This window comes from Roseiconus lacunae, from assembly GCF_008312935.1.
GTDB classification, from domain to species: Bacteria; Planctomycetota; Planctomycetia; order Pirellulales; family Pirellulaceae; genus Stieleria; species Stieleria lacunae.
On the sequence record NZ_VSZO01000010.1, the window covers coordinates 461,371 to 559,878 of the forward strand.

A 98,508-nucleotide genomic window follows, 5' to 3' on the forward strand; every position below is an offset into this window, starting at 1 on the left:
ACGGTTTGCCCAATCGGATTGATGGTACGAAACAATTTGGGAATCAAGGTCTGGCCGATCACACACACCTTGGCATTCGATTCAATGTCAGCATCGCCGAAGAACGACCCCGCTTCCAAAGGCCATGCGCGAACCTGTAGGAAATCAGGCCCGACGCCCAACATCTCTTTCGGACTCCAGTTTTCATTGCCGAAGATCACCTGGCCTCCGGTAAAAATCATCGGCGAGGCTGCCCGAACCGACGGGCACTGCGATGCGATCGAATCCACGTCCGCCGCGGTCAATGTCGGCGCATCGTTTTGCTGAACGCCGCCTTCGTTGGTTTGCCCCGGCGTGACAAAAATCACATTAGTGCCCAAGCTTTGCAGTTCGCCCTGAACCAACCGGTTCGCGCCCTGCCCGATCGAAACAATCGTGGTCACAGCGGCAATCCCGATGACAACGCCAATGATCGTCAAGATCGCCCGCATCTTGTTTTTTCGCAACGCTCGCAGCGCGGTTCGAACGGTATCGAAGAACGACATGGCGATTAGTTTTTTTGCCCGGTGACTAACAGATCGCCCTTCGACAGCTCACCGGATCGGAGCTCGGTGTATCCGCTCTCACCCAGCCCAGTCTGGATTTCGATCGCCCTAAGTAATTCACCGTCGACGGCCCATACATGACGACGGTGACGTTGCTTCCGCCGGTCTGCTTTCTCGCCGGCCGACAGGTCCGCCGATTCGTTATCGTCAGCAGTCGGATCATTCTTCCAGGTTGACCCGTCGATCAAATGACGATCTTTCTCGCGCACCCACTCGGCTTTTTCAGGATAGAAACGCAGCGCCGTATTGGGAATCTTGGGTACGTCAACCGTCGAGTCGACTTCGAAGGAAATGCTGGCGGTCATGCCAGGAAGCAGCTTCAGATCCGGATTTTCGGTCGCGATCACGACCGGATAGGTCACCACGTTTTGATTCGTCACGCTACTAACACGGATCTGTTCGATCGTTCCGTGAAAGACGATCTCCGGATGCGCATCGACAGTGAACGTCACCGGTCGATCCTGTTCTTTCGCTTGCTGCACCAACCCGATATCCGCCTCGTCAACGGATGCGAATACATGAACCTTGCGGCGTAGATCCGGCGCGACAATGAATAACTCGGGGGTCTGAAACTGGGCAGCCAACGTTTGCCCCGGATCGATTTTGCGATCGATGACGATGCCGTCGACGGGGGCGACAATTTCACAGTAATTCAAATTCGCAAGTGCGTTGTCCAGCGATGCACGGGCTTGCAAGATGGTTGCTTCGGCAACCTTTCGTTGTGCCCGCAAGGACTTCACCTCGAACGTCAACGAATCCATTTCACTTTCCGACAGAAAGCCTTCGCGTTTCTGCCGCAGTTTCACGCCCCGATCAAAATTGTTGATCGCTTGCTGCAGTTCTGCCTCGATCCGTTCCAACTCGGCTTGCCGTGTTGCCAGCGCCGCCTCCGAGCGCGCCACTTCGGCTTTGAACAACCGCGGGTCGACCCTTGCCAACACATCGCCCTCTTTGACTTCATCGTTAAAGTCAACATTCAGTTCGACGATCGGACCGGAGACAAACGATCCGACCAAGACAGAACGCACCGGTCGAATTTCACCAGTCGAATTGACATAGCGGGTCACATCGCCGCGGGTCACTTTTGATGTTTCCCAAACAATCCGGTTGCGTGCTTTCCAGTAACGCATCGCTGGCCCATAGGCAGCCGCAATCACTCCTCCCAAGACGGCGATTGGGATCAGCCATTTGAGAAGTGTCTTCATGTCGGTGGAGTGAATAGCAAAAGAAAAGTAAACGAGCGGGCCGAACGAGCAGGCTGCCGATTTGCTGGGCAAACACGATTCGCCGAGGAGGCGCCGATCTTGGTGACGGAGCATCAATTTACGACAAATTCGACCGCCGGACCAAACGTGTCATCCGACGTGCGATCTATCTCATGTCGCCGAAACGAAGTGTTGCTGAAGCGTCGATCGCGTCCTGAAAAAGCGGTCGACGTGCCCCATCAGGCACTACTTCCTTTCGCTTGCTTGAGTTTCACACGTGGGTAGGTTCTTACAAGGAGATTCAGTTATGGCCAAATACTTTGTGCAATCCGGAACGCTTCGCACGACCGTTGACGCCGAGAACGGACAAAAGGCTGCGCTCTGGGCAGTTCATCAAGCCATGCAACAGGTCCTGCCAGTTGATGACGAACAGCACACATCACAGTGTAAAGCAACATCGATGTCAGAGTCTGGACCGAGCGTGATGGATCATCTGGTGTTTGTCAGCGAAGTCGGCTTTGACGACGAGCACCCGACTCGGTATCCAACGATGGACGTCGTACGACAATGGAACGAGATGCTCGGTGCCCTGCAACGACTCGAACAATTGCTCGGTGATCGTGGCTTGGCTGCCTGATCAGTTCGCCCCCGTTGCCGTCACGTGAATGATTCGTTGGTCTCCGTCAACTGAATCAACCGTTCCGAAATCGATCGCTTTGACAACTTCATCGATCGAGCCGAAATGACGAACGATTAAATCCGTGTGGGTCGGATTCGATCGTCGCCGATGGTTAGGACGCTGAAGCTGGGTCAGCAACGCGTCGACGGCGCCGGGGGCATTAAAACGTGGTGTGTGGGTCACACTGATATGAATTTCGTTGGGTCGAAGCGTCGTAAAACTCCCGCCTCTCGGGCCCCCGAACGATGGCGGTCGCGGGAAACCAGCCCCCGCAAACGTTGATCCTGGAACGTTTGATGGGGACATTCCCGCCTGAGCATGAAACCGCTCTGCCTCCGCCCGCATCTCTGCCATCTGCGCTTCACCACGGGCCCGGCGGCTAGCCTCGGTCCATGCCCCAAGCATCGTCATCAACAAAATAAATGCGAACTGAGCCAAGTAACCCGAGGCGAGAACTCGAAAGACACCGAAGCGTTTCCATAAAAAGACAAACCCAATCACGACGCCCCAGAACACCACAAAGGCCGTGACGATTCCCATCACCATGGACGGGTTGAACTCGCCGCCGCTTCGTCGCATCCCCTTTAGCGATGCCTTCGCCACCACCGCAACGACCACCAATGCGATACCGCCGGCTCCCATCGCTGCGACTCGCTGCTGATAGTAACCCGTCAATCGATCCATCAAATGTTTGCGAGGCAGAAAAAGGCACCCCGCAATGATTGCTCCGATCGGAAACTGAATCGCCAAGACTAACAAAAAGGGAGGGAAGAACGCACAGAAGATCAGTCCGACCAGGTTGGCAATCACAATCGTGGTGATCAAGCGATGTGACGACACCCAACTCCCAAACCGGTTTCCCCCGACCTTTCCTTTCGATGAAGGCTGCCCCGTGAACGCAGAGGTTGCGTCTGCCCCCATCGCCGACATTCCCGAATGCGAAGTTGGCAAATTCCCAAACGGGTCATCCAGTACCGGACTCGGTGCGGCGGGCACGCTCGCTGACGAAGCAGGCATGCTTGCCGGCGGCATCGAAACTGCCGGTATCGATGCTGGGCTCGATGTCGATGTCGGTACTGCGGGTTGCTGAGTGAGCGGCTTGCCGTCGGCACCGAGTGGGATCGCCGGCAGAACCGTGTCGCGTCGATTGACAGCTGGTGCTGAAGACGCGGCGGGCTTGCCAACCGGACGCGAGACTGGCGTTGGCTTTACAACCGGTTGCCTGGACGCCCCGTCGTTTTTTTGTGCCGGAAGCTTTAATTGCATCGAGCACTTGGGACACTTCACCGTCGATGGCTGATCCAACAGTTTGACGGCAAGTTTGCTTTGGCAGTGCCCGCACTTAATCGACACCTTCTCGCCGGCGGCTGCCTTCGCTGGCTGGCTCACTCCAACATTCGAGGCTGGTGCGTCATTCGAGGCCGGTACTTCACCCAAGTTTTTACACTTGGGACAACGGACTTTCTTGCCGGCCGCTGATGCTGGGACAGCGAGTGTTTGCGAACAGGAGCCGCACTGAAAGCGAACCGTAGAAGACATGGCGAGCAGTGGTGATCTGGGAGATAAGGTCCCGCATTCTACCCCAGCGATTCCACCCGAGCGACACTTTTTTCCCAACCACGAAAACAGGAGGTGGCGTGAATTCACCGCCGGTGGCATGCCTGTCCCCGAACGGAACGTTCGATCGGTTAGCTGCCCGTTAGCCAACATGCGCTCGCAGCGGCTGCGTGCGTTAGCCACGCGATAGTCAGCTATCTTTGCAGCAAGGCAAGCCCTCGTCCTGGCTGCGAAGTCCTACCTTATTCGTCACCACTGGGGGCGCTATCACCTGCCTTCCATCGCAAAAACGCATCCAGAAATCCTTGCAGCTCACTGCCATCGAGGACGCTATTAAAGTTGCCGACGTAGTGTCCGGTTCGGGCGTCCTTAACCCGTTGGTCTGGATGGAGGAAGTAGTTGCGGATTTGGCTACCGAACCCGGTTTTCGCTTGGGTGTTGTACTTTTTCGCGTCTTCTGCTTCGCGCCGCTCCTCTTCCAATCGGGCGAGTTTTGCGCGGAGCATCTTCCAGGCGGTCGCCCGGTTTTGGTGCTGGCTACGTTCGTTCTGGCACTGGACCACCACCCCACTCGGGGCGTGGGTCAGGCGGATCGCACTGTCGGTCTTATTGACGTGCTGGCCGCCGGCACCACCGGCGCGGAAACGATCTTCTCGAACGTCTTTCTCATGAATTTCGATGTCCACCGAATCATCAATTTCGGGGGAGACGCTGACCGCCGCGAAACTGGTTTGACGCTTGCCTTCGCTATTAAACGGGCTGATTCGAACGAGTCGATGGATGCCTTCCTCACCTTTAAGATAGCCGTAAGCCATCGGACCGCGAATGGCGACCGAGGCGTTGTTGATACCGGCTTCTTCGTTATCCTGGCGGTCGAGCAATTCGATTTTGTACTCCTGACCGACAGCCCAGGCGGAGTACATCCGTAGCATCATATCGGCCCAGTCGTTCGCGTCGGTCCCTCCGTCGCGGGCATTAATGGTCAAGATCGCGCCCGCGTTGTCGTTCGGACCGCTCAGCAGAGCTTTTAACTCCAGATCATCGAGGATAGCTTCGAGTCGGTCGAGTTCCCCGTTGACCTCGTCAACGATCGATTCGTCCTCGTCGGCCATCTCCATCAACGCGGCTAAATCTTCGACGGCGGTGGACAATTCATTCATCGGACCGACAATACTTTTCAGGCCCTTGAGCTGGGAGACGGTCTTTTGCGCGGACTCGTTGTCATCCCAGAAGTTGGGTTCGCCCATTTTGGCTTCGATCTTTTTGATCTGGGCTGCTTTGCCAGCATGGTCCAGCGATTCGGAAAGTTGAGCCAATCGTTTTTTGATGTTGGAACCGCGTCCAACGAGTTCGGCATCCATTGATAATCCGTTGTTCCCGATCGCGAAGTCGATCTCGGACGTCGCGAAGCTGATTCGTGTGGTCGGAAAAGCTAATCTGCGATGATAAACGACCTGCCGGCGGCGAGGTGGTTCACCCGTTTGCGTCGCGTTTAATTTGTACGGCGATTTAATTCGTGAAAAGGTAAAGAACTATACATGGCACGCGTTGTTCTGGCGATGAGTGGGGGTGTCGATTCGAGTGTCGCGGCGCACCTTTTGAAGGAAGCCGGGCATGAGGTCATCGGCATTTTCATGCGGCATGGTGAGGAATCGAGCGAAGTTTGCAAAGTCGACTCGTCGACCGACACGGCATTGCCTGTGTTGGGAGGGTTGGCGTCGGGGCGAGCCGATCATAAACAGGGCTGCTGCACCGCCAGCGACGCCGCCGACGCGCGGCGTGTCGCGGCGGCGATGGAGATCCCGTTTTACGCCCTCGACCTGCAAGCCGACTTTCGCCGGATCGTCGATTACTTTGTTGATGATTATCTGGTCGGTCGAACCCCGAACCCCTGCATTAAATGCAATCACTGGATCAAGTTCGGACGGCTGTTCGATTATGCCGACGGGGTCGACGCAGACTATGTCGCCACCGGTCACTATGCGCGGATGATCGACGGTCAACTGCATCGGGGACTCGACGGCAACAAGGATCAATCCTACGCACTATTTGGGATTCGCGGTGACCGACTCGGCCGAATGATGCTGCCGGTCGGTGACTTCGAGAAACCCGAGATTCGCCGGATCGCCGAAAGCTTGGACCTGGGTGTTGCCAGGAAAAAAGACAGCCAAGAAATCTGTTTCGTCACCCAAGGTCACCACAGCGATTTCGTCAAAGCACGACGTCCGGAGCTGGCCGGAACCACCGCCGGCGAGATGGTCACACTCGACGGTACCGTCGTCGGAACCCACCAAGGTTACGAAGCGTTCACGATCGGTCAACGAAAGAAACTTGGCGTCGCCCTGGGCGTTCCACATTTTGTCGTCCGCATCGAACCGGACACCCGCCGCGTCGTCTTGGCGACGAAAGAACACCTGGGAAGCCAGACGTTGCTTGCCAAGGAAGCAAATTGGCTGACCGATGACCTGTCTGGCGAACTGTCCGTTCAAATTCGCTACAACGGATCACCGCACCCGGCCATCGTGCATCTCGATCCAAGCGAACGAGATAGCTTTCGGGTTCAATTCGAATCACCGGTGGACGCCGTCGCGCCGGGCCAAGCGGCCGTCGTTTACCGCGGCACCCAGGTGATCGGCGGCGGTTGGATCGAGCACAGCGGCGAAGATCTGCAGTGCTTCGCCGGCGGTGACGTGTGACGACATTGCCGCACGACTGACGAGAGGCGAGCCGCCCGGACGCGCCGCTGATCTAAATTGTCAGCCGACCGGTGCTGTCGCCGATCGATTCGGCAGGTGTCCCCATAATATCTAGCATCGACAAGAACAGGTTGGCCATCGGGCACTCTTCGCCGGCATCGATGTAACGACCGGTTTCGATTTGCCCTGACGCGCCACCCGCCATGATAATCGGTAGGTCTTCGTGGCGGTGCCGGTTCCCGTCGCTGATACCGCTACCGTAAAGGACCATCGATTGATCGAGCAAGCTACCGCCTGCGTCACTGGTGCTATCGAGCTTCTGCAAAAAGTAAGCGAATTGTTCGACCAGATAACGATCGATCTTCGCCAGCTTCCCAACCAAGTCTTCTTTGTTGCGGTGGTGGCTCATCCCGTGGTGGCTATCGCTGATGCCGATCTCGGTATAACGACGGTTGCCGCCGGCGTTGTCCAACATCATCGTCGCGACGCGAGTTGAATCCGTCTGGAACGCAATCACCATCAGGTCAAACATCAAGCGGGCGTGTTCCCGGAACGCTTCAACCCGGCCGAATGGAACTTCGATGTCCGGAAGTGCCGCCGCATCGTCACGTTCGCTCTGTTCGATCCGTTGTTCGATTTCACGAATACCCGAGAAGTACTCGTCCATCTTCCGTGTGTCAGTTTTGCCAAGGCCTTTCATGAGGTTCTTGGCATCGCCCCGAACGACATCCAAAATACTACGGCGAACACGATTTTTTTCACGACGCTCATGGGCGTCGCCGCTGCCGAACAATCGCTCGAAAGCCAATCGCGGGATCGTTTCCTTGGGCATCGGTTGCGATTCGCTGCGCCAAGAGATGTTACTGCTGTAGGCACAACTGTAACCCGAGTCACAACTGCCGGCGTTACGACTGCCTTCGAGTCCGAGCTCGATCGAAGGCAGGCGAGTTTGCCCGGCCAAATGAGACGCGGCGACTTGGTCCACCGAAACGCCCAAGCGAACGATCCCACTGGTTTTCAACGGACGCGCGGCGGTCAAGAACGTTGCCCCACAGCGAGCGTGATCACCGGCACCGTCCTTGTACCCACGCCCATTGTCGAGCGTTAGATTGCGGAACACGTTGATCTTGTCCTTCATCGGGCTCAGCGGTTCCAGCGTCGGCGAGCACTTCCAGTCACGCGGGTCACCGCTTTCACCGACGATCGGCGTCCACTCGGGAACGATCACGCCATTGGGAAAAAAGACGCACGCCATCCGGACGGGACGTTTGACCGAGTCAGCCGACGCATAGGCGCTGCGGGCCATCGGAGTCATCGCTTCGAGCAACGGCAGTCCCAGCACGGCGCCGGTGCCGCGCAGGAGAGTCCGTCGATCGAGACGCTTCGGTTGGATCGGATTCTTTAAAAGGCTCATAGCGTTTCCGTTTGGTAGGACGTCGTTGGCGGGTGATCGCGACGCGGTGCGTCGCACAGGCTGGTCGTAAAGGCGGGAAAGAAACTGGTAGGAAGGGGTGAACTATCGGGTGGGCGTTTGGAAGCGGAATTGTCGGCTATCGATGATCGCCGACGCAATGTCAGCGAGCCGGAAGCCATTCGGGCGAGTTTTCTCGACCACGTCGTCGATTGTACAACGATCGTCAGGCGTCAGTTCACGACCGATCGCGAAAGTCAGCATCCGTTCGGTCATTGTCCGGGCCAAAGCCTCAATTTCGGTGTCACCAAGCATTTTGCTTAACTCGGCGCCACCGTTAAAAGATCGCCCATCGGGCATCGCGCCGCTGGCATCGATCGGGTGACCGGAATCTTCGGTTCGGAAACGGCCGATCGCGTCAAAATCGTCTAATCCGAATCCCAGTTGGTCCATCACTCGGTGGCAGGACGCACATCCAGAACTCGCGCGATGCAATTCCAGTTGCTCTCTCAACGACGCGGTCGCCGCGGCGGTTTCTGACTCTTCAAGTTCAGGAACCCCGGCCGGCGGATCCGGTGCCTTGATGCCTAAGATATTCTCGAGAATCCATTTCCCACGGAGCACCGGACTGGTTCGTGTCGGCATGCTGGTCAGAGTTAGAACGCTTGCGTGCGAGAGCAGTCCACGTCGCGGCGTGCCTTCTAACGACACCCTTTGAAACTCGTTTCCCTTCGGGGACTCGATCCCATAGAGCTTCGCCAACGGTTCGTTGATGAAAGAATAATCGGCGGTCAGAAATTCGCTGACGGGCAGGTTGTTTCGAATGACGTGCATGAACAGCATTTCGGTCTCACGACTCATCGCCAACTTGAGCTGATCATCGAACATCGGAAAGCGTTTTTCATCCGCTTCATGTCCGTCCAAGTTTCTCAGGCCAAGCCACTGGGCGGCGAAGTCTTTCGCCAGCGCGGTCGCCCGCCCGTCTTCAAGCATCCGCTTGACTTGCTTGTCGACTTCTTCACCGGCCAGTTTGCCTTTGTCGGCCAATTCCAACAGCGTTTCGTCAGGCGTGCTACTCCACAGGAAGAACGACAAACGCGTCGCCAACTGGTGTTGAGTGAGGGCGTAGTCACCGAACTCATTCGGCTCTGCATCCGCGTTAGGCAGCTCGGCTCGGAACAGAAAGCGCGGGCTAACCAGCAGCGCCGTTAACGCACGCCGCATCCCGACGTAAAACGATTCACGTTCGCCGGTGGCTTGCTCGACCAACTGTGCGTAGGGCTTGATTTCTTCATCGGTCACCGGACCGCGAAACACTAACGGCATGAACTCACGAAGGTTCTTCATCGCCGTCTGGCGAACGTCTTTGTACCGCCCACGATTTTGTGGTGCGACATGGCGGACGAGATCAAAGTGCTTCGGGGGAAACGCGTCTTTAGGATGCCGGGAGGGACCATTGACCTCGAACGAGCGAAACATAAACGGATGCTCGGCAAAATCGATTCGGCGGTTGGGTGGAATCGGATCGGCCAAACCCTCAATCACTTCATTGACAACCGCTTCATCCATCGTCGTCATTTGGTCGAAACGAGTTTCGCCAACCTTCAACTCTTGTTCCTCAAGGATGGGGATGAAGCCTAAACGACGTTTACCTCGTTTCAGTTCAACCGTTTCGCGTTCTGAGTCGGCGCTTCCGCCGCCACCGAAATACTTCAACTCGACCGTTTTCAGCAGCAGTCCTTCACCATCGACAATCGCGACCGTCACCGGATCGGCTTTGGAAGTCGTCACTCCACCGCGAATACCAATCCGATACTCACCGTCAAACGGAACGTCGAGATCGATCCAGGCAAAACTCTCTTTGTCGACGAAGCGTCCGTTGAAACTACCGACTTCAAAACTTCCGTAGACAGGGATCTGGTCTGGCGCGACATCCTTATCGATCGAAGGCAATTCTTTGGGATCGCCGATGACCGCGTCGGCAACCGACTCGGCGGCCTCGAAATACTTTTCGATCAACATTGGGCTCAACGAAAGCACGTCACCGTTGTTGTCAAACCCGGCGCCGACTTCATCGGAGGGAAACTTGTCGGCCGGCTTCAAGTCGATTCCAAAAAGGTCACGAATCGCGTTGTTGTACTCGCTTCGGTTCAGCCGACGTACGGTGACCTTCCCGGCTTTGGGGCGCAAGTCACATGTCGATGAAAAAGCGGCGTCTTCGAGCGCATGCACCAACTGCTTGCGTTCTTCGATTTCCGGTGTGTCGTAATCTTCCGGCGGCATCGCCCCGAAACGTACCATCTCAAGCACCCGTTGAAATTCCGGCGGGCTGACGTCCTTGAGCGAGAGGAACGGGGTCAGATCTAGTCCGGCTTCCTTGTAGTCCTCGTTGTGGCAATCAATGCAGTACGCTTCCAAAAGTGGTACACCGTTTTCTTCCCAAGCCGCCAGTTGTTCCGGATCAGGTTTGTTGGTGTCTTCGCTGTCTTCGCCTGGAGCTTCCTTTGACGGTGCACTTGCTGACGGAGACGTCCCTGAATCGTCTTGCGGGGCCTCAGCACGCGCAGGGTATCCGCCCCATCCGGCAAGAACGAAAGCCGTGGTCAACATCAGCGCAAGCGGCGAGAGGAAAGGCTGGCGGAGCTGCGAAACTCGCAAGTCAACCGCGGCCCTTTCGATCATTGGATCGGGCACAAACGTTTGGGGGTAATCGTGGTGGCGGGACCGGGTCAGCTCGGTAGATCGAAACAATTCAGATCCATGCGGCGAACTGAAATTGCAACCACCAGGTGATTGCCCAGTCCGTCGCGACAAGCGATCCGGCGTGAGGTGGGACACCCTTATTGTAGGAATATGGCGACCTATTTCCAGCCAAATCGGCCAATGCAAGCGTCTTCGGCAAGCGAACCTCTCCTAGATCGAACAAATCGGCGCATTTTCGCCACCACATTCAGCCACTCTTCCCACCCGAACGTGTGGAACCATGGCCCGTGTACCACTGTCGCGCCGCCAAGCCAAAACCGGATCGAGAACGAAAATCCGCTCGTATTGCTGGCATTCCGCTCGACTCGCGGCGATGAATCAGGGGGGTCACAAACCGAGCCCCTCGCTAGAATTCCGATAATGCCACCACGAGGTGCACGACCAGCACGAACAGGGTTGTCCACAACACCGTCGATGTGATCGATCGGCTAACGTCACCGGCTGAACGTTTAGGGGCCAAACCTTGGTAGTACGCGATCGTCGCCGTCCCCAGTCCACAAACGACGTTTTTCAGCAGCACCCACTTCCAGCCGATCGAAAACCAAGTGCCATCGGTGATCAAATTACGATCGAAATGAAGCTGCCAAAAGTGCGGCCCGATATCAGGAAACGACATCGCAAAGGAAACCATGCTGACCGACCTCGCACATTGAAAGGCCAACCATTCCAGTATCGGTGTACCGATCACGAACGCGACGACGATTGGTAACAGAAGGTAACTCCGTGGCGAAACGCCGAGCGTCTTCATCGCGTCGACTTGGCCGCCGTATTGCTTGACCCCAACATCGGCGGCGACTGCAGCACCGCAGCGGGCGGCGACAAGAATGGTCGCTAAAATTGGAACTAGAACTCGATAAAGTGCGAAGCCGATCGACGCCAATAACTCATCAATCAACAGCGGCTGCGTGTAGACTCGAAACGGCAAGAAGCGAAACGTGAAGTACGTGGCCGTGAAGCCGATGATCAGTCCCGCGATCATCAAATAGACCCAAGCCGAAAAACCGGCAACCAATCGTGCGTAGTGCAAGGTGAAGCGTGCCGCCCAGCGATGGCGGGGAACAATCGGAACGAGGTCTAACGGCAACCGCAGTGCGGCGACGATCGCCCCGCCGGTGGCTTCCAACATCGGCGCCACTGCCCGCTCAACCCAAGAAGGCTGAACCGCTGCACCGGCCGAACCGTCAGAATCCTGCGCGGGCACCATCAACTGCGGGATTTCCGCCCAACGCTGTTTTTCGATCTCCACCAAACGTTCCGCTTGGGGATCGAGAAGATAAACCTTATCGGCGATCGGGATCAAAGTTTCGTAGTCGTGCGTGACGACAACGCTGGTCCGATGATGTTCCTCTTGAGTCTCGCGAATCAACTGCGCGACCAATCGTCCGCTAGCTGCATCAAGCCCGCTTGTCGGCTCGTCGTATAAGACGACTTCGGGGGAAGCCGCCAAGGTACGGGCAATGGCCAACCTCTGTTTTTGGCCACCACTAAGGTGCGTCACCGAAGTTCGTTGGGGGACTCCGAGGTGTTCAAGCCATTGTTTGGCCGTCCACGATGGCTTGCGCCCCGATTGTCCCTTCCCAGAACCAATACGATGACGGTGATCGATCGCAAACTGTACGTTCTCACGGGCGGTCAACTCATCAAACAAAGCGAACTGTTGAAAGACGATACCGACCGAAGGTTTCACTGGTGTGACCGAATCGTCGGCCGGTTTATCCACCGATGAATTTCCGCCCAATTTGATTTCACCGGACCATCCGATCGAATCACCATGTTGCGGGATTAACCCGGCCAGCAATCGCAACAGCACGCTTTTACCGGCGCCACTTCCGCCGACGATGACCGTGATTTTTGCGGCAGGAAAGACCGCATCGACGTCCCGCAGCAAACAACGATCACCGGCAACGACATTCAGCTTTTCCAGGCACAGCGAATGAGCTTCTGGGAGCGACGCGGGGGCTACACTCAAGTCAGCGGGACCACCATCCCCAACACCATCAGACGCGGTGGATTCGGGGCCTTCGGTGCGTTGGGGATCGGAGTCGTGCACTGAATTTTAAGTTTGAACCGATGGATGGTTGCAGGTACCGCGAGCGATGAATGACCGCGACAATGTTCTTGGGTGACAGCGTTTAAGGACGACGGATTCCGGCACGATCGACGCCCCCCGCTTGATCGAGTGGAGTCTCGGCGGCATAAACAACCGGATAAGGCAAATGCTTGTCCGCCTTGTCAATCATCCCATTGTTCGCACCGGTATGCCACGCAACGACCCACTGCCGGTCTTTGCGCAAGATCTGACTGCGTAGCACGCGAGCGAAGTTGGGATCGATGCCTTGTTCTTCGTTGCCAAACAGATCATCACCGATCTCGCGGAGGATCGGTTCCAGACGTTCGCTGGCGATCTCGAGTGCGGCGGTGGCTTCGTCACTCGTCCAGATTTCTTGCCACAGTTGTTTCAGTTCTTCGTTGTCGACGAACGTCTCTTTCAAGATTGCTTGAACCAGCTTTCTTGTTTCCGGGTCGGCCGCAAAATCGTTGGCCGCTTGCGCGACCTCGCGACGAACCGCCGGGTCTGAAGCAACATCGTTCACGGTACGTTGGATCGCGACAACGATCTCGTCCATATGTGCCTCCAGAATCGGGACTGCGTCATCGTCAACAAAACGCTGCCATTCCTGACGCAGAAGATCCTTGCGAGGCAACGGCGACTTGTCGTACAACGCCCGCCAACCGAAACGAAATAGTGAAGCGCGATCCCAGATTTCACGACCGATCTTTTCAGCGGGAGGGCGCCCATGTTTTTGTACGATCGGCAAGATTTCCTTTCTTGCCATCGGGATCAAACGTTGTTGCACGATGTTTCGGTTCCAACGTTCCCCCAATCGATCGATCTGATCGCGATGTCGCGCGACGGATGCCTGAAAGCTGGATTCGATGATCGGTAGTGAACGCCGAAAGCTCTCTTCGACGATTGGCGTTAGCGATCGACTGAGCGTTTCACCATGCTGCCGCATCGCTTGCTTGAGCCGAGCTTCAATACGATCACGTTTGTCCGCCGGCAACATCGTTTGCACGACTTCTGACAACCGCCCCGTACTTTCGTAACGCAACAATTGAAAAGCGTCGAAATCGAAATTCGATTCGGCGAACCGGCCATACCAAACCAGACGCACATTTCCGCCCGGTTCGTTCGCCGATTCGATCACATGCCCGATTTGCCGAAAGGTCACGTGATTGGTTTCGTCATCGGTTACGTCGGCAAGAAAAACGGGGCTGCCTTTCGCCAACCGTCCGGAGGGATCGATGCGAATGAATGTCGACTCATTTCCCAGAGCGAATGCAGCCAGGGAAGCGACGCGTTGAGACATCGGGCTCGTTACTTTCCCTTCCCGAGACCGGGTCCCCAGATAAACGCCGAATAGGACCGCAATGAAGAGCACCGTCCAAAACGCCAGTCCGACGATTCGTTTCGCATAGCCAGTCAAGACGTTGGTTCCCTAGACATACGGTTCTTTAGACATACGATGGTTCCACGGACACTACCTTGGATCCTTTTGCGACCCATCCTTGAAGAAACGCCTCCTAGAAGAAACGTCCGTCGCGGCCGCTAAACCGCCCCAATTCATTGCCGCAATGTGGTCGACCGATCTTGACCTGTAGGCCCGAAAAAAACAGCGCCAAGGGCGCGAATTACGATGTTTCTTGCGGCAGACGACATTCTACGCCGAACCGAGTAGACTAGGGGGCTCCCAAACTCGGATGGCAAAACTGCCCCGACGAGGCTAACCGCTGACGACGAGCCGAGCATTCGGCGAATGTCGAGTCCAATTCCCAGCGGCTGCGGCTGTCATGACGGTACGTTTTTGCCATCCCACTTCCACGCTCTCTCCACGTTTCCCACCGACTAACGAAAGCGACTTGTTTGCTATGCACCGACTTGCCAACGTCCCATTCGGAATTTTTTTGTTGATGCTCGCCGCCACCACCTGTCTGGTTTCGCCACCGGCAATGGCGGATGAACCGGCTAAAGACAGCGAGAAGAAAGAGGAGCCTAAACCTGTCGAGTCGATCTTCAAAGACAAGGCCCTCGAAGACGCCGTTCGCAAACAGGTGTTCGCCAAAAAGTACAACAACGAACCGATTGTCGCCGCTGACGTGGAAAAGATCTCTCGCGTCGAAGGTGTCGGAAAGCAAATCAAGAGCTTGGACGGCCTCGAACATTGCCATGCGTTGATGCTGATCGACTTGCGTGACAATCAAATCGAAAATCTGAAACCGATCGCCCAGCTGAAACGTCTTCAATCGGTTTCACTTTCGGGAAACCGGATCAAAGACCTATCGCCGATCAAAGAACTAACGGCGATGCAATTGCTAGATGTTTCGCGAAACCAGATCGCCGATCTTCAGCCGCTCGCCGAAATGAGCAACCTGCGCACACTGTATGTTGCCGAGAACGATATCAAGTCCCTTGATCCGATCGCACCGCTGTCAAAGATCTGGTCACTCGATGCCTCTGGCAATAACCTTTCGTCGGTCGAACCGGTCGCCGGATTGAAATGGATCACCATGCTCGACCTCCGCAATAATTCCATCTCGGACATCTCGCCGATTGCCAAACTCCCGGCGATAAACATCCTGCGTTTGGACAACAACGAAATTAAAGACCTCGCGCCACTAGTCCAAGCATGCCAAAAGGATGCCGAAGGCGACAACCGTTTTGCTCCGTACCTCCGTCTGTTTCTGGACGGAAACCCGATCGACGACAAAGCGAAGGCAGACGCGATCGAGAAACTGAAGACGGCCGGCGTGAAGGTAAAGTGACCTGAATCCTGTCCATCAACCGGCTTGTTCAATGCCGCAAGATCGCGGTCGCTGTTTCTAAGCAGCTACCGTGATAGGAACGGCCGAACAGATTCAGGTGGTTAAGCTGGTGATACAGCATGTAAACTTGGGCACGTCGCTGCCAACCGTCCGGTAGCGGCCACCGCCGCTCATAGCCTTGCTGAAAAGCAGGCGGGCACTGACCTAACCAGCGGATCATGCCCCACTCGGCTTCGCGGCAACCTCGATAGACGGCGGGATCGATCAGTGCCGGTCGACCGTCGGTACCGAACAAGTAATTTCCGCTCCAAAGATCGCCATGCAACAGCGACAGAGCCTTCTCGCGGCCGCGCAGCAGCTCGTCCAGTCGTGCGACGATCGAATCACACGCATCGACCAACGCACGATCCGCTAAACCTTGCCGGACCGCCCAGCGAATCTGATAACGCAACCGTCGCTCTGCAAAGAAACTGACCCAATCATCGGTCGGCTGATTGACCTGCGGTGCGGCCCCGAGAAAGTTGTCACGTTCCCACCCTAGACGATCACTTTGAGATGCCAGGTGCATGTCGGCGAGTTGCTCTCCGAAACGCTCGAAATCGGCAGCCGACGGACGTACGGGTGACGCATCGATCCACTCGAGGGCCAACAGTGCGTGCTGGTCAAACGCCCCCAATGCGATGGGCCGTGGGACCCGAATCGTTTCGGTGGCGGAGAGTGCGAGCAACCCTTCGGATTCGGACTGGAAATTGGACAACATCGATTCCGAATGTTGCTTGACGACGATTCGGATCGCCTCGCCGCCTTCGCCAATTCGCAATACTCCTCCGTCGATCGTTCGCAACTCCCCCGTCGCGACCTGTCGCTTGAGTGTGACCAATTGCACATCGCTGACGCAGCCGCCTCCCAACGGCCTGCTTTCGATCACTTCGACCGGTTCCCGGATCAATTTGGAGAGGGTGCTTGATCGCATGACAAAGTTTTAGTGGGAAATGAAACTTTCGAACTGTTCGGCGAGTACTGTAACTTGATGTGAGATCACAAGGCAAAACGCCGCACTTCTGAAAGCCTCATTTGAGATAGGTCATGGCAGGAATCCATATGTCGCGCCCACGAGTCACGACTGCATGTTTCGCCGCGATATCGTTTTGCTGGTTGATCGGCAGCCCGCTGCCGGGAGTTTTATCGACGACCACGATCGTCAGTGCCGCCGACAATCAGCAGGACCACACCGCCGCCGCGACGATCACACCGACACTGTCTCGCATCGATCTGGACGATTTTCGCGGCCGACGCTGGAAACTGGACGATTTCGATTCCGACCAGTTCTTGGTCGTCGCCTTCCTAGGGACCGAATGCCCGCTGGCGAAGCTCTATGCCGCTCGACTGCAGACGATGCAGGATCAACTTGCCACCAAAGGCGTTCGTGTGATCGGTGTCATGAGCAACCGACACGATTCACTGCTGGATATCACGGCATTCGCAAACCGCCAAGAGATTAAGTTCCCGCTGCTCAAAGATGCCGGTGCAAGACTTGCCGACGAACTGGATGCCCGGCGCACTCCCGAAATCTATGTCTTCGACCGAGACCGCAAATTGCGTTATCGAGGACGCGTCGACGACCAGTACGGAATTGGATACGTCCGTGATCAGCCGCGACGCAAAGATTTGCAGGCCGCACTCGAAGAATTGATTGCCGGTCAAACGGTTTCGATTGAGAGAACCGATGCGGTCGGTTGCATTATCGGCCGCAAGAAAACGGTGTCCGACTCCAGTGAAGTGACCTACGGCGGCCAAATCGCCAAGCTACTGCATCGCCACTGCGTCGAGTGCCACCGCGAAGGCGAGATCGCCCCCTTCGCCCTTACCGACTATGAAGAGGTCGCCGGTTGGGCCGACATGATTGCCGAAGTCGTCCGCGATCAACGTATGCCTCCGTGGCACGCCGACCCAAAACACGGCAGCTTTGAAAACGAACGCCGACTCACCGATGACGAGAAACAATTGCTTTACGACTGGGCCGAAGCCGGTGCACCGGCCGGTGACTTAACTGACTTGCCGACTCTGCCGGAAAAGGTCACCGGATGGCAACTGCCGCGTGAACCGGACCTTGTCTTCCATGTCAGCCCGGAACCATTCACCGTTCAAGCCGAGGGTGCGGTGAAGTACCAGTACTTTCGCATCGCCCCCAACCTGGAAAAGGATGTTTGGATCCATGCCGCCGAACTAAAACCAGGAAACCGAAGCGTCGTCCACCACATCTTGGCGTTTGCCGTCCCAAGAGGGTCAAGAGAACTTAATGGGGCGCGCGGCTTCTTGGTCGGCTACGTTCCCGGCATGCGTGTCGCCCCTTGGCCCGATGGACATGCCAAGCGAATCCCCGCCGGCAGCGAGTTAGTCTTTCAGGTTCACTACACTCCGATCGGCGTCGAAGTGCAAGACCATAGCCAACTCGGGATCTGTTTGCTTGACGAAAGCGAAGTGACTCGCGAGATCGTGACTACTAGCGCGGTCGAAACCAATCTTCGAATTCCACCTCACGAGCCAGACTATCGAGCAGACGCGGCAGGGCCACGCTTTCCCGACGATGCGAAGTTACTGGCGATGAGTCCGCACATGCACGTCCGTGGAAAGTCGTTCCGCTACGCACTCGAAAGCAACCAAGAAGTGTTGCTTTCCGTTCCCGAATATGACTTCAACTGGCAAACCACCTACGTGCTCGACCCGCCACTGGAACTCAAAGCGAACGATCGCATCATCTGTAACGCGGTGTTTGACAACAGCAAGAAAAACCTGAACAACCCCGCCCCCGAAGCGACCGTCCGCTGGGGTGACCAAACCGAAGACGAAATGATGATCGGTTATTATCACCTTTCCGTGCCCCGCGGCGACACCCCCGCAGGAAAAACCGGTGCAGAACGTCGTCGACAAATGGTCGAAAGGGCCATTCGCTTGGCAACGTTCGATCGCATTGACCAAGACGGCGACGGGTCGATCACCAAAGCGGAAACACCACGGCGTCTGCATAAGATCTTTGCCGAGCTAGACACCAATCGCGATGACATTTTGACCCGCCGCGAGGTGGAAGCGAAATAACTCGTTTCCGCCAGCCGCATTGATCTGGTGAGTTATCGTTCTCCGCCGATGATCGCGCTGGCTTGAAAGGCAATCAGGATCGATTGATCCTGGGTGACAACCCAGTAAGAACCGCCATGAAACGGCACCGCTTCTAATGACACATCAAAAACAAGAATCTCACACTCGTGAAGATTCTTTGGTGTATCCACGCTATAGTCGGCAATGACTTCGCAGTACAAATCGAAATCCGAATGACCGATCGCAATGATGTCATCGGCGAACGCACGGAGCTCGGCGAATGAGACAAGAGCAGGATCGGATCTGATTTTTCGAAACAGGCAAAACTCAATCGCGTCTTGCCTCGATTCAATTTCATGCGACCGGTGCCTGATTTCATCAAGCTCGGTCTTCAGGTTCTGGCGATCGAATCGCCAGCCAACGGAAATAAGCAGCAGCGCAATGACAAGAAGTCCACAGAGATACCTCATCTGAGTCGCAACATTTAGTGCCCCCGACTTCGCCGAGATTGAATGACATCAACCGTCAGTGCTTTGTTCGAATTCGATTCTAAGGTTAGACGCAGGGTGTTGGCAACGCTATCCCGAAACAACGTTCACCATCGGTCCACCGCGTCAAAACGGATGTCAGGATTGCATCATCGAGGCAGCTCGTCCCAGTCGATCGCCGGTTTGTGAGAGCTTGATGACTGCCGCTGGAAGGTTTGGTCAAGCTCGACGGTCTCGGAAAAAAAACCACAGTTCTTCAGGAAGAAGTGCTGCTCGTGACTGCCGCCGGCATAGTCAAGACGATGGCGGCCCCGGGCGGTGTTATCGCCGGTGAACTTGGCTTGCCTGATTTCATGCCATTGGCTGGTCACGTCGCATACCCATTGATTCGCGTAATGGGCGGAACGCTGTAGATGTCCGGTTGCCGGTGAGAAGTTTTCCAAAAACGAGTGGAACCCGGTGAGATGCTTATCGGTCTTGGGACGTTGAAAGCTGGCAACCAACAACCACTCGCCTTTCTCCTTATCACCAAACCAAGAGGTGTATTGCGTCTGTCCCTTGCCGTTCGGTTTAACCTCAGTGAGGAACCGATAGGTTCGTCCCGCTTTCCACGGATACCGAAAAAAACTCTGGCCGCCGGAACCTTCGTTCCCAAAGTCTTTGGCAACCACATTTTTGCCTTTCGCGAGTGTCAACACGCGGTCTTCCTCGGGAATCTCGTTGGGATTATCTGTTCGGAAGGGACTCCAGATCGAAAACAGGACGCGTCGTTCGGTCTCGCTATTGACTTGCATGCCGAAATAGCCTTCGCCGAATCCGTTCGCCATAAAGTAAGTCCCGATCGTATCTTGTCCCGATGGCACAGTGATTTCACTGTAGGCATACGTGAGGTCTACTTCACGAGGAATTCGATACGCTAGGTGAACCGACGGCCCTCGTCGTCCCCAGTAAAACATGTTGCCGTCGTTGGTTTTGACGTAATCAAGTTGCACCTCCTGATCGGCCGAGTTGACGAGTAGGTGTTCGACTTTGACGCCGTTTGAGCCACTCCCGAGACTCAGGTCAACTTGAACATAACCGGCTTTCACTTCGATCGATGGAGTTTGCCCCGATTCCCTATCGGCCGCAGAAAGCTCGACCGTGTGCGTCGCCTGGTCGAGACGGAGATTGATCGTCCCAGTTTCGCCTACCGCACGGCCTTGGACCGCGAGCTTGATGGTGGCGGCTTGGTCGACATGAAAAAAGACAGAGAACGTTTCGGATTCATCACGAAGCGATAAGTTCCCATCACGCCCGATTGACCGTCCGCCCGGTTCGGGTGCGGATCGAAACGCATTGCCCGCAAGAGGGACGCTCCAACTTTGGGCAGCCCCACCGGTAGTACACCACATGGCGGTGGCGACAAAGGCAATCATCACTGGACGGGGCAATTGAACATACATGCTGCGTATCATCATTGATGTGGCGACCGAGGTTACAAATCGGGGGTGTCGGGCGGACGGGGGGCCTCTTACGTTCCTAACGCAGCAATTCGATGCGGCGCCGTGCCGTTAAAGGCTGCCTTCCTTCGCTAGCCATTAAACGTGGTCCCAGGGCTAATGGCTAGCGACACATTGACCGGGAATGACCGTTTTTAAAGTTAACCCACCGAAAAGCGAAGTTGGACAACGCGACGTCACGAAAAGACGTGGTTCAGAGGAAGCTGTCACCGGTGGTCCGCCGCAAACCTCAAGCACGGGAACAGTTTTCGAACCGGAAGAATCAGTCGTGTTGTTTCGCTCTCAACTTGGAAAGTTGAGCGGCATTGTCACTCGATTCTCCGAATCGTGAGCGTGCCGGAGAACCACTCGTGCTATTTCGCTCTCAACTTGGAAAGTTGAGCGACATTGTCGCTCGATTCTCCGAATCGTAAGCGTGCCGGAGAACCACTCGTGCTTTCGCTCTCAACTTGGAAAGTTGAGCGGCATTGTCGCTCGATTCTCCGAATCGTAAGCGTACCGGAGAACCACTCGTGCTATTTCGCTCTCAATTTGGAAAGTTGAGCGACATTGTCGCTCGATTCTCCGAATCGTAAGCGTACCGGAGAGCCACTCGTGTTGTTTCGCTCTCAACTTGGAAAGTTGAGCGACATTGTCACTCGATTCTCCGAATCGTGAGCGTACCGGAGAACCACTCGTGTTATTTCGCTCTCAACTTGGAAAGTTGAGCGACATTGTCGCTCGATTCTCCGAATCGTAAGCGTGCCGCTTCCTTCACCCACGGACGGTCCTGGAATATTGAATGGTTTGATTCCCGGTTGCCCCATTCAGAAGAGGGGACCGAGGCTAGCGTCGAATGGCGAAAGCGCAAGATGAAGTTTCGCGATCGCGCTGGCTAAACGGCTATCGACTGGCAACGATGATTTGGCCGACGAAGAGCCAGACAAGAGTAAAGAGAATGCCGAAAGCGGTGTGCAACAATTCGATAGACACGACGACCACGCGGTGTGGGAAGAAAACTGAGACTCACATGGGAAATGGCGGGACGTCCTTGTTGCGCTGGTGGCACGAGTTTCACGCGTGCCGTTTTCGATCGCCCTTCGTGGGCGACAGCCTTCATCGGGCTGACGTGCAATTCTTACCGCGGGACTTCGCGCGGGCGAATCATTTTTGATTGATCGCACAAGATCGTTGCCGGACGTTGTCGTTCGGAACCGCCTGGGAAAGCTTTCCTGGACAACGAGACACTTCCATCTCGGAAGAGTTTAAGGCTTTTGTCGTCTCGGTCGCTTGACGTGATCTACCAGCCCAGCGAAGTGGGTTTCAGATCTATGCGGTGAAACATCCGATAGCGACAATGACCGATTCTCATTTGCCCCGCCTCACGTCATTGGAAGCTGCATGTCGGCTGATCTGATCAACGAATCGAATGCCGAGCCTGACTTCGCGCGCGACGTCGCCTCGATCTGTTTGATTGCGCTGACGGTTCTGCTAGCGATCTCACTGGTCACACGGAATCCAGCCGACCCGGTCGATACTCCGTTCTGGCCGATCAGCGAAGTTCATGTTCCTGACGTCTTGGTCTATCCGCCGGCGGAATCAATCTCCAACGCGTGCGGTTACTGGGGTGCCTTGGTCGCTTCGGCGATGATGCACTACCTGGGGTTGGCATCGGCGTTCGTCGTCGCAGGACTCGGAGGCGTATCGGTCGCAATGTTGCGTCGTGGTCATGTCAAGGCGCCCGTGCTTCGATCGCTTGGTGCAACCGTCGTGATCGCAGCGATCGCGACCGGCGCATCGCTACTTCCGCTGGAAGGCGACGGGATGTCGATTTATGGCAACGGCGGCGTTTTGGGTGCGATGACGTCAAGTTGGCTGCTCGATCATTTCCGCTTCGTCGGTGCGTGGATCTTGACGCTAACGATGCTAGCCGTCGGGGTGCTGTTAACAACAGACTACGCGATTTTGTACGCGACGCGAAAAATCTTTGCCGGTGGGGCGCGTGTTTCACGCTCGGGAATGAAGCGGGCTGCCGACGCGATGCCGCCGATGTTGCGACCGAAACGAAAGCCGTTCGAAGAACAAACGTCACCGTTCAGTGAACCTGTCGACGCCGAATCAGAAGCCACCGTCGAAACAGCGGTCGTCGAAGAAACAAGCGCGGAGTCTGATTCCGAAATCGTCGACGCGGCTGAACAACAGAAGCCCGAACCGCGAATCAAATTGCGTTCCAATTCGAAACGAAACCCCAAGTCGACGTCCAGCGACGAAGTCGTCGAATCCGAGCCTGCCGGCGGGTACGAGGAGGAATATGAAGCGGGCGACGAAGAGTCCGAATACGATGAATCGGAGTACCGAGACGTCGAGGTTGATGGAGAAGTAAAGGAATTGCGGCAAGATCCCGAACATCCGGTGCCGGGACCAAAAATCCGTATGCCCAAACGCAACAAGGACGAAAGCGAACTCGACAAGGTGTCTCGGGCGATGATTGAGCAATCGCCCGCGGTGGCGGAAGAATACCAGTTGCCCCGCATCGATTTGCTCGAATCAAGCGACGACATTGATTACGAGGAACAACTCAACGAGGTGCGCCGCAAGGCGAAGATTCTCGAAGCAACCTTCGCAGATTTTGGATTCAATATCCGTGTCGTCGAAATCGAAACGGGCCCCGTCATTGCCCAATACGAAATCGAACTCGAAGCCGGATTACGTCTGAGCAAGATTACCGGATTGGCCGAAGACCTAGCGATCGCTTTGCGCGTCCCGAGTGTTCGGATCGTCGCTCCCATCCCGGGCAAGAACACCGTTGGGATCGAAGTGCCGAACGAAAAACGCCAAGCGGTACGGTTGCGTGATGTGATGGAAGAGGCGGACACCAATGCGCTCAAGATGAACATCCCCGTGTTCCTGGGCAAAGATGTCTCGGGCAACCCGATGGTGGTCGACCTCGCCAAGATGCCCCACTTGTTGATCGCCGGCCGAACGGGAACGGGTAAAAGTGTTTGTTTGAACTCGATCATCACATCGATGTTGATGACCCGTGGACCGGACGAAGTTCGGATGCTGATGATCGACCCCAAAATGGTCGAGCTAAGCGGGTACGGAAAGCTGCCGCACTTGATGCACCCCGTGATCACGGACATGCGAAAAGCGGAAGCGATTCTAGCGTGGGCGGTCGAAAAGATGGAGGAGCGTTATTCGTTGCTTGCCAACGTCGGCGTCCGCCACATCAACAGCTTTAACGATCTTGGCAGGGACGAGATTTTACGTCGACTGGAAGTCGCCCCCGAAGATGACGACGGCAGCGTGCCCGACAAACTGCCGTTCATCGTGATCGTCGCAGACGAAATGGCTGACTTGATGATGACGGCAGGGAAAGACGTCGAACAGCATATCATCCGGTTGGCTCAAAAAAGTCGTGCCGTCGGAATCCACCTGATCCTTGCGACGCAGAAACCGACGGTGGACGTCATCACCGGTCTGATCAAAAGCAACTTGCCAGCTCGCTTGAGTTTCCAAGTCGCCAGCAAGACCGACAGTCGCGTCGTGTTGGACGAAAACGGTGCGGACAAGTTGCTCGGCAATGGTGACATGCTGTTCTTGTGGCCGGGAACGAGCACCCTGATTCGTGGTCAAGGCACGTATCTTTCCGATGAAGAAATCGATTCGATCTGCGCCCATTGCAGTTTGCGAGAACAAAACTTTGTCGGGGAATTGATGAATTTGAAGGTCAACGAAGATGAGGATGGCGATGGACCATCGATCAGCTCCGATCGGCCGGACATCTATGACAGTGCCGTCGAAGTCATCATCCGCGAAGGTCGTGGTTCGTGCTCGTTACTGCAGCGACATCTGGGGATCGGATATGGACGGGCCGCGAAGCTGATCGATTTTATGGCAGAAGATGGCATCGTCGGTGATTACAACGGCAGTAAAGCACGTGAAGTCTTGCTGTCGCTCGAACAGTGGCACGAGATGCAAGGATTGGAACCGCCCGACTCCGAAGGCTCGGATGAATCCAGCGACACCGGTCCGGCGACAAAGACGCAAGCGGTCGCTAGCCAGATCACCAGCCAGGGAACCGACGACGACGACGAGTACGAAGAATACGACGAGTACGAGGACGTCGAAGATGACGACGAATCAGAGTGGCAATAAAGCCTCCGCCGCAAAAGACTGTCCTCTTCACCTCCCCTGTGGGGAGGTCGGACGCTTGAGCGGCCGGGTGGGGCCAAGGTAATTAGGGTCCTGCTTACCAAGCATTCCACCAAGGTCCCCGCTTCTTGATCGATGGCTGAAAGGAATGCCCAGGTGGGCTGAGATCGCGACCAACACGGAATCGATCCCGTTCAGCACGTCATCATTTGCAAAACGAATGACGTCCCATCCCTGGTCGGCAAGTTCTTGCTGACGTGCTAGATCTCGCTCTTGTTGTTGGTCATGGTATTCGCCATCTAGTTCTATAATCAGGTGTTCTGAAACACAGGCGAAATCAGCGAAGTAGCGTCCGATTGGATGTTGGCGTCGGAACTTCAGTTCGCATAGTTGCTTGCCTCTTAGGACACTCCAAAGAAGGCCCTCGGCGGATGTTTGGTTTTGACGCAGTTCCTTGGCTCGTTGCGTTTGTTTGGATGTTCTGCGTTTCATTTTTCAGTCCCTCTTGTTCCATACTGACCTCCCCACCCGGCCGCTTAAGCGTCCGACCTCCCCTGTGGGAAGGTGAAAAATCGAACAAGACGCACTGTTGCTTTAGACCTCTTGGGGTACGGCGTAGCCTTCGCGTTCGGGACGCGTTAGCAGCGCGGCCGCTTGATCATCCCCCAGGATCTGCTCCTTGTGCGGATCGAACTGAACAGTCCTGTCGACTCGGTAGGCGATGTTGGCAAGGTGGCAGAGGGCGGAAGACTTGTGCCCCTGCTCAATCTCGGCGGTCAAATCTTCGCGACGTCTCGACCGGACCGCCATCGCCCAATTTCGGAAGTGTGGCAGGTTGGAAATCGGACTTCCTTCCTCAAACGCGCTCGGTCCCGGTTCACGCTTCCGGCCCAAAAACGTGTAGAAGCTCGAATAATCGGGAATGATCATCGTTCCTTCCGATCCCAGAAAGATAGCTCCGACGGGGAAGTCTTTTTGGACAAACGGGTAGGTGTCACGAAAGCCCGCTTCGGCGTTGGTGTACCAATCGCGGACTTCGAATTCGACCATTTGGCCATTCGCCCATTTCAGCGAAGTGGACAACACGCCGGGCGTCTCCGCGCTACTTTGATGGACTTTCTCTTGCATGTAGTTCGTCCCAACCGAAGAGACTTGCACCGGATGGTCATCCAGTTTCAACCCCCAACGCAAGATGTCCATTTGATGGACGCCTTGATTGCCGATTTCGCCGTTCCCGTAATCCCAGATCCAGTGCCAACGCCGATGTTGAAAGTTACTGAATTCGTGCACCGGTGCGGGGCCACACCAAGCGTCCCAGTCCAGCCCATCGGGAACCGGACGCGGGGCATGTTGACCGAGGTTGCCACGGATTTTATAGGCGATACCGCGGGCGAAGTAGACTTCGCCGATCACGCCTTCGTGTAGCTTTGTGATCCCTTCGATGATGTTCGGTGACGAACGACACTGAGTTCCGTGTTGGACGATGCGGTCATACTTGCGCGCCGCTTCGACCATTTTCCGGCCTTCAAAGATATTGTGTGAACCCGGTTTCTCCACATACACATCTTTGCCGGCTTGGCATCCCCAGATCGCGTTGAGCGAGTGCCAATGGTTGGGAGTCGCGAAGGTGACCGCGTCGATATTCTTATCGTCCAAAACGCGTCGCATGTCATCATAAGTCTTGATCGCATGACCGCTCTTTTGACTCCAAACCAGTTCGGCGCTCTTGCGTTTTGCTTCGTCGCAATCACAGACACCGGCGAATTCAACGCCGACATCGGACTCGTTTTCCAGTTCGACCAAGCTTTCGGCGTGCGCGCGGGCTCGACCGCCCATTCCGACAATGGCGACGCGAATTTTGTCATTCAAATTGCGTCCACGAACGATCGCCGGGGCGGCAAAGGTGGCTGCGGTGGCGACGGCGGTGGACTTGAGCACGTCGCGTCGATTTTTCTCGGTCATGATCCGGGCGTCCATTGGGGGAATGATGGTGGGAGTGCGAATCCGAACGCTGGATTGTAATCGATCCCGTTCCACGGGATGCGAAAGGCGTGTTAGCATACGCGGTAACCTACCTTTGATTCCCTCTAGACCAAACGTTTGGGTTCAGCTACTCAGCCGGCAGGCGTTGACTCCGCTGATTGCACGGAAACCGTGTCTAACGCTATTTGGCGAATCCACATTCCGGATGTTGACGCAACACTGATGTTCGTCCCCAGGTCGTAAACCTAATTACGTCACCATTCCTTCCGCGAAAACAGCGCCCCTCCAATCTGACACTTCGGATAGTGATTGATCCTCGCAACCTGAGTCGTCAAACCAGCGAGTGTCGACGCGACCGCTCAATCTCGTTACCAGCCTTTCAACCATTCCTACCAAGATGAAACCGATTGTTCAGATCTCGCTCGACTTGACCAACATCGACGAAGCACTCGAAACCGCGGCAATCGCGATGCGTGCGGGTGTAGATTGGTTGGAAGCCGGTACCCCATTGATCCTTGCCGAAGGCTTGCATGGCGTCCGTGAGTTACGCAAAGCCTTTCCCGAAACACCGATCGTTGCCGATTTGAAAACGATGGATGGTGGCTACCTGGAAGCGGAGATGATGGCGAAAGCAGGCGCGACACATGTCGTCGTAATGGCGAGGGCGCATGCCGAGACGGTAAAGTGTGTCGTCAAGGCCGGCGCCGACTTTGGTGTTCAAGTCATGGGCGATAACATGGTCAGCGAAAGCATGGTCGATGGGGCGCGATGGCTGGAAGACCTGGGGTGTGACTTCATCATCCATCACATTGGTTATGACGAGCGACGTGGAATCGCGGCGGCCGGACAACGGATGCCGAGCCCACTTGATCAACTTCGTGAGGTCGTCGAGGCGGTCAAGGTGCCGGTCCAAGCGGTCGGCGGATTGTCGCTCGAACAAGCGATCGAATGCCCACGTTACGGTGCACCCCTGGTAGTGCTGGGCGCGCCACTGACGATCGATGCCGATGCTTTCAAGACGGCCGATGGGGATTTGGAATCAAGTTTGCGTCTGATTTGCGATGCCGTTCATTCCCAAGAAGTCGACCGCGACTAACAACGACAGCACCGCTTTCGTTTCTCCCCTCCCCCACCGAAGTGCCTCCCATGAAGTCTCCCGCCGTTGTCAATTATGCTCCCGAGAAAGGTTCGGTCGAAGTCCGCGATGTCGAAACGCCCGAGTTCGGAGCGCACGATGTCTTGCTCGAAGTGGCCAACGTCGGTGTCTGTGGAAGCGACCTTCATCAATGGACTGCCGATCACTCATGGCCGGTCAATTATCCGGTGATTCTTGGTCATGAGTTCGGTGGAACGATTGTCAGTGTCGGCCGCGAAGTGGTCGGATGGGACGAAGGTCAACGCGTCGTTTCGGAAACCGCCGCGATCATTTCTGCCGACAATCCGATGACGCGGCGCGGGTTATACAACTTGGATTCGACACGGAAAGGATTCGGCTATGGAGTCGACGGAGCGATGACACGTTACGTGCGTGTGCCCTCGAGGATTTTGCATCGTGTCCCCGAGAATGTACCGTTCGAGCAAGCTTGTTTGACCGAACCGTGTTGTGTTGCCTACAACGCCGTCGTCAAGAATGCTCGGATCGAGCCCGGTGATCGCGTCATGGTTCTGGGGCCTGGAACGATCGGGATCCTTTGTGCCGCGATCGCTCGGCTGTGTGGTGCCGAAGTCGCCTTGGTGGGACTGCCCCAAGATGCGAACCGATTGAAAATTGCCAGCGAAGCGTATGGTTGTGAAACGATCGTTGGGGACGCAAGCGACTGGGCTAGGCAACGCGATGGCCTAGGTTGTGACGGTGTGATTGATGCCGCCGGTGCCAGTGCAACGCTCAAGATCGCAATCGACTTGGTCCGGCCGGCCGGTTGGATCAGTAAGGTCGGTTGGGGGCCGCAGCCTTTGGGATTTAATCTGGATCCGCTTGTTCAGAAGAACGTCACACTGCAGGGCAGCTTTAGCCACAATTGGCCAATCTGGGAACGCGTGCTGGCATTGCTCAGCAGCGGTACACTGGACGTCCGGCCGATCATCGGCGGTGTCTGGGCCATCGATCAATGGCATGATGCGTTCGAACAGATGCACTCCGGCGCCGTCGTCAAAAGCGTATTGAAGCCAGTCTAAGACTGAAGCTCGACCAAAGCGTTGGGTACGCCAACCACCAACGTCGAATACCCGATTGTTGAAAGGCAACGTCGGCAAAGACATCGAACGCATATTCCCTCTCAAGATTGATCTAGATTCAAAAACTCCAATGCCGAAACTCGCTGCCTTTCCCAAAGCTTTTATGACCGCGCTGTGCAAAGACGGCAGCATGACGGTCGCCGAATGGATTCAACTCGCCGCCGACCTACAAGTGGACGGTTTGGAATGGTATGCGGGATTTTTAGAAATGGAGGATGAATCCAATTGGCCTACCTTTCGCTCGATGGTCGAAGACACGGGCAAAGTCATCCCGATGATGTGCTGCTCCCCCGACTTCACGCATCCCGATTCAGACTTTCGCAAAACCGAGATCGAAAAACAGAAACGTTGGATCGACATGACCAGTGTCCTCGGCGGTGGTTACTGCCGTGTACTCAGCGGTCAGCGGCGTCCGGAATTGTCGGTCGACGAAGGTATTAATCTCGCTGCCGATTGCATCGAAGCGTGCTTGCCCTACGCGACCGAACGCGGCATCACTCTGATTCTGGAGAATCATTACAAAGACGACTTTTGGTTGTACCCCGAATTCGCCCAAAAGATGGATGTGTTTTGCCAGTTGGTCGAACGCATCGACCACCCCAACTTCGGTGTCAATTACGACCCTTCAAATACCTATCTCGCCGGAGAGGATCCGCTAGAGCTATTAAGGCGTGTCTCGGATCGCGTCGTGACAATGCATGCGAGTGATCGCTACTTGGCCGAAGGAACGATCGAAGACCTGCGAACCGAGGAAGATGGCGCCGAAGGCTACGCGAAACGACTCCGACATGGCGAAATCGGCAAAGGCCTGAATGATTACGATGCGATCTTTCGGGAGCTAAGGTCGAAAGGTTTCGACAACTGGATCAGCATCGAAGACGGCGTCGACGGGATGGATCAATTGCGCCGCAGTGTCGATTTTCTGAAGGGAAAAATCGCCCAGCACTTCGATGCTTGATCCGAATTAATGATCTGGTCGCAAATTAGTTCACGATTGCCCCAACCGGCAGCCATTAAAATCGATGTTCCCGCCGGAGATCACGGCGACGACTCGCTGGCCTTGGAATCGATCACGATTGGAACGCAGGCCAGCAAAAGCGACGGCGCCAGAAGGCTCGGCGACCAAGTGGACACGCTCGGAAAGTTCACGCGTTGCGGCGCGGATATCGTCTTCACCAACCAAGAGGATGTCGTCCAAGAAGTGTCGAATGACTGGGAATGTTAGCTCGCCAAGTGACGTCCGGAGTCCATCGGCGATCGTGTCATAGCGTGTTGGCATTTGACGCTCGCCACTTTGCAGTGACCGAGCTGCGTCATCCGCCAGAGCCGGTTCGACCGCGATGACTTTGATGTTAGGACGCAGCGATTTGATCGCGACCAACATTCCCGACAGTAAGCCGCCGCCGCCGACGGGCACTAAGACCACGCCGGCATCGCGAACTTGATCAATGATCTCCAAGGCCACGGTGCCTTGACCGGCCATGACGTTGGCATTGTCGTAGGGGTGCACCATCGTCGCACCGGTCTGCGACTGGACTTCGAGCGCTTTTGCCTCGCGGCTCGCCGAATCGGGTTCGGAATAGATCGGCTCGATTCCAAAGCTTTGCACCGATGCGATCTTTGTCGGTGACGAGTTACGCGGCATGACGATGTGGGCTTTGATCCCACGAATTTTGGCTGCCCGGGCGAGTGCGGCGGCGTGATTGCCTGAAGAATGGGTGACAACGCCACGAGCGGCATCGGCATCGTTGAGTTGCAGCACGGCATTGATCGCGCCACGAGCTTTAAAGGCGCCAATGTGTTGCAAGTTTTCGGCTTTGAAGAATAGTTCGCAGCCGAGTTCGCTTGAGAGCCGTTCGGAAAACAGGCTGGGTGTGCGAAGCACATGAGGTGCGATGCGTTGGTGGGCATCTCGGACGTCATCGATTGAAATGGCGAATTCATCCTTGGACATGCTGTACCACCGGTGCTGGTTTAGGCTTATGTGTGACGTTGTCGCGGCGTGCCACGAACGGGGAGGCGGTAGAACATCAAACTTGTTCGGTCAGAGCGATCGCACACGTTCGAGCTCGGTTTTAAGACGTCGCTCCACTTCGGAGCTGACGTCGATTCGAAACCGTTTCTTGCGTGACGTCGCACCACCGATCAATTCGATTGCTGAGGGTGCGATCGAAAGGGTTTTGGCAAGCAGCTTTTGAATCGCCTTATTCGCTTTGCCTTTATCGGGCGCGGCGGTCACGCTGACTCGCAATCGCCCGTCATGTTCGCCGCCAACATGGTTTTTGGCAGCGTTGGGGCGGGCGTGGATTTCGATTTCGATCACGAAGGCTTAGTCGATTCGATAGAGATGTTCAGCCGTTCGCAGGAGAAGGCCACCGTTGACCGGGACCATCGATGCCAACGTCCGTTCGTCAACTTTATTTTTGGCGACTTCTTCAAACGTCTCGGAAGCTTTGATGATCGTGCAGTCACCGTCTTCGGAGAGAAAGTAAAGTTTGCCGTCGGCAAGAAAAGGTGACGCAGAATAATTTCCGCCCAATCGCTCTTTCCAAATGATCTCCCCGTCAGAGAGGCTTCGACAGCTTGCGATCCCGTCGTCGCTAACGGTGAAGATCATCTTGCCGGCAACGACCGGGGACGGATTGTAGGGTACGAACTTGGCATTCCGCCAAGCGACATGTGTCTCGGTGACATCGCCAGATCCTCCGGGACGTATCGCCAGCAATTCTGCTTTGCCTTCGTATCCGGTGCAGACCAAGATCAATCCGTCGGCATATACCGGACGAGGAACGATCGACCACTTTTCGGGATAACGCACCTGCCATTTTTCTTCGCCGGTTTTTGGATCATAGGCATAAACCGCGTCACTTGCCGGGCTAATCAGCCGGTCGCCGGATTCCGTTTCAATCACGAGTGGGGTTGAGAATGAAAACGATCGCTCGGCGGCGACAGAACGTTCGGTTTGCCAACGGGTTTCTCCGGTGGCTTTGTCGAGCGCGATCACAAACGCCTGATCGCCACCATCGCAGTGAAAGATCAACAGGTCTTGATAAAGCACCGGCGAACCGCCGCAGCCATGTACGGGCTTAAACTTGACGTCACGCTGCCAAACGATGTTTCCGTCGAGGTCCAACGCAGCGGTCGCATAGATTCCAAAGTGAACATAAAGCCGATCCTTCGTTACGATCGGGGTGGCGCTGGCATGAGAATTCTTGGGGTGGATAGAGACTTTAGCGGGAACTTCGGCGATCGGTGTCGACCAAATCACAGAGCCGGTTTTTTCGTCCAAGCAAAACACTTCGAGCGAAAACGGGTTGTTCACCCGACGCGAAAATTTGCCTTCGCTGGCGACCGTTTCTTCGCCAACAGGAACGGCCGTGGTCAGATAAATGCGATCGTTAAGGACGACCGGAGACGACCAACCTTTGCCGGGATCGTCGAATGTCCAGGCTGTTTCCTTCGTCACGTCCCACTGGGTGGGCATGCCGATCAGTGAAGTGGTTCCCTGGCCGGTCGGACCACGGAATTGTTGCCAGTCTTCGGCGTGAAGTTGCTGAATGGCTAAAAAGCCAACACAAAGCAGCGCGATGGACTTCGACGCAATCGGGAGTGGGTGCATATTGAGATCAAAAGCGAAAGGTTGAACTTAACCGAACGCCTCCAATCATAAACGAAAGTGGGCGGGTGCGCGAAATGCCTTCTATTTCAAATGGTTGACGATTTCGATCGCCTTTACCGCCAATTCCGTCAGGCGACGTGAAGACTTCGCCGGGCCACTCGACTCACGAGAGTGACAGCAGGCCGGTACTGTCGCCAAACGCTTTCGCGTCAGCCCCCATTTGATGCATCATCCAGAGGTACAAATTGCACAGCGGCGTACCGTTTTTGTAGGCCACATGGCGTCCGGTCTTGATACGTCCGCCGCCGGATCCGGCCAACAAGATTGGCAAGTCGTCGTGGTTGTGTCGGTCGCCATCACTGATACCACTTCCGTAAACGATCAAGCTGTTGTCGAGTAGATTCGATCGGCCTTCGGGGACACTTCGCAGGCGTCCGAGCAAGTAGGCAAACCGATCGAGATGAAAGCAGTTGATCTTGGCAATTTGAGCTTGCTTGTGTTCGCTTTTGCCATGATGGGAAAGCTCGTGATGGCCTTCACTAACGTCGATTTGCTTGTAGCTTCGGTTGCTTCCTGCGTTGGTAAACATGAACGACAGGATCCGAGTGCTATCGGTTTGAAACGCCAGTGTGACCATGTCCATCATCAGGTCGCTGTGCTGTTCGAGTTCTTTGGGAACGCCGCTCGGACGGGGATAATCGGGGACGCCATCTTCGGTGAGTCGCAAACGCTCGGCGCCACCGAGTCGCTTTTCGACGTCACGGACGGCGTACAGGTATTCGTCAAGTTTACGTTGGTCGACCGTCGGCAACACGCGGTGCAGTCGTTTGGCATCTTCGAGGGCAAAATCCAAGATGCTTTTGCGGTACTTCTCTCGGATCGAAAGTGCGGTCTTCGTCTCCTTGACGGTCTGGCCGGCAAACAAGCGATCGAACAATGCGCCGGGATCGATCTCTTTGGCCATCGGGCTGGTGGGGCCGCGCCACGACAAATTCGATGCATACGCACAGCTGTATCCGCTGTCGCAATTGCCCGCTTGCGCGCTTGCTTCGAGTCCGAGTTCGAGTGACGCAAAGGGCGTGCGATCGCCGACGTACTGGGCAGTGGCTTGGTCGACCGAGATGCCGTTTTGGATGTCCGCACCGTTGGTCTTTCGGGGATGGGCTCCGGTCAGAAACGCGGCGACGCTACGGGCATGGTCACCACCTCCGTCGCCGTGTGCGCGCGCCCCGTCGAGGGTCAAGCCGCTAAGCACGTTGAACTGATCACGGTAATCGGCGACTCGTTCGAGTGTCGGCGTCAGTTGATACTTGAACCCTTCCTGGGTTGGCTTCCAATCGGGCATGTGCATCCCGTTGGGTACATAAAAGAACGCCATTCGCAATGGCGGTTGACTGGATTTACCGGCCGCCGATAGCAGGCGATTCGGTGACATCGATTCTAGTAGCGGCAGGCCGATCGAAACACCGGCACCTCGCAACAACGTTCGTCTTGATAGGGTTTTTGGCATCGCTATTCTCGCTGACGTTATTCTCGGTAACCTTGTTTTTGAAACGGATCGCTTTCGATGATCGCGACGATCAAGTATGCGAAGCGATCGCCACCGGCATGGCAGTCACTGACGATCTGATCGATGGCACATTTGTCGTAGTATTCGGTTCCGCGGCCGATCGCATAAATCAACAACTTTTCGGCGAGCGCGCGGATAAAGTCATCTTTGCGATGCGTACTTAGAAGTCGCCGAAGGTCGTCGATTCCGTTGAATGCTGTGCCGTCTGGGAAGACGCCCGACGCGTTGATCTCGTCGACCCCATCGGTGCTTCGCCAGCGTCCGACGGCGTCGAAGTTTTCCAATGCAAACCCGAGCGGATCCATCATGTTGTGACAAGTCGCACAGGCGGGGTTCGCGCGATGCTGCTCCAATCGTTCACGCAATGTTCCGGCCAGTTTGCCACGGGGCAATTCGGGGACGTCGGCCGGTGCCGGGGGTGGCGGCGTGTTCAGCAGATTCTCCAGCACCCATTTGCCTCGCTTGACCGGGCTGGTCCGTGTCGGGTTGCTGGTCACGGTCAAGACGCTTCCGTGGGTCAGTAAACCACCGCGGGGTGTCCCGGCGAGAGAGACCTTGCGGAAGTCCTGGCCTTCGACCCCGGGAATGCCGTAGAACTTGGCCAAGGGTTCGTTCAAATAGGTGAAGTCGGCATCGAGCAAAGTCGTCACCGGCATATTTTCACGCATCACTCCGGCAAAGAAGGTCAACGTTTCTCGCCACAGAAGCGTGCGAATTTCGTTATCGAATCCACGATACAGCCGAGTGTCCGGATCGACGGTTTCGAGGTTTCGCAGCTGAAGCCACTGCGACGCAAAATTGTCGACGAACTGGTTTGAGCGGCGGTCGCGGATCATCGAAGCGATCTTTTGTAGCAACCGCGATCGGTCGCGGATCGTGCCTTGGTGTGCCATCGACAACAGCTCATCATCCGGCATGCTACTCCACAGAAAGTACGAAATCCGCGTAGCCAGTTCATAGTTGTTGATCGATGGCATCTCGCCGTCGTCATTCGGCGTGCGTGGTCGCTCGATCTTGAATAGAAAGTGTGGCGAGACAAGGACGCTAGCGATCGCAACTTGCATCGCGTCTTCGTAGAGACCACCGGCCTGGCGGACGTCGCTCACCAACCGGACCAATCGTTCGACTTCACTTTTGCTTACCGGCCGACGAAAGGCACGGCTGGCGAAACGGGCCAGCACCGCGCGAGCTGCTTGCAACTCACTCACGTCGCGTGACGGTGAGACGTACAAGATCCTTCGATGACTCGCGGGGAGCTTTTCCGGATCGACGTACGTCTTTCGTCGCTGGGCCCCAGAGAGTTTGACGTGGTAAAGATGGAAGTTTCGATCGACAACCCCCTCCTGGTAAAAGTCGTTGATGAAACTGAGTTCAATCTTACGCTGGCCACGCCCTAAACGAAGCGGAATCGTGATGTCTTCGGCGTCTTCACTGGTGACATCAATGACCTTAGGTTTTCCTCCCCAATTGACTTCGATCTTGACCGGTTCGTCGCCGCCTTGATCGCCGCCGGCAGTGAGAGTCAGTTCGAACTCGCCGCCAAAAGGAAGGTCGACTTGCAGGGCAACGGTACCGGCCGAAGCCATCACCAGTGGCGCGGTGCCTCGGTATTTTTCCGCGCCGATCAACGCGGACGCCGTCCGTTGGATGTCAAAGATTTCCGGCGGCGGTGGTGCATAGATCGCTTCGCCGGAAATCTCCATCGCGGCATCGACATATTTTTCCATCAAGATCGGGGGCAACGAAAGCACATCACCGATGTTGTCGAAACCATAGCCGACATCGTCGCCGGAAAAGTCGTCGGCGGGCTTGTAATCCACGCCGGTCAGGTCACGAATCGTATTGCGATACTCGGTGCGGTTTAATCGACGAAGTGCGACACGACCTGCGTTTGGGTTTTGCACGCAGTTCACGGCGTTGGCCAACGAGTCAATCGTTTGGACCATCCGCGCCCGCGTCTCGGCATCCATCTCGGGGCCGTCTTCGGGCGGCATTGAGCCCAGTCGCAGGTGCGCGATCGCTTGGTTCCAGCGCGAACGGTTGGCACTTAAACTGGCCGCAGTAGAATCGACCGCGAGATCGATTTCACTGCCATGATCATGACAATCCAAACAATACGTACGGACCAGCGGCAGCAGCGTATTACGGAAGACGGTTTCGTTATCCGGATCTTCGCCCCAGACACTTGGTACGCCAATGATCGCGAAAGCCAGTGCGACCAACACACAGGTCATCAAGCGACCGCCGTTTGGGTTCGTCGAGGATGCAGCGAAATCGTTCTGGTGCATTCGATTCGATTGCCGGAGTCGGATCAGAGAAAAGACAAAGCAGACGAGCAGACAGCAGCGACCTTGGCAAATCTGCTCGTGCCATGTTCCAGTTTAATTTTAGAATCAGCCCAATGGCGTTTGCCAGCTTTGTGCCGCAATAACCGGGGCGAACACTTGTCGGCCGATCGGTCACAACCGAGTTTTTAGTTGTAAGGGTGACGCTCGCCTAATCTTAGAACGCCACCGAACGCCGGTTGAGCTCAAGAATGTCGCGTTCAAGGTCCGGAGCCGTACTCCCCGGAGTCATCCGAATCACCTTCGAGCATTCGCGAGACCCCTCGGATGTGGGCCGGTCCGGTGCCGCAACATCCGCCGAGAATGGTTGCCCCGGCATCGCACCATTGCTGAGCTAGCTGAACGTATTGCTTGACGCTTTCGGAATCTTCCTGATTTGCGTTGTCGCTCTCTTCCCAGCCGATTCCTTCGTCGCGATTTCCCGCATTGGCGTAGGCGCCGATCGGGACCGAAAGGTTTGCGTTTGCGAGGGCGGCGACAAACCGAAGTGTTTGCGTTGCCGGTGTGCAATTGACGAGGATCGCGTCAACGCCGAATTGCTCGACGCGTTTGGCGATCTCGGACATTTCGCCAGGCGTCATCAAGCTTCCGTCGTATCCGGCGGTCAATGCCAACCAGGTTGGGACACTGGTCCCGACCGCAGCCTTGACTGCAATGATCGCTTCGCCACCATGAGAAAAGGTTTCACAGAGAATTAGATCGCAGCCGAATTCCGCCAGGCAGTCGGCCATGGCTCGATGCTCGCTCAGGCAAGAAGAACGGGAGTGAGACACGTTCGCCGGTGAAAGATCCGGACGGTAGCAGTCTTCCAAGGGTGCCAAGCTCCCTGCGACGCGATGGTGCGACGGAACGGACCGCCGTGTGATTGCGATGGCTTGCCGGGTGAGTCGCTGCCAATCTGCGCCGCTCGATCGGGACTGCGTCCGAAAAGTCGCAGCGGTGTGAACGCTCGCGCCGGCGCTTGCGTAATCGCGGTGGATCGACTCGATCGCTTGCGGCGCCGATGCGATGGCCGACGCACTCCAAAGCGGCGGAGGCAGGTCGATCCCGCGGCGATCGAGTTCCGTTCCCATTGGCCCGTCTAAAATCGTGATCGAAGGCTGCTCAATCATTTACTTGCCGAGGCCTTTGCGGACAACGAATCCTTAGTGTCCGGTTTTGAACAAACAACGAAGTAGCCGCCGCTGTTCCAACGCGATTGTGTCAAACCGCTTCCGTCAAGCTTAATGCGATCTAAACGATCAATCCGAAAGCCGCTGGCTCGGACAAGGTAGCGAAGTTCATGTTGATCAAAGCGGTGCATGAACATGTTTGGCAGTCCCCGGTAGGCGTACGTCCAATCACCAAAGTCGGCATCGCGTTGACGGTGGCTTCGAAGCCAGCTTTGCGTCAGCTGTTTAAAGCCACCGGGTTCTCGCAAGGCGGCCCAGCGGCGATGGACATGAAACAGGAACTTACCGCCAGGACGGAGAATTCGATGAATGTGTCGCAGGCAATCGACACGGTTTTGCCTTCCGGCGATCATCCCGAGCGTGCTGAACATACAAACGGCGTGATCGGCGATCTCGTCTCGGATCCCGCCGAGTTCAACAAGGCTGGCGCGTAGGGGATAAACCGAACTGTCCGTCGCAGTCGATGCAATCGTGCCTTGTACAGTTGCGGTTCGCTCGGCGAGCTGCATCAGCATGTGCTGACTGAGGTCGATCGCGAGCACATCGAACCCTAGTCCGCATGCGGGAAAGGCAAGCCGACCGGTCCCGCACCCCAGGTCGAGCAGCAGGGGCGAGTTTGTTTCACATTTCTTTTCTGATCCGGGGGCCGCCGCCGCTTTGCCAAGGTGGGTGATCACGTAGTCATGGTCAAGCTTGCAGAGCGGTGTATCTTCCACAAAGTCGTCGTAGTGGCGGGCGATCGTCCGCTGATGAATATATCGCCAAGTTCCCGGGGCGACGCCGTTGGGCCGCAACCGATCCGGCGGCATCGAATCTTGGGTCATGGTGCAAATGGGGGTGTGTTTCTATAATCGCGGCGTCTGAAGCAGACCCGAGGACGATCGATAACAAGCTGAGTGTCGGAGACATCGGGACAAATGTGATGAGAGCTATCGCATGACGTCCCATCACCGTTGTCATCGTGGTCGGGAATCATATCAACCATTGCTTAACAACAAAAAATTTCCCGTCCCCTCCAACGGGCATCGGTCATTTCGCTTGAACTGGTCACTCGGCTAGCGAGCGTCAGCGCCCGGGCCCGCAACGCCAGGAGTCATCAACAAAGTGGCTATTCGAGTTGCAATCAACGGCTTCGGCCGAATCGGTCGACTAACTTTCCGCAACCTCATGGAACGCAGCGATGAGTTCGAAGTGGTTGCAGTGAACGACCTGACTGACAACAAGACCCTCGCAACGTTGCTGAAGTACGACAGCATTCACGGCCGATTCGACGGCGACGTTGACTACGACGACACGTCGTTGACCGTCAATGGTAAGAAGATCCTTGCCTTGGCCGAGCGTGACCCACGCAAACTGCCTTGGGGCGACAACAAGATCGACATCGTGATCGAGTCGACCGGCTTTTTCACCGCCCGCGCTGATGGCGATAAACCCGGCTACGACAGCCACCTCGAAGCGGGCTGCAAACGCGTCATCCTAAGCGCCCCCGCCAAAGACGGCGCTGACTTGACCTGCGTTTTGGGTGTCAACGACGACCAACTGACCGCCGACCAAAAGTGCGTCAGCAATGCGTCATGCACGACCAACTGCTTGGCCCCCGTTGCCAAAGTCCTGCACGAACAATTCGGCATCGAGTCTGGCTTGATGACCACCGTTCACGCATACACGAACGACCAAAACGTCCAGGATCAACCTCACAAGGACCTGTACCGCGCTCGTGCGGCAGCGTTGAACATCATCCCCACCTCGACCGGTGCCGCGAAGGCTGTCGGATTGGTGATTCCGGAGCTACAAGGCAAGCTGACCGGGATCGCGATGCGAGTTCCCGTCCCGACCGGAAGCGTCGTCGACTTGACCGTCAACCTTGGCAAGTCGGCTTCCGCTGAAGACATCAACGCCGCAGTGAAAGCCGCCGCCGAAGGCCCGCTAAAGGGAATTCTGTTCTACGCAACGGACCCATTGGTCAGCAGCGACATTGTCCACGATCCACACAGCAGCATCTTCGCGGCGGACTTCACTCAAGTCCTGGGCGACAAGATGGCAAAGGTGGTTAGCTGGTATGACAACGAATGGGGCTACAGCAGCCGAACCGCTGACCTCGTCGCTCGCATCGGCAAGTTCCTGTAAGCCACCGAGAACCAACGGGTCGGGTCGCCCGCGACGCGGCCTCCCCTGCAAGCAAAAGCATCAAGCCGAACTCGCCAGCGATGGCGGGTTCGGTTTTTTGTTGCGCTGCGAGTGATCGTGCGTTGCAAGAACGATTCGCCAGACAAAACGCGATCGTCGCCTTTCACGCCGTGATCGCTGCATGAATGGAACCAAAGCGTCCCCCGGGAGCCGACGGCGCCAGCCGCGGGCCTGCGCCCCAATAGCGGCTTGGGAACCGACACTAGCGGCCTTCGCGGAGGCGGTAACCCAGGAAGTTATCGAGCTCTGCCTCAGATTCGATTTGCGACACCGTCTTTTCGATATCGTACTCGATGCGATGGTACGTGATCGACTCTTCGTCCATAACGACGTAACAACTGCGAGGGTCAAGGTCACGGGGCTGGCCAACACTGCCAACGTTGATCATCAAACGTTGTGCCGGATCGCTGATGTCATACGATCCGTCAATTTCATCGGGCCGCACGAATCTTGAGTCGGTGGTAAAGACACCGGGGACGTGCGTGTGGCCCTGGAAGCAGATTCCGGGGACGAGCGAAAACAGCTTTTCCATTTTCTTGCTGTTCTGAATATCCTCGGGCATCACGTATTCGTTGGTTGGTCCGCGCGGCGAACCGTGAACAAACAAGGTGTTGCTTTCGCGGACCGTACGTGGCAGACCGCAGAGAAAATTCATTCTGCGTCGCGACGGGGTAATGCCGTCCTCATCCGCCAGTTCGTCACCGCCGGCGTTTTCAAGCTGGGTTCGCGTCCAAAAGATCGCTTGCTCGGCGGCAGCATTAAAGCCCTCGGGGTCAAACATCGCGCTGCTGTCGTGGTTACCGAGAACACAAAAGTCGAACTTCATGACTCGGTCAAGGCATTCGCATGGCTTGGGGCCATAGCCGACGACGTCTCCCAGACAGACGATGCGGTCCACATTTTGGGTCTCAATGTGTTCCATCACTGCCAAAAGCGCGGTCAGGTTGCCGTGAATGTCACTGAGGATTGCGGTGCGTGTCACTGAGTCTTAACGGCCGTATTTGATTCGGTCACCGAGTTGGTTGGACAAGTCCGGCTCGGCATAGATCTTGTTCGCTGTGGTGTCGATGTCGTACTCGACCCGGCGGAAGGTGACCAGGGGCCCACCGGCGGCGTCCTTGTCAAGGATCACATAGCAGGCACGCGGGTCTTCGTCGCGTGGTTGGCCGACGCTACCAACGTTGATCATCGCTTTTTCACCGCCGAGCTGGTACTCATAGTCACACTCGTCGGGCTGGATGAACTCGCAGTCCGTCGTAAAGACGCCAGGCAAGTGCGTGTGCCCCATGAAGCAATACTGACCAACCTTGCCGAACAAGATTTCCATCTTCCGTTGATCGTAAATGTATTCCGGGAAGACGTATTCGTTGGTCGGATCCCGGGGCGAACCGTGGACGAACTTAAATTGATCGTCATCGTGATAACGCGGCAGTTCCCCCAGAAAGTCCCATCGACCATTGATTTGGGCGGCGGAGCCTGGGCCGTTGTCCAGTTGATCGCGGGTCCAATAAATCGCTTGCAACGCCATCGGGTTGAACCCGTCGGGATCGAACAAGGCCGCCTGGTCGTGATTACCCAAGATCGTGACGCGGGCGCGTCGCATCACCTGATCGAGGCACTCGCAAGGATTGGGGCCATAGCCGATGATGTCGCCAAGGCAAAAGATTTCGTCAACGGAATTGTTGCCAATGTCCTCAAGAACCGCGAGCAGCGCTTCAAGATTTCCGTGAATATCGCTGATCAGAGCTCGCTTCACTGTGTTTACTATCCGAACGAGGTGGAGTTACCGAACGAGAACGGGCAAATTTTCGGGGACTGTGAAAATGTATCGGGATCGAAGATTGTAAAGGTAATCAAAAATTCACGGCAATCCCACGCCGGTCGCACTTCAGCATGACGAATCCTTCAAACTTTCAGAATTCCACCGTGTCTTCGACCTGCCATCTCGCCCTCGAAACGATCGGCAAGGGCGGTTCGATCGCCGTGCTGTGCGGTGAACAGTCGCTTTGGGAACGCCCCGTCGGCGGTGATCGCCGGGCCGCGGCTGATTTGGCGGTCCAGCTCGAAGATGCGTTGAAGTTTACCCGCCAGAAGATGATTCGTCTGGAAATGATTTCGGTCGCCATCGGCCCGGGCTCTTTTACCGGATTACGGATCGCGGTGACGACCGTCAAAACGCTGGCCTATGCCCTGGACCTGCCCATCATCCCGGTCGGATCCTTATCCGCCATCGCAATCACCGGCCTGTTGAGCCAGGACGCCTCGCGTGCACTAGTCGGTTTGAATGCTTATCGCGGCCAGGTCTTCGCGGCGGAATTTGATCGCGACGAGCTCGGGTTCGCCGAACCAGCGTCTTCCCCAACGACCGTCCCGGCCCCGGAAAACGTCGGCATCGCGGCCCACGGTTCCGGCAACGTAGACTTTGACGGACAGGCTGAACTGATCGATCGAACGGATTGGTCGGCGAAGGTCAACCAGGCGGCCGATCGTGGGGCACTCGTGATCGCCGAGCCATCGATTTCCTGTGATCGCGTGAGCCTGACTCTTGACAAAAATTTTCTTGTCGCGAGGGGCGTTGGCATCGCCGCTTGGAGACGCCGCATTGCGGAAGGTCATCGCACGGACAAACCACCGTTCGTTTCCGCGTTCGAATTAACGCCGCGTTATTTGAAGCTTAGTGCTGCCGAAGAGAAGGCAGCCGAACGTTGATCGGCTCGTTGGTGTGACGAACGCCGTCGGTGCCGTAATAGATGGTGATTTTCTTTTGATGATCGTAGACGGCGGTTAATTTCACACTCCGCGGCCCATGAACACAAAAGTACATTCCGCAGGATTGACCACCGCGAGAGACGTTGCGGCGCGTCATCGGAAACTGCCCTGGCTCCAAGCCACCGATGTGACAGAGGGTCTTTTCGACGTGACAACAAAATTGGTCGAACGGAACGGCTTGTGTGGAAAACCCAATCATGCGGTTGTTGAAAAGAGGGAGCGATCCTTCGCTGCGATTCGGCCGTTGCGCGGTGCGTTGACGGCGATGCAGTTGCCTCCTGCGGGCAGCGTAGGTATCGGCGCGAGGGAGGCCGAAGATTAGTTTCCAAGAAAAGCTATAGGTGTGAACGTCGACCGTCTTTTTCCGTCACCCTTTGGAAAATATCCCTCAAAATCCTCTGTTCCAATGAAGTGTCGCGACCGAGGGAAATCCACCCGAGGGTCTGGGGGACATTGCCCGCCCCGCCAACGACTGTCTCGGGTTGTCGAACAATCGTCCCGTCGTGACGTCTTGATGCCGTAGTCTCGGTCGCAAACTGAGTCGCGTTGGTGTCCTCAAGATCCTTGAGCACAATGACTTCGACGGTGTAGCCGGCGCCGCGCGGACGTACGGTGATGGTGGCTTGGCGGCGAATCGATTGAAGCGAACTGTGCAGTGCTTCAAAGCCCGCGGTGCTGTCTTTGCGCCAAAATTCGCCCATTGAGGCCCCGACCTGGTAGGACGTTTCGACTCGTCCATCGAGTACCATCGCGGGCGAGTTCTGCACCGGTTGCTCACTCTTGATACGGAAATAGTCGTCGACCGTATCGATCACTTGCGACCAAACAAACGCGTCGCTTGCCGGCGGCAATTCCAGCGGGTTGGGAATGTACTGCGTTGGAGCTCGCCGATCCAAACGGTACGCCAACTGACCACACCCGCCGATCAATAACATGACGAACAGCGCAGCTAGACCGACAACCCAAAACGGTCGCGGGACGAAAGTGCCGGTGAGACGATTGGCGAGACGCATCGAAGCCTGCGGTGCTATCGTTGGGTCGTGGTTTGTGGGGCAGCCGAAATTCGCAGCGGTTTTGCGCCAGGAAAATCGTCGGGGTAGATCGACCAGACCGGCACACGGCTCTGCATTTGCTCGACCATCTTCTCTTGGGCGGCCATGATCTTTTCCTTCTTGATCGCCTTACGAATATCGTCTTGAACATCCGCCAGCGATGTAACGCCGGCCGGTGTGCGATCTTTCACGCGGATGATATGCAAGCCATTGGAATCTTCGATGATCTCGCTCATCTTATTGATCGGCATGCTGAAAATCTGCTGATCAAGTTCTTTCGAAGCGAGCGAACCCTGTGTGGTCCAGTCGTGCTGTCCGCCATCGGCTGAATAGGACTCCTCGCTTCCGGCGCGTGCCGTTTGCTCCCAGCTCTTGTTGAAGTTAATGCCACCGACCGCCGTCAATCGATCGGTCATCGTTTTCCGTGAAGGATCGTTTTCGGGAAGCAAATTAAGCTGCTCCCAGTAGTAAACGTCCCGCCCCATCGCGGTTAGCTTGTCGAGCGCCGCTTGGCGTGTCGGATGGTTCTTAAACAACACGGACAATTGCTCCCACTTCGCTTTCGCACCGTGCCGATAGTCGTCGATGTGTTTTTCGTAGTACCGTTTGATTTCCGCGATCGTGACATTCGGGTCTTGGTCGATGTTTTCTTTCATAAACATGTGACCGAGCATCTGGTCGGCAAATTCGCGTTGACGCGATTGCAGCGATGTCCCCGATTCGCGAAGCTTGGCGTCGATTTCGTTCAGGCTTTCGGTCGCGTACTTTTCTTTCAGTTGTTTCAGCTCGCTCTCAAAGAACAACTGCCGCGCCCGTTGCGACATCATGTTGCTCACTTCTTCACGCTTGTCGGCTGATTGCGTTCCGACTTGCTCAAGCAAGAAGCATTCGCTCATGACCTTGTTTTGAATCGCCGATCGCAAGGCCGCCCGTGAGAGCTGGGTCCTGACCATCGTCAGTTGAGCTTCGGGGATTTGCTGGCCGGCTTTCGCGATCCCCTCCTTGATCCGCGTTTCAACTTTGGGGTGAATGTCGCCCCAAAGAATCGCCGACTGACCGACCACGGCAACGACCGTCGCGGGGTCGGCCGGCAACGGCGGGGCATCATCTGGCAGTTGAGCCTTGACCGGGGCCGACAAGACGACCAGCAGGGCCATCGCGACCGGCAGGGCCATCGCGACCGGCGACGCTACCGCAAGCACGGTGAGCGGGGCGAAGTATTGAAATCGATGTCGTCGCATCTTCCGTTCTGCGAGATAAGTGGGGTGGTCGGCAATCAATAAGCGAGAACTCGGTTCGTGGCTTGTAATCCGATTCGGAAGACCAGGACAAGAGCAGTCCGACGACGAATATCGGTGATCGAGAATGGACCGGTCTCCCGAGACTGACTTCACAGCGTTTGGGGAACACCTTTCTGGGAATGCACTTGACACCCGATCCGCGTCCCAGCTATTGAAGCTCCCAAGTTCATCACGGTCGGTCCCGAGCACGCCACTTGCCGGCCTGGAACCCTCGGCTGCATCCCGCCACGTGGCCGGAGATGTCAATCCGAACCTGGACCCTCCCTGCCGATTCGAACATTAGCACAGAGGTGAATTCAGGCGTAAGCAAACGTTTTGCGGGAATCGTTTGCTGCCCGTTCGATCATTCATTTGTATCGGGCGGCCGGAGCAATACGGCATGAACGACGGTTTCTGGGTCAACCGTCTTTCAAACGCCGCTCCACGCCGAATTCGCCAGCACCGGAGTGTTGCCGATGGTAGCACTCCGGTGCACGATCCACCCTCAATTGAGATCGATCTTGATCTCGCACCGCTAGCTCCGCCTAGACGAAATGCTTGGGTCCGGCTCATCAGCCGACGCGTGTTCGCGTGGTTGTTGCACAAAATGGTGGCCAGCGACATTCGTTTGGTCGTGATTTCAAGTGTTGACGAAACACTGGTACCAGTTCGCCAGCTTTCGGGGCCGCCCACCTCATCGGCGATGTGAGCGTCATGGCCTTCGATTCTTCGCCTCGTGATCGCGGCGGGCTGGGCTGCGGGCTGGGCTGGGCCGGGCCGCCGCGGGCGCCGCGGGCGCCGCGGGCGCCGGCGCGGGAAATCGCCGCTTCGCCACAATTTTGCCAGCAACTTTTCTGGATTTTGGGCGTCAAAGGGAGACCCGGCGAGCTAACCTCGTGTCCCTCCGCGTGGTTTACCGCATCGCCCGAACCCTCGCCGTCCGACCGCGCGTTTTGTGCACACACACTTTTGCCCCAATTATGCTTTGCATCCGGAAGGGATAGCACTCCGGAACCAATATTATGAACTGGCTTCGATCCGCATTTCTGAGACGTCGAACCGATCGCCGGCCGGCGATCCGGAATCGTCGCGGGACGTCGCTAGCGGTGCAGCGACTGGAGCAACGGCGTCTGCTGGCGGCAGAAGTCGGGATTTCGATCACGGCCCCGACCGCAGTTAACGAGAACTCCGTTCAGGGACTGCTTTACACGATTACCCGTGACGAAACCGAAGAGCTCCTGGCGGTCAAGCTAGAACTTTCCGGCGATGCCCAATACGGGATCGACTATAGCGTCGACGAACTTGATCGCGACACACTGTTTTTGCCGGAGCCTGCCGATGACGCGATCGCCGGTGATCCGGTCTATGGGACTGCGACGTTTTATCCGGGAGAGTCGACGATTCGCTTGCGAGTCAAACCGATGCGTGACTCGATCCTCGAACGCGACGAGCAAGTTGTGCTCTCGGTCCTCACGGCTCCCGAGTTTGGCCCCGTGCACGGCGCAGCCGCGCGGCTTGAAGATGATGCCCCCGCGGTGACTTACCTGGTCGACGAATTCAACCGCTTGGGGATCGTCGATAACCAGACCGGGATCATCGACGTCTTGGGAACAATTGATGTCCCGCAAGTGCTCAACGACATCGCAATTCTCGAAGACGGCTCGATGTTCGCCTTGACCAACGATTATCTATACCAGATCGATCTCGACCCGGCCGCGCTGGTTGACGGCGACGTCCCTGCAACGTTCCTTGGCTATCACGGAATCACGAATGCCAACGCCATGGTCGATGCTCGTGACGAAGATTTTGATAGTTCAGAAGGCGACCTCTTCGCGGTCGGCAACACCGCACTTGATCTTCATCACATCGATTTAGAATTCGTTGATGATCAGTGGACGCTGGTGGCAACGACGACGGTGTTCGATATCGACGCGACGCTCGCTCGAAACGGACTACGAAGCGACTATATCTCCAGCGGCGACCTGGATTACACCTCACGTGGCGATCTGGTTTTATCGGTCTATGGGTCCGGCGAATCATTCGATTCGATGTTAGAGATTAAGACACCTTCGAATTACGGTGTCGTATCGAGCGAAGCCGTCCCCGCCGAAGACCCTGACGAATCGTTTGAGGACGTGTTCGGGTTCTCATTCGCCGACGGAGATCATTTTGCCTATGCCCGCTGGACACTGCTGACAGTCAATCGATTCAACCTGAATAGTTCACGTGAACTCGAAATGCTGGGCCGACCTTACACCTTAGCAACGCAGTCGCAAGCAATCGGCACAATCATCGGTGACCCGGTCACTCCGCCTCGTGTTTCGCTGAATGTTGGCTGGCAAGACCCGCCCAGCTTGCCGCATGGCTTGATGCCGACGACTTGGCAACTTCAACGGACAGATCTTCGAACGATCCAAATCAAGCTAGGGGCACCTGTCGAACAAGTGGCCCCGGGGGACATCAGTTTATCCACGCTTGGGATATCCGGATCCGAATCACCGACCGCCATCGCTTTGGCATCCGATCAGATCGAACTTGCCCCATCGGGTGATCTGGTCCTGATTCACCTTGATCACGATCAGATGCCCGACGGACGTTACCAGATCGTTTTGTCAGACCAATTGACGACAGGGCCTGAATTCAGATTGGTCGGTGATCGCATCAACCGCTTCTTTAGCATCGACGGAGATTTTGACGGCAATCGCGTGGTCGATATACGCGACTTCGCCACACTCGCCTACTGGTATGGAAACCCAACGTCGGTCGCCCCAGAGTATGTTGACTTGGACGGATCAGGCTTCATCGACCAAAACGATTTTCCGCTCTTCGCGGTCAACTTTGGTAGCTACGTTCAGTTACCCAATACCGTTAGCCCGCTGGATCCAATCTACGTCAATCAGACCGAACTAACGATCGCCCAGAATGCGGCAGCCAACCCACTGGATACCAACGGCAACGGACTCGTTTCACCGTTAGACGCACTCAAAGTGATCAATCGCATCGCATCCGGCTCCGCAGACAACATCGACTGGCGACACGATGTCAATCGCGATGGAACGATCTCACCACGTGACGCGTTATCTATTCTCAATCGGCTCGCGGCCCAAGCCAGCTCCGCCACTTCGACCAGCTCCGGCGAAGCAGAAGGGGAAGCGATTCTGTCTGCTTTGCTTTGCTTGCAAACACTAAATGACCAGACGACGGATTGGGACGAAGATTGGCTGGAACTCAGTCAAGACCAAACGTTGGGGTCCGGCACATCAGTGGCCATGAGATAGCTCTGGTTATTTCATAGAAACCGGAGCTAACGCGATTCGGCTCATCCTGGTTCTTGATATTGATGCAACCCTAAGGCGACCGGGGCGGCTTCGAATGATCAACATTCCTTATGAGGTCCGAGCAAATTGAGCTTGCTCAAAACGCGGGCGGCGATCCTGACGAAGAACCGTTCGTCGGATCGTCTTGCGTGCGACACTGAAGGGCAATTCGCTTGCTCTGCTTCATTTTCGTGTGAAGATTTCTGTGGCGAGAATCGATTCGCGGCGGAAATCCCGGTTTCATTCGGGAATAAGAAATCTATGCCGCCGCAAAAGATTCAGCGTGCGGGGTTTCCCGGGGCTTTGCCGGCAGTGATAATGTGCGCGTCGGTGGCGGGTGTGGGCCTCCGACGAACATTTCGCTCGAAGTCGATTCAATCCAATCGATCGACGTTTTCAAACTGTCCTCCCACCTTTGATGGAGACTCCACGCATGTCCCGTATTCTTGCTTCCGTTTGTGCTCTCGCACTCTTTGCCGTTTCGTCGGTTCACGCCGAAGAAGGAGAAGCTTGCCTGCAGTCGGGTGACGGCATCGGCGCGTTCTATGTCGTCAAGGTTGCCGGCGCCGAAGGTGATGGTGTCGAGCAAGGCCAGAAGTTGTGCTATCGCTGCCGTTATGGTCAGCGTCCGATGGTGATGGTGTTCGCCCGTGACACCGAAGGCAAGGTTGGCAATTTGGTCAAGGAAATCGATTCTGCCGTCGCTGCCAACGAAGATGCCAAGTTGAAGGGATTGGTCACGATGCTTGGAAAGGACGAGTCGAAATTGAAGGAGTCGGCGAGCAAGTTCGCTTCGAAGACGAACGCAAAGAACATTCCTTTTGTTGTGGCGACCGACCACGAGACCGGACCTAGTTCGTACAAAATCAACGAAGATGCTGCCGTCACCGTCGTTGTCGCATCGAATAGCAAAGTCGTCGCATCGCACTCGTTCAAGTCGGCCGATGAAGTCGACGTCGCTGCTGTAATGGGTGAAGTCAAAAAGGCTTTGAACTAGGCATCGCCTTCCGGGCTACCCCCGGGACTTGCGATCACTTCCCCCCGATTGCACTGAATTATCCGCCGGCCGCCGCGTGAACCAATGACGTTTGCGCGGCGGCTGTTTTTGTTTTTATGCTGTCCTCTTTCGTTTTTATGCTGTCGATACGATCATGTTGACTTGGATGTTTCTAAGCGTGATCTCGGCGCTGCTATTAGGATTTTACGATAGCGCCAAGAAGATGGCGGTCAATAAAAACGCGGTGCCGATCGTACTGCTCTGCAGCGTCTCGATTGGCGCTGTGTTGTACCTACCGCTGATGACAGTGTCGGTGATCACGCCGGACTTGATTCAAGCCGATTGGTTGCGAATCAAATCCTTATCGTGGTCGCAGCACGGTTTGGTCTTGGCCAAAAGCCTGCTTGTCGGGGCATCGTGGACGCTGGCATTCACGGCATTGAAACACTTGCCGTTGTCGATTGGTGCTCCGATACGGGCAACCAGTCCGTTCTGGACGATTTTGATTGCGGTTTCGCTTCTCGGTGAACGTCCTCGACCGATCCAGTGGGCGGGGATGCTGATCGTCTTGTTTGGATTTTGGTGCTTCACCTTGGTCGGTCGCCGCGAGGGGGTTCGTTTTTTTCGCGACCGCTCGGTGCTTTTGATGGTCATCGCGACCTTACTCGGTTCCTGCAGCAGCATCTACGACAAGTGGCTGTTGCAACGTCTCGAACCGATCACGTTGCAGGCATGGTTCACCGTTTACTTGGTGCCGGTGATGGTCCCGTTGGCGCTCTGGTGGCATCGGGCCAGTCGACGCGGTGAAATCCGATCGCCGGATGGTACGCCAGCCGTATTTCATTGGCGTCGCAGCATTGCGCTCGTCAGCCCCCTATTGATTGCGGCTGATGCCTTTTATTTCATCGCCTTATCAGATCCCGACGCGATGGTTTCCGTTGTCAGTGTGGTGCGTCGTTGCAGCGTGGTTGTCGCGTTGGCGTTTGGGGCGTCGGCGCTCAGTGAAGCAAATTTTCGAGCCAAGTCACTCTGCGTAGGTGTGATCTTGCTTGGCGTGGTGATCTTAACGTGGAAACCCTGAGCCCGCTGAACTACTGATCCGGCGTTTTGTTTGATCTGGCGTTTTGTTGAGCGGCGAATTCACGGTGACTCCGATCGATGAAGATCTGGCAAGTTTTCAACTTTGATCATGGTTTTCACGTTCGGTCGTGGCACGTATGCTAGGGCGTTCTCGCCCGGGTGATTTTCTTGCGATTCTTCTATCTGGTTTGACCGAGGCGGGCGGTAGGACACCGCCAGTGGCGTTACATGAGCGAGTTTCTGCTTTTTTACGAACGGCCAAACCCCACGACATGGGTCTACTTGTCGTCATTTCTGACGATCGGTTTGTACTTTGTCTTTCATCGGTTTTGGAGCGTCCGCAACCTGGACATTGTCCTGCTGTTGATGTTGGCGCCTGGACTATTGATGGTTCAGGAAGGTCGCCGACGGCACCTTCGTGAAATGGAATCGGGTGAAATCGCGATTCAGGACCACTACGACACGCGTTCGAGCGCGTTTGAGAGTGCCTCCACGTTGGTGTCGACGACCCTGACGCCACGAGCGGCGGATGCTTCCCCCGATGCTCAAGCGAATGATTCGGGGGCACGGACAAATTCCGATGCAGCCACACCTCCGGTCGTAGCCCCACCGCCGCGGATTCAAGAAGAAACGAAGCTTCCTCTGCGAACCGAACCGGAAGCGCTTGACGAGCGTCTGGAGTCGACGACCTTGCATCCCGAGCAGATCGAAACCGACGCCGAACAGGCCGCCAAACGCCTGCAGCGTGCCGGCTTCATCTGGCTATTTCTGGTCGAGCTACTGATCTTGGTTCGGCTAATGGTGGATCCGGTGATGAACCGCCGCCCGATGCTCGATCCGAACCTGACTGTCGGCGGATCGTATTTCATCAGCATTTCGATGTTTATTTTCATGATGGTTAACGTTGCCACCAGTACCCCGCGAGTGCGTGTGTGGCAGGGCCCCGAGCTTGGGCCCGGCTATGTGTTGATGCATCAATTACCCACGATCACGACGCGTCCTGTCAGTTCGGCGCTCGGCGGCGAACGGGCTCCGACGGCGGACGAACTCAGCCTTAGCAAACGCTCGTCGACTATCCTCACGAAAGTCTTGGCGATCACCGCCCACCTGGCCATCGTCGTGGGCTTGATCTTGATTGGCAATCGGCACTTCGGAAACCTCCGCAGCGGTGTCGGTTGCGCGCTGCTGTATCTGATCGTGCCGTACACGGCGCAGTACACCGGACGGGTCGATCATGCGCTACCGGCCGCGTTGCTGTTATGGGCGATCCTTTCGTATCGTCGCCCGATGGTCAGCGGGATGTTTCTGGGCCTCGCCGCGGGCCTGGTGTATTACCCGCTGTTCCTTCTGCCCCTCTGGTACAGTTTTTACTGGCGAAAGGGAGTGCGTCCATTCTCCGTCGGTGTGATCGCCACACTTGCAATCCTGATCGCGATTCTTAGCTTCAGCGGAACCGATTCGCTAATCGATCATTTGCGACGGATGTTCGGCCTGTTTGCGCCGACGAAAGAGCCGCGCGGAATTTGGGGGCTTGGCTGGGACGCGCGATGGCGATTACCGGTGATCGTCGCGTTTGGAATCCTCAGTTCGTTATTTGCCGCCTGGCCTTCGTCCAAGAACCTCGGCACCTTGATCGGATGCTCTGCCGCCGTGATGGTCGCCGTTCAGTTTTGGCATGGTTATGGCGGTGGTCTATTCATCGCGTGGTTCTTGCCGCTGCTGTTGCTGACGATCTTCCGGCCAAACTTAGAAGATCGCGTCGCGGTCAAGGTCGTCAGAGGACGCGCATGGGACCAATCAGCCTCAACGCGCAGTTCCGGGCGATTGGAAGTGAATTGACCGGTCGCCGTCCAACACAAACATGACTATGGAATCGAAGCAAACGACCGTCGCCGATGCGGTCGCCCCACAATCGGCCGACAGTCTTCCGGCATTGACTTTTTATGAGCGACGTCTCGAAGCGGCGACACTACGACTGGACACGTTACGGCGAAAGGACACGCAGTTTTCCAGAGCCAGGCTGATCTTGTTTACGATCGCCGCCGCCTTGATCTTACTGGGGTACTTCGGCGACGTCGGCTGGGGTGTGCTGTATGTCGGGTGGGGATTGATCGGCTGCTTTTTTGTCGTGGCGGTATTGAACGAACCGGTCAACGATGCGATGGCGGTGGAGGAACAGAACTGCGAGGTGATCCGCCGTTTAATCGCTCGATGTAAACGGCGCTGGGACGAACTTGACTGGAAAACGGCGCGAAAGCGATTGCAGACCGTTGAGCTTGAAGAGCATCAAAAAGACGTCGCCGATGACCTGGACCTACTTGGCAAAACGTCGCTTTTTCAGTTCGTGTCGATGGCGGGCACGACGGTTGGCGTACGCACGCTTGCCGGTTGGTTGACCAGCCCGGCAAAAGCCGATGTCGCCCGGTTACGCAGTGACGCGGTGCGGCGTTTGGCCGGCAAACGTGAACAGCGGATGCGATTTTATTCCCTGGCCAGCGATGTCGGCCGCGGGACGGGCGATCCGGACGAGTTCATCCGTTGGTCGCAGAGCGATCCGTGGTTGGACAAACAACGGTGGATGATTCCGTGGGCGAAGGTTTCTGCCTTTTTGTCGATCATTCTGATCGCCGCTTTGGTCGCCTTCCGACTCGAATTGATCGATGCTGGGAACGCCAAGATTGCCCTCGCCTCGCTCGTTCTAATCATCGTGGTCAACATGCTAATTACGACCGTGATGCTAGGCCCCGTTCATCAGATTTTTTCAATCGCGATGTCGAGTCGCCAAAGCGTGGACGAGTATCGAGAACTGTTTTCGGCGGCAAATTGGTTGGTCGAAGACGACCGCAAAGGTGACGATGACCGACGGCTCGAGCATCTACACCAAGTATTGCTCGACGCACCCGAACAGTCCGCACGCCAAGGCATGAAGGATCTGGGACGAGTCGCCTGGTTGGGTTCGCTTCGAACCTCGGCATCAACGTTCTTACTGTATCTGCCACTCCAGGCGTTTGCACTCTGGGACGTACGCGTCTTTGCGAAACTGGAAGCTTGGCAAGAGAAGTATCGTGACAGTGTGCCGAGTTGGTTTGATGCGTTTGGTGAAGTCGAGGCACTGATGTCATTGGCCGCCGTTTGCGACGAAAACCCGAGCTGGGTTTTCCCAAACTGGGTCGAATCTGCCAAAAGAGACAACGCAGCGCTGAGCTTTCGATCGGTCGGGCTGGGGCATCCGCTGCTTCCCGATGACGCCCGGGTTTGCAACGACGTCACGATCGGCCCACCGGGGAAGGTATTGCTGGTGACGGGAAGCAATATGTCAGGCAAAAGCACGATGCTGCGAAGCGCCGGACTGAACATCGCACTCGCCGGTGCCGGCTGCCCCGTCTGCGCGAGGGAATTGACGATGCCATCAATCGAGTTGTCCACTAGCATCCGTGTCCGTGACAACTTGGCCGAGGGTGTTTCCTTCTACATGGCCGAACTGAAGCGTTTGAAGGGCGTCGTCGACCGGGCCCGCCTGCTGGCAGATCAAAACGGCGTCACGTCGATGTTCTTGCTCGATGAGATCCTACAAGGGACGAACTCGCGCGAACGACAAATCGCCGTTACACAAGTCCTGCGTCACCTACTCCAGTGCGGTGCGATCGGTGCGATCAGCACTCACGATTTAGAACTTGCCGACGAGCCGGAGTTACAAGCGGTTTCCGAAATCGTCCACTTTCGCGAAACAATCACGCCGGATGCCGAGGGCAACGAGCAGATGACGTTTGATTATCAAATGCGATCCGGAGTCAGCCCGACGACGAACGCGCTGCGGTTGTTGGAGATCGTCGGGCTGGGATCGGCCGAAACCGAATCGAAATGACGAATCACATCAGTCGCACGCGCCAGCGTCGGGCACCAATCGTCAAGCCAACCAACGACCAAGTCCACGGCTAAAGTTTCGTCAACATCTGAAATCTGGATTAGCCGAATGGCGTTCGCCACGGTTTCTGTGCAATCACCAGGGCCAACGCCCATCGCCCGCCGATCAGCTTGGCTCGTATTCAAAATAAGACTTCGATTTGATGACTTCGGCGACCGCCGGTGGGACCATCGACTGCCAGGTTTCGTCACCGTTCCTGATGCGTTTGAGTACGTCGCGTGAAAAGATCCCAAGGCTGTTGGGATCATAGTTATCGAGTGCGACGATATCACCTCGGTCTCGCAAGTAGTTATAGAGTTGCTGAATCTCAGGTTTGATTTCCAGGTTATCGCTCGTCTCCAATTCGCCGGTTTGCTGGTTTTGAAGCGGGTAGCAAAAGACCTTCAAGTCATTCTTGAACAACCGACCGAACGATTCCAAGACCCCACCTTGAAGGCCCGTGTAATACTGTTCGTCGAACAGGTCTTTCATACTTGCGGCGCCCATCACGATCGCAATCGATTCCTTGGTCAGTCCGTTCAAGTATGCCGCTAATCGGTAGTACTGAAAATAGTCGGAAATCAACACGGGCATTCCGCAAGCCGCGATCACATCGGCTCGGGCAAGGAAATCACGTAAGTCAATTTGGCCCTCCGCCTTGAGATTATTCATGGTAATTTCCATCACCGGTGCGATCTCTTTGCCTTTGACGTTCGGTTGGGCGGAAAACTTTTCGTTTGCACTGCGAAGCATGTCAAGATTGACGTTGCAAACAGGACGAAAACTGCCACGTTCGACCAAAATCGCTTTGCGATAAAAATATTCCGATGGCTGAAGCACTTCGCCGTTGGCGGCAAACATTGCCGCACCGCTCAGTCCAAGTTCGACCAGCTTTAGACTCATCAATCGATTGTCGACATGTCGAAATCCAATTCCCGAGAATTCGATCATGTCGATTTCGATCCGCGATGTCGTCAAGCCATCAAGCAGTGAATCGACCAGCAACTCCGGTTCATGGTTCAGCATCGTCGCCCCATAAACCAGATTAACGCCAACGATGCCCAACGCTTCTTGTTGGAGCGCGGCATCATCATCAAGCATTCGGACATGGATGATGATCTGGCTATCGTCGTCGCGTGGGTGGGCTTGGAATTTGATCCCCATCCAACCATGACAATGATTGGTCCCGTGGTAATTTCGGGCCGAAACGGTATCGGCAAACGCAAAGAAAGCCGTCGTATCACCACGCGATTCACGCAATCGATCGATATTCAGCTTGTGCTCATAATCCAACATCGATTCCAAGCGTTCGCGGCACACATAGCGTGACGCTCGACCATAAATCGCGTCGCTTACCTTCATATCGTAGGCCGACATGCTCTTGGCGATCGTCCCCGAAGCACCGCCGACACGGAAGAACCAACGCACGACTTCTTGTCCGGCGCCAATTTCAGCAAACGTCCCGTAACGACGCTGATCCAAGTTCACCTCGAGCGCCTTCTGACGCGTGCTCAAGGATTCGACGGTTGGGTGCTGACCTCGGAGTCTCATTTGCATGACAAAAAACTTGGGGAACGAAGAGTCGAAATGGCTACCGGTGAGACGAATCTACACGATTCAACTGAACCGATTGAAACACTGGCCGGTGCGGCGTCCTGGGTGCCGTTAACGGTGAGTTGTGGCAAGAACCAAGGGCGATGCTACGCTGACTCACGCCGTCGCCAGGACGCCGCCAAGATCGCCAGCCCGGCACAAATCCGCGCCGGCCAGTCACCGATCAATACGACCAGGCTGGTCCGGTCGTCGATTTGTGGATTCGCCAGGACATGCCCTTCGCTGCCTCGCGGCAATTCTTCGACCACCTGCCCGGTACTATCGATCCAAACTGTCGGCCCGTTGTTTGCCGAAGAGAGAATTGGGCGACGACACGCGACGGCGAGTAATTGGGCACATCGCTTGTGGTGTTCGATCACGCTGGAATCGTCGAACCATCCATCATTCGTTACCGTGACGATAGAATCTGGCAACGGTTGGTGCTGGTTTCGAAGCTCGCGGAAGTGGTTGATCGAGACTCGTTCAACGGCGGTTTCGATACAGATATTGGCATTGAGCGTTAAATCGTTGACACGGAAAACCTTGGGACCGTCGCCGCGGTCGATGCCCATTCCGGGCGGCACAAACTCGCGAACCCAGGGAATCGACTTCACCAGTGGAATGTATTCACCGAACATCACCAGATGCATCTTTCCGTACCACTGGTCGACTTGGGCGTCCGGCGTCAAATGAACTAAGCCACTATAACCACGTGGTGTGCCGCTGTAATCGAGCACTGCGTTTCCGCCGATCAGATGTGGCGGTGACCGGGTTGGTCCGTTAGCTTCGGCGAGCAATCGTAAAACGTTGGCGGCACGAAAGAGATAACGTTGACGTTGCTGTTGCAGCCACGCGGTGACCTCGGACATCGGAACGCCATGCAACCGGGCTTGCTCGGCATTGCCATCACCAATCACCCAGGGCAGTGATCCGGTCATCATTGATTCGGGCCAAACGATTGCATCGATCGCGTCTTCGGTCGCTTGCGTCGCTCGAATGGATTGCTGCAAGTAACCCTGAAAAATCTCCAGTTCTCGTTCTTTCGTTTGGACGTACTCAATCGGTTCATTCCGGCCGATCAATGCGATCACGGTATCGCTTGACCGGGTCGGTTGATTGAGTCGATAACGCCCGTAACCGATTGTCGATAGAACGACGGTCACCGCCAAAACCCAAGCAACGATCAGCTGCCGATGTTCGGCCGATTGGTGATCCGTCTGCTGAGGCGTTGTTCGTTGACGATTCCAGGTGATCGTTTGAAAAACGGCGGCGTTGACGATTACAATCATGAACGACACGGCATACGTTCCGGCCAAGTCGGCTATTTGGATCAGCTCGGGGACATTCGCTAAACTATGCCCGAGCATCAACACGGAAATCCCCGTTAAGAAATAGTTCCGCAGGCACTCCAGGCCCACCCAAAGCACCGGCGCGGCGATCCACACCGGACATCGCCACCGGTCGCTTCTCCGCACCAAGATGACAAACAGGACGCTGTAACTGGCGAGGTAAGCCGAAAGGACTACCCAACACGGGTAGAGCAGCGGGTTGGCATGCCGCAATCCTTGAAGTGAGCCCGCCCAATAAGCAGTCGCGACGAAAAACAATGCCAGCAGATGGCGTCGGGTGAGCAGCGCTGCCTTGGCAAACATCAACAATGGCACCACCGCGACGAACACTAACGGCCAGACCGCCAGTGGCGGTTGGGCTAACCAACGTAACAGCATCGCGGCAACGATTGTGCCCCACGCAAGTCGGCCGATCCGCGAAATGCTGCGATCTTCGGTCGTCTTTTCGTTCGTACCCACGGCTGATTCGCTTTTATGAGGCAAGTTGGTCAAACTAGAACGCTATTCCAATGCGCGAATCCTAGAAAATCGTGCTTCCATCCGCTATGCCGGTCAGAGCGTCAGCGGCATTGACTGCGACGACTGCACTGGCGTACCGGTTCGGCCCATCTTTCAGATCAACCACATGGCGTCGGTGAAAAGTCTTAAAACACCACCCCGTCCCTCGCACGAATGTTGAGATAGATTTCGTGAAATTTAACCCAATGCTGTTTTCCTGCCCGATTCTGCTTGCAGGAACTCTGCTTGTTTGCATGCCGATCGTTGCCCCAGCCCAGGACGCAGAACAAACCACCGTTGCGGACATCACGGCAGCAGACAAGACCGACGACTCCGACTCGCAAGATCCGGTTCAACCCGCAGAAGAGCCGCCGGCAATTGACGACAAGACCGTCGAAGCGATCGACGCCTTGCTCGATCGGCTTCGGCAAGCTAAATCGACGCGAACGACGATCAAGGTTGCCGAGGAAACGATTATCGAAGGGGCGGTGATCGGATCCAAAGAATCGAGCTACCAAATCGCCTCGACGGCCCCCAACCAGTTCACCGTCTACTACAAAAGCGAACAACAACGGACGCGGATTTACAACAACGAAACGACCGCGACGATCGCGATTACGCCGTCCGCGTTCACTTCGCTTGAACAGCCCCTAAAGATGCAGCACGCTGTGTTCGAGCTACCGTTTCCGATGGGGCCCTACCCCGAACCGGTGCTCGCACTCAGCCTCGCCGGTGTCGATCCGTCACTGTCGCTCTTAAGCGGGATGAAGTCGGTCGAAATTGCCGATCGGAAACCCTTTCGCGGCAAGACGGCCGCTATTCATTTCGTCGGGGTCCAAGACGACGACGTTCGATGGGACCTTTGGATCACCCAGCGAGAACCGATCCGACCGCTTCGGTTACGCGTCAATCTGACAGAGATGCTGCGACAGAACGGAAGTTTGGACCTGCCCGACGACTATCAATTTGTCCTTCGGTTCGATTTCGACATGTGGAAAGTCGATAACGAAAACTCGAGCGGCTTGTTCGAGTACGCGAAAATCAAGGACGCTACGGAGTACAAGACCCTGCAAGAGTATTTCGACGCAACGAAATCGCCTCGCAGCGAATAGCACTGAAACGCGTCAGCGAGTCACACTGAAACGCGTCAGCGAGGAGTCGATCACGAAATTTTCGTGACGAGCCGAAACGTTCTCGCTGACACGTGAAGCCACCAAACGAGGTCAACTTGCATCCGAGACGCTAGAACTTGAAGTTATTCGGGATCGAACCGTTTTTGATCACGATCGAAACACCGTCACGAACTTGCAAGTCCTCGTCTTCGCCAAAGCTGTCGTGACCTTGCTCGTTGACGATGGTCACGTTCGTTCCGACGCGGCTGTTTTTATCAAGGATCGCGCCCTTGATCGTGCTACCGGCACCGATCCCTGTCGGCACTTCGGCGGCATTGGGGTCACGATCGTCTTCGACGTAGTCGGCCCCCATGACGACGGTGTCTTTGATCGTCACGTTGTCACCGATGACGGTTCGCAACCCGATCACGCTATTTTCGATCGTGACGTTGCTACCGATGTGGCAACCATCGGCGATCAAGCTACCACGGATGTTGACGTTGTCGCCCATCACGGTAGGCGGCAAGAATCTTGGACGGCTATAAATCGGTGCGTCGGCACGGCCGAGTTGGAACGGTGGTGCTTCACTCGCCAGCGACAAGTTCGCTTCGTAAAACGCCCGGATCGTTCCGATGTCTTCCCAGTATCCGTCGAAGAGGTGGACGTTGACTTTGCGGGAATCGATTGCCCCCGGAAAAACCTCTTTGCCGAAGTCCTCATGCGTGTTGCCTTCGAGAAGATCGACCATGACGTCTTTGTTGAAGATGTAAAGGCCCATGCTGGCCAGGCAGTCGCGTCCATTACTGGGGATGCCACGTGCATCGATCCAAGACGGGTCCATACGGACTTTGGCGATGTCTTCTTCGGTTTGGGGCTTTTCGACAAAGCCGGTGACACGTCCGTCGTCATTGAGTTGCATGATGCCCAGCGACCTGGCGTCTTTACGATCGACCGGGATGCCGGCGATGGTCGCGTCGGCACCGGAGTCGATGTGTGTTTGCATCATGTCACGGAAATCCATCCGGTACAGTTGGTCACCCGAGAGGATCAAGACGTACTTGATGTCAGGCTGATCGATGTAACGAAGGTTTTTACGAACCGCGTCGGCGGTGCCTTGGTACCAATCGGTGCCCTCGTCAACGGTTTGCTGGGCGGCCAACAACTCGACAAAGCCGCCGGTGAAGTGATCGAAACGATAGGTTTGCCGCAAGTGGCGGTGCAAGCTGACCGAAAGGAACTGCGTCAAAACGAACACGCGGCGAAGTCCGCTATTGATGCAATTTGAAATCGGGATGTCGATCAAACGATACTTACCGGCCAACGGGACGGCCGGTTTCGCACGAATCTTGGTCAACGGGAAGAGACGCGTTCCACGACCGCCGCCAAGAATCAGTGCGATCGTGTTGTGTGAAAGATCCATGGTGTCTGAGATTTCCTAGAGAATGGTCAAGAGAAGCCTGTCGTTGGCCACCAGCGATTTGGCTGCCAAAAGTTTGGCTACCAATATTTTTCAAACCGAATTCGCCCCGGCCCTGATTCATGATCGTGGTCGGCGGGCAGGAATCCGGCAGATTCCAATAACGGAAGCAACCCCGGAGTCGCCGGCGGGTCACCCCCGGGTGGCACATAACCGATCATGTCCGGGTTGCCGCATAAATACACGTGCGTGTTTTCGGGGCTTAACGGGTCGTCGGCGGCTTCGGCAAGTTTGCCGCTGGTGAACAAGTCTTGCAAGTATTGCTTTCCAACATACCCGGGCATCGACGGGTCGATGTTGATCGGCTCACGAGTGGTGCAAGGCAAATACCGATAATTCGAAAAATGGTTCATCAGCAACAAGTGCCGTGGATAGTATCCAAGATCACCGAGGTACCGAACGCAGCACGCGTTGACGATGCGCCCCCGATGTCCCGCGGCCAGTAACGAGGCGGTCATCGCGTTGTGGGGAGCTTCGCCCGTTCCCGTTCCCAACATCAAAATGGTTGCATCGGGATCGACCTCGCCGACGACGTACTTGCCGACGATTTTTTTGCCGACTTCGACACGGTCACCGGCCTGTAATTCGAACAGACGCGGCGTTAACGCCGGAGGTGGCTGGTCGGGTGACGACGAAGCGCGGACCAAGGTGATATAGAATTCCAGATAATCGAGCGAATCGATGGACGCGACTTGCCCGTCATCATCAAGCAGCGGGCAGGAGATCGAGTATGCCCGACGGATCAGCTTGTGACGTTTCTTCTCCGGCACGTTTTCGACTTGGGTCCCCGACAATCGAGGTTCCCAGTATCCCAGCCCCAACGTCACGTATTGCCCGGCGATAAACGCGGGCACGCCATTGTCCGGTCGGATGCGGAATCTCGCCAAGTTCTCGTGACAGTCGATCCTCTCGATCACGGTCGCGTTGTAGAACTTTTCCCGCAACGATTGGAATTCAGAATCCGTTTGGCTCATTTGGGGGCTGTCCGAACTGAGCACAACATTCTCCGATCAGGCGTGAAAACGAGTTCGCCGACGAAAACGCCCCGAACCGATGCGCGTTCGCCGCGACGCGTCTACTATTCATCGGGGTCACGACGCGACGACGACACCCATCATGCGATTAAAAGGCCGAAAAGTCAGCTTTCGTTGAGCGGAACGTCAACTTCCCTCAAAAAAAGCGGCAGTAATCTTCGCCTTCACGCAATATACTGGAGTCCGGCGCGTCTCGTCGTGAACTGCCGATCCGCCGCCGAATAATTCCCTAGAACTTCGTCATCCGAAATCGACATGACTTATCGAACCCGTCGACTCAAGCAATCTTCACCAACCGCGATTGCTGTTGCGTTCGGTTTTCCATCCCACCGCATTTTGATCCTGCCTCTTTTGATTCTGTGCGGCGTGCTGCTCGGTAGCACTTGGCCCCATTCCGCACAGGCTGGCGAACGATGGACCGACCTGTATGGTAAACGCACCATCGAAGCTGACTTTATTGGTCTGTGGGGCAACAACGTCGTTCTAGAAATGCCAGGTGGCCGTCGCCTGTCGGTTTCGATGGATCAATTGATCGCCGAAAGCCGTATCCAAGCCCGGCAACTAGAAGAAGAACAAAAACGTCGGCGGACCGAAAGCCGCTCGTTGATCGAAGCAGATGCGAAAGAGGCCGCCGCCCCCGCGCCGACCCCGCTTCCCGAGCCACCCTCGGTCGCCACCTACGCACCATACTCCGGGTCGGGCGACATTTTGTCCGTACTTGAATGGCAAGCGAACCAGTTTCGCAATGGGCACATGTTGATCACCGCGTTTGATTCGCTGCCTCCGAGCTACCAAGTGGAAATTGAACAACTGGTGAAGCAGACCGTTGGCAAACTTGATCCCACTGGCACTCAACAGACGCTTGCTTCGATTCATTCAATCGGCGAATTGATCGTGACCCGTCAACGATGGCTGTTCTCCTACCCGCGTCTGGCGAACATGGACGACGTCAATCGAGACATGATCAAGAAGTTGATGTTGTCCCTCGGTGGCGCGATCCGTGATGGCTTTGACCCACAGGAGCTAAAATTGGAGGACTTGGGTACTCAGCCGCTTCGCCAATGGATCGTCAATCTCGATAGCAAGCTTGCGCCGTACCTTGCCAGTCTTTCTGACCTCAGCGAGACCGTTGGGATCGCTGAGATGGAATTTGAAGTCGTCGGTGAAGAAAACGGAAAAGCGACGGTGCTGTCCAAATTTGGTGACCTCGCTATTCCAGCCGAATACGAAAAGGTCGAAGGGGCGTGGATCCAGGCCGGCGGCCCCGAAGGTGGCTTGAAAGAACAGCTTGACAAGTGGAAAGCCTGGCTCGCCGAAACGCCGGACGGTTCACTGCTTTCGCAGGGCCAAGCGACGATGATCACGGTGATAATCAACGGCTTCACGCAGCCAGCCCTCGACGCTCAAAACGCTCGGGAAATGCATGCCCAGATGGACAACCTGGTCAACGGTTTGACGCCAATCGTCACCCAAGTTGCGGCCGCTTACGCGATGGGCAGGAACAACCGCAACAACGGCTATGACCAAAGCGGTTACGGTGACGAGATGGGCTACGAAGACATGGATCAAAGCGGTGACGATCTATACGAGCCCGGAATGGACTCGATGAGCAGTGGACCTTAACAACGAATGCCTCAACGCATCGCGATCATCGGTGGCGGTCTTTCAGGACTGACCACCGCGTTTTACCTTCGGCAACAGAATCCCGACTGCATCGTTGAACTGTTTGAAGCGTCGTCTCGTCTCGGCGGTGTCATCGGAACCGAAACCGTTCAGACGGATGCCGGACGGTTTGTCATCGATCTTGGCGCCGACATGTTCGCGACCGATCCGTCGGCGGCGATGCAATTGTGCGTTGACCTTGGGATCCAGGATCAGCTACTGATTCCCGACGCGAAACGCGCCGGTGCGATGGTCGTACATCGCGGCCGCGTCGTACCGATCCCCGAAGGCTTCGTCTTGATGCGGGCGACCAAACCCTGGCAGATCCTTACCACACCGATTTTATCGCCGACGGCCAAACTGCGATTCCTGACCGAACGCTTTCAGTCACCGCAAGCAGAACTCGCCGCAGATAGCAATCACGACCTCAGTGTCGGCGACTTCGTTCGTCATCGGCTCGGACAGGAAACACTCGATCGCCTGGTCGAACCACTCGTCGCCGGTATCTACACCGCTGACATCGAAAAGCTAAGCCTGAAAGCGACGATGGCACCGATCGTTTCGATGGTTCAAAAACATGGCTCACTGGCCAAAGCCACGCTTAGCCGTCGCCGTGAAAATGTGGACTCAACGGAACGTAATAGCGCCGGCGCCCGCTATCAACGCTTCCGTGGGTTGCCCAACGGGATGGGGCAACTGATCGGCACGCTCGCCGAACGCATCGGGTCGGAAGTAATCCAACTGAATGCGGATGTGAATCGATTACGATTCGATGGCCGACAGTGGTCTGTCGCCGTGAACCGATCGCACGGCGCCGAACAGGTCTTTGACCAAGTTGTCATCGCAACCCCGGCCGCTATCGCTGCCAAACTATTCGATTCGATCGACCTTACACGGCCTGGTTCCGTTGACGCTGCCAACATCAATGCAGCGTGCCAGACTGCGGCGCGGGGCATGGCTTCGATTGAATCCGCGTCCGCCGCGATCGTTGTTTTGTGTCTTGCCAAGTCGCAGGTCCGGCGATTGCCTGACAAGTTTGGGATCGTAGTCCCAAGTGCGGAACAGCGACACGCGCTTGCGATCAGCTTTGCTAGCCACAAATACCCTAGCCGTTGCCCGCAAGATCACGTCATCGCGCGGGTGTTCTTTGGAGGGGCACTTCAAGCCACCGACCTCGAGCGATCAGATGACGACTTGATCGAACTCGCCAAGCGTGAACTCGGGGAATTGATTGGCCTCGAAGGGGTCCCGACGATCGCCAAGGTAGTTCGCTGGAATAACGCGATGCCGCAGTATCATGTCGGCCATTTGAACAGGGCCGATCAAATTGAATCGGCGGTTGAACAGATTCCGAATCTGCAACTGGCCACGAACGCCCTCCGCGGGGTAGGCATCGCGCCCCTGATCGCCAGGGCAAAGGCGATTGCTGACACGATCGGACGTTAGCAAGTCGTGACGACGCTGGACGTGCCGGTATCCTGTGGCATGGACACGACTCGGAACTCATTACTGGAAAACACCGAACGAGGGCTTTATTGTCCCGCCGGCGACTTCTATGTCGACCCACGCCGCCCGGTTAAGCGGGCGGTGATCACACACGCCCACTCCGACCATGCCCGTTGGGGCTGCGATCACTACCTGGCAGCCCAGAAAAGCGAACACTTACTGCGGATGCGTTTGGCTTCCGATGCCGAGATCGATTTCCTGCCGTACGGGAAAACGGTTTCCCACCACGGTGTCGAGATCACGTTCTATCCTGCCGGACACATCCTCGGGTCGGCTCAGGTTCGGATCGAACGTGATGGCGAAGTCGCCGTGGTTGCCGGCGATTACAAACTCGGTCCCGATGCGACATGCGAAAGCTGGGAACCGATCCGCTGCGATCTATTCGTGACCGAATCGACGTTTGCCCTGCCAGTCTATCGATGGCGTGATCAATCCGAGATTTTCTCTGGCATTAACGAATGGTGGAAACGCAGCGCCGAAGAAGGCAAGTGCTGCTTGCTTTACGGATATGCGGTTGGCAAAAGCCAACGACTGTTGGCGGGCCTTGATCCCGCGATCGGTCCGATATTGACTCATGGTGCGGTAGAAAAAGGTGTCGCCGCATACCGTGCGTCCGGGGTGCCGCTGCCGGAAACCACGTATGTCGGCGAACTCGATCGTAAACATGACTTTGCCGGTTCGATGGTTGTCGCGGTACCAAGTGCTCATGGGACACCTTGGATGCGGCGGTTCGGTCGGGTCACGACCGCGATGGCGAGCGGTTGGATGATGATCCGCGGGACTCGTCGGCGACGAGCTGCCGATCGTGGCTTTGTACTCAGTGACCACGTCGACTGGGCCACCACGTTACAAGCGATCGAACTCTGCGACCCCCAGCAGGTCTGGGTACACCACGGCTACTCGGCAATTCTCGCACGATACCTGCGTTCGATCGGTCGTGATGCCGTCGCCCTCGATCGCACCGGCCCCCGTGAAGAAGCGAACGATGATGAAGCAAATGGCGAATCGACGGTCGAGAGCGGTCCGGTTACAGCCGCAGATGATTCCCCCACTGCAACCGAGGGTAATCGATGAAGCGGTTTGCGGAAATGTATTGGCGATTGGATTCGACGACGAAGACAAATGAAAAAGTCGCCGCGATGGTCACCTATTTCAGTAGCGCCCCGGCATCCGATGCCGCCTGGGCGATCTATGTACTGGCCGGGCGCAAACTTCGACAGCTCGTCCCGAACAAGTTGCTAAGACAATGGGCAGCCGAAGTCGCCAATATCCCTGCTTGGCTATTCGAAGAATCGTATTCATCGGTTGGCGACTTGGCAGAAACGATCACCTTGATTGTCCCGCCAGGCTCCCACAATCATGATGGATCGCTGGTCGATTGGATCGAGGATCGACTACTGCCGCTGCGGAAACTGCAACCAGAACAACAGCGTGAAAAGATTCTGGAAATCTGGGAACAGACCGATCCCGAGATACGATTTGTCGTCATGAAGGTCATCACCGGCGGCTTGCGAGTCGGCGTCAGCAAACGGTTGGTTACGCGGGCAATCGCCCAAGCAACACAGATTGATGTCGAAACGATTGCTCATCGGTTGATGGGAAACTGGGAACCGAACGCATCGTTCTTCCGATCGCTGATCGATCCGAACGACGGCGATACCAAGGTCAGCCGGCCGTACCCGTTTTGTTTGGCACATCCGATCGAGCAAGCGACGTCACCCGACCGTGAGGGTGGCCCACGACAAGCAGCCGAGATCGCCGGCTCGATCGGATCGGCAGATGCCTTTGCCGCTGAATGGAAATGGGATGGCATCCGTGGCCAAGTCATCCGCCGCGAAGGCCAAACGTTTCTCTGGTCACGTGGCGAAGAACTGATGGAAAACCGTTGGCCGGAGATCGAAACCGCCGCCACGAACCTGCCCGACGGGACGGTACTTGATGGTGAGATCTTGGGCACCGAAATCGATGACGAAGGCCGTATTCAAGGCGTCTTGCCGTTCGCCCAACTACAACGCCGTATCGGTAGAAAGCAAGTCGGCAAAAAATTACTTAGCGAAGTCCCGGTCGTTTTTTATGCGTTTGATTTATTGGAACGCGACGGGATTGACCTGCGGCAACAATCCTTTCGCGAAAGACGAAGCCAATTGGAACAAGTCATCGGCCTTGCGAATCATCCCAATCTTTGTGTGACCGAATTGATCGAAGCTACGGATTGGTTCGACCGAGCTAAGTTACGCGAAACCAGTCGACAACGGCAAAGCGAAGGGTTGATGTTGAAACGCTGGGACAGTGTTTACGATGTCGGTCGAGTTCGCGGGACATGGTGGAAATGGAAAGTCCAGCCCTACACGATCGATGCCGTGTTGATTTATGCGCAACGTGGCCATGGAAAGCGAGCAAGCCTTTATACCGATTACACATTCGCGCTTTGGGACGAAGGCAATCTCGTCCCCGTCGCCAAAGCGTACAGCGGGCTGGACGACCGGGAGATTCGACAAGTCGACCGCTTCGTTCGACAAAACACCAACGAATCCTTCGGCCCTGTTCGTAGTGTCACACCGGAATTAGTTTTCGAAATCGCCTTCGAAGGACTGAGTCGCAGCACACGACACAAAAGCGGCGTCGCGACCCGATTTCCACGTATCCTACGTTGGCGTCACGACAAACGCCCCAACGACGCGAACCAGTTGAGCGAACTTAAGGCGTTGCTGCCCAATGAGTGAGTCTGATCGATCGACACGCGGCGACGATCGTATTAATCCGCGGCAGATCGTTGATGCGTTTTTCTCAGAAACCGGTTGGAAACCATTTCGGTTTCAAATCAGCGCATGGAACGCGTACGATCGCGGTCAAAGCGGCTTGATTCATTCGGCGACCGGAACCGGAAAGACACTCGCCGTTTGGATGGCGCCGATTCTTTCTTGGTTAAAACAAAACCGAGATCGTTCACGGTGGAATCCCAAACGTCCGCCGGCCCTACGCACGATTTGGCTCACCCCGCTGCGCGCACTCGCCGGAGACACCGAAGCGGCCTTGCGTCAGCCACTTGAATCGATCGGATTACCGTGGACTCTCGATAGCCGTACCGGTGACACGAAAGCAAGCGTGAAAGCGAGGCTGCTTAAGAAGCTTCCAACCGCCTTAGTCACAACGCCGGAAAGCCTGTCGTTGATGCTGACTCACGAAAAGTTGCTTGAACAACTTGCGACCACGGAAGCAGTGATCGTCGACGAATGGCATGAACTACTTGGCACCAAACGCGGAATTCAAACCGAACTGGCACTCACGCGGCTGCGACGGCTTTGCCCGAATCTGCGAACCTGGGGGTTAAGTGCGACGTTGGGTAACCTGGATGACGCGATTGCCGCGCTGGTCGGCCAGTCCCCGAGCGCCCCCGCGAAAATCATCGAGGGCTATCGCAAAAAGAAACTGAAACTTCGGTCGGTGATCCCCAAGCACATTGAACGTTTCCCTTGGTCCGGTCACATCGGGACCAAAATGATTCCGCAAGTTGCCGAGGAACTTGAACGTATCGAATCGGCACTCGTGTTCGCCAATACACGTAGTCAAACTGAGATCTGGTACCAGCATCTGCTCGCCAAACGCCCTGACTGGGCCGGGCAGATCGCATTGCATCACGGTTCATTGGACGCATCGGTTCGCCGCTGGGTCGAATCGGAATTGAAAGAAGGACGCCTGAAAGCAGTCGTCTGCACCAGCAGTCTCGACCTCGGTGTGGACTTCACCGCAGTCGATCTCGTCGTTCAAATCGGTAGTCCCAAAGGGGCGGCGCGTCTTCTGCAACGCGCCGGCCGTAGCGGCCATCGGCCAGATGCGGTCAGTCACATGGCTTTTGTCCCAACCCACGCGATCGAATTAATTGAATTGGCCGCGGCAAAGGACGCGATTGAGCGGCGTGAATTGGAATCGAAGCTCTTCCATCACAAACCTCTTGATGTGCTCGCCCAACACTTGGTGACGATCGCGATCGGCGGTGGTTTCACAGCGGCGTCGATGCTGGACGAAGTCCGAGATTGCTTCGCATACCGAGACTTGACCGATCAAGAATGGACTTGGGTGCTGGATTTCGTTGTCCGCGGCGGCCAGTCCCTTGATCGCTACCCAGAGTTCAAACGGGTCCGTATCGAGAACGATCGCTACACGGTTCAGGACAAGCGGACGATTCGGATGCATCGCATGGGGATCGGAACAATCGTCAGCGATGCCGCAATGAAAGTGAAGTATCTCAAAGGCACGACGCTGGGGACCGCCGAAGAACACTTTTTGGCAAAGCTGAACCCCGGCGATCGATTTCTGTTTGCCGGTCGACTGGTCAGCCTCGTACGAATCCAAGACAACGCGGCCTATGTCAAACGTGCAAACGGAACTCCAGACACGGTTCCGCGATGGATGGGCGGCCGTATGCCACTATCGACAGAATTGAGCGACGCGTTGCGACGCAAACTGGAGGAAGCAGCCGAAGGGCGATTGGTCGGCCCCGAGATGAAAGCCTTGGATGGATTGTTCGAAATCCAAAAACGATGGAGTGTCCTACCGGCCCGCAACGAATTCTTGGTCGAAAAAATCAAGACGCGGACGGGTTATCAAGTCTTTCTATTTCCATTCGAAGGTCGTCTCGTTCATGAAGGACTCGCTGCGGTCTTGGCCTATCGAATCAGCAAGCACCAAGCACTATCGCTCTCGATGGCCTGCAACGACTATGGAATTGTCTTGCAGTCACCGAGTGAACTACCAATCGAATCGGCGCTGGCAACAAACTTGCTCTCGCCCAACGGTCTTGAAGAAGACATCATCGCCAGCATGAACTCGACCGAAATGGCGAAACGGCAATTCCGCGAAATCGCACGAGTCGCTGGATTAGTTCACGCGGGCTTTCCAGGCCAGAACAAGAGCAACAAGAACTTGCAGGCGAGCAGCAATCTATTTTTCGATGTCTTCGAAAAGTATGACCCGGAAAATCTGCTGCTCGTTCAGGCCCGTCGTGAAGTCCTGCAATTTCAGCTAGAGGCGGGACGCATGAAGGCAGCCTTGGAACGCATCGAATCGTGTCGTTTGCTTCTCACAGAACCTCCCAAAGTAACACCCCTGGCATTTCCTTTGTTGGTCGACAAACTTCGCGAGCGGGTCAGCAGTGAAACGCTGGCCGATCGAATCGCTCGACTACAAGCAAGCTTAGAGAAAGCGGCGGGGTAGCGACCGAATGACTGTTGAAACCGCCCTTGTTAAAAAGGCAAATCAATCGATCGACAGGGCGCATAAAAAAACCCCGTTGGTGGGTCAGAACATTGACGTCACCAACGGGGTGTCTGGGTCGCTCGGATCACACCGAGCCAGCGTCGTCGTCTATTCGCGAGGACGAATCGCTCCGGTCAAACCGGTGTAATCGACGCGGTCGGTGGTATGCCACAAGGGTTGACCACGTTCGACACGTTGACGCAAGATTTCAATCTTTTCGGGACTGCCCGCGGGAGCGTCGGTGGGGTTGAAGTTGTCGTCTTCGTTCGGAACGAAATCTTCGTCATGCCCGTAACGCAGGATTGCTTCGAAAACGTTCTTGCAACGGCTCATTTCTTTCATCGGTTCTAATTCTACCTCTGTGTGTGCCACGACCGAGCTCTATCGGTACCAAAGTGGCGTATCGCATTCGCTTTCATCTTGGAAAGCAGTGATTGGGTTGGATCCAAGTTGTGCGGAATAGATTCACGTCTCGCTAAGTCAATGAAGACGTCGTCGCGACAACTGATGACGAGGGATTATTGACGTCGAATTTCGTGAGTCAAGAAAAATTGTGGGTGGCTTGATTCCCGTCACATTGCCAACGGCGAGTTGAACCCGACAATCTCGTTGCCAAGGAGCCGCTGCATTCTCGAGCCGAACACCGTCGGAAATCGGCAACTTCGCCGCGACTTCATCTGTCAAGGGGGCGAATCTTAACACTGGCACCCAGAATCGGTGAATCATAACGCCTCCACTTGGTCAAGCGGGGGTAGGGTGGCACAGTCCATTTCGGCCCCCCAGCCCCTTTCAATTTCCGGGGCAATCACTAGGTTTCATGGGCAAGATGTGGCGGGATTTTTTTTGATATTTTTTTAAAATCCGCCTCGGTTTAGTTCGGTCATTTCGTCATTTTGGGCGGGTCATGTGGGTTCAGAAAACTTTAACACTTCCTTCGCATCGCCGCGGCTTCCATCTGATCACTGCTGCAGTGGTCCGGGCAATCCCGGAAATCGAGTCCATCAAGACCGGTTTGCTGCACGTATTTATCCAGCACACGAGTGCTTCGTTGACCATTAACGAAAACGCAGACCCTGACGTTCGCGTTGACTTTGAGACGGCGATGAACCACGCGGTGCCCGAATCGCTGCCCTATGTCCATACATTGGAAGGCCCTGACGATATGCCTGCCCATGTCAAAGCAAGCATGATGGGCGCCAGCGTTCAGATCCCTGTCAGCAACGGCGAATTGATGCTGGGGACATGGCAGGGAATCTATCTTTGCGAGCACCGTGACCATGCGAGTTCACGCCGCATTGTGGTTACTTTAACGGGCGAGTGAACCTGAGGTTCGAGCGCTCCACCTGCACAGCGACTCCGCTGATGCGACCGATCGAACGGTTTCGGCCGACGAGAATGACGAAATGGTGCCAGTGAAATGGAAATCGATCAGCTCCGATATTTTTTGAAACTGGCCGAGAACCGCAACTTCACGCGGGCGGCTGAGGAGTTGCTGATTTCGCAACCTGCCCTCAGCCGGTCGATCCAGCGACTCGAAGAAGAACTCGGTGTCCCGCTGGTCGTTCGCAAAAGCAAGGCGTTGGACCTGACCGATGCCGGCTTGCTCATGAAGTCACGAGCCGAACAGATCATGGCGATCATCGATGACACCAAAGCTCGGATTACCGACGATGGAGAATCGGGGCGCATTCGGCTCGGCGCGATCCCGACCATCGCGCCGTACTTCCTGCCGCCATTCTTGAAGCGGTTTGCCAAGGACTTCCCCAAAGCCAAAGTCGAATTGCACGAAGACACGACGCAGAACCTGCTGGCGGGGTGCTCACAAGGCGAGATCGATTTGTTGATCCTGGCGCTCCCCGTGGTCGGCAAGCATCTAGCCGTTGAAACGTTATTCACTGAAGAACTGCTGTTGGTTTTGGCCGAGAATCATCCATTGCTAGAGAAAAAGCAGATTCGCGCCACAGACATCGAAACGCTTCCTTTCGTGGTGCTTAACGAAGCACACTGTCTGTCCGATACGATTTCGACGTACTGTCGTGGTCGCTCGTTCCAGCCGGTCACGGTCGGCCGAACCAATCAACTTTCGATGGTGCAGGAACTCGTCGCCCTGTCAGAAAGTGTGTCCTTCGTCCCCGAGATGGCAGCCAAGCTCGATCGCGCCGAGTCACGTGTTTATCGATCGATCTCGGGATCAAAACCGACACGAACGATCGCGATGATCTGGGACCCCTATCGGTTTCAAAGTCGACTGATCCAAACGATGCGGGAAAAGCTAAAAGCCGAAGTGCTCAAGCGTTAACGTGTCGAATTGATTGCAATTCCATCGCCTTTCCGTTGCGGGCGAACGAAGTAAAACTTCGCCCCCCAAAGGACGAGCTGATCGTGAAGTCGTGTTTCGCAATTGACGAACTTCGGCAGCCTTCAATAATCCGACGAACAGCCTTTTGACGGATCGACGACCGAGAAGACCACATTCCCGGTAGGGCATTTGCAGGCGATCCGTGACCGCATCTTTATCAGGGGAGCCATCAGCGATGCAAGAATCTTGCGATGCACAACGAGACGTGGTCCTAACCGAAGATTTGATTGATGAGATCAATCTTCACAAGTACTACTTAAGCGAGCGCGCCGGCTACGATGTCGGCTGGGACCACGCGGTCGATGACTGGAAACAGATGCGGGCGAACGAAGCACAGGCGAACGTTCAATTGCAAACCGAAGTGGAACGGTCCGAAAAGCCGAAGAATCGCATTGGCGGTTTCTTCAAGCGACTGCTTTCAAAAGCGGCTATGATGTAAAGGCAATCGATCAGCCGAGGGACGTCGCCTTTAGTTATTGCGCCCCTAGTTATTGCGGCAAGACGTTATCGCAGTGCAACCGTGGCTAACGCGGCTCGGCTAATCTAAAATCAAGCTGAAACACTGCACAAGCAGTTCGAATTCGGCGATTTGACGGTGATCAGGGTTCCCATCGCGTTATGTTCCAATTGACTGCTGCTTCGTCATATTCACTTGGAACAAAGCTTTAAACGTTGACCACCTGTCATTGTGAGTTCGGACTTTCATCTTATCGAAATCGGCGTGATCGTCGCCGGAAAACTTGACGCCATTGACGCACGCTCGACCAAGCTCGCAGTCGAGCAGACCGATGCGCGATTGAGTGAGTTGTTTGCTGGGTTCAAATTTGATTTCTTTGAGATCAAGCGTCCCGAAATGACGGCCTCGGTCAGCGAGGGATCCGGACGTGTCGAACCGAGTTTGTTGTTGCAGCAAGCGGTCGAGGAACGCGATGCGAAGCATTGGGACTTCGCGTTTGTCTTGACCAGTGCCGAGTTAACCGGCAACTACTCGCCGTATTGCTTCGCCGCACTCAGTCGTCCGCTCGATGCGGCGGTGATCTCCCTTTCGCTCATCGATCCGCAGGCCCTGGGTGTCGATGTCGATCATACCGAGCGAGTCGTGCGGATCGCGCGCAGGTTAAGTCGCTTGATGTTGCATGCCCTTGGCCATTTGACGGGACTACCGAAATCCGATCACCCCAACGATCTGCTCTATCATCCTCCGTCTGCGGCCGCGCTTGACATGATGGCGGGGATCGACGAGGAATTTTTGGGACGCCAGCGTTCGGCGCTCCTTGAGATTGCCGATCAGCGTTTGGAGGAAGGCGTCGGTCGTCGCATGGGAGGCCTGCTGTTCGGCGTGCGTGCGGCATGGATCAATCGTCGCGAGATCTTTCAGGCGATCCGGGCGGCTCGACCTTGGCAATTCCCACAACGCCTGAGCCGATTGACGATCGCATCGTTTTCGACTCTCGCCATTTTGCTAATGACGGCCGAGGCTTGGGATCTGGCGCTCGCGCAGAGTTTTGAACGCGTCGTGCTGCTATTCTTCTTCACGCTTTTGCTGACAACCATCTATGTCGTCATTCGCCAGCAGCTTTTGGTGCGCCGTCGCCACCGCCGCAGCGAACAATCGGTGGTCACCTCAGCTTCTGCGTTTTGCATCGTGTTGACGGGCATGGCGACGACATGGGCGACCCTGTTTTTCTTTGGCAGTTTGGTCGGCTTGCTGCTGTTCCCGGGGGATCTTGTCGCCCACTGGGCAAGCTCGACGGTCAACAGCGCCCGGCAGCTGTCGTGGTGGGACTGGCCTCAAATGGCGATGTTTGCCGCTTCGTTGGGATTGCTGATCGGTGCGTTGGGGGCGAGTTTTGAATCACAGCACTATTTTCGCCACATCATCTTTGTCGACGAAGAGATTTAACTTTGATCATAATGGCGGCTCGACGCGGCCGCGATCACAGCACAGACTGCTCGCTCACCGACTCAAGCGGGTAAACGTGTGATCCCGGGCCAGCCATTGTTTTGCGTGGAGCATGAACGTTCGACCGTCCCATCTGAATCGATCTGCCGACGCACCGTTTACGAAGATTCGTCGCGGTGCGGCTGCACTATTGGCGATTGTCATGTTTGCGGTACTCGGCTTTCGCTACCTCGCCCACTACGATTGGATCGAATCGTTATGGATGGTGGTGATCACGATCTCAACGGTCGGCTATGGTGAACACAGCACCCTGAGTACGGCATCGCAGCTACTTTCGATCATGGTGATCTTACTCGGGACCACCGCCGGGGCTTACACCTTTACCGGCCTGATCCAACTCACGCTACAAGGCGAATTGGACCGTGCCTTTGGACTTCGACGTATGGAACGAGAAATTTCGCGACTGAAAAACCACACGATCATTTGTGGATTTGGCAAGAGTGGTCCGATCCTCGCCGAAGACCTTTCTCGATCGAATTGTGGCTTCGTGATTCTTGAAATCGATCACACCAACTACCAACAAGCGATCGAGATGGGCTATCTGGCGATCAACGCCGACGCGACCGATGAGGAAGCCTTGAAGGAGGCAAACATCACCGAAGCGGGGGCGATCGTGGTCGCGTTACCGAGTGATGCCGAGAACGTCTTTATCACCCTCTCGGCTCGCAATCTTTGCCCTTCGATCCGGATCGTAGCGCTCGCCGATCAAGAGAGCACCTCACGGAAACTGCGACAGGCGGGCGCCAATGAGGTCGTCCTCGGTCATCAAATGGTCGCCGAATACTTGTCTCGTCTGGTGACCCGCCCGATCGCCGCACAGTTTTTCTCTTCACTGACACAGCCCGAATTCCAGGACCTGATGTTGGATGAGTTGGCGATTCCAGACGGCAGTGACCTCGATCGACGCTCGATCGCCGAACTTCGAATCCGCGACAAACATCAATTGCTAGTCGTTGCGGTGAAAACAAAGGAAGACACGCTAGACTTCAATCCGTCCGGGGATCGTGTCTTTCAATCCGGAGAAACGGTGCTAGTGATGGGGAAATTGAAAGACGTGCATCGGTTTCAACAGTCTCACAACCTGATCGAAACGATTAGCTAACACAGTCCCGACAGGAAGTCGCCCCCCATCAATCAAGCGACGGGACTTAGCCTGGGAAAGCACGCGACAATCGTCACGCGACTCATCGTGGAATCGAATTGTAATGCAGCACTGGGTGCCTCGTCCGCAGACGCCTATCTGTATCGACCACGAAGCTCTCGATAAAGCTCGTTCGCTGGTTTGCTGCGTTTGAGTCGTTGCCGCACGTCGGTCTCGTCGCTGCGAAACTTGGATTCGAGCGCATGCCCGACTCGCTTTAGCAAGCGGCGTGGATCAACCGGTTTGGTCAAGACTTCGCGGGCGCCTAGATCGATCGCTCGACGATGAATCTCGGGTGACTCGTTACCTGTGACGACGATGATCGGCACGTTTTTAAGAATCGGATCTTCCTGTGCGATCTGTAGCAGATAATTTCCGCTAACGTCCGGCATTGAGATATCGACGAGAACAAGGTCAGGACTTTCCTGCTTCATCCGTCCCGCCGCATCGATTGAATCACAGATACCGACCACGTTCCAGTATCCGGCTACATTCAGGTGCGCCGTGATTACATCGATCACGATTTGCTCGTCGTCAATGACGAGAATCTTGCTGTTGGTGATGTTTTTGTCACTATCAAACATGAAAAGGCTCCGGTCGTCCTGACTTTCGCTAGAGAGAGTGTGACTCAGAGTTAAGTGGACTGTCGATGCGGTGCACCTTGCATCGAAGTGTGTCAGCGGTTGGCATCATCAGCAAAGGCTACATCAGAAAAGTCAGCCGTCCTTTCGAAATAGACGGGGGAGTTCCCTCACCTTGGATCTTTATGGACAACGTCGCAAGTCAAAAGGGGGGCACACACGATGGTTCCGTAAGCCTCGACAAAACTTGACCTAGGGAACCGATGCAGGCAGCCGACGGAGCGATTCGGATATGAAAGTTGGAATGAAAGTGCGTTCAATAGGGATCGGTCTAGCACTGACCGGCCTGATTGGCACGTCGAATCTGTGCGCCGACGGCACGATTCGCGACGGCGTGGGCGCACGCAGTATTGGTCGTGGCGGAACGAACATCGCACATCATGACAACGCGCATGTCATGTTGGACAACCCATCCGGTCTTGCGCGACTCGAAGGTGAACATCTTTTTGAAATCGGTGGACACCTCTTGCTAACGGACTTGGAATATTGGGACGCCGATAACCCACGAACGGGAGATACGGACAACCCATTTCCGATCGGTGAAGTTGCGATCGCTAAACGGCTCAGCGATGACGTCGTCGTCGGCCTAGGGATGTTCTCGCATGCCGGCTTTGCCGCCGAATATACGATGAACGGGCCATCCCCCTTTTCAGGTCCACGGCACTACAAGTCGATCGGCGCCCTCGCGCGTCTCTTGCCAACGCTGTCACTACGACTCACCGATCGATTGTCAGCCGGTGCGGCCGTAGGAGCCTCGGTCGGACACATCGAATTCGAAGGCCCCTATACCCTACAAGGACCGAACGCGCTTGCCGGGACACCTACTTTGGTCGACGCCCAAGGCACCGGGGTCGCACCCCACTGGTCGGTCGGTTTGCAATATGAATTGACCGAAGCGACAACGATCGGAATTTCCTATATCGCGGAAACCGAAATGTCTCTTAACGGCACCACCGTGACGACGGTACCGCTCGCCGGGACCGCCCGGTACGACTCGGTCATCGAAAAGTCATGGCCGAAAATGCTGGGGATCGGGATCGCCCATCGTACCGCCGCGGATCGGACGTTTTCGATGGATGCGATTTGGTTAGATTGGTCCGGCTCGTATCAACAGATTGATCTCAACCTCAAAACGCCTGACAACCCAACGTTCCAAGTTTTGGCTCCCACGCTGGTCGAATCGATTCCGCTGAGTTGGCGCGATACCGTGTCATTGCGATTCGGAGTTGAACAGCCGCTTGCCAACGACAATGTTTTCCGCGTCGGTTACGCCTATCACCGCAATCCGATTCCCTCGGCCACGTTAACTCCATTCATTCAAACGACGGTGGAACATTCGTTGTGCTTTGGCTACGGATGGAATTGGGGCGGATGCGAGATGGATTTTGCCTACCAGTGGATGTTCGGTCCGGATCAATACGTCGGAACGAGTGATTTCACGGGTGGTGACTTTGACCAAAGTGGGACCTTCGCTGCGGCTCACCAGTTTTCTCTTAGCCTACGTCGGCGCCGTTGATTCATCCCTGAACCATCGGCCATCCGAGCAAGCTCAATCGCGAAGCGGCGACAGATGTTGTTTCCACCTGCCATCGCTTCGCGACTCTGACCCTTTCGCGACGATAACCCCGGACTAACGTCCGAGGCTATCGTCTGCCGTCACTTCGTGACTAAAAAATTCTGATCGTTGAATCGCGAAGCGATGGTATGCAATAGCCCCGGATGCAAATCCGGGGTTCAAGGCAGTTCGTCGTATTGCAATCGCGAAGCGATGACAGGTGCTCTTACCGCCTGCCTTCGCTTCGCAAATGGGGGAACGATGATATGGAAGCCCTGGTTGTCACGCCCCGCCTAAACACGATCTGATATACTGGCGCACGTTGGGAGGGGCACTCCAACCGATGGTTTAATCAGCCATGGCGTCTCATCACGGAATTCTTGTTCACGTCGTTTTCTCAACGAAATATCGCCGTCCTGTTTTGCTGGACGATTGGCGAGACGACTTGTTCGCCTATATGGGCGGCACAATCAGAGAACACAAGGCGGTGCTGCTGAAATCGGGCGGCGTCGAGGACCATGTACATTTGCTAATAAAATTTCACCCTCAGTTTGCAATCTCGTCGACTATTCAGATGCTTAAGGCTAACTCGTCTAAATGGGTAAACGAGCAACAGAAAACAAGATTCAAATTTCAATGGCAAACAGGATATGGTGCGTTTACTGTCAGCCAATCGATGGCTGATGTGGTCAAAGAATATATCTCGAAGCAGCGCGAGCACCATCAAAGACTTTCGTTTCAACAAGAGTATCTGGCGATTCTGCGAAAGCATCAAATTGACTTTGACCCCAAGTATGTATTCGAACAGGAGTTGGCATCCTGAAGTCAACAGCTGTGCTCTTTAAAACTGAAAAAGCAGCGCAGAATGAATGTGTCTCAATCGCGAAGCGGCGACAGATGTTGTTACCACCTGCCGTCGCTTCGCGACTCTGACCCTTTCGCGACGATAACCCCGGACTGACGTCCGAGGCTATCGTCTGCCGTCACTTCGTGACTAAAAAATTCTGATCGTTGAATCGCGAAGCGATGGTATGCAATAGCCCCGGATGCAAATCCGGGGTTCAGGACAGGTCGTCGTATTGCAATCGCGAAGCGATGACAGGTGCTCTTACCGCCTGCCTTCGCTTCGCGACTCTCACCCTTTCGCGACGATACCCCCGGACTGACGTCCGAGGCTATCGCCTGCCGTCACTTCGTGACTAAAAAATTCTGACCGTTGAATCGCGAAGCGATGGTATGCAATAGCCCCGGATGCAAATCCGTTGTTCAGAGCAGGTCGTCGTATTGCAATCGCGAAGCGATGACAGGTGCTCTTACCGCCTGCCATCGCTTCGCGACTCTCACCCTTTCGCGACGATACCCCCGGACTGACGTCCGAGGCTATCGCCTGCCGTCTTCCTGCTCGATCGGGGGGCACACGGTGCGATCACTTGGCGGCTGAGCATTGCGCGCTGCCGTCGCCCTGCGACTGCCTGCAGGCGAATTGATCCGTCGAGAGGGGAGTGATTTTTGAGACCGATTCGTCACGGGGAATGTCTCATTCTTGATATCGGCGCTGTTCCAGTCTCCAACCTGTCCACACACGTGTAACAATGGACTGGGCGTGCAAGGCTTGCTCGCTTGTTTTCTCCAAACCGAAGGCGAATCCTTGCACCTGACGAGACATGGGGGACATTTTGGACCAAAATGGATGTCCTGCCCGCCTGACTCATCTGATCGACCACGTCTCAGATTCTTCCGAATGAATAGCACTCCCATTGTGACTCATGCGTTGATGGCCGCGACCGTCGCCGTCGGTCTGGTTACCGGTGTTTCCGCCGATGACGCCTTGTCCTTTAATCGTGATGTCCGACCAATTCTGTCGGATTACTGCTACGCCTGTCACGGTCCGGACGAGAATCATCGCGAAGCCGATTTACGTCTCGATGATCGCGCCGCGGCCATTGATTACGGCGCGATCGTTCCCGGTGAGGCTGATTCGAGCTTGATGATCGAACGCATCCTTTCGAATGATCTTGATCTGGTGATGCCGCCGCCGGCAGGTGGCAAAAAACTTTCGCAGGAAGAACGTGAGGTTTTGACCCGCTGGATCGGTCAAGGTGCCGAGTACGAACAGCACTGGGCATACACTCCGGTGCCAGAAATCGTTGAAGTCCCGAATGCAGGTGATGGCTGGGCGATCAATCCGATCGACAACCATGTCGCTGCGATCCATCAACAACGAGGCCTCACTCATAGCGCCCCGGTAGACCGGGCGACTTGGTTGCGTCGAGTCACGTTCGATCTGACCGGACTTCCGCCGACAATCGAAGAATTAGACGCGTTCATCGCTGACCAATCCGAGAACGCCTATGAATCGGTCGTCGACCGACTACTGAATTCTCCGGCTTATGGCGAACGGATGGCCAACCTTTGGCTGGACGTCGCCCGTTATGCGGACACCTTTGGGTACCAAAATGATATGCCGATGGAGATTTGGCCATGGCGTGATTGGGTGATCGACGCATTCAATCAGAACATGCCGTATGACCAGTTCTTGACCGAGCAGATCGCCGGAGACCGACTGCCCAACGCAACCGCCGATCAGCGTTTAGCGACGGCGTTCAACCGATTGCATCGCCTAACGAACGAAGGTGGCAGTGTCCCCGAAGAGTTCCGACTGACCGGGATCTCTGACCGAACGACAACGGCAGGGACCGCTTTCTTGGCGTTAACGTTTGAATGCAGTCGCTGCCATGACCATAAGTTTGATCCGATCAAACAACGAGACTTTTATCGGCTGTCGGCGTTCTTTTCTGACATCGATGAATTCGGATTGTATTCGCACTTCACCCGGGCTCAACCATCACCAACGATGCTGTTGTACGGTGAGGGACAGAAGGAACAACATCGCGAAGCGATCGAGGCAATCCAGGCAGCCGAGTCCAAATACAAGAAATCAGTCGAGACGGCACGCCGAAGATTGTCGAAAGCCTCCGAGACGTTGATTCAACAGCTTCCCGAAGTCCGTCCCCCAATCGCGACTTTGCCACTCGAAGGTGATGCCGACGGTGTCGTCGGCAAGGCGACGCGCTGTGACGGGGATAAGGAGATCGTATGCGAGGATGCCCCAGAATTCGGCCGCACCAGTCCGTTTTCATATTCGATTTGGGTTCGACCGGCGACCAAAAAACCACGGATGTTGGTGATGCATCAATCCGTCGCCGCCGAAGATGCCGCGTTTCGCGGACTTCAGTTGACGATCGACAACGGGCACCCCCAGTTTTCGATGATTCACTTCTGGCCCGGCAATGCGATCCGCGTCGAAAGCAAGTTGGCGATTGAAACAGACCAGTGGACGCACCTTGCGGTGACGCACGATGGAAGCAGCCGAGCCGATGGATTGACTTTGTTTGTCGATGGCCGGGCGGTCGAGGTCGAAATTCAGCGTGATCGATTGACTCGCGACATTCGGCATCGAAGTGAATGGGGCGATTCTAAAGTCGGCGGCGTTCACCTCGCCTTAGGCGCACGATTTCGCGATGTCGGCTTTCGTGATGGACTCGTCGATGACTTGAAAGTGTTCGATCTGCAATTGTCGGCCGCAGAGATCGCTGCGCTTTATCACTCCGTCAATCCGGACGACGAACAAGTCATTCCGATCGAACAAGCGATTGAACATCATCTGTTGGTTGCCGACGAAGATGTCCGGCAAGCCCAGCGAGCACTTCAACAAGCACGTGATCATGAAAACGAATTGGTGGCCAAGATTCGCAACATCATGGTAATGAAACATTACGAACAAGCCCCCGCGACCCATATTCTCGATCGTGGTGAATACACCGCCAAAGCCGATGTCGTTGACGCCGGGGTTCCCGAGTTCCTGAGCCACGTTCCGGCCGAAGGTTCCGGGCGCTTGGCGTTGGCGAAATGGATGACGGCTCCGGAGAATCCGCTGACCTCACGAGTGATCGCCAATCGCCTGTGGCATACGTTCTTCGGACGCGGCATTGTCGTGACATTAGAAGACTTCGGCGCCCAAGGGTCACCGCCATCGCATCCTGAATTGCTCGATCACTTGGCACGAACACTGATGGATGATCAGTGGAACTTGCAAACACTCTGCCGACAAATGGTGCTGTCCGCGACTTATCGACAATCGTCGATCGCGAGCAAAGAGCAGTTCGCGCGTGACCCTCAAAATATCTGGCTCACCCGTGGACCGAAGCATCGTTTGTCTGCCGAACAATTGCGTGACGCCGTCCTACATGCGAGCGGTTTGTTGGTCCAAAAAATCGGCGGCCCAAGTGTGATGCCGTATCAGCCGGCCGGATTATGGAAAGAATCGGGAACCGGAAAAAGTTATCAGCAATCGACCGGCGATGGGTTGTATCGACGCAGTCTTTACACGTTTTGGAAACGCACCGCGCCGCCGCCTTCGATGCTGACGTTCGATGCGACCAGCCGCGAAACTTGCACCGCCCGACGTGAACTGACGACGACACCGCTTCAAGCGCTGGTATTTCTTAATGACACGCAATATGTCGAAGCGTCGCGAGTGCTGGCGCAGCGGTTGATCGAATCCCATCCCGAATCATTCCAAGCACGTTGGGATGAACTGTTTCGACGGTTGATCGCACGGCAGCCGACCGAGCGAGAACGAGCTATCATCGATCAACTCTATGAAGAGCAGCTTGAGTATTTTCGGTCAGCACCCGAAGAGGCCGAACGGCTACTTGGCGTCGGAGCGACGGCGGTCAACGAGTCACTTGATGCCGCCGATTCGGCGGCAACTGCGATTGTCGTGCAGACGATTATCTCCTACGACGAAACCATTATGCTTCGTTGATTTCACCCCATCGCTACTGAACTCCTATCGCAATTAATATGCAAATCAACGCCCCTCACCACCGTCGTCATTGGCTTCAGCGATTCGGCATGGGGTTTGGCGGTTTGGCCGCGATGCACTTGATGCAGCGTGAATCGGTGATCGCATCTCCGTCGCATTCCGCCGGCCAGCCAACCCATGGCGTCCTTAATCCGACACACCATGCCCCCAAGGCAAAGCGTGTGATCTATCTCTTTCAAGCCGGCGGTCCATCACAGCTTGAGACTTGGGATTACAAACCGCTACTGAATGAAAAGCAGGGCGAGCCGCTTCCCGAATCGGTACGCAATGGTCAGCGACTAACGGGGATGTCGGGAAACCAATCCGTTCTGCCGTTGGCCGGCTCGATCTACAAGTTCGATCAGCACGGCGAAAATGGCACCTGGGTTTCCGAGCTGATGCCTCATATGGCAAAGCAAGTCGATCGGATTGCCGTCGTGCGATCGATGACGACCGAGGCGATCAATCATGACCCCGCGATTACGTTTTTACAAACCGGCAATCAAATCTCCGGTCGCCCCAGTATTGGATCGTGGTTGCACTACGGACTCGGTAGCGAAAGCGAGAACTTGCCTGCCTTTGTCGTACTGATCACGAAAGGTAAAGGTGGTCAGCCGCTGTATTCGCGTTTGTGGGGATCAGGATTCTTGCCGGCGCGTTACCAAGGCGTACAGTTCCGATCGGGGAAAGAGCCCGTCCTCTATCTCGCCAATCCGCCGGGGGTTTCGCAAGGCAGTCGCCGTCAAATGCTCGACCGACTGAAGGACCTACACGACCTAGAGCAAGAACGATTGGGAGATCCGGAATTGGCGACACGGATCAATCAATACGAAATGGCTTACCGGATGCAAAGTAGCGTTCCTGAGGTCGCCAACGTGGCCGAGGAACCGAAGCACATCCTGGATCTCTACGGGCCTGACGCGACTAAACCGGGAACATTCGCATCAAACTGCATTCTCGCCCGCCGATTGGCCGAACGGGGTGTGCGTTTCATCCAGCTTTATCACCAAGGCTGGGACCACCACGGCAACATTCCCGGTGGGATGAAGAAACAATGTCAAGAAACAGATCAACCGGCGGCAGCGCTCTTAGAAGACCTCCGGCAGCGCGGAATGCTAGAAGACACCCTCGTCATCTGGGGTGGTGAATTTGGCCGCACGAACTATTCACAAGGGACGTTAACGGCGACCAACTATGGTCGTGACCATCACCCGCGTTGCTTCAGCATGTGGATGGCCGGCGGCGGTGTACAAGGTGGCGTGGTGCATGGCGAAACCTGTCCCTACGGATACAACGTCGTCAAAGATGGTGTCCATGTTCGTGATTTCCACGCCACGTTGATGCACTTGATGGGCATCGACCACGAACGGTTCACCGCCAAGTTCCAAGGACTGGACGCAAAGCTGACCGGTGTCGAACCGGCCGAAGTCATCCAGCCCCTCTTGGCTTAGGGCGAAGGCCACGAAATCAAGTTGCCTGAAACAATCGAACACGACCAATCGGTTCGAACGACACCTTACCGATCCGGTTTCAAGCGGATCGCCAAGCAGACTTCGCATCGATTACGGGCCAGTTGGCGAATTCGAATGTCAGCCGGATTCCACGTCTGAATCCGCTTGATCCAATTGGGAATGTGCCTGGAAACTTCGTAGTTTCCCAGCTTCATGGTGAGTAGCAACCCTTCGATTTCACACACCGGATGTTTGACGATATTTTCAATCGTGACGAGTGTTTTTTCAGGCTTCACGTTCGAATCGGCGAGTAGCCAGCGAACACCACGGAACTCTTTTCGAGGCAGGTCACCGGCACGGGCGCGAAGGTGCTTGAACTTTGGGTGATCGGCAATTCGAGGATCCATGTCGGCCGGATCAATCCCGATGACCCTCATGCCAAGTTCCAACAACCGCCCGCACGCCCCGCCGGGGGCGCTGCCGACCTCGACGACCAGATCACCGGGTGCGAAGTCAAAGCCGCTCCAGGTGATCGATTCGGCGGCCTTATAGTACGCGCGGCTGATCGGTTCATATTGTGGATCGATCGGCTGAACCCCTCCGGGCCAACGTTGATGCCAATCACCGGCACGATGATGGCCGACAAACCAATCCGACGGATCAACGAGAACGATATCCAGACAACGCGCGTCGGGTTCGGCAATCCGATTGGGCGCGTCGCACCGCAGCCAATCCTTTTCCAACGTCTGATAGATCTCATCGGCGACCAAGCGGCTGACCTCGTCCTGCCCGGGTTCGAAGCCGAACTTTCCGATCGGCAATCGATCACGAGGCCAGACGTGCAACTCGTCGAACTCGATGCCGTGGGGATAGCGAGACCGCAACAATTCGATCAGTGATTGAATTTGCGTTGACGCGTCGGGACTGCGCGAATGCCCGATCGAATAGGCGGCTGTGCGGATGAACGTGCCTTCGGGCAATTCCGCCGACGGTTGGTCTTTTTTGACGGTGACAAAACCAGGTCGAGAGAAAGCGCGTCGCCACCGATCACGTTCAAGGTCGCTAACGACTTGTTTTTCGGCGCCGTTGGCACAACAAAGCATCGCAAAAGTGGATGCCTCGGCGGCACCGACAGAATCATTCGTCATTCGTTTTCGACCTGTACTTTTCGAGGCGTTCCTTGACCCCGGGAATCAATTTAGCGGCGTTTTCGTGATACAACTTTTTCAAAACATCGTCGGGCAGGTCAACGCCATAGATCGACCACATTCCTTGAGGCGGCGGAACTTTTTCGCTGTAAGGAAACGATTCATCACGCGTTTCAAAGAATCGCCAGTACAACTGGAAACGCAGTTCGGGCCAAGGCCCATCGGTGCCAAATAGCAATCGATCCTGATATCGGATCAAGAAATCGCGAGCGGTGTAAGGCTGCCGCCCCAGCTCGGCGATCCGTGATGCCGGTTCGATCCACAGATTGGGGTATCGATCGAGCCACCGTGAGACGGTTCTTAGATCTTCGCTGTTGTTGGCAACGTGAGCACCGATGAACTGTGTTTTCGGATGTCGCTCGATGACCCGATTTCGTGCATCAAGCAGTGCTTTGCGCGAAGGAAATTGGTCTCCGTAGAAACTCCAATCGGGATGACGCGAGAGTTCTTCCCAGCGTTCGTTGTAGCGATCGATCGGTTCGAAAAAGGCGGCGGGATCTGCGGTGTGGATAATCACGGGCAACCCGAGTTCACCACATTTGGCCCAAATCGGATCCCAACGCGGGTCGTCGATTTCCACGAGTGTCCCGTCTGGATTCTTGTAACCCAATCCAAATCTTTTAAATACCTTTAACCCACAGACGCCTCGCTCGGCGGCTCGCTCAAGTTCGTCTGCGGTGCGCCGTGCGAACCCCGGCTGGTGACAGGCCCAGAGGTGCGGTGCGTCATCGGGGGCGTTGCCTTGCCAGTCGACGTTGGCAAAGATTGCAAAGCGATCACGATACCGCGTCCACAAATACTCGCGATGTTCGTCGAGTTGTCGGCCGAGCTTCCCGTCCAGCGAAACACAAACAGCGATGTTATTGCGATCCATCAGCCCGACGAAATCCTCGAGAGCTTCGCGGCTGCCACGTAACCGATAGTGCATGTGAATGTGGACATCGACGACCGGCTGACTTGCCTTGGTCAATAAATGTTCTTTGACGACCAATTGTTGTTTCGGTCGAAAATCACGCAACAATAACTCTCCGCCATCGTTCGCGCTCTCTTGGGCTGCCAGCGATTGGACGCAACACCAGGAAAGGGCAATCACAGTCCCACAAAGGAAGGCCCAATCGTACCCACGGATGAACTTAACAATGCAACGAAAAAGTGGGCGAATACGAATTCGCGAAGTGGCGTTTGACGTGTTTGCGAGGACACGTTCGCGATCTGGAAGCGAGTTGAGCCGGACGCCCGCATCGCGCTTTCTCGCTACAATACGGCGGGGGTGGTCCGGAACAGGAAGCGTTGACACGGCGTCTACCAGCTTGGGATGCGAAAGGGTGGCTCAGTGACTGAAGGAGATCTAACCGAGTTTCAAACCGAAGGCGGTCGCTCGACCAGCAAAAAGCTGTCGATGCAGGCTACCGCGCCGCCCTCGGATGTCCCAGGGTATCGGCTGGAGCGTTTTTTGGGCAGCGGCGCGTTCGGCCAGGTCTGGGTCGGTCGCGATTTGAACACCGGGCGCCCCGTCGCGGTCAAGTTTTTCCTGCACCGGGGCGGCGTTAACTGGTCGCTGTTGTCGCACGAAGTGAAGAATTTGGTTCAGCTTTCCGCTGACCGACACATCGTCCAGGTCTTGGAGGTCGGCTGGGACAACGATCCGCCCTACTATGTGATGGAGCTCGTGCCGGGCGGTTCCCTGGAAGACGAATTGACCGACCGTGGGGCGTTGCCCGTTGGCGAAGCGGTGATGCTGTTTCGAAAGATCTGCATCGGGCTCAACCACAGCCACAACAAAGGGGTCCTACATTGTGACTTAAAGCCGGCCAATATCCTGTTGGGCGACGATCATGAACCTCGACTGGCCGACTTTGGACAAAGTCGACTGACCCACGATCAAACGCCGTCGTTGGGCACGCTATTTTACATGGCCCCCGAACAAGCCGACCTGGGATCCTCGCCAAGTAGCTCGTGGGACGTGTACGCCGTCGGTGCGATCATGTATCGGATGCTAACCGGGGGGCCGCCCTACCGTGACGATTCCATCGTCGAACAACTTGACACCGCGGGTTCACTTCCCAAGCGCCTGGAGCGGTACCGAGAATCGATTCGCAACGCGACCCCACCGGTGCGACACATTCAACGCGGGGGCGTCGATCGTGAACTGGCACGGATCGTCAGCCGCTGCTTGGCCCCGGAGCCGGATAGCCGCTTCGGAAACGTTCAAGAGATTCTGGATCACCTTGATAGGCGTGATGAGTCCCGGGCAAAGCGACCTCTCATGTTGCTCGGAATTCTTGGCCCGCTGTTGCTGCTGATCGTCACCAGTATCTCTGGCTTGCAAACGATCAACACGGCAAAAGAAGAGACGATGGTGGCTCTTAAAGCCGAGGCCCGTGAAAGCAATCTGCTGGCCGCTCGATTCGCCGCTCGAACCTTGGAAAGTGAGCTCGAACGATACTTTCGTTTGTGCCAAGAAGAGATCAATAGCCCCGCCTTTCGCGAACAGCTTGGCGAGACCCTCCGCGATGCCGGACTGAATCAGCGACTGCAGGACCTAGCCGATGCGGGTACAAGCTTGGAGGCACGAAAACGCACCGACGTGCGCGAAGCGTTGCTTGACAATGAGAGTCGGCAGAAGCTGGATGAGTATCTGCAAAGCCGACTTGTCGATTACATGCCCAGCGAAGATCACCCGCACCGTCCTAAGTTGGCAACCATCTTTGTCACCGACCAACGTGGGACGATCTTTTCAATCGCGTATGTCGACCCCGTCGCCAGGGCACAAAGCAGTGCGGGCCGGAACTATGCCTACCGAACCTATTTTCACGGTCAAGAAAACGACCTGCCGAAGACAACACCGATCGCCGATGTAACTCCGCTACGACAGATGCAGATGTCGGCGGCTTTTCAGTCGACGGCAACATTTCTTTGGAAAATTGCGATCAGCGCGCCAGTCAAACTGTCCGACGATCCCGATGCCCCTCCCGACGCGGTGTTTGTCGCCACGATTAACTTGGGTGACATTGAAATCCTGCAGGGAGATGAACAGAAAAACCATGTCGCTGTGCTGGTCGATGCTCGCGAAGGCCCCACCCGCGGGACATTACTTCAACATCCCTACCTGGATGAAAGGCAACGCGAAGGCAAGCTAGACATCGGCGAAGTCTACCGAGTCGACGTCGATACGATGGACGCGCTATTAACTGGCAAGGACGTCGACTATGCCGACCCGGTTGCCGCCGCCGAGGAAGCCGACATTTATTCGGGCGGTTGGATCGCCGCGATGGAACCGGTCACGGTTCCAAGGCTATCGGTGCGTCCAGGCGGAACGACGGTGGAGCGTCCCCTGCTGCCAAGCCGCGGCGAGCAAAGCGACTTGCTGGTACTGGTCCAGTACCGACTGAACAAAGTCTTTGCACCTGTGGGACAAATGACACAAAGCCTTATTCGCACCGGCAGTGTCGGCTTGGTGGCGCTCGCCGTCGTCAGTGCGATGCTGTGGTTCTTCGTTCGCCGCGTGCGTGATGACCGCGTGGTCCGTCGCATTCGCAAAGCCACTGTGGATCTCGCGCCGATGCAAGACGCACCGTCCGACCGGGCGGCATCGAATCGAGTCACCCCGGGCAATTCGCGGGGCAACGGACCATCGCGACAAAATCAATCGTCCAAGGATACGTCCAAGCCGATACCGCCGCTGGACCCCACCGAAACAATCGAGGTACCACCGAAGCCTGAATAAGTCCGGCGGGACACTCGCCACGCGGTGAAGAATTCACTGTTTGGCAATTGCGACCGATTGGCGATTGCGACCACGAGGGGGGCAGAAGACCGACTGCGAGTTTAGTCGGTCTTTTTGTTTGTATACCCTTTCGAGTCGCGTTTGCTGACGCCGGCACGCGACATCAGCGAACTCTTCATGACCTCATCGAGGTACTCGTCGTCGGCCGGCGGTGGACCGTAGGCACCGAGCAACTGCGGGTCATACTCGACGGTGTAAACGTGACGAGCGATGGCAAGTTTACATTTCGGATCGAGCCGTTTGCGGATCACCGGTCGGCCATCCACTTTGATCCCGTTGCGACTGTTCATGTCGCGAATGAACCAATAACCCTGCTCCAATGTCATCCGTGCATGTTGACCGGAGACGTTATTGAACTTCAACTGAATATCGCACTCACCACGGCGCCCGACGACCAGCCGATCTTTGGTCAGCGGAATCGGATCTCCACCCCCGATGGGCACCAATTGACCATACTTTCCGGCGAAGTCCTGGTTTTCGTCATTGTCGTCAAAAAAATTCACCTTCACGCCTCGTCAGTCGTGGGCTTGTCGAGCAAGTTAAACTGAGTCACAAAACCTGCGGATTCGCAGGTCAGCAGTCGATCGATTTCAGTCGTATTGTCTGCAATTTCGCCCATTTTGCATGGCGAAAAACGACTCTCAAGAATCTAAACGCTGTGAGTCGCACAACGAACACCCTAATATCGATCGATCACCCCCGTTTGGCAACGGAGTCCTTTGACAATTTCCGGTTCTAATGATCGTTTGGCCTGGCAACGCGAAGGCCTGCCTTTCAACGCATTCGGCGCATTTTTACGGCGTCGATTTGGCGGTCGGGTTCAGCGCGTCAGTATCGACGCCGGGTTTACATGCCCGAATGTCGACGGTGCGGTCGCTCGCGGAGGCTGCAATTTTTGCGACAACCGCTCATTCAGCCCCTCGCGGCGGGTCCGCCTCAAGCGAGTCAGCGAACAGCTCGAAAACGGTATCGAGAGTGTCCGCAGGCGTTACAAAACAGTCAGCGGTTTTCTCGCCTATTTCCAGCCCGCCACGAACACCTACGCACCGGTCGATCAACTCGAAGAAGTTTATCGTCTGGCCCTTCGCCAGCACCCCGATATTGTCGGTTTGGCGATCGGGACGCGCCCAGACTGTGTCCCGGACTGTGTGCTGGAATTGGCCGAACAATTGGCGCGCGAGCACTATGTTTCACTTGAATTCGGCATGCAAACGATGCATCAACCGGGTTTGGACTGGATGAATCGTGCTCACACTCATGATCACCTGATCAATGCAATCGATCGCGCTCGGTCTCGAGGGTTCGAGTGCTGTGTCCACATCATCCTAGGAATTCCCGGTGAAACTCACGAGATGATGATGCAGACCGCTACTGAGGTCGCTCGGTTGGGATTCGACGCGATAAAATTGCATAACCTTTACGCCGTCCAAGGAACCTCGATGGGTGACGAGGTTGCCGGCGGAAAAATTAAGATGATGGAACAGGACACTTATGTGAACACCGTCGTCGATTTCCTGGAATTAATCCCGCCGACCACCGTCGTCGAACGGATTAGCGGTGACGCACCACCGAAATATCTAATCGCACCGCAGTGGTGCCTCAAAAAATCTGTATTGAAACAGCAGATCGAAGAGGAATTTCAGCGTCGAAATTCGTATCAGGGCAAACACTATGTCGCGCCGCAGACCGATCCGAATGACCGACCGCGACCGACCGACAACACGCCCCAGTCCATCCGAGACCAGATTGACGTACGCGGGCGTTTGCCGGTTCTGAAAATCGAATCCGCGCATTGATTGATCGCGTGAACTCAGCCCCAGGGTCAGCGATGTCAACGGAACCGAGCACGATCATCACATCGCAACACGCTGATTCTATCGACGCGGAGCGGTCACCGGTTGCGTCTTTGCGATTTCGTTTCCTTGGCCCGATCGTGCTCGCGACGCTGTTGGTCACGATCGCAATTTCGATGGCGGCCTATCGATTCGGATCGCGGCAAGCGCAACTGGAATCGGATCAGCGATTTGATGATCTACAACGGACGATCTCGCAAGCGAACTACCCCTTCAACGACAACGTCTTGCGTTTGCTGTCCAGCTTGACCGATGCCGAGCTGGTCACCCTGGACGCCAACGATGAGATGATTCGTGGAACCATCGACAGCCTTGACGAAGCACCACAAGATCGAAGTACCGTTGTCGTCGATCGAATACCTTACCTGGTTCGTCGAATCCCGATCGAAGGTGCGTCCCGCCGCTCCGATGGCGTTCGGCAAGTAGCCGTGTTACTTGATCAGACACAACTTGCTCAGCGTAAACGGCGTTTGATTGTCCTGCCGCTCGCGACGGGGTTGCTGACCGTCATTCCGATCGGACTGATCAGTTACCTGACGGCGTCGCGTTTGATCCGGCGGATTCGGCGTTTACAACAACAAGTTCATACGATCGCCGGCGGAAACTGGAAACTAACGATCGACGATACCGACCGCGATGAGCTTTCGCGTTTGGCACACTCGATCAACCAAATGGCGTCCGAGCTTGAAACGCTCTGGAAACAAGCTGAACGGCGACAGGGTGAAAAACTGATTGCTCAAGTCGCCGCCGGTATGGCGCACCAGCTCCGAAACAGTTTGACCGGGGCCAGGATGGCGATTGAACTTCATGCCCGCGAACACGACGACCGAAACGATGAAGGGATCACCGTCGCACTTGATCAAATCGAGAAAGCGGAGGACTATGTCCGGCGGATCGTAATGCTGGCCTCTGGGCGGCTCGCCGATGCGGTGGAAATGCCGGTTGCCGAATGCCTGCGGCGAATTCGGGAGACGATCGGTCCGATCGCATCGCATCTTCGCAAGCCACTGGACTGGAACGTTTCCCCGGAGATCGAAGGCGCGACGGTTGCCGAAGGCTCGACGTTCGTTGCGGGGGTTTCGAACTTGATTCAAAATGCATTGCAGGCGGGACAGACGATCAACATCGCAGCCGATCGTGATGGGGAAACGCTCACCGTTGCGGTAGTCGATGACGGTCCGGGTGTCGACGAAGCGATCGCCTCGGAAATGTTCGAACCCTTCGTCACAACCAAATCGGAAGGCCTCGGCCTGGGCTTGTCCGTGGCGACCCGGGCGGCGACGACACTCGGCGGTCGGGTCGAGTACTTGAGAAACAACCACACGACGGAATTTCGATTCACATGCAACATCAAGTCCTGATCGTTGACGACGAACCGGCGATCTGCTGGGCACTGGAAAAAACCCTAACCGGTGAAGGTCACTCGGCGACGATCGCTTCGAGCGCCGAAGAAGGTTTGCAGCTCGCCCAAGACCATGATTTTTCGATGGCGTTTCTCGACGTCCGCTTACCGGGCATGGACGGGATCGAAGCACTGCCACGGTTCATCGAGCTGACCGACGCACCGATCGTAATCATCACCGCGTTCGGTGATTTAGAAACCGCCGTCGCCGCGGTGAAAAACGGCGCCAGTGACTATCTGACCAAGCCGTTTCGCCTAGAAGACGTACTGCAGGTCTGTCGCCGAACCTTACAAACGGTCGAACATGCGAATGCCACTGAAGCAGGGCCCGAAAAGCCGGTCAGCACGTCAGGCAGTACGTCAATGGTTGGAACGTCGGCGGCAATGCAACAAGTCTTTCGCCAAATCGCTCTCGTTGCCGACAGCGATCTTTCGGTGCTAATCACCGGCGAAACAGGAACGGGCAAGGAACTAGTCGCCGCCGCTATCGCACGGCATTCCTGCCGATCACAAAAACCCTACATCGTCACAGCACCGGTCGCACTGAATCCGGAGCTAATCGAAAGTGAATTGTTTGGTCATGTCAAAGGCGCTTTCACCGGTGCGATCGCCGATCGCGAAGGCCTGTTCGAACAAGCTGACGGCGGAACGATTCTGCTCGATGAAATCGGTGACTTGCCGATGCGGATCCAAGTCAAACTGCTTCGTGTTTTGGAGTCAGGCGAATTCAGCCGCGTCGGTGAAGTCCGATCACGAGTTGCCAACGTTCGCGTGATCGCGGCGACGAACCGTGACTTGGTGAAGGCGATCGCAAAAGGCGAATTTCGAGAAGACCTCTATCATCGGCTTAGCGGGATGCAGATTCACCTCCCCCCGCTACGTGAACGCAGTGAAGACATTTTACCGCTTTGTGAGCACTTCCTGTCACGGCTGACCACACCTGTTTCGGTCGACCTCAGTGATGAGATGGTCCGCGAGCTCCGTAGTCGACATTGGTATGGCAATATCCGCGAACTGAAAAATGCGGTCGAGCATGCCGCGGTGGTCGCCCGCGGACGACCGCTTGTCGTGGAAGACCTACCAGCGAACGCAGGATATCGCCCTGCTACGGGTGATGCCGAAGACGAAGTGGTCGCGGCGACGCCAAACCTGGTGGTCGAAGCATGGGTCCAACACGAGTTAAAACAAGATGACTCAGCCGACGCCAACCTACACGCGAAATTCCTCGATGACTTTGAGCCCGCGCTGATGCGTCGCGTACTCGAACACACCGGCGGCAACCGCGCCAAAGCGGCTGAGATCCTGGGAATTCATCGCAGCACACTTCGTGAACGCTGCAAGGAATATGGCTTGGACTGAGAACCCCTCTCAATGACTCGACGAGACGTCTCATATTAAGGATCCGATCCGCTGTTATCCTGAACCGTTCCCTCTTCTTTCCCATCGATCGCCGTCAAAAAAGTTGGCTCGTGATCGATGGCGATGCTTCCTTCCCACGGCTCCTGTTCAGGTGAAATGAATCGCATTCTCGCTTGCTGCTTGATCGCACTCGGTTTCCAACAGTTTTCGACGCTTTCGCCTATCGCTGCTGACGAAGCGTTCCGTCCACCTGCGGTTCCGCTCGTCGCGTGCGACCCTTATTTCAGCATCTGGTCGCAATCCGACAATCTTTGGGAGACCAAGACCACTCACTGGACTGGAAAAGACCATCCGATCGCTGCTTTGGTTCGCGTCGACGGTCATGCGTACCGACTCATGGGTGGATCGCCGCAGACGATTGCCGCGATGAAACAGATCTCGGTCCGTGTGTTGCCGACACGCACGATTTATCAGTTTGCTGGCCATGGCGTATCGGTCGAGCTGACGTTCACCACACCGGCGCTCCCGGACGATATGAAGCTGCTCAGTCGACCGACGACCGCGATCAATTGCAGCGTCGCATCCACCGATCAGCAGGCTCATCAAGTCGAGTTTTACTTCGATGCCGGCGGCCAACTGGCGACCAATACTCCCGAGCAGCAAGTCACGGGAACATTGCAGTCGTTCGATAATGCCGACGCGTTGAAATTGGGCACTGTCTCTCAACACGTGCTCGGAAAATCCGGCGATGATTTACGGATCGATTGGGGATACTTGTACGTTGCCGCAGATCGATCGGCCGAGGCGAACACGGTGTTTGGCGACTCAAAGCAATTGCGAGAAGCATTCGACGAATTCGGCGCTAGCGGATTGGAGAAAACGTCAGTTGCGTTTCCCGTCGCAGCAAATCAGGTCTCCGCGGCGGTTGCGATGCCGATGGGAACGATCAGCAAGGATCGGTGGGTCAATTCGTATGTCGTGATCGCTTACGACGATCTTTATTCGATCGAATACATGAAGCATCGATTGCGTCCCTATTGGCGCAAGGACGGATGGAATGCCAAGGAATTGATCGAAGCTGCGATCAGCGAGCATGACGAACTTGAAGAACGCTGCGCTTCGTTTGACAATCAATTGATGGAAGATTTACGACAAGCGGGCGGGACGCAATACGCCGAAATCGGGGCGCTCGCCTACCGTCAGTGCTTTGCGGCAGGAAAATTCGTCGCCGATGAAAACGGCCAGCCACTTCAATTCAGCAAAGAAAATCACTCCAATGGATGCATCGCGACTTCGGACGTGTTCTATCCAATGGCGCCTCAATTCCTGTTGTTTGGACCATCGGTGTCCAAGTCTTTCATCGTCCCGTTTATGGAATACGCCGCTTCGAGCCGATGGCGATTTCCGTTTGCCCCACACGACCTGGGAACCTACCCCAAAGCAAATGGGCAACGCTATGGCGGCGGCGAGCATAGCGAAGAAAACCAGATGCCGGTCGAAGAATGTGGCAATCTCCTGCTGCTGTTCGGGGCGGTCGCTCAAATGGAAGGCAACGCAGACTTCGCCGCCAAGTATTGGGAGCAGCTTTCACAGTGGGCGAACTACCTTCGTGCCGAGGGATTTGATCCCGAGAATCAGCTTTGTACCGACGACTTTGCCGGACACATGGCACACAATGTCAACTTGAGCGCCAAGGCGATCTGCGCGTTGGGGGCATACGCAAAACTCTGTGAAATGCGTGGACACACGACCGAAGCAAGTCAGTACTCAGAAATTGCTCGGCAATATGCTCGGCAGTGGATCGAAGCGGCAGCTAATGGAGATCACTACCGACTCGCATTCGACCGCGAGGGAACGTGGAGCCAAAAATACAACTTGGTTTGGGATCGAATCCTAGATTTAGATTTGTTCCCCGCGGAAGTATTTCAGACCGAAATGAAGTACTACCGGGAAATCCAAAATCGATACGGATTGCCACTCGATAATCGTTCTGATTACACCAAGCTAGATTGGGTGCTGTGGACGGCAACGCTGACCGAAGATCGAAGTGACTTCGATGCCTTGGTTGGACCGGTCCACCGCTTTCTAAATGAAACACCCGACCGGTCGCCGATGACTGATTGGTACTTCACCTCGACCGCTCGAAAACGAGGCTTCACGGCTCGCCCCGTGGTCGGTGGTGTCTTTCTGAAACTGCTCTATGAGCGCGACGTCTGGAAAAAGTATGCGTCGATGGACCGTACCGGTGCATCCGGTTGGGCAAAGATGCCGACTCCACCAAAAACCGAGTCACTCGTTGCCACCGCCGCCGAATCCAAAGCGACCTTTCAGTTCACCACCGAGCGTCCCGATGCGGACTGGTATGCGACCGACTTTGACGATTCGTCTTGGCAGACTGGAAACGGGGGTCTGGGGACTTCGCAGACGCCTAACGCCCAGGTCGGAACAACCTGGAAGACCGACGACGTTTGGGTCAGGCGAACGATCGAGCTCTCGGAAGTTCCCGAACAACTAGCGCTTCGGATTTGGCATGATGAAGAAGTTCAAGTGTACGTCAACGGTCAGCAACTCGTCTCACTGGGTGGCTACACCACCGAGTACGACTTGTTCGAAATCGACGGCGCAGCCTTTCAACCGGGAAAAAATGTCGTCGCACTGCACTGCCATCAGTCCACTGGCGGGCAGTTTCTTGACTTTGGACTGGTCAAAGTGGTCCCATCGAACGATTAAAGCAATTCACGCAGCTTGATTAAGGGTTACTACCGTCGGTCGGCTGATGAGCCGACTGAACTCAGACATTGGGTCTCTGCGGAATACTCCCCCTTTTGATCAACGCAAGAAGACACTCGATTGGCTCATCTGACGTCAATCAGTGTTGCAGATCAATCACTGCGAAGATTTCATCGGTGCGGTTGATTTCAACTGCGCTTGAATCTCCTTCATTTGCTCGCTAATCGATTTGAATTCTTCGCTGTCTCGTTCCAGCTTTTGGCGCTTTGCAGCAAGCTCACGAAATTTTGTACCTAAGCTTCGGCGTTGAAGTAGGCGATCGCGAGCGGACAATTGTTGTTGCGGTTCGACATCACCCCAGTCGTCGGTCCGAAAAACCGACGCGGGCAAGCCTTCGCTGTTGACCAAGTTTGCCCCTTCTGGATTCGCGGCCCAAGCATATCGGACCGCGACAGGATCAGGGACGCGTTCACTTTCGATTTGCACCGAATCGTTGTCAACAATCGTCGCTTTTGCCCAGTGCCACTGACGATCTTGGCCAGCGATCTCAAACCGACGAAGGTCTTGATCATCACGAGTTCCAAGCCCCTCGCCGACGTGCTCGAACGTCACTTCGATCGAGCCATCGTTGACCTGACTTGATCGATATAGCGGACCGGAATACACAAGATCACGTCCGTAATCCTTTGCCAGGGCCCAACGGGCGAGACGTTCGCCGACGTCATGCTTGTTCTTCGGATGAATGTCTTTGGCTTCACCGACGTCGTTGATGATCGCCATCCCAGTTTTGTCAACGGTGTCCAAAACTCGACGCATGCGATCCTGTAATAGCGGCCACGGGTCGTCGTCGCCTGGCTCGGTTGTTGGCATACGAAAATTGGCCAACTGGACAAAGTAAAACGAAAAGGGATCGTTCCAACGTTGACGCCAATCCTGAATAAGTAATGGAAGTGTTTGATCATAGGGAACCGCACCGGCTTTCGCGTTACCTTCTCCCTGATACCAGATCGCGCCTCGAATGGTATATCCGACGAACGGATGGATCATCGAGTTGAACAACACGCCGGGCTGGCCTTCCGTATCCAGCGGACGCTTGGGTGAAGCCGGACGCCTCGGCGCGCGGCCGCGTTGTTCGGCTGGGGTCTCGCGATAGATGGCACTCGCCTTTTTCCACTGGGCCAGTCGCTTTTCATATTGCAGCTTGGCGGTTGCCGGATCGTATTTTTGATCCGCCGCTTCGGTGGCCTCGACTAGCCGCTTGGTGCCTTCGTTGGTCCGCAGTTGTTCGCGGCTAGTAAAAGTTTCGACGGGCTTCCCACCCCACGCCGATTTGATCACCCCGATTGGCACATCAAGCTCCTCGTTCAGTTTTCTTGCGAAAAAGAATGCAACCGCTGAGTACTGGGGAACGGTTTGCGGATTCGCCAACGTCCATTCGCCTTCGATGTCGTTCTGCGGTTCGACGCTTGTCACCATCGGGGCGTTGAAGAACCGAACATTCGGTAGATTTGTCTCTGCGATCAAATCCGTATACGCCGGGACGCGATTCATGGTGAAGACCATGTTCGATTGGCCCGATGCGAACCAAACCTCGCCAACCAAGACATCTTTGATCTGGACTTGTTCATTTCCGGAGGCAACCGTCAGAGTGGCTCCGGTCGCATCCGCTTTTCCCGAAGCGATCTCGACGCTCCAGCCACCATTTTCGTCAGCCTTGGTACGCGCGTCATGCGTTTTGAAGGTCACAGAGATTGCATCACCTGGATCAGCAGTGCCCCAAATGCGAACGTCGCGATCGCGTTGGATCACCATGTGATCGCTAAAAAAATGAGGCAACGACAACTCTGCAAATAACGTTGTCGGGATCAGAAAACTGGCCAGCAACAGAAGAGTTCTGGTGATCAACATTGGATCAGCTCGTACGTGGGGAGGAAGGCAACCGACGACATATCCTAACCTGACGCTCGCCGGTCAGGGGGCGGATCCACCCGTTGATCCGCATTGGCATAACCGCGCCCACCAGCCAAGCAAGGTTCAAGCAGCCAAAACTTGTCCAGCATATTGTTCCATTCTAAGTCGTGCCCCGACGGTCCTAAGCAGGCAAACACGAGTCTTTGGGTTTAAACATCTGGATAACACCTTCCCGCTTGCGGGAGGGTCGGACCAGCAAACGGCCGGGGAGGGTGCCCTCTCCGGGCCTGAAGGCCCGACTCTCCCAGTGGGCATTGGTATCTACACAAGTGCGAAGGGGAGAGCTTT

The 98,508-nt window shown here is 55.8% G+C and carries 70 protein-coding genes (1 of these 70 only partly in view); 35 read left to right on the plus strand and 35 right to left on the minus strand.

Translation table 11 applies throughout. The annotated features are described in order from the left end of the window. Positions 1–524, minus strand: the start of a protein-coding gene (locus tag FYC48_RS15555; RefSeq protein ID WP_149497631.1) for an ABC transporter permease. It extends 718 nt beyond the left edge of the window; only the first 524 of its 1,242 coding nucleotides appear in the window; the start codon lies at positions 522–524; its stop codon lies off the left edge, out of view. A 5-nt stretch (positions 525–529) separates the two neighbouring features. Continuing rightward, the gene (locus tag FYC48_RS15560) at positions 530–1,789 is read right to left on the minus strand and encodes an efflux RND transporter periplasmic adaptor subunit (protein WP_160149553.1); all 1,260 of its coding nucleotides are present in this window, start codon (positions 1,787–1,789) and stop codon (positions 530–532) included. Positions 1,790–2,096: 307 nt separating this feature from the next. Between FYC48_RS15560 and FYC48_RS15565 the strand changes: the two genes are divergently transcribed. Beyond that, complete coding sequence (locus FYC48_RS15565; RefSeq protein ID WP_149497633.1) at positions 2,097–2,426, plus strand: hypothetical protein; 330 nt, start codon at positions 2,097–2,099, stop codon at positions 2,424–2,426. Here FYC48_RS15565 and FYC48_RS15570 read toward each other — a convergent pair whose 3' ends face one another. Next, positions 2,427–3,857, minus strand: coding sequence for a hypothetical protein (locus FYC48_RS15570; RefSeq protein ID WP_149497634.1), 1,431 nt, complete (start codon positions 3,855–3,857; stop codon positions 2,427–2,429). A 410-nt stretch (positions 3,858–4,267) separates the two neighbouring features. Continuing rightward, entirely contained in the window at positions 4,268–5,386 is a 1,119-nt protein-coding gene (gene prfB, locus FYC48_RS15575; RefSeq protein WP_149497635.1) for a peptide chain release factor 2, read from the minus strand. Positions 5,387–5,563: 177 nt separating this feature from the next. On the opposite strand from prfB, the gene mnmA reads away from it, so the two are divergent. Then, positions 5,564–6,721 carry a tRNA 2-thiouridine(34) synthase MnmA gene (gene mnmA, locus FYC48_RS15580; RefSeq protein ID WP_149497636.1) on the plus strand — a complete coding sequence of 386 codons (1,158 nt, stop codon included), beginning with the start codon at positions 5,564–5,566 and terminating at the stop codon, positions 6,719–6,721. A gap of 52 nt (positions 6,722–6,773) precedes the next feature. Here the strand turns inward: mnmA and FYC48_RS15585 are convergent, their stop codons facing one another. The 4 genes from FYC48_RS15585 to FYC48_RS15600 all read right to left on the minus strand — a co-directional run bounded on the left by FYC48_RS15585 (position 6,774) and on the right by FYC48_RS15600 (position 14,383). Beyond that, the gene (locus FYC48_RS15585; RefSeq protein WP_149497637.1) at positions 6,774–8,135 is read right to left on the minus strand and encodes a DUF1552 domain-containing protein; all 1,362 of its coding nucleotides are present in this window, start codon (positions 8,133–8,135) and stop codon (positions 6,774–6,776) included. Between the two features lie 102 nt (positions 8,136–8,237). Continuing rightward, complete coding sequence (locus FYC48_RS15590) at positions 8,238–10,814, minus strand: DUF1592 domain-containing protein (RefSeq protein WP_149497638.1); 2,577 nt, start codon at positions 10,812–10,814, stop codon at positions 8,238–8,240. A 427-nt stretch (positions 10,815–11,241) separates the two neighbouring features. Then, positions 11,242–12,945, minus strand: coding sequence for an ABC transporter permease (locus FYC48_RS15595; protein ID WP_235034272.1), 1,704 nt, complete (start codon positions 12,943–12,945; stop codon positions 11,242–11,244). A gap of 82 nt (positions 12,946–13,027) precedes the next feature. Beyond that, positions 13,028–14,383, minus strand: coding sequence for a hypothetical protein (locus FYC48_RS15600; RefSeq protein WP_160149554.1), 1,356 nt, complete (start codon positions 14,381–14,383; stop codon positions 13,028–13,030). Positions 14,384–14,825: 442 nt separating this feature from the next. On the opposite strand from FYC48_RS15600, the gene FYC48_RS15605 reads away from it, so the two are divergent. After that, on the plus strand, positions 14,826–15,719 hold the full coding sequence (locus tag FYC48_RS15605; RefSeq protein WP_160149555.1) for a leucine-rich repeat domain-containing protein: 894 nt from the start codon (positions 14,826–14,828) through the stop codon (positions 15,717–15,719). 28 nt (positions 15,720–15,747) lie between these two features. Here FYC48_RS15605 and FYC48_RS15610 read toward each other — a convergent pair whose 3' ends face one another. Beyond that, a complete protein-coding gene (locus tag FYC48_RS15610; protein WP_149497641.1) occupies positions 15,748–16,692 on the minus strand; it encodes a fructosamine kinase family protein in 945 nt (314 codons plus the stop codon). Between the two features lie 128 nt (positions 16,693–16,820). Here FYC48_RS15610 and FYC48_RS15615 point away from each other — a divergent pair, with 128 nt between their 5' ends. Then, a complete protein-coding gene (locus FYC48_RS15615; RefSeq protein WP_149497642.1) occupies positions 16,821–18,815 on the plus strand; it encodes a redoxin domain-containing protein in 1,995 nt (664 codons plus the stop codon). Between the two features lie 32 nt (positions 18,816–18,847). On the opposite strand, the gene FYC48_RS15620 is transcribed toward FYC48_RS15615, so the two are convergent. Together FYC48_RS15620 and FYC48_RS15625 are read right to left on the minus strand one after the other, a co-directional pair. Continuing rightward, complete coding sequence (locus FYC48_RS15620) at positions 18,848–19,285, minus strand: hypothetical protein (RefSeq protein WP_149497643.1); 438 nt, start codon at positions 19,283–19,285, stop codon at positions 18,848–18,850. A gap of 167 nt (positions 19,286–19,452) precedes the next feature. Further along, entirely contained in the window at positions 19,453–20,760 is a 1,308-nt protein-coding gene (locus FYC48_RS15625) for a DUF3472 domain-containing protein (RefSeq protein WP_235034273.1), read from the minus strand. Positions 20,761–22,182: 1,422 nt separating this feature from the next. On the opposite strand from FYC48_RS15625, the gene FYC48_RS15630 reads away from it, so the two are divergent. Further along, the gene (locus FYC48_RS15630) at positions 22,183–24,939 is read left to right on the plus strand and encodes a DNA translocase FtsK (protein WP_149497644.1); all 2,757 of its coding nucleotides are present in this window, start codon (positions 22,183–22,185) and stop codon (positions 24,937–24,939) included. A 27-nt stretch (positions 24,940–24,966) separates the two neighbouring features. On the opposite strand, the gene FYC48_RS15635 is transcribed toward FYC48_RS15630, so the two are convergent. Together FYC48_RS15635 and FYC48_RS15640 are read right to left on the minus strand one after the other, a co-directional pair. Further along, entirely contained in the window at positions 24,967–25,428 is a 462-nt protein-coding gene (locus FYC48_RS15635) for an endonuclease domain-containing protein (RefSeq protein WP_149497645.1), read from the minus strand. A gap of 102 nt (positions 25,429–25,530) precedes the next feature. Next, the gene (locus FYC48_RS15640; protein WP_160149556.1) at positions 25,531–26,913 is read right to left on the minus strand and encodes a Gfo/Idh/MocA family protein; all 1,383 of its coding nucleotides are present in this window, start codon (positions 26,911–26,913) and stop codon (positions 25,531–25,533) included. 403 nt (positions 26,914–27,316) lie between these two features. On the opposite strand from FYC48_RS15640, the gene FYC48_RS15645 reads away from it, so the two are divergent. The 3 genes from FYC48_RS15645 to FYC48_RS15655 all read left to right on the plus strand — a co-directional run bounded on the left by FYC48_RS15645 (position 27,317) and on the right by FYC48_RS15655 (position 30,112). Then, on the plus strand, positions 27,317–28,015 hold the full coding sequence (locus FYC48_RS15645; protein ID WP_149497647.1) for an orotidine 5'-phosphate decarboxylase / HUMPS family protein: 699 nt from the start codon (positions 27,317–27,319) through the stop codon (positions 28,013–28,015). A gap of 50 nt (positions 28,016–28,065) precedes the next feature. Beyond that, positions 28,066–29,094: a zinc-binding dehydrogenase gene (locus FYC48_RS15650; protein ID WP_149497648.1), complete on the plus strand. Its 1,029-nt coding sequence runs from the start codon at positions 28,066–28,068 to the stop codon at positions 29,092–29,094. Positions 29,095–29,224: 130 nt separating this feature from the next. Then, positions 29,225–30,112: a sugar phosphate isomerase/epimerase family protein gene (locus tag FYC48_RS15655; RefSeq protein ID WP_149497649.1), complete on the plus strand. Its 888-nt coding sequence runs from the start codon at positions 29,225–29,227 to the stop codon at positions 30,110–30,112. A gap of 30 nt (positions 30,113–30,142) precedes the next feature. On the opposite strand, the gene FYC48_RS15660 is transcribed toward FYC48_RS15655, so the two are convergent. The 7 genes from FYC48_RS15660 to FYC48_RS15690 all read right to left on the minus strand — a co-directional run bounded on the left by FYC48_RS15660 (position 30,143) and on the right by FYC48_RS15690 (position 38,684). Continuing rightward, complete coding sequence (locus FYC48_RS15660) at positions 30,143–31,108, minus strand: threonine ammonia-lyase (protein WP_149497650.1); 966 nt, start codon at positions 31,106–31,108, stop codon at positions 30,143–30,145. A 90-nt stretch (positions 31,109–31,198) separates the two neighbouring features. Beyond that, a complete protein-coding gene (locus FYC48_RS15665; protein ID WP_149497651.1) occupies positions 31,199–31,477 on the minus strand; it encodes a DUF167 domain-containing protein in 279 nt (92 codons plus the stop codon). 6 nt (positions 31,478–31,483) lie between these two features. After that, the gene (locus FYC48_RS15670) at positions 31,484–32,773 is read right to left on the minus strand and encodes a PQQ-binding-like beta-propeller repeat protein (protein WP_149497652.1); all 1,290 of its coding nucleotides are present in this window, start codon (positions 32,771–32,773) and stop codon (positions 31,484–31,486) included. A gap of 163 nt (positions 32,774–32,936) precedes the next feature. After that, a complete protein-coding gene (locus FYC48_RS15675) occupies positions 32,937–34,283 on the minus strand; it encodes a DUF1552 domain-containing protein (protein WP_149497653.1) in 1,347 nt (448 codons plus the stop codon). Between the two features lie 17 nt (positions 34,284–34,300). After that, positions 34,301–36,631 (minus strand): DUF1592 domain-containing protein, encoded by a 2,331-nt coding sequence (locus tag FYC48_RS15680; protein ID WP_149497654.1) that lies wholly within the window; start codon positions 36,629–36,631, stop codon positions 34,301–34,303. Positions 36,632–36,888: 257 nt separating this feature from the next. After that, on the minus strand, positions 36,889–37,800 hold the full coding sequence (locus FYC48_RS15685) for a homocysteine S-methyltransferase family protein (RefSeq protein WP_149497655.1): 912 nt from the start codon (positions 37,798–37,800) through the stop codon (positions 36,889–36,891). Further along, positions 37,797–38,684 carry a class I SAM-dependent methyltransferase gene (locus FYC48_RS15690; RefSeq protein WP_149497656.1) on the minus strand — a complete coding sequence of 296 codons (888 nt, stop codon included), beginning with the start codon at positions 38,682–38,684 and terminating at the stop codon, positions 37,797–37,799. The genes FYC48_RS15685 and FYC48_RS15690 overlap by 4 nt, the downstream gene beginning before the upstream one ends. A gap of 280 nt (positions 38,685–38,964) precedes the next feature. On the opposite strand from FYC48_RS15690, the gene gap reads away from it, so the two are divergent. Beyond that, complete coding sequence (gene gap / locus FYC48_RS15695) at positions 38,965–39,987, plus strand: type I glyceraldehyde-3-phosphate dehydrogenase (RefSeq protein WP_149497657.1); 1,023 nt, start codon at positions 38,965–38,967, stop codon at positions 39,985–39,987. A gap of 262 nt (positions 39,988–40,249) precedes the next feature. Here gap and FYC48_RS15700 read toward each other — a convergent pair whose 3' ends face one another. Both FYC48_RS15700 and FYC48_RS15705 read right to left on the minus strand, forming a co-directional pair. Further along, on the minus strand, positions 40,250–41,029 hold the full coding sequence (locus FYC48_RS15700) for a metallophosphoesterase family protein (RefSeq protein WP_149497658.1): 780 nt from the start codon (positions 41,027–41,029) through the stop codon (positions 40,250–40,252). Positions 41,030–41,035: 6 nt separating this feature from the next. Continuing rightward, entirely contained in the window at positions 41,036–41,803 is a 768-nt protein-coding gene (locus FYC48_RS15705) for a metallophosphoesterase family protein (RefSeq protein WP_149497659.1), read from the minus strand. Positions 41,804–41,973: 170 nt separating this feature from the next. On the opposite strand from FYC48_RS15705, the gene tsaB reads away from it, so the two are divergent. Next, positions 41,974–42,756, plus strand: a complete 783-nt coding sequence (tsaB, locus tag FYC48_RS15710; protein ID WP_160149557.1) for a tRNA (adenosine(37)-N6)-threonylcarbamoyltransferase complex dimerization subunit type 1 TsaB — start codon at positions 41,974–41,976, stop codon at positions 42,754–42,756. Here tsaB and FYC48_RS15715 read toward each other — a convergent pair. The 3 genes from FYC48_RS15715 to FYC48_RS15725 all read right to left on the minus strand — a co-directional run bounded on the left by FYC48_RS15715 (position 42,722) and on the right by FYC48_RS15725 (position 45,109). Next, a complete protein-coding gene (locus FYC48_RS15715) occupies positions 42,722–43,015 on the minus strand; it encodes a hypothetical protein (protein WP_149497661.1) in 294 nt (97 codons plus the stop codon). The two genes, tsaB and FYC48_RS15715, sit on opposite strands and share 35 nt — an antisense overlap. Before the next feature lie 136 nt (positions 43,016–43,151). Beyond that, positions 43,152–43,829, minus strand: coding sequence for a hypothetical protein (locus FYC48_RS15720; RefSeq protein ID WP_230779677.1), 678 nt, complete (start codon positions 43,827–43,829; stop codon positions 43,152–43,154). Between the two features lie 14 nt (positions 43,830–43,843). Beyond that, on the minus strand, positions 43,844–45,109 hold the full coding sequence (locus tag FYC48_RS15725; protein WP_235034274.1) for a peptidylprolyl isomerase: 1,266 nt from the start codon (positions 45,107–45,109) through the stop codon (positions 43,844–43,846). Between the two features lie 1,061 nt (positions 45,110–46,170). On the opposite strand from FYC48_RS15725, the gene FYC48_RS15730 reads away from it, so the two are divergent. The 5 genes from FYC48_RS15730 (at position 46,171) to FYC48_RS15750 (ending at position 54,407) form a co-directional block, all read left to right on the plus strand. Continuing rightward, positions 46,171–48,426 (plus strand): dockerin type I domain-containing protein, encoded by a 2,256-nt coding sequence (locus FYC48_RS15730; protein WP_149497662.1) that lies wholly within the window; start codon positions 46,171–46,173, stop codon positions 48,424–48,426. Positions 48,427–48,898: 472 nt separating this feature from the next. Further along, positions 48,899–49,462 carry a hypothetical protein gene (locus tag FYC48_RS15735; RefSeq protein WP_149497663.1) on the plus strand — a complete coding sequence of 188 codons (564 nt, stop codon included), beginning with the start codon at positions 48,899–48,901 and terminating at the stop codon, positions 49,460–49,462. A gap of 154 nt (positions 49,463–49,616) precedes the next feature. After that, positions 49,617–50,543: an EamA family transporter gene (locus FYC48_RS15740; RefSeq protein ID WP_230778177.1), complete on the plus strand. Its 927-nt coding sequence runs from the start codon at positions 49,617–49,619 to the stop codon at positions 50,541–50,543. A 227-nt stretch (positions 50,544–50,770) separates the two neighbouring features. Further along, the gene (locus FYC48_RS15745; protein ID WP_149497664.1) at positions 50,771–52,381 is read left to right on the plus strand and encodes a hypothetical protein; all 1,611 of its coding nucleotides are present in this window, start codon (positions 50,771–50,773) and stop codon (positions 52,379–52,381) included. A 28-nt stretch (positions 52,382–52,409) separates the two neighbouring features. Then, complete coding sequence (locus tag FYC48_RS15750; RefSeq protein ID WP_160149558.1) at positions 52,410–54,407, plus strand: MutS family DNA mismatch repair protein; 1,998 nt, start codon at positions 52,410–52,412, stop codon at positions 54,405–54,407. 165 nt (positions 54,408–54,572) lie between these two features. Here the strand turns inward: FYC48_RS15750 and FYC48_RS15755 are convergent, their stop codons facing one another. Together FYC48_RS15755 and lnt are read right to left on the minus strand one after the other, a co-directional pair. Next, positions 54,573–56,003 (minus strand): TonB-dependent receptor, encoded by a 1,431-nt coding sequence (locus FYC48_RS15755; RefSeq protein ID WP_230778186.1) that lies wholly within the window; start codon positions 56,001–56,003, stop codon positions 54,573–54,575. Between the two features lie 143 nt (positions 56,004–56,146). Then, positions 56,147–57,847: an apolipoprotein N-acyltransferase gene (gene lnt, locus FYC48_RS15760; protein WP_149497667.1), complete on the minus strand. Its 1,701-nt coding sequence runs from the start codon at positions 57,845–57,847 to the stop codon at positions 56,147–56,149. A gap of 245 nt (positions 57,848–58,092) precedes the next feature. On the opposite strand from lnt, the gene FYC48_RS15765 reads away from it, so the two are divergent. Beyond that, positions 58,093–58,998 carry a DUF2092 domain-containing protein gene (locus FYC48_RS15765; RefSeq protein ID WP_160149559.1) on the plus strand — a complete coding sequence of 302 codons (906 nt, stop codon included), beginning with the start codon at positions 58,093–58,095 and terminating at the stop codon, positions 58,996–58,998. Positions 58,999–59,128: 130 nt separating this feature from the next. Here the strand turns inward: FYC48_RS15765 and FYC48_RS15770 are convergent, their stop codons facing one another. Next, positions 59,129–60,418 carry a glucose-1-phosphate adenylyltransferase gene (locus tag FYC48_RS15770; RefSeq protein ID WP_149497669.1) on the minus strand — a complete coding sequence of 430 codons (1,290 nt, stop codon included), beginning with the start codon at positions 60,416–60,418 and terminating at the stop codon, positions 59,129–59,131. A gap of 77 nt (positions 60,419–60,495) precedes the next feature. Continuing rightward, complete coding sequence (locus tag FYC48_RS15775) at positions 60,496–61,449, minus strand: ferredoxin--NADP reductase (RefSeq protein ID WP_149497670.1); 954 nt, start codon at positions 61,447–61,449, stop codon at positions 60,496–60,498. Positions 61,450–61,764: 315 nt separating this feature from the next. Between FYC48_RS15775 and FYC48_RS15780 the strand changes: the two genes are divergently transcribed. The 5 genes from FYC48_RS15780 to FYC48_RS15800 are packed head-to-tail and all read left to right on the plus strand — an operon-like array spanning position 61,765 to position 69,891. Next, positions 61,765–63,132, plus strand: coding sequence for a hypothetical protein (locus tag FYC48_RS15780; protein ID WP_149497671.1), 1,368 nt, complete (start codon positions 61,765–61,767; stop codon positions 63,130–63,132). Positions 63,133–63,138: 6 nt separating this feature from the next. Beyond that, the gene (gene hemG / locus FYC48_RS15785) at positions 63,139–64,617 is read left to right on the plus strand and encodes a protoporphyrinogen oxidase (RefSeq protein WP_149497672.1); all 1,479 of its coding nucleotides are present in this window, start codon (positions 63,139–63,141) and stop codon (positions 64,615–64,617) included. A gap of 21 nt (positions 64,618–64,638) precedes the next feature. Beyond that, complete coding sequence (locus FYC48_RS15790; RefSeq protein WP_235034275.1) at positions 64,639–65,751, plus strand: ligase-associated DNA damage response exonuclease; 1,113 nt, start codon at positions 64,639–64,641, stop codon at positions 65,749–65,751. Further along, entirely contained in the window at positions 65,748–67,400 is a 1,653-nt protein-coding gene (locus FYC48_RS15795) for an ATP-dependent DNA ligase (protein ID WP_149497673.1), read from the plus strand. The genes FYC48_RS15790 and FYC48_RS15795 overlap by 4 nt, the downstream gene beginning before the upstream one ends. Then, positions 67,393–69,891, plus strand: coding sequence for a ligase-associated DNA damage response DEXH box helicase (locus FYC48_RS15800; RefSeq protein WP_149497674.1), 2,499 nt, complete (start codon positions 67,393–67,395; stop codon positions 69,889–69,891). Before FYC48_RS15795 ends, FYC48_RS15800 begins: the two co-directional genes overlap by 8 nt. A 150-nt stretch (positions 69,892–70,041) precedes the next feature. Here the strand turns inward: FYC48_RS15800 and FYC48_RS15805 are convergent, their stop codons facing one another. Beyond that, positions 70,042–70,266: a hypothetical protein gene (locus FYC48_RS15805; RefSeq protein ID WP_149497675.1), complete on the minus strand. Its 225-nt coding sequence runs from the start codon at positions 70,264–70,266 to the stop codon at positions 70,042–70,044. Between the two features lie 571 nt (positions 70,267–70,837). Here FYC48_RS15805 and FYC48_RS15810 point away from each other — a divergent pair. The 5 genes from FYC48_RS15810 (at position 70,838) to FYC48_RS15830 (ending at position 75,357) form a co-directional block, all read left to right on the plus strand. Then, positions 70,838–71,254: a secondary thiamine-phosphate synthase enzyme YjbQ gene (locus FYC48_RS15810; protein ID WP_149497676.1), complete on the plus strand. Its 417-nt coding sequence runs from the start codon at positions 70,838–70,840 to the stop codon at positions 71,252–71,254. Positions 71,255–71,350: 96 nt separating this feature from the next. Next, a complete protein-coding gene (locus FYC48_RS15815; protein ID WP_149497677.1) occupies positions 71,351–72,232 on the plus strand; it encodes a LysR family transcriptional regulator in 882 nt (293 codons plus the stop codon). A gap of 235 nt (positions 72,233–72,467) precedes the next feature. Next, the gene (locus FYC48_RS15820; RefSeq protein ID WP_149497678.1) at positions 72,468–72,731 is read left to right on the plus strand and encodes a hypothetical protein; all 264 of its coding nucleotides are present in this window, start codon (positions 72,468–72,470) and stop codon (positions 72,729–72,731) included. 249 nt (positions 72,732–72,980) lie between these two features. Beyond that, positions 72,981–74,195, plus strand: a complete 1,215-nt coding sequence (locus tag FYC48_RS15825) for a hypothetical protein (RefSeq protein ID WP_149497679.1) — start codon at positions 72,981–72,983, stop codon at positions 74,193–74,195. A 112-nt stretch (positions 74,196–74,307) separates the two neighbouring features. Next, positions 74,308–75,357 carry a potassium channel family protein gene (locus FYC48_RS15830; RefSeq protein ID WP_149497680.1) on the plus strand — a complete coding sequence of 350 codons (1,050 nt, stop codon included), beginning with the start codon at positions 74,308–74,310 and terminating at the stop codon, positions 75,355–75,357. A gap of 134 nt (positions 75,358–75,491) precedes the next feature. Here FYC48_RS15830 and FYC48_RS15835 read toward each other — a convergent pair whose 3' ends face one another. Next, a complete protein-coding gene (locus FYC48_RS15835) occupies positions 75,492–75,980 on the minus strand; it encodes a response regulator (RefSeq protein ID WP_149497681.1) in 489 nt (162 codons plus the stop codon). A 301-nt stretch (positions 75,981–76,281) separates the two neighbouring features. Between FYC48_RS15835 and FYC48_RS15840 the strand changes: the two genes are divergently transcribed. The 4 genes from FYC48_RS15840 to FYC48_RS15855 all read left to right on the plus strand — a co-directional run bounded on the left by FYC48_RS15840 (position 76,282) and on the right by FYC48_RS15855 (position 83,910). Then, the gene (locus FYC48_RS15840) at positions 76,282–77,553 is read left to right on the plus strand and encodes an OmpP1/FadL family transporter (protein WP_160149560.1); all 1,272 of its coding nucleotides are present in this window, start codon (positions 76,282–76,284) and stop codon (positions 77,551–77,553) included. Positions 77,554–77,950: 397 nt separating this feature from the next. Beyond that, entirely contained in the window at positions 77,951–78,415 is a 465-nt protein-coding gene (gene tnpA / locus FYC48_RS15845) for an IS200/IS605 family transposase (RefSeq protein ID WP_149497683.1), read from the plus strand. 918 nt (positions 78,416–79,333) lie between these two features. Next, positions 79,334–82,420 carry a DUF1553 domain-containing protein gene (locus tag FYC48_RS15850; RefSeq protein WP_160149561.1) on the plus strand — a complete coding sequence of 1,029 codons (3,087 nt, stop codon included), beginning with the start codon at positions 79,334–79,336 and terminating at the stop codon, positions 82,418–82,420. 38 nt (positions 82,421–82,458) lie between these two features. Then, positions 82,459–83,910 carry a DUF1501 domain-containing protein gene (locus tag FYC48_RS15855; RefSeq protein WP_149497685.1) on the plus strand — a complete coding sequence of 484 codons (1,452 nt, stop codon included), beginning with the start codon at positions 82,459–82,461 and terminating at the stop codon, positions 83,908–83,910. Positions 83,911–83,975: 65 nt separating this feature from the next. Here the strand turns inward: FYC48_RS15855 and FYC48_RS15860 are convergent, their stop codons facing one another. Together FYC48_RS15860 and FYC48_RS15865 are read right to left on the minus strand one after the other, a co-directional pair. Then, entirely contained in the window at positions 83,976–85,058 is a 1,083-nt protein-coding gene (locus tag FYC48_RS15860) for an SAM-dependent methyltransferase (RefSeq protein ID WP_149497686.1), read from the minus strand. Beyond that, a complete protein-coding gene (locus tag FYC48_RS15865) occupies positions 85,048–86,211 on the minus strand; it encodes an amidohydrolase family protein (RefSeq protein ID WP_235034276.1) in 1,164 nt (387 codons plus the stop codon). The genes FYC48_RS15860 and FYC48_RS15865 overlap by 11 nt, the downstream gene beginning before the upstream one ends. 240 nt (positions 86,212–86,451) lie before the next feature. On the opposite strand from FYC48_RS15865, the gene FYC48_RS15870 reads away from it, so the two are divergent. Next, positions 86,452–88,845 (plus strand): serine/threonine-protein kinase, encoded by a 2,394-nt coding sequence (locus FYC48_RS15870; protein WP_160149562.1) that lies wholly within the window; start codon positions 86,452–86,454, stop codon positions 88,843–88,845. Positions 88,846–88,946: 101 nt separating this feature from the next. Here the strand turns inward: FYC48_RS15870 and FYC48_RS15875 are convergent, their stop codons facing one another. Next, positions 88,947–89,408, minus strand: a complete 462-nt coding sequence (locus tag FYC48_RS15875) for an FHA domain-containing protein (protein ID WP_149497688.1) — start codon at positions 89,406–89,408, stop codon at positions 88,947–88,949. A gap of 216 nt (positions 89,409–89,624) precedes the next feature. On the opposite strand from FYC48_RS15875, the gene FYC48_RS15880 reads away from it, so the two are divergent. From FYC48_RS15880 to FYC48_RS15895, 4 genes are all read left to right on the plus strand, one after another. After that, on the plus strand, positions 89,625–90,701 hold the full coding sequence (locus FYC48_RS15880) for a TIGR01212 family radical SAM protein (RefSeq protein WP_235034277.1): 1,077 nt from the start codon (positions 89,625–89,627) through the stop codon (positions 90,699–90,701). A gap of 32 nt (positions 90,702–90,733) precedes the next feature. Further along, positions 90,734–92,119, plus strand: coding sequence for a sensor histidine kinase (locus FYC48_RS15885; RefSeq protein ID WP_160149563.1), 1,386 nt, complete (start codon positions 90,734–90,736; stop codon positions 92,117–92,119). Beyond that, the gene (locus tag FYC48_RS15890; RefSeq protein WP_149497691.1) at positions 92,095–93,519 is read left to right on the plus strand and encodes a sigma-54-dependent transcriptional regulator; all 1,425 of its coding nucleotides are present in this window, start codon (positions 92,095–92,097) and stop codon (positions 93,517–93,519) included. The genes FYC48_RS15885 and FYC48_RS15890 overlap by 25 nt, the downstream gene beginning before the upstream one ends. A 156-nt stretch (positions 93,520–93,675) precedes the next feature. Further along, positions 93,676–96,249: a glutaminase family protein gene (locus tag FYC48_RS15895; RefSeq protein WP_149497692.1), complete on the plus strand. Its 2,574-nt coding sequence runs from the start codon at positions 93,676–93,678 to the stop codon at positions 96,247–96,249. A gap of 156 nt (positions 96,250–96,405) precedes the next feature. Here the strand turns inward: FYC48_RS15895 and FYC48_RS15900 are convergent, their stop codons facing one another. After that, positions 96,406–98,157, minus strand: coding sequence for a sialate O-acetylesterase family protein (locus FYC48_RS15900; protein ID WP_149497693.1), 1,752 nt, complete (start codon positions 98,155–98,157; stop codon positions 96,406–96,408). Positions 98,158–98,508 lie beyond the last annotated feature (351 nt).

Excerpts from the sequence above, each read along its gene's own strand:
- FYC48_RS15560 (WP_160149553.1), bottom strand. The coding sequence starts at position 1,789 with ATGAAGACACTTCTCAAATGGCTGATCCCAATCGCCGTCTTGGGAGGA.
- FYC48_RS15565 (WP_149497633.1), top strand. The coding sequence starts at position 2,097 with ATGGCCAAATACTTTGTGCAATCCGGAACGCTTCGCACGACCGTTGAC.
- prfB (WP_149497635.1), bottom strand. The coding sequence starts at position 5,386 with ATGGATGCCGAACTCGTTGGACGCGGTTCCAACATCAAAAAACGATTG.
- mnmA (WP_149497636.1), top strand. The coding sequence starts at position 5,564 with ATGGCACGCGTTGTTCTGGCGATGAGTGGGGGTGTCGATTCGAGTGTC.
- FYC48_RS15585 (WP_149497637.1), bottom strand. The coding sequence starts at position 8,135 with ATGAGCCTTTTAAAGAATCCGATCCAACCGAAGCGTCTCGATCGACGG.
- FYC48_RS15590 (WP_149497638.1), bottom strand. The coding sequence starts at position 10,814 with ATGATCGAAAGGGCCGCGGTTGACTTGCGAGTTTCGCAGCTCCGCCAG.
- FYC48_RS15605 (WP_160149555.1), top strand. The coding sequence starts at position 14,826 with ATGCACCGACTTGCCAACGTCCCATTCGGAATTTTTTTGTTGATGCTC.
- FYC48_RS15610 (WP_149497641.1), bottom strand. The coding sequence starts at position 16,692 with ATGCGATCAAGCACCCTCTCCAAATTGATCCGGGAACCGGTCGAAGTG.
- FYC48_RS15615 (WP_149497642.1), top strand. The coding sequence starts at position 16,821 with ATGTCGCGCCCACGAGTCACGACTGCATGTTTCGCCGCGATATCGTTT.
- FYC48_RS15620 (WP_149497643.1), bottom strand. The coding sequence starts at position 19,285 with ATGAGGTATCTCTGTGGACTTCTTGTCATTGCGCTGCTGCTTATTTCC.
- FYC48_RS15625 (WP_235034273.1), bottom strand. The coding sequence starts at position 20,760 with ATGATGATACGCAGCATGTATGTTCAATTGCCCCGTCCAGTGATGATT.
- FYC48_RS15630 (WP_149497644.1), top strand. The coding sequence starts at position 22,183 with ATGTCGGCTGATCTGATCAACGAATCGAATGCCGAGCCTGACTTCGCG.
- FYC48_RS15635 (WP_149497645.1), bottom strand. The coding sequence starts at position 25,428 with ATGAAACGCAGAACATCCAAACAAACGCAACGAGCCAAGGAACTGCGT.
- FYC48_RS15640 (WP_160149556.1), bottom strand. The coding sequence starts at position 26,913 with ATGGACGCCCGGATCATGACCGAGAAAAATCGACGCGACGTGCTCAAG.
- FYC48_RS15645 (WP_149497647.1), top strand. The coding sequence starts at position 27,317 with ATGAAACCGATTGTTCAGATCTCGCTCGACTTGACCAACATCGACGAA.
- FYC48_RS15650 (WP_149497648.1), top strand. The coding sequence starts at position 28,066 with ATGAAGTCTCCCGCCGTTGTCAATTATGCTCCCGAGAAAGGTTCGGTC.
- FYC48_RS15655 (WP_149497649.1), top strand. The coding sequence starts at position 29,225 with ATGCCGAAACTCGCTGCCTTTCCCAAAGCTTTTATGACCGCGCTGTGC.
- FYC48_RS15660 (WP_149497650.1), bottom strand. The coding sequence starts at position 31,108 with ATGTCCAAGGATGAATTCGCCATTTCAATCGATGACGTCCGAGATGCC.
- FYC48_RS15670 (WP_149497652.1), bottom strand. The coding sequence starts at position 32,773 with ATGCACCCACTCCCGATTGCGTCGAAGTCCATCGCGCTGCTTTGTGTT.
- FYC48_RS15675 (WP_149497653.1), bottom strand. The coding sequence starts at position 34,283 with ATGCCAAAAACCCTATCAAGACGAACGTTGTTGCGAGGTGCCGGTGTT.
- FYC48_RS15680 (WP_149497654.1), bottom strand. The coding sequence starts at position 36,631 with ATGCACCAGAACGATTTCGCTGCATCCTCGACGAACCCAAACGGCGGT.
- FYC48_RS15685 (WP_149497655.1), bottom strand. The coding sequence starts at position 37,800 with ATGATTGAGCAGCCTTCGATCACGATTTTAGACGGGCCAATGGGAACG.
- FYC48_RS15690 (WP_149497656.1), bottom strand. The coding sequence starts at position 38,684 with ATGACCCAAGATTCGATGCCGCCGGATCGGTTGCGGCCCAACGGCGTC.
- FYC48_RS15715 (WP_149497661.1), bottom strand. The coding sequence starts at position 43,015 with ATGATTGGGTTTTCCACACAAGCCGTTCCGTTCGACCAATTTTGTTGT.
- FYC48_RS15720 (WP_230779677.1), bottom strand. The coding sequence starts at position 43,829 with ATGCGTCTCGCCAATCGTCTCACCGGCACTTTCGTCCCGCGACCGTTT.
- FYC48_RS15725 (WP_235034274.1), bottom strand. The coding sequence starts at position 45,109 with ATGCGACGACATCGATTTCAATACTTCGCCCCGCTCACCGTGCTTGCG.
- FYC48_RS15730 (WP_149497662.1), top strand. The coding sequence starts at position 46,171 with ATGAACTGGCTTCGATCCGCATTTCTGAGACGTCGAACCGATCGCCGG.
- FYC48_RS15735 (WP_149497663.1), top strand. The coding sequence starts at position 48,899 with ATGTCCCGTATTCTTGCTTCCGTTTGTGCTCTCGCACTCTTTGCCGTT.
- FYC48_RS15740 (WP_230778177.1), top strand. The coding sequence starts at position 49,617 with ATGTTGACTTGGATGTTTCTAAGCGTGATCTCGGCGCTGCTATTAGGA.
- FYC48_RS15745 (WP_149497664.1), top strand. The coding sequence starts at position 50,771 with ATGAGCGAGTTTCTGCTTTTTTACGAACGGCCAAACCCCACGACATGG.
- FYC48_RS15750 (WP_160149558.1), top strand. The coding sequence starts at position 52,410 with ATGGAATCGAAGCAAACGACCGTCGCCGATGCGGTCGCCCCACAATCG.
- FYC48_RS15755 (WP_230778186.1), bottom strand. The coding sequence starts at position 56,003 with ATGCAAATGAGACTCCGAGGTCAGCACCCAACCGTCGAATCCTTGAGC.
- FYC48_RS15765 (WP_160149559.1), top strand. The coding sequence starts at position 58,093 with ATGCTGTTTTCCTGCCCGATTCTGCTTGCAGGAACTCTGCTTGTTTGC.
- FYC48_RS15770 (WP_149497669.1), bottom strand. The coding sequence starts at position 60,418 with ATGGATCTTTCACACAACACGATCGCACTGATTCTTGGCGGCGGTCGT.
- FYC48_RS15775 (WP_149497670.1), bottom strand. The coding sequence starts at position 61,449 with ATGAGCCAAACGGATTCTGAATTCCAATCGTTGCGGGAAAAGTTCTAC.
- FYC48_RS15780 (WP_149497671.1), top strand. The coding sequence starts at position 61,765 with ATGACTTATCGAACCCGTCGACTCAAGCAATCTTCACCAACCGCGATT.
- hemG (WP_149497672.1), top strand. The coding sequence starts at position 63,139 with ATGCCTCAACGCATCGCGATCATCGGTGGCGGTCTTTCAGGACTGACC.
- FYC48_RS15795 (WP_149497673.1), top strand. The coding sequence starts at position 65,748 with ATGAAGCGGTTTGCGGAAATGTATTGGCGATTGGATTCGACGACGAAG.
- FYC48_RS15800 (WP_149497674.1), top strand. The coding sequence starts at position 67,393 with ATGAGTGAGTCTGATCGATCGACACGCGGCGACGATCGTATTAATCCG.
- FYC48_RS15805 (WP_149497675.1), bottom strand. The coding sequence starts at position 70,266 with ATGAGCCGTTGCAAGAACGTTTTCGAAGCAATCCTGCGTTACGGGCAT.
- FYC48_RS15810 (WP_149497676.1), top strand. The coding sequence starts at position 70,838 with ATGTGGGTTCAGAAAACTTTAACACTTCCTTCGCATCGCCGCGGCTTC.
- FYC48_RS15815 (WP_149497677.1), top strand. The coding sequence starts at position 71,351 with ATGGAAATCGATCAGCTCCGATATTTTTTGAAACTGGCCGAGAACCGC.
- FYC48_RS15820 (WP_149497678.1), top strand. The coding sequence starts at position 72,468 with ATGCAAGAATCTTGCGATGCACAACGAGACGTGGTCCTAACCGAAGAT.
- FYC48_RS15830 (WP_149497680.1), top strand. The coding sequence starts at position 74,308 with ATGAACGTTCGACCGTCCCATCTGAATCGATCTGCCGACGCACCGTTT.
- FYC48_RS15835 (WP_149497681.1), bottom strand. The coding sequence starts at position 75,980 with ATGTTTGATAGTGACAAAAACATCACCAACAGCAAGATTCTCGTCATT.
- FYC48_RS15840 (WP_160149560.1), top strand. The coding sequence starts at position 76,282 with ATGAAAGTGCGTTCAATAGGGATCGGTCTAGCACTGACCGGCCTGATT.
- tnpA (WP_149497683.1), top strand. The coding sequence starts at position 77,951 with ATGGCGTCTCATCACGGAATTCTTGTTCACGTCGTTTTCTCAACGAAA.
- FYC48_RS15850 (WP_160149561.1), top strand. The coding sequence starts at position 79,334 with ATGAATAGCACTCCCATTGTGACTCATGCGTTGATGGCCGCGACCGTC.
- FYC48_RS15855 (WP_149497685.1), top strand. The coding sequence starts at position 82,459 with ATGCAAATCAACGCCCCTCACCACCGTCGTCATTGGCTTCAGCGATTC.
- FYC48_RS15860 (WP_149497686.1), bottom strand. The coding sequence starts at position 85,058 with ATGACGAATGATTCTGTCGGTGCCGCCGAGGCATCCACTTTTGCGATG.
- FYC48_RS15885 (WP_160149563.1), top strand. The coding sequence starts at position 90,734 with ATGTCAACGGAACCGAGCACGATCATCACATCGCAACACGCTGATTCT.
- FYC48_RS15895 (WP_149497692.1), top strand. The coding sequence starts at position 93,676 with ATGAATCGCATTCTCGCTTGCTGCTTGATCGCACTCGGTTTCCAACAG.
- FYC48_RS15900 (WP_149497693.1), bottom strand. The coding sequence starts at position 98,157 with ATGTTGATCACCAGAACTCTTCTGTTGCTGGCCAGTTTTCTGATCCCG.